Consider the following 114,912-nt stretch of genomic DNA (forward strand, 5'->3'; position numbering starts at 1 on the left):
CGTGCGCACCAACATCGCCGGCATTGCAAGCCAGTTTGACAACGCCTCCATCGCCACCATCGCGGGCGAAAGTGTCCGGTTTAAGGGAAGCCTTGGAATGGGCGCGCAAAGCCCGATTGTGCTGCGCGATGTGGTATTGGAAAGCGAGCGACTGAATGCCCGTCTCGACAGCCGGATCGTAGGCACGCGCACCACGCTTTCAGGGGCAGGGACCCACACCCAATACGGGGCCTTCGACTTCGATGCTGAGATCGCAAATGAGGGGCTTCGCGCCGATTTGGTGCTTGCTGACCCATATCCCGCAGCAGGTTTGAAGGACGTGGCACTTGGGATTGCGCCTGATGGTGATGGCTTTGCGATTGATGTCGCAGGCGGGTCGCTGCTCGGCCCGTTTGAGGGCGCTATCGCCCTGGAACTTCCCCAAGATGGCCCCACCCGCATTGGTGTCGAAACCTTGCGCATTTACCGCACGGATGTGACCGGAGCGCTGATCTTGGGAGAACGGGCGATTAACGGTAATCTGGCGCTAAACGGAGGGGGGATCAACGGGACTATCGCGCTGTCTCCGGCCTCGGGCGGAGCGCAAGGGTTTGACCTTGACCTCACATCGCGCGGCGCGCGGTTTGGCGGTGATTTTCCCGTCGCCCTCGAATTTGCAGACGTGAATGCAAGCGGTGTTTTTGGCGGAACTGATGGCGCAAATTCGAGCCGTATCGAAGGTACGGTTGCTGGAAGCGGGCTCGAATATGGCGCGCTCCGGCTTCACGCATTTAACGCAAAAGCGCAGATCATCGACGGCAGCGGTGACCTTCAAGCATCGATTGCAGGTCGGCGTGCAGACCGGTTCCAGCTCAAACTTGATGGCGATTTCTCGCCGCGCCAGATCGCTCTTATCGCGCAAGGAGAATATGGCGGTAGGCCTATAACTATGCCCCGGCGGGCCGTCCTGACGGCTCTGGATGGGGGCGGGTATTCGCTGGCTCGCACTCAGATCGGGTTTGCTCGCGGATATACGCTGCTCGAGGGGCAGCTTGGCGGTGACAACACGCAGATCGAAGCGCACTTTTCAAAGATGCCTTTGCGCCTTGCTGATCTTGCTGGTGCAGACTTGGGGCTGGGCGGATTATTGTCAGGCGTTGTGGAATTTGCCCAAAACAAAGGCGCGCCTGCGACAGGCAATGCGCGGATCAAGATCGATGAGTTTACCCGATCGGGCCTCATCCTTTCCTCGCGCCCGATTGATGTGTTTGCGGTCGCAGATTTGTCTGCTCGTGAGCTTGCCGTTGGCGCGCGTCTTACCGAAGGCGGCGAGCGATTGGGGCGGGTCGATGCAAGGATCAGCGGGCTGAACCGCGCCCCGCTTAGCGGCCAGACCTTGAGCCAGAAAATCATGCGCGGGCAGCTCAATGCAAAGCTTGGATATGACGGCGCAGCAGAGGCCTTGTGGCGATTGCTGGCGATTGAAGTGTTCGATTTGACCGGGCCACTAAATGTTCAGGCAAGCGCAACCGGAACGCTCGAAGCGCCGCGCATTGTGGGCAATTTGTCGAGCGACAATCTAAGGCTGCAAAGCGCGGTATCGGGGACAGATTTGAGGGAGGTTTCCGCTCGTGGCCGGTTCGAGGGGTCTCAGCTTGAACTGACTCGCATCTCCGGTGTGACAAATGGCGGCGGGACTGTGAGTGGAAGTGGGACCGTGGACCTTGCCGATATCTCTGCCTCGCGCGGGCCGCGCATTGATATCAAGGCGGCGGTAAACAATGCACAGCTGCTTAATGCAAACGGGCTGGCAGCGACGATTTCTGGACCGCTGAGGATTGTGTCTGATGGAGTGGGCGGGGCTATCGCTGGCCGGGTGAGCGTGGACCGGGCGAGCTGGGCGCTGGGTGTGGCGGCAGAGGATTTACGCCTTCCCACGATCCCAACCCGCGAAACGGGCAGGGCGATCCAGACTGCACAGGCGGTTCAACCGCAAAACGGTGCGTGGCGCTATTTGATTGATGCAAAGGCTCCGTCGAGGGTAGCGGTCGATGGGCTTGGCCTTGATAGCGAATGGGGTATCAATATTGCCTTGCGCGGTACGGTGAACGACCCGCGCATTGGGGGCGAAGCGCGCCTTGTTCGCGGCGATTATCGCTTTGCCGGAACGCGCTTTGAACTTACCGAGGGGCGGATCGAATTTGATGCGAACCGGCCCATCGATCCCCGGCTTGATATTCAAGCACAGTCAAGCGCCAACGGGACAGATGTGACCATCGACATCACCGGCAACGCACAGACCCCGCAGATTGCCTTCTCATCAATTCCAGCGCTACCCGAAGAAGAGATCTTGTCGCGCCTGTTGTTCGGTGGTTCAGTGACTTCGCTTTCTGCCACTGACGCCATCCAATTGGGCGCGGCTCTCGCGGCATTGCAGGGCGGTGGCAGCGGGCTTGACCCCATAGGCAAATTGCGCCGTTCCATTGGGCTTGATCAGCTGAGAATTGTGAGCGCAGACCCGGCACTGGGGCGCGGCACTGGTGTTGCCTTGGGGAAGAACCTGGGCCGACGTGTTTATGTCGAACTGGTGACCGATGGGCAGGGGTATAGCGCAACGCAGGTCGAATATCGCATTACCAGCTGGCTTGCTCTTTTGGGCAGTGTGACAACGATTGGGCGTGACAGCGTTCTGGCTGAAATCAGCCGCGACTATTAAGGTTCTGACCCTAACCCTCGTTGTAAAGACGGGCTTCTTCCCGGCGTCTGTTCACAAGCCCTTTAAGCACCCTGCCGCCGGCCTTGTTCCAACGGGCGAATTCAGCAGCGGCTCCTGCGAAATCACCTTCCTTGTGTTTGCGGGTCAAGGTGGCCTTGTGAATGGCGCCTGTGTTGTAGTGAAAGCTGACCATTGCATCGAATTGGCTTTGAGTGGTCGGCGTATCTCCGATCGCGCGCGCTACGTCCTTGGCGTAGATTATCAAATCGCTTGCAAGGCGAGCATCGCATTGCGCCTGTGTCCACAACGTGCCGGGGCCAATTGGCTCATCGGTTTCAAACCCTTTGCCGGTTGCGCCCCATCCAATCGTCCAGGGTTCAGCGCCAGTGCCGGGATCGGGATAAGCTTCGACCATGCCGTCGCGCCTTAGCCGAGCGCAGCCTTCAAACCTTTTGATCAGCTCAGTACCGCGCGGCCCAATGGTTCGCTTTGCGCTTTGAGAAGGTTTGCTGGAGCCAGAAAGACTTGCATCAAGCGCGTCATCCAGACGGTCCACTTCAGACTGGCGGAACTTGCGGCCCAAGAGCTGGCGAACAAGATCGAAGACGGGTTTGCGTTGCGCTGGGCGCGGGGAAACGTCGGACATATGGGTTACCTCGGGGTCGATTCGCGAATGGCGAGGCCATCTGATTAGTCACAACATGGATAAGTAGGAAAACGCTTTAAGCAATTTCTTGCCAGAGTGTTGCCTTGGGTCTGCGTAATTAGCGCGAGGCTCGTGCTACCGGAAATCAACCCTCAAGTATCTAAGGCCCTGTAATGCAGTCGGGCGGAAGAGCGAGGACAGTTTAGAAGAGGCATGGGCTTACATTTCATTGACACAGAAAAAGAGCGCCTTGCAGCGCTCCATGCCTTGCAGCTGCTTGATTGCCCTCCTTTGGCGATGTTTGACCGCATCACAAAGCTTGCCTCGGTCCTGTTCGACAGCGCGATTTCAGTCATTTCATTGGTGGACGAGAACAGGCAGTGGTTCTTGTCGCGCGTGGGATTGGACGCTGAAGAGACCAGACGCGAGCATGCGTTTTGCGCCGTCGCCATCGCCCAGAACTGCATTTTGGACATTCAAGATGCGTCGTTGGATGAGCGGTTTGCGGATAACCCTATGGTCACCGGTGCTCCTTTCATTCGATCCTACATTGGGCATTCGGTACACTGCCCCGATGGGCATCTCATTGGAACGCTTGCCGTCATTGATCCGCAGCCTGCCAAGTTTGATGGCAAAAGGCGCGAGAAGCTCATTGTGCTTGCGGGCGTAGTCGAAGATCTCCTGCGTGCTCACAAACACACTGTTGAGATGACTGACCTTGCAGATCAAGCGCGTGACAAACACGCGGCGCTTGAAAAAGCGCACCGCATCTTTGTGGCTGCTGAAACCGCTGCGCGAATTGGGTCGTGGGAGATTGATCTTACGACAATGGATCTCACGTGGTCTAATGGCGTCTATGAAATGCATGGCGTCCCACTTGGACGAAAGATCAGCGTCGATGATGCTATCAACGCATATGCGGCCAAGGACCGGGACCGGGTCAGTGCCATGGTTGATGCGGCGATTGAGAAGGGCGAGCCGTTTGAATTCGAAGCGGATATAGAGGATCAAGACGGCAATATCCGGCGCGTCCAATCGCGCGGAGAGGCCATCGAAGGTGATGCAGACCACCCTGCTCGGTTGGTCGGTGTCATCCACGATATTACCGAAAATCACTACGCAAAAATGGCGCTTCAGCGCGCAGCTGATTATGATCGTCTAACCGATCTTCTCAATCGCAATGCCTTTGATCGTATCCTGGGCGAAAAAATCAAGCGACAAGAAGCCACCGGCCAAACCCTCGCGGTTATGTTGATTGATCTGGATGGTTTCAAGACGATCAATGATACCTTGGGACACCTTGTTGGCGATGCGGTCCTTCGACAAATGAGCGACCGGTTGCGCGAAAGTGTGCCAGATGACGTCGTCATAGCCCGGTGGGGAGGGGATGAATTCGTCTTCATTCTTCCTCTCGGGGCGACACACTCAGACGTTGAAGCCTTGTGGGAACTGATGTCGCAAACGGTGTATAGGCCGTTTGAGGTTTCCGGGCGAAAGCTGGTTATTCATGGAACGGCTGGTGCGGAGATTTGTAACGAGGTGATTGGCGGACGCGAAATCGTGCGCCGGGCTGACCTTGCGATGTACACTGGAAAGAAGCGCTCATCTGGCACACTCAGCTTCTATGACGCTGCCCATGCGAAGGAGCACACAGCCAAGCTTCAAGCGGTAACCGAGGTGCGTGACGCAATTCAGTCGAGACGATTGTTTGCCGCTTATCAGCCCATCGTCGATCTTTTGACACAGGAGGTGGTTGGTCTTGAGGCCTTGATGCGGGTGAGCGCGCGCGACGGTTCAGAGCTGACTGCAAGCAATCTCATGCCAGCGATTGTCGATCCGCATGTGTCGCGCGAAGTCGGCAATACTATGGTCTCCAACATTTGTACCGACTTCCCGGACATTGCACGCCATATAAGCACGCTTGGTTCAATCAGCCTAAACGCCAATGAAGCCGACTTACTCAGCCAGAACTATGTTCCAAATCTCTTGGAGAAGCTCACAAATGCAGGGATTGATCCGGCATCGCTGACCCTTGAAGTCACTGAAACCATGCTCATGGTGAACGACAATGACACAGCGCGACAAGTCCTTAGCGACCTTAAAAGGGCCGGGATGAAGATTGCGCTCGATGATTTTGGGACGGGGTATTCATCGCTTACGCACCTGCGTGATTTTCCAATCGATATCGTCAAGATTGACCGCAGTTTTGTAAGGGTAATCAACTCAGATCACCAATCTCGTCTTATCGTTCAGGCGATGATTGCGATGGCCCAAAGCCTTGAAATTGATGTGATTGCAGAAGGTATTGAGACACAGGTTCAGCGTGATCTTCTCGCCTTGATGGGGTGTCGTTATGGGCAAGGGTACTTGCTAGGACATCCTCAGCCTGCAACACGTCTGGCAAGTGAGATCGACCGGACGGTGGCGCGTAAATCTGCCCGCGCAAGGACGAGAGAATATACGCAAGGCAATCTGGTCAGCAGTCCCGCCAGATGACAAGAGCTCCTGACTGACAAGAACCCTTTACAGTAAAGACCTCTTTACAGGCACGAATCGCCGTAAGGGGACTTTTGGTTTGGAAAACCGCGTTAAAGATCATCGTGAAAAACACTGCTGGAGCCAGGGCGAACTGGCGCGTCGGCTGGGCGTTTCGCGACAGACGATCAATGCGGTTGAAACCGACAAATATGACCCCTCGCTTCCGCTGGCACTGCGCATGGCGAAGCTTTTCGGCGTGGACGTGCCTGATCTTTTTATCGATCAGTGGGAACCAAGCGATGATGACTGAAATGAAAGAGAACCCAAAGGGCGGGACGTTGCGGAAGCTTGCTCTTCCGCTTACCCTTGGCGGTATAACCGGCTTTGCGCTCGCAATTGGTGTCGGGCAGTTTGCCGATGGCCTCGGCGAAACCGGGCTTTCCACTTCAGCTGAGATCGCCACTCTCATTGGTGCGTTTTATGTGTTGCTGAGTGTGTTTGTAGGCGGGGGTACGATGATGCCTTCTGCTGGCGCCAAGCTGCTCAATGTTGAAGATGCTGATGAGCTTCGCGAGCAGCGCACCATGTTGCTCCAATCAAGCTATGCCATGGGGCTATGGGGAATAGCCCTTTTGTTTTTGGCGCTGAGCGGTTCGTTTGAGGTGCTCACTCCTGCAATATCGCTTGCCGCTGCTGGTGTGTTCTACGCTCTTGGCGTCTACTTTGTTGTGCGCTCTTATGGCGCTTCGGATGAGCTTATGATGGCAGTCAATCGGGAGGCTGGAAACTGGTCCTACGGCTTGGTTTTTGTGTTCCTTGGCGGATGGAGCGCTCTTGCGCATGCCGGATATATCGCCGCTCCCGCGCCCCTTGATGTGCTCAGCGCTTTTTACGCGATGGTGCTAATTGCAACTTTTATTGCAGCAGGCCGGCGCGGGATGCTGAAAGTTCGGTAAGCTAACAACCCCGCCCAGTTTTAAGCCCGCGCAAACCCGGTTTGCGTGGGCTTTTCTTTGATCTTTCAACGCTTACGGACTTTGTGCAGCAGAAAGTATCGAACAAATTCATGTCTGTTTTGGAATATGCGTTAAACGCAATTCAAATAAAAATAAGTCAAATGGATATAATAATTTGAATTCGAATTTGCCCGCATAATCAAAAAATGTGCAAAATTCACATTACGTCGCCTCCGAATCGCAATATCACAATACAAAAAAGAACGGGTCAGCTGCATAACTATAATGGAGGACCCGATGCCAAATAATGATAGACGAATTGAATCCCGGCGTTTCAGAGTAGATGCCGCAGATCTTGCGTTCAACCGCGATCATCCTGATCACAAAGCCAATGGCGATGAGCAGAAGTATGCCTCGTCCAAGTATCTGATGAGCTTTACCAAGGGGCTCGATCATGATCCCGCCACAGGGCTCATCAAAGACAAGAACCACTTCGAGGCTCTGCGACGGGCCATTGACAATGGGGTGATCGAAGACTTCACCACCCGCGTGCCCGTTCCCACAAACAAGAAGCTTGGGCGCCGTCAGTGGGAAGCGCCCACAGCGGGGCTGGTTTTCGATCTCGAAGGCCCAGATGCTCAGGCGGTGACTATGGCACCGGCTCCGGCATTGTGCAGCGATGAGCTGAACTTTGAAATGGCGGAAGTTTATGAACTGGCGCTGCTACGCGATGTGCCATTCCCTCAATTCGACAATAAAGGGCCAAGCCCGTCACTCACCGATTCGATCAAGCGGTTGAATGATTTGCCCTATGCCAAAGAAGGCTTTCCAGGGCGGCCCCGCATGACCGATGCCAACGGTAAACTCGACCGGCAAACCGTATTCCGCGGAGCTTCGCCTGGCGTTGTCGAGGGACCTTATGTTTCGCAATTCTTGTTGATAGGAAATCGTGATCGCACAGGCACATTCGATGTGGATCAAGGCAAGATCCTGTACGGCGCGCAATTGATCGATCAACGCGTTCCAGCCGCGCCTGAAAAAGATGACTATATGGTCGATTTCGGCGATTATCTGGAGGTGCAGCAAGGCTTTAATGTCAATGCGGCCAACGGCTCACAAGGTGGGCAAAACCTTGCAGGTCAAAACTATCGCTTCATCCATACACCCCGGGATCTGGCGACATATGTGCACTTTGATGCGCTCTATCAGGCATATCTCAATGCGTGTCTGATCCTGCTTTCGAGTGGTGCTCCATTTGACCCGGCGTTCGATAATCTTTCTGGAGCGTCAGGTTTCAATGTGCTCACAAACGCCGCCAATGGCGATACGATGCCGACCAATTCCGGTGGCTTTGCTCTCTACGGAGGTCCGCACATTTTGACGCTGGTGACTGAAATCGCGACCCGTGCGTTGAAGGCGGTCCGGTTCCAGAAGTTCAACACGCATATTCGCCTGCGCCCCGAAGCGTTTGCAGCGCGGCTGGAGAAGGCGACAGCTATCGAGAAGGCTTACCCGGCTGTATGTGGTTGCCTCACGCAGGCTGTTGAGGAATTGAAGCCAACTTTGAAGGCGATCAACAAACACAACCGGACGATACCTGCGCCGCGTAAGGCAGCCGATACTGTCCTGTTGCCAATGGCCTTTGCCGAAGGGTCACCGATGCATCCCGCTTATGGTGCAGGCCATGCGACGGTTGCTGGTGCTTGTGTGACGATCCTCAAAGCGTTCTTCGACACCTCCGCCATGCTTGCGCGGCGCGATGGCGTGGTCGGTTGGTATACAAGCGAGCAGCTCGAAGGCGCGAAAAAGGTCGATTTCATCCAGTATGAGACCATCAACGATGGCAAAGAGATTGAGGCCAAGAAGGCCAAATGTCCGCTTACCCTTGAAGGGGAGCTCAACAAGCTTGCCGCAAACATTTCGATTGGGCGCAATATGGCCGGTGTTCACTATTTCACCGACTATTTCGACAGCGTGCGCATGGGTGAGGAAATCGCCATCGGTATGTTGGAAGAGCAAGCGATTGGCTATCCGACCGATCCGTTTGTGATGTCAGTGCCTACATTCGATGGTCCGGTAGAGCGCATCGGTGCTCGCTGATCGAGGTGATTAAGCCCCGTTTAAATGGGCGAGAAAGCGAAGGGCCTCAACTGTAGCGATGCGGTTGGGGCCCTTTGTCTTTTGGCGCAGCGCCGAAATACTTCAACCCGTCCTACTAAAACCGCGAAAAAGAAAACCCGATGTTAAGGGGTCATCCTTAAAACCCTGAAGTATGGGCTTTTTGCAGGCAAATTCCGCATCTAGGGGCGCAAATGATTTGACCCAGTCGTCGCTGGGGGAAATCTATCGTCCGATCCTGCGCGGCTATTTTGTGGTCTATGCGCTCTATTACACGATCATGCTTGGGCTGAATTGGCTCAGCATGGACGCCGGTCGCGATTTCCTAACGCTTCAATCAGCCACATTTATGGCGACCTGCTTTGCAATCTTTGGGGCTTGGCGAATGCGCCAGCCGCAGGACGAACCGACGACCGAAGCTTTATTGCTCGGTATGAACCTGCTTGTGGTTGGAAACGTTTGGCTCGCTCTTGAAATCGGTTTCATCCCTGAAAAGCTTACATATTTCATTATTTCATCCATGCTGTTTGCATTGGCCAGCCCAACTTTCCGGCAATCGCTGGTGGCAATTGCGATCGCGCTCATGGCCATGTTCTCTTTTGTTGACAGGCTTGATGCCGCAACGTTGAGCGCATTTGGCTACCTGACCTTCGGGGCGGCGATGTCTTCGCTCGCAATCGCATTTTACCTGCGAAAGGCAATCTCGCGGATATCTGATGCGAATGAAAAAGCGCGCGTGGAACTGTCCGATGCGATGGCTTTAGGCTCCGAAATGCGCGAAAAATCACTGTCGGACAGCTTGACGAAGCTGCCAAACCGTCGCGCATTTTTTTCAGCGCTTAAAGGCGTTGTGAATGCGGCTGAGGGCGATGAAGCGGGCGCGAATACCGCTGGTGACACATGGCTGGTGCTGCTCGATCTTGATGGCTTCAAAGCGGTGAATGATGTGCACGGACACAAGGCGGGCGACCTTCTGCTTATCGCAATTGCGGACCGGTTGCGTGATTTTGCGAAGACTGGCGCACATGTCAGCCGGATGGGCGGCGATGAGTTTAACATGATCGTGACCGGCGTTGCGAATGTGGATGATCTGCGCGATCGTAGCACCGAGCTCCTTCGCGAACTGGCTCAGCCTTATGTGATTGAAGGGCGCCAGGTGCGTGTTTCATGCTCAGCCGGGTGCGTCCAGTTCGATCCGTCCCTCCCCTCAGATGCGCAAATCAGCAATGCCGATTATGCTTTGATGGTCGCAAAGAAGCAGGGCAAGAACCAGGTTGTGCTGTTTGACCAAGAGCATGAGGCCGAAGCCAAAATACGCCTTGAAATTGAAACGGCGCTGCGCGGTGCAGACCTTGCAGGCGAGATTTCGGTCGTGTTTCAGCCTCAGGTCCGACTGGGCGACAATGCGGTGGTCGGTGCCGAGGTGCTAGCCCGTTGGACCAGCCCGGCCGTTGGGACAATTCCGCCCGACCGTTTCATCAAGATTGCTGAGGAAAGCGGTCTTGTAACAAATATCACCCTTGTGGTTGTCCAGAAGGCTTTGGATGAGCTGCGCGGGTGGAGCAACAAGCTCCCCATATCCATCAACCTGTCGGCGCACGATCTTATGTCTGATTCTGCGATTGAACAGATCATCGAATTGATTGAGCGACACGAAATCTGCGCTTCTTTGATCGAATTTGAAGTTACCGAAACCGCGATGATGGCCGATCTCCAGAAGGCTACGGCCAACCTGATGCGTTTGGCGGATGCAGGCTATTCGATTGCGCTTGATGACTTTGGCTCCGGCTATTCCAACTTCAGCTACCTTCGCTCGCTTCCGATCACACGATTGAAAGTCGATCGCTCCTTCATCGAAGACCCAAGCGACCCTATGGCGGAGAAGGTCCTCGCTTCGCTCGTCGGGATGGCCCGCGTGCTGGGCGTCAACTGCCTTCTTGAAGGGGTTGAGGATGAAATTGCTCTATTGATGGCAAAGCGCGCCGGAGCTGAACTGGTTCAAGGGTACCTTTTTTCAGAACCGATCAGCGCGCTGGATTTGCGCAATGCACTGGCGGTTGGGCGTTCCTTGATCGAGAAGCGCGAGGCCGGATAGCAAAAGGGGCCAGCCATGCGGCCAGCCCCTTTTGTTTATGCTTGAGCGCCAAGCGCCGCCGTATTGCTTACGAGCTGTAATACATATCATACTCAACTGGGCATGGCGTCGTTTCCATCCGCATCACTTCTTCCCACTTGAGTTCAATATACGCTTCGATCTGATCTTTCGAGAAGACCTCGCCTTTAAGCAGGAAGTCATGGTCTGCTTTAAGCGCCTCGAGAGCTTCACGAAGCGATCCGCAAACAGTTGGAACCTGTGACAGTTCTGCTGGTGGCAGATCGTAAAGGTTTTTATCCATCGCATCGCCAGGGTGGATCTTGTTTTCGATCCCATCAAGGCCCGCCATAAGCAGAGCTGAGAATGCGAGGTACGGGTTCGCAAGAGGATCCGGGAAGCGGAACTCAACGCGTTTGGCTTTTTCGCCTGCACCATAAGGAATGCGGCAGGAGGCCGAACGGTTGCGAGCCGAATATGCAAGCAGTACAGGCGCTTCAAAGCCCGGCACCAGACGCTTATAGCTGTTGGTGGTCGGGTTGGTGAAAGCGTTCAGTGCCTTCGCGTGCTTGATCACGCCGCCGATGTAGTAAAGGCAGCTTTCAGACAGCCCAGCATATTCATTGCCCGCAAAAGTCGGCTTGCCGTCTTTCCAGATCGACATGTGGCTGTGCATGCCCGAACCGTTATCGCCCTTGATCGGTTTTGGCATAAAGGTCGCGGTTTTGCCGTATGCGTGTGCGACTTGCTGGGTCACGTACTTGTAGATTTGCACGTGGTCAGCCGACTTGGTCAGTGTTTGGTAGGTGATGCCCAGCTCGTGCTGCGCTGCGGCCACTTCGTGGTGGTGCTTGTCCATGGAAAGGCCGATTTCCTGCATCGTCGAAACCATTTCGGCCCGGATGTCCATGGCGCTATCGACAGGCGCTACGGGGAAGTAACCGCCGGTTGCGCGTGGGCGGTGACCCATATTGCCCATTTCGTATTCTTTGCCGGTGTTCGTTGGCAGCTCGATATCGTCAATCGCAAAGCCAGACCCTGCATAACCATCTTCGAAACGCACATCGTCGAACATGAAGAACTCTGGCTCTGGCCCGACATAGATCGTGTCACCAATCCCCGTGGACTGCAGATACGCTTCGGCGCGTGTCGCGGTTGAGCGCGGGTCGCGTCCGTAAAGCTGACCATCGGAGGGCTCGATAATGTTGCAGAAGATGCTGAGCATCGGGGTTGCGCTGAACGGGTCAGGGTAAACCGCGTCGAGATCAGGCTTCAGGATCATGTCGCTTTCGTTGATTTCTTTCCAACCTGCGATTGAAGAGCCATCAAACATCAAGCCGTCTTCAAGGGCATCTTCGTCCATGACGACAGCAGACATCGAAAGGTGCTGCCACTTGCCTTTGGGATCGGTGAAGCGAAGATCGACCCATTCGATCTCCTCGTCTTTGATGCGCTTTACGATGTCTTTTGCGGTCGCCATGATTGTGTACTCCAGCTGTTTGTTATTGTTCGAGAGGTGCGCCTGACCTCTTAGGGTGTTGGCGCGTAGTGTAGGTGGTAATCAGATCGCGTCGTCGTTTGTCTCGCCTGTGCGAATGCGCAGTGCGCTTGCGATGTCGCTGACGAAAATCTTGCCATCGCCGATCCGGCCTGTTTGCGCAGCGCCAGCAATCGCTTCGACCACGCGTTCGGCCTGATCATCGGTGACGACGACTTCGAGCTTAACCTTGGGCAGAAAGTCGACGACATATTCAGCGCCGCGATACAGCTCTGTGTGCCCCTTCTGACGGCCAAATCCGCGCGCTTCGGTGACGGTGATGCCAGAGACGCCGATTTCGTGGAGCGCTTCTTTCACTTCGTCCAATTTGAAGGGTTTGATGATCGCTTCGATCTTTTTCACGTTAAGTGTTTTCCCGTTTGCGCCTTGATCGGTGGTTGCCAAGGCGCTCTTTCTTGACCTCACGTCTATCAAGAATCATGCCAAGGCATTGTTACACTTGGGTAGCTGATTGAGCGCTCTGCGCAAGGATCATTCCGTAGGGGCACGTTAAACGCAGCAATTTATCAACACTTGCCAGCTGTGCCTAATGGGCGGGCGGACCTGCCCAATAAACGGGCAGACGGGCTACGTGTTGCAACCTAGTTCAGAGCCGAAGCCCTGTGGTTTCCTCTAAACCGCACATGATGTTGAGGTTCTGGATGGCAGCCCCAGAAGCGCCTTTGCCAAGGTTATCGAGGCGGGCGATCAGGCGGGCTTGCGTGCCAGCTTGGTCACCGCACACCGTCAAAGTCATGCCATCATTTGCATCAGTGCAATCGCGAAGGAGAAGTTCGGCTGGCTTCTCTGCGAACGGGGTCACCTTAACGACATCGCTGCGCTTAAAAAACCACTCAAGCTCGACCCATAAATCGTAGGCGTGGGTCGCTTCGACCCGATCTTTCAATTCGCTAAACCGGAGCATCTCAGAGAATGGCACCGGCACTTCAACCAGCATGCCTCGATAGGCTGGGACGACACTTGGGCTGAATAGTGGCGCACTAGAGAGGCCAGCGTAGCGTTGCATCTCCCGCAGATGCTTATGCTCAAGCGAAAGCCCATAAGTTCGGAATGCGATGTCCGGATTGGCTTTGAACCGCTCAATCAGCGCGTTGCCACCACCAGAATATCCGCTCACAGCATTTACAGTGTAAGGCCAGATTTCTGGTAGCTCGCCCGCCTGCACAAGCGGTGCAACAAGCGCCAGAAACCCCGTTGGATAGCATCCGGGATTGCTCACAAGCTTGGCGTTTGCGATTTTGTCATGCCCGATAAGCTCAGGAAAACCATAGGTCCACCCATCCGCCACACGGTGCGCGCTGGACGCGTCGATGATCCGTGTATTCGACCCTTCCGCGAGCTTTACCGCCTCGCGCGCTGCATCATCGGGCAGGCACAAGACTGCCACATCCGCCTCATACAAAGCCTCTTGGCGCGCCGATACATCCTTGCGCTGCGCATCGTCCAAGACGATCAGCTCAAATTCCTCGCGATCCTTTAACCGGTCGCGGATTTCAAGGCCGGTGGTGCCGGCGGCTCCGTCGATGAATATCCGGTGTGTCATGGCGAAATCAGCTTTGCGGCTTTCATGTAACCGCTTGGACCTTGTGGACCCAAGCACCCCCAAATCCAGTCGCCAGAGACGTCGATGACCTCGACCAAAGTGCCCGCTTCAAACCGGGTCACAATCGGGCTGTCATCGCGGGTGTTTTGCATTACATCGACGCCCGCCTCACCAACAGTCCAGATATGCGGGATGACATAATGCGCGGCCAGATGCGTGCCGGCCAAAGCAATATGCGCAAGATCACCGCGAAGCGCGAGTGTACCAGGCGCAGGCGTTTTCACCGGGCCCTTAAGGCCCAGATCACCGCTTGGCACTGTATACTCGTGTTCTTGGCGGGTCTTACCGCTCATTCGCAATTGCTTTCCTTGAGGCTCCCGGTTCCGGGCCCGATCGTGTTTCGCGCTTAGACACACTCACGCGTGTCGGCAAGTTTAGCTGCCAAATCGCTCTTTAAGCATGTGCCACGAGGCCCGCAGGCCATAGGCTGTGCCGCCTTTGGAACGGCCCGGTTTGGGGAAAGGGCGCCATGCAAAGGTGTCAAAGTGGACCCAGTCGATGCCTTCCTCGACAAATCGGTCAAGGAAGAGCCCCGCAACGCTTGCGCCTGCATAGGGGTTGGAATGCGCGTTCACGATGTCTGCGATGTCGGAATTGAGATATTCGCGGTAGGCGTCGGGCAGGGGCAGGCGCCAGGGTTCATCCCCATTGGCGCGGCCTGCCTTGATCAGCGCATCGGCCGTTTCATCGCGCCGTGCCATCATCGCGGCATAATCCGGGCCAAGCGCCACGCGAGCAGCGCCGGTAAGTGTCGCAAAGTCGATAATAAGCTCCGGCTTTTCTTCGCTTGCGCGGGTCAAAGCATCGCCAAGGATCAATCGCCCTTCGGCATCGGTGTTGTGGATCTCAACCGTCAAACCCTTGCGGCTGGGCAGGACATCGCCGGGGCGAAAAGCCGGACCGGAAATCGCATTTTCCACCGCTGGGACCAGCAGATGCAGGCGCACTTTGAGCCCTGCGCCCATGATAAGGCCCGCCAGTGCAATCGCGTGCGCTGCGCCGCCCATGTCTTTTTTCATAAGCCGCATTCCAGCAGCCGGCTTGATATCAAGACCGCCTGAATCAAAACACACACCTTTGCCTACAATCGCCAGAACCGGGGCGTCTTTCGCTCCCCATTCGAGGTGCAGAATACGCGGGTCATGCTTACGAGCCGCAGCGCGCCCTACGGCGTGGACCATGGGATAGCCTTGCTCAAGCTCGTCGCCGCGCGTTACTTTAAGGTCCGCGCCATGCTCTTTGGCAAGCTTCTTGAACTCGGCCTCAAGCGCGGCAGGTCCCATGTCTTCAGCAGGCGTGTTCACCAGATCGCGCACCAGCATTTCAGCCTGAGCCTCGGCGACATAGCCGGACATTCGACCCACTTGCTCTGTCAACAAAATGCGCGGACCAACGGGGTTTTCCTCTGCCTTATACCGGGTAAAGCGATAGTGCGCGGTGAGCCAGCCAAACACAGCGTCATCAGGCTGTGCGTCCACCAGACGATACGTCCCCTCAGGCAGGTTTGTCGCAAGGGCCGCCAGACAATAGCTTCCCAGATTTGCCGGATCACCGACCCCGCCAACGGCAAAGAAGCCATCGCCATCCGGCACAATGCCAACACTGCCAGCATCGCCTTCGAACTTTTGCGCCTTCAGGCTTGCATGCTGGCCAGCGCTAAGCCCCTTGGCGAAAGCTTCAAAGCCAGCCTTGGTAATCAGGTGGATAGCAACCGCATCTTGCCCACGGTCTGCCTGGATCAGGTCATTAATTTCAGTCATGTTTTCCTATTGCTGGCAAGGGGCAAGCTTGTCACGCGCTTTTGTCTGTAATCAGGCGCTCGCAATCTTGTGAGCAGGCCGCTATATGGACCAGCATGACTGAATACCAACTCGTGACAAGCAATGACACCGTCTACCGCGACGGCACTATCAAACTGCACACCGAAGAAGGCTTTGAAGGCATGCGTGCCGCTGGCCGCCTTGCTGCGACCATCCTTGATGAGGTTGCCGATATGGTGGAGCCGGGCATTACCACGGCTAGCATTGACGACCGTGTGCGCGAGATGACTTTGGATGCGGGTGCTGTGCCTGCTACGCTCGGCTATCGCGGTTATACCCATTCGTGCTGTATCTCGATCAACCATGTGATTTGCCACGGTATTCCGGGGCCTAAAGTGCTTAAAGAGGGCGATATTCTGAACGTCGATGTGACCCCGCTTCTGGATGGTTGGCATGGCGATACGTCCCGTATGTTCTTCGCTGGCGAACCTTCGATCAAGGCCAAGCGTTTGGTCGATGTGACCTATGAATGCCTGATGCTGGGCATCGAGGCGGCGGGTAAGCCGGGCGCGCGGCTTGGCGATATTGGTGCCGCGATTGAAGCCCACGCCAAACAGTTCCGCTACGGCGTGGTCCGCGAATTTTGCGGGCATGGTCTGGGTCGCCTGTTCCACGACGCGCCCGAAGTGGTCCATGCGGCCAAAGCGGGCACCGGACCAGAGCTTAAACCCGGCATGTTCTTCACCATCGAACCGATGATCAACCTTGGCAAACCATGGGCGAAAGTCCTCAACGATGGCTGGACCGCCGTGACCCGCGACAAGAGCTTGTCGGCTCAGTTCGAACACTCCTTGGCGGTCACCGAAGAGGGCACGGAGATCTTCACCAAAAGCCCGACCGGACGCGACAAGCCGCCTTATTGAAGCAACCCGCCTCTCACAGGATGAGAGGGAGAAGGCTTGCGACCATCACCACGACAATGGCGATGGAAAAGGCCAGCATGGCCAGCGTTGAGCGGGTGAAACGCCCTTGCGTCTTCCAGTCAAAACCAAGCGCGATCGCGACCGTTATCGGCACCTGAACTGCAATCGCCAGCGGGTCCGGCAATTCTAACACTTGCACCACCCGTGCGTAGGCCGGCGTCATAAAGGCGAGCGTTCCGATGAGCATCGCCATGCGGTGCCGCGCGATTTCCTTGCGCGCTGCAAAGCGGATAGCGGCAAGGTACAGCGGTAGGAAAGTCGCAAATGCCGCGAGGTTGACGATGGTCACTTCGATCCGCCCCAATTCCTCGCCAATGTTCACCGCTAAGGTAAGGCCGGTGACGGTCATCACTGCGACAAGTCCAAGCGATGACTTGCCCATCATCCGGTGGAGCGAATACCGCTCGTTTGCAGCAAGCCAAGCCTGGCTCCCGAGCAAACCCATCCATGCCAACATCGAGACGCCGTGGATGATGACAAGCGGTGTGTAGCGCGTCTGGACCTCTGTGTGCGCGGCGGCCTTTAGCGCGAAAGCCACAAGGCTGAACGCCACGAGGCCAAATGCGATGCGGGCGAGCAGGAGGTTTGCCTGCCTGTGGGTTTCGGGTGCTTTCATCGTCGCAAAGCTACGATCAAACCTCCCGCGCGGCTTTAATCGCAGCGCCTGCCGCGAACGGCGCCATCGCCACCAGTCCCAAACTGATCGCCGCGACAAAGCCCAAGCTTGCGCCATCCTGCCTTGCCAATGCGCCTGCGCCGAAGATCAGAATCGGTAGGGCCAGCGGAACCATCAGCAATCCCGACAATGCAGCGCCTGCGCGAAGGCTTGCGGTGAGAGCGGCTATCATAAGGCCAATCGCTGCCAGACCCGGTGTCCCTGCGAGGAGGCCCAGCAGCAGCAAATGCAAAGTCGGCCCGTCGATAGCCAGCAGAGCCGCAGTAGGAAAGGTTGCAAGGATCAGCGGCGGGCCAAAGCTTAACCAATGCGCGATCAGCCGCACTGCCATCATCATTTCCTCTGTCAGCCCGCGCAGCCGCAGCTGGTCGAAGAAGCCCAGCTCGATGTCGCTCGCCACCAGTTTTTCCAGCGGTAGAATCGCAGCGAGCAATGCTGCAATCCACACCACCCCGCCGCCGGTGCGCGACAGGATGTTGACGTCCGGCCCCACCGCAAAGGGGTAGAGCATGGCAACCGCGATGAAGAACATCACAGGCAGGCTTGCCCCGCCGCCCGCGAAGGGGAAGAACTTGGCGAGATCGCGCTTCAACAGCGTCCCGATCATTCTTCCTCCTCCACCGCGCGGGCTGGTACATAATCGCCGAGCTCCAGCGTTTGCAGACCCTCTATTTCCAACCTCTGGTGCGAGGCGATGAGCGCTAACCCGCCGCCTTTCACATGACCCTCGATCAGCCGGGTGACCGTCTCGATCGCTGCGGTATCAAGCCCCGACAATGGCTCATCCAGAAGCCAGATCGGAACGCTGCGCCCCATCAATGCGGCGAGGCCTGCGCGTTTCCTTTGCCCGGTCGAAAGATACCGCACCGGCACCTCCAACAGATTGCTCAAGCCCAGCTTGCCATAGACTTGCGACGGGTCGCCGCCGCCATCAACCGCGTTCCAGAAACCCAAGGCCTTGCCCAAGGGTAGATCGGGGTCGAGGGCAGGGCGCTCATCCAGCAGGCCAAGCTCGCCTTCGCGTGACACTTCGCCAGCAAAAGGCGTGGTGAACCCAGCCAAGGCGCGCATCAAAGTCGTCTTGCCCGTGCCATTCGCGCCGGTGATATGCAGCGCGTCGCCTTCTCCCAAGGTGAAACTCAGTTTACGAAACAACAACCGGTCGCCGCGCCGGCATGCGAGGTTGGAGGCGGCCAAGGAAGGGGCCAAAGAGGGGTTAGGCGGTTGCGCTTGCATCGCGTCAAGCGTTAGGCAAAAGCTTCACCAGTCACAACACTCTACATGAAGGTTCCCCCTGCGATGACCAGCGTCCCCGAACTCACCCAAGACGAAGTTGCGCAACTTCTAGAAGATCACCCCAAGTGGGAACTCGCCCGCGAAGGCAAAGCGATCACCCGCACGTTCCAGTTTGGCGATTTCAACGAGGCCTGGGGTTTTATGAGCCGGGTGGCGTTGATTGCCGAGACACAGGACCACCATCCCGAATGGTTCAACGTGTATGCCAAGGTCGAGATTACGCTGACCACCCATGATGCCGGGTCAGATGGCGGCGGGCTTTCGATCCGCGATACCAAAATGGCGCGCGCAATCGATCGGCTGGTTTGAACGCCTGCCGGGGATCAAGGGCTGTGAAATCCCCCCCCGAAAATTAACCCCCGAAAATTAACCCTATGAGACACCTGTGTCTCATAGGGTCCTACAGATTTTTCCAACAATCCTGAAAATTCATACGCTTATGACTAAAGGCCTATGAGACACTTTGACGCGAGACGCCGAAAACCGGATTTCAGGGCGATGCAATTTTGAAAGAGCGAGCCGTCATTTTGACGTGCCATTTCCAAGTAGGAAAGCGCCCTCTTAGCCGCCCTTAATTTCCACCAAGCAGGCCTCCTGCACCGCGCTGTTGCTTGCGCACGCGGCCCGGCATCCATCGTTTGGCGAAATTGAGCTTCTTTGCCGTTTTCCCGACAAGGTAATGCAGCTCATCGCCGTGGACCGCGTCCCACACGGTTTTGGCAACCTCTTCAACCGGGGTGATCTCAAGGCCCGCCTCTTGAACGCGTGTGCGCACTTGCTCATTCTCGCCGCGGTGCCCTGTGCCATCCAAAAGCGGCGTTTCGATAAAGCTGGGGCAGATCGAGGAGACCTTGATCCCATCACCAGCCCATTCCGCATCGAGGCTTTCAGCAATCCCGCGCACGGCAAATTTGGTGGCGGAGTACACGCTCATGCCAGACCCGCCGGTGATACCAGCCGCGCTTGCGGTGTTGACGAGGGCAGAGCCCGGCGCTGCCGCCTTGAGGTGGGGGTATGCGGCCTGCGCCCCGTAAAGCACCCCGCGCAGATTGATGTCGAGGCACGCGTCGATCTCGTCTTTTTCAAGCTCGGCCAACGGACCGCCTGTGCCGATCCCGGCATTGTTGAACATGACGTCGATGCGCCCGCCTGCGGCCTCGCTTGCGGATTGCAGAGCCTCATCCCACGCATCGCGGTCGCGCACGTCGAGCTTGTGAGAATGCTTGGCATCTCCTTCGATAAGGCCCAGCGTTTCCTCAAGCCCCGCCATATTGACGTCGGTCACGGTGACGAACCACCCGCGTACAGCAAAGTACACCGCGACCGCGCGGCCAATGCCCGACGCGCCGCCGGTGATGAAAATGTGGCGCTTACCCTGTGATCCCGAAGTCATTTGCCTCTCTCCATAAACAAATCGCCCCGAGGGTTACCCCGAGGCGATCTGTTTGTCAGCAATGTCGCAACTGGAAGTGGGTGATTATCCGCCCAGCGCGTCCTCAAGACCCTTCACGTGCTCTGCGCCTTCGACGATTTCAGCCGTCGACGGGGCAAGCACATCGCCAAGTGGTTCAGAACGCCCGCCGATGCATTCCGACAGGAAATTCTCGGCCACTGCGAAGAAGGAGATATTGTTGGAAGGTTTGGCAAAACCGTGGCCCTCATCAGGATACAAGACATAGGTCACAGGGATGCCCGCTTCCTTCATCGCGCCTACGATCTGGTCGCTTTCCGCCTGTTTCACGCGCGGGTCGTTTGCGCCTTGCGCGATCAGCAGCGGCTTGACGATCTGGTCAGCCTTATAAAGCGGGCTTGCCGCTTTCAGCAGAGCCAGGCCTTCTTCGGTGTTCGGATCGCCCATACGGGTGTGGAACATCTTCACCAAAGGCGCCCAATAGGGCGGGATGGTTTCCAGCAGGGTTTCCAGATTGGACGGGCCAACAATATCGACACCGCAGGCGAATTTGTCCGGTGTGAAAGTCAGGCCAGCCAGCGTTGCATAGCCGCCGTATGAGCCGCCCATGATCGCAACCTTGTCTGGCAATGCCACACCTTCATTGATCGCCCAATCGGTCGCATCGATAAGGTCATCGTGCATTTTCAGGCCCCATTCCATGTTGCCTGCGTTGAGGAAATCTTTGCCAAAACCGGTTGAGCCACGGAAGTTCACCGAAAGCACCGCATAACCGCGATTGGCGAGCATTTGGTGGATCGAATTGAACCCGTAACTGTCGCGCGCCCAAGGGCCGCCGTGGACCAGCAGGACCATCGGAACCGCCTCGTCAGGCGTGCCATCGCCATCGCTGTCGCTGCCAACGGGCAAGGTCAGGTAAGAAGGCAGGGTGAGCCCGTCGCGGCTGGTGATTTCACGCGGGTGCATGGGTTGCAACGGCATTCCCTCAAGCTCTGGCCGCGAGGTGTAGAACGGGGTGAGCGTCTCAGCATCGCGGTCATAGATATAGGTCGCACTCGGCGCGGTCAGCGGGTCGTTCCAGACGATCCATGTGCGGTCGTCATCGGTGCGGCTGGAGATGCCAAAATCGCCATCAAGTTTTCCATCGAGCCAGTTGAGGGCCGCGCCAAGCTCTTCGTCAATCGCGGTCCATTTGTTTTGCAAATAGTTGACCGAATAGGCTTCGACGACGCCGGTTTTCGGGTCGCGGATGGTGCCACCAAGGTCGGCTTTGTCGTCTTGCGCAATTAGCGTCTTTTCGCCGGTTGCGGTGTCCTGCGCAAACAGGGCCGCAGTGTTGCGGCCCCGGCTGTCGAGCCAATAAAGGATCGACCCATCGGTGGTGTAACCCGCAGGCGCCGTGGTCAGCGAATCTTCCATCGCGGTGGTTTCAAACGGCTCCGCCGACACTTCGTTGTTCTCGATATTGAAGTAGTCCGTGCCGCCTTCGGCATTCTGACGCATCGCCATGCGCAGCGTCAGAGTGTCATCAGCCATAAAACCGGCATAGCCGTTGTTTTCATAAACAAGGGTCAGCTCACCAGTGGTGATGTCGAGCATATGCACGTCGTGGAACTGCGGATTGCGGTTGTTGACGCCAAGAAGGACCTTGTCCTTGATCGTCTCAGACGCGCCGACGATCTGGATACGGGTGTTCTCGAACGGAGTGACGGTTTTCTCTTCCAGCGTATCGAGGTCGATTTGATAAAGCAGGAAGTTTTCATCCCCACCCTTGTCCTGAACATACATGATGCTCTTGCCGTCGGGCGCCCAGAAATACTGGCGGATCGGGCGGTCGGTTGAGGTGGTGATGACTTTGCCTTCATTCGGCTTGTCGCGTGTCGTCACCCAGATGTTGAGCACGCCGTCTTTGGGCGCAAGCCAGCTGAGCATCTTGCCATCGGGGCTGATTTGACCCGCAGCGCGCGTGGGGTTCCCAAACAGCGCATCACGCGGGATCAGAGGAGCATTTTCAGCGGTCGTTGTCATATGGTGTCCATTATGTGCAGCGTGGTTATCAGCAGCTGGCGCGCTGGCGGTGGTCCCAGCCGTTGTAAGCGCCGGTAGTGTCAAAAGCGCAGCCGCAGCAGTGGTGGCAAGCAGCTTTGTCGTTTTTGTAAGCGCGGATTGAGAGAGTGCAGACATTGTAGGCCCTCCTTTAAGTTTCAAGTTTAAGGCAAGTTGTCCCGTAATTGAATGCAACGAAGCTACACATGGGTGCAGGCGGCGCAAGTGCGCTTTGTCGGAAGCGATGGGCGGTTTGTCGGCTGCCTAAAGCGCCGGATTGGCGTAAAAGTGCCAGGTGAACAGCGCCATGCTGGACCGGTGCGGGGACCATGGATCGCCAAGCTGGCGGCACTCTTTCTCCTTGGGGCGCTCGCCCAGGTCCAACAGACGCTTCACCCCCTCTTGCACGGCGAGGTCACCGGCGGGCCAGATGTCAGTGCGGCCTTCTGCGAACATCAGGTAAATCTCCGCTGACCACCGGCCAATGCCCTTGATCTGGGTGAGCTCGGCAATCGCCTCTTCGTCGCCATCGGGCAGGGCATCGAAATCGACCACGCCTGCCTCGACCAGCTCGCACAATGACCGCGCATACCCCTGTTTCTGGCGCGATAGACCGCAGGCGCGCAGCGTGTCGAAATCGCGCTTCAACAGGCAAGAGGTTGTGAAATCCTCGCCCAGTTCCGCCTCCAGCTTGCCCCACATGGATGTGGCGGCTGCAACCGACACCTGCTGGCCCACAATGGTGCGCAGCATCGTCTTGTAACCGGTTGCCCGAACGCGTGGTTCAGGATAGCCGATGCGGGCAAGCTCTTCGCCAACGCGCGCATCTTTGGCCGCCAACGCATCCAGTTCCGCTTTCAGTATTGTCTCGCTCAGACCCACTCGGGTTTCCCTTCCATCTTGCACTTGGCACCGGAAGTATCTAGCTGAGCGCCAAGAAAACCCAAGCGCGCATTCTTGCGCTCAATGTTGTCACAAGGACCAACGCACTATGCCAAAGCTTATCGTCACCAACCGCGACGGCGAAACCAGCGAAATCGAAGTGGAAGATGGCCTGACCGTAATGGAAGCGGTTCGTGACAATGGCTTTGACGAATTGCTCGCGCTGTGCGGTGGTTGCTGCTCATGCGCGACCTGTCACGTTTATGTCGACGAGGCTCCTGCTGAAATTCCTGCGATGAGCGAAGACGAAGATGACCTGCTGGAATCGTCCGATCACCGCAAGGAAACCTCGCGCCTCTCCTGCCAGATCGCGCTTGCTCCTGTGCTTGATGGGATGAAGATCACCATCGCACCAGAAGACTGATAGCGCAGACTGATAGCGTAGACGAATTGAAGCGCTTGAAGGTTTATGTTGATTGCAGGGGGCACCGCGCCCCTCTATTTCGAGAGCCATGAACATCACCAAACCTTTTGGCGACACGCTCGCCCTCATTGGCAATACCCCGCTTGTGCGCCTTCAAGGGGCGAGCAAGGCGGCTGGCTGCGACATTTGGGGCAAGTGCGAATTTGCCAACCCCGGCTCCAGCGTAAAGGACCGCGCGGCGCTTTACATGATCCGCGATGCAGAGGCGCGCGGCGAATTGAAACCGGGCGGCACTGTCATCGAAGGCACGGCTGGTAACACCGGCATCGGCATTGCTCTGGTCGCGAATGCGCTGGGCTACAAGACGATCATCGTCATGCCCGACAACCAGTCCAAAGAGAAAATGGACACGCTGCGGGCATTGGGTGCACAGCTGGTTCTGGTGCCGCCAACCAAATACGCCGATCAAAACCACTTCCAGCACGTCTCGCGCCGCATGGCCGAAGAAACAGATGGCGCGATCTGGGCGGGGCAGTTCGACAATGTCGCTAACCGCCGCGCGCATATCGAAGGCACTGCGCCCGAATTGTGGGAGCAAACGAACGGCAAAATCTCCGGCTTTACCTGCGCAGCAGGAACCGGCGGCACGATTGCCGGTGTTGGCATGGGATTGAAGGAAAAGAACCCCGATATCCGCATCGCTTTAACCGATCCGCATGGCGCAGCGCTCTACAGCTATTTCGCCACCGGAGAGCTTAAATCCGAAGGGTCGTCTGTGGCCGAAGGCATCGGACAGGGGCGCATCACCGCCAACCTCGAAGGCGCGCCGATTGATACCCAGTTCCGCATTTCCGATGAAACCGGCATGGAGTGGGTCAAACAACTCCTTCGCGAAGAAGGATTGTGCCTTGGCCTTTCGAGCGGGATCAATGTTGCGGGCGCGATTGAGCTGGGCAAGCAATTGGTCGCAGACGGCCACGAAAATCCGCAAGTGGCGACCATCCTTTGTGACACAGGTTTCCGCTATCTTTCAACGCTTTATAATGCCAAATGGTTGGCTGAAAAGGGTCTGCCTGTGTTCGATTGGCTTGAGGAATAGGACGCTCAAACGCAGGCGGGGTGACCGCATGGCGCAAAGGGCTGTGAGGCAACGCAATCGACACGAGAGGGATTGGGCGCTAACTATGGCGCCATGAACACTGGAAAACTCCAAGATCAAATGGATGCTGCAAAAGATGACGCGCCTCTGGACGGCGCGCCCTTGGGCGGCACAAAGGCCGAAGCCACACAGCGTTTGCAAATCGGCCTTTTCGGCCTTGTCTCGATGGTGCTTTTGATCGGCCTTGCGACCATTATCGGCAATCAGGCCGATCGCACTCAGGAAAGCGCCGTGCCAGACGCCGCGCCCACAACCGAACCAGCCGAAACGTCGCAACAACGCGACCCGCTGGCCAGCGCGGGCATCGTGCCTGATATTCCGGCAGAACCGACACCTGGCGCATCGGCCACGCCGGGCGCATCGGGAGCAGCCGGTCAGCAAGGAGAGGGCCAACCGGTTGAGGATGTGGGCCCACGCGGCAATGGATCGCCGCCTGCCAGCAATGCGCCTAAAAACTAACGCCGTAATCGCGTTTCTGGGCGCAGCGTTGCTGTGCGGATGCGGCGCACCATCAAGCGATGCAGAAATCGCTTCCGAAACTGACGCTGCAAGTGGCGCCGCAGGCACCACCAGCCGAGGGCCAAAACCGCAATTGGGATTGATGACAAGCCTGCCGCTGTATTGGCCGATTGATGCCGATTTTGGCGCGCTCGCTTCGGGTGAGGCAGGTGTGCCATCGCAGCGCGGCGCGTTTGAGGCGACGCACGAATTGGTGCTGCTCGATACGCTGTCTCCAATCGCGGGGATGACGGCGGATGATGCTGAGACAGACCCGCTTGCCAAGCTTGATTACCTTGCTGTGATACAGCCGCGCGTTCTGACCCCTGCCGATAATGTCGCGCTTGATAAATGGGTGCGGGCGGGGGGGCAGCTGTTGCTCGTGCTCGATCCGTTATTGGATGGACATTACCCTTTGCCCCTTGGCGATCCGCGGCGTCCGGTCGAAGCGGCGCTTATCCCGCCGGTTCTGGCGCGCTGGGGCCTTGAGCTGCGCTTTGATGAAACGCAGGAGCGCCGCGTGGGAGCATTTGATCTTCGCGGGATTGATATTCCGATGGCGCTGTCGGGTGAGCTTCGGGAAATCGCGGGAACAGGTGCCGATTGCGAGCTTGTGGGTGGGGGCGTTATGGCCCGGTGCCAGCTGGGCGAAGGGCGGTTGACCGTTCTGGCCGATGCAGAGGCGTTCAAGGATATGGGCGACCCGCATCGCGCAAACGATAACACCCATCAACACGGCGGTGAGCCCCACAAAAGCACCGCACAAACCCCGGTTATACAGGCACTTGTTGGTTTTGCTTTCGAAACCAAGTGACCTTGGCTACCCTTGGGGATAATACGGGAAATCATTAGCTATTGAATTCGACTCCTTGGTTGTGACCGGGGATTTGGCGGGAATCATGCTGAATTGGCCCTAAAATGACGGGAATTAGGGGGAATCCCTTGGTTGGCTTGAGTGGTTTTCATCAGATTTTACATGATAAAAATTAAAGTTAATCAGATATTTACCGTTTAATCCCGTGAATTCCCTACAAAAGCCCTTCCCAGTGGCTGCCTTCCCCGATATGTCTTGGTGCCATCAAACATGCCGAATTGCCCCGCGTCACTGATCCAAGTGGGCGCGCCGCCCCCGTTTGCGCGGTGGCGGCGATGGGTAAGTCGTGACTGATCGGCCTGTTTGATTGGGGCCCATTGATTTGGGTGTGCGTGACGGGAGGCTGGGTGGCCCTCCTCACGCAAAATGAGGAGTGGGACGGGCCGTGGCAATGCCGCACAGATATAACGGACAAGCCTATTCGCCTGCTGGCGATAAGGGCCGTTATGTGCTGCCTCCTGCCTTTCGCAAGGTTGTGAAGGAAAGCTCCGGCGGCTCCAAAACCCTCTGCCTTGCGGTGCATGACCGTTATAACTGTCTCATTGGTTTCGGTTTGAGCCACACCGAGGGCTTCGACGAACAGATCGAAAAAGAAGAAGAGCGCGCGGTTCGCCGCAACGAAGATTTCGACGCCGATGCGCGCGCGGCGCAACTTTATGGCTTTGAGCAGGTGCCCTTCGACGACAGCGGCCGCTTCATTATGCCTGAGACTTTCCGCGATCTCGATCTTGCGGGCGATGGCCTTTATTTTCATGGGTCCGGCAAATTCTTCATGGTGTGGAAGCCTGAAGAGCTTGAAGCGATGGGCAGTGAATTTCGCGGTGCCAAGGCGTCGTGCAAGGCGCAAATGGCCAAGTTAGCGGCAAAAGGGGGCAAGAAATGACCCTCGTGCCCACATCCGCGCCTCACATTCCCGTTCTGCTCGATGAAGTGGTCGCCGCAATTGCGCCCACTAACGGTATGTCGATCATTGACGCGACCTTTGGTGCAGGCGGCTATTCGCGCGCCCTGCTGGCAAGCGGTGCGCGTGTGTATGCCTTTGACCGCGACCCCAATGCAATCCGCGATGGTCAGGCGATGGTTGCCGAGTTCGACGGGCGGCTTTCCTTGCACCCTGAACGCTTTGCCCAAATGCGTGAGGAAATGGAGCGCATTGGCGTGCCGCAGGTTGACGCGGTCGTCATGGATATCGGCGTTTCTTCCATGCAATTGGATCAGGCCGAGCGCGGCTTTGCCTTTAGCAGCGATGGCCCGCTTGATATGCGCATGAGCCAGGACGGCGAAAGCGCCGCAGATTTCCTCAACACCGCCGACGAAAGCGCGATTGCCGACGTGCTGTATCAATATGGCGAAGAGCGCCAGTCGCGCCGGGTTGCCAGAGCAATTGTGGCGGCGCGTCCGTTGGAGACGACAGGCGAATTTGCCCGCGTCGTGCGCCGCGCATTGGGTCACAAGCCGCACGACAAGAAAGACCCTGCAACCCGCAGTTTTCAGGCGGTTCGCATTCATGTGAACGATGAACTGGGCGAACTTCGCGCAGGGCTTGCCGCGGCGGAATTGCTCTTGAAAGAGGGCGGTAAGCTTGCAGTTGTCAGTTTTCACAGCCTCGAGGACCGACTGGTCAAGCGCTTCTTCAAAGAGGCGTCTGGCGCGGGCAGGGCGGTGTCGCGCCATTTGCCCGGCGAAATGCCCGGACCAGCGCCAACCTTCACCAAAGTCTCCAAGGCGATCCGCCCCTCAGAGGCTGAAATTGCCCGCAACCCGCGCTCCCGTTCCTCCATTCTGCGTCACGCAATTCGCACTTGCGCTCCAGCTCACGAAAGGACATCGCTATGATCGCATCTGGTTCTCGCATTCGTCAGATCGGCTGGGCTGCGGTGCTTGCAGCGTGTGTGGCCTTGTTTGCGCTCCTCAGCTTTCAGGTGCAGACCGTGAAAAGCGAAGTGCTTCTGGCAGAGCGTCAGATTATCTCGCTTGAACGCGATGTCTTGATGCTGGAAACCGAATTTCAAACCCGCGCAAGCCAGCGCCAGCTTGCCGAATGGAACACGATTGAGCTTGGGTATAAAGCGCCGCGCGCTGACCAATATCTTGATAACAATCGCCAATTGGCAAGCCTTGGCCAGGATGTCCGGCCTGATGCACCTTCGCCCATCCGCGTGGCGCGCGCGCAATTGTCGGCGGCCGACAAGGGACCAGGCGATATGCGTTCGCCTGTGACAGGGGAGCCAGTGACGCTGGCTTCTGCCAATACGGGCGAGGATGCAGGCGCGATATTTGCCGATGCTTTTGGCGAATTTCTAACCGACACATCGCCCATCCGCCCCGCTAATGCGAAAACGCCGCCTTCTCGCGGAGCAGAGCCTGCGGTTCTGCTTGGTGAGGTGCGTCAATGAATACGGTAGCCCTTTCCGGAGGGCTTGGAGCACAGGCGCGCGCCCGCGATTTCGGGGCCAATGATTTTGCAACTGGTGTCGGCTCAGGCTCACAGCAGGCACAGCCGCGCCCTGATACAGCCGTTCCAGCAGGCGTTCCAGCAGCCGTTCCAGCAGGCAATCCAGCAGGCCGCATTCACTCTGCACACATGCGTTCTTCCTTTCTGGTTGTTGCCCGAACACGGCTCCTTCTTCTGATGGGCTGTTTTGCGCTTGTGGCGGTGATTGCGCTTCTTCGCGTGGGGTATCTGGGCTTTGTGGGGTCCGCCCCGGCGCAGCCGAGCCTTACCGAAGCATTGCTTCCCCCGCGCGGCGAGATCACTGATCGCAACGGCACGCCTTTGGCGCGCAATTTTCCTGCCTATGCCCTGTGGTTCAACCCAGAGGCGATGGGCGATGATGGCGCGCCCCTTGTCAAACCGCCTGCCGAGGTTGCGGCCAAGCTCAAGGCCATTTTCCCTGATTTGAATGTGGCCCGCACGATCCGTGTGCTTTCGTCAAAACGAGGCGGATACATTCTCCCGCGTATCCTTCCCGAGGATGCGAACAAGGTGATGAACCTGGGCGAGATTGCCCTTGAAGTGCCGCGCGAATTTGACCGCCATTATCCGCAAGGGGCATTGGGCGCACACGTCCTTGGCTTTGTGCGCGAAAATGATGCGGGCAAAACGCAAGGCGCGTTCGGGATGGAGCAAGTGCTGGACGAACAGCTTGCCTCTGCCGACCTTCGCGGCGAGCCGGTTCCGATTTCGATTGACCTTCGCGTGCAAGGCGCGCTCGAGGATGAGCTTGGCAAGGGGATGCTTGCCACCGATGCAAAAGGCGCGGCGGGCATTGTCCTTGATGTGGATACAGGCGAAGTTCTGGCCATGGCATCGTTGCCGTCTTTTGATCCAAACCTGTCGGATGCACACAGTTCGCCCAATATCTATAACCGCGTGACCAATGGCGTTTACGAGCTTGGTTCTACCTTCAAGCCGATTACCATTGCCGCTGCGATCGACGGCGGGGTTGTTCGCAATCTTCGCAAGGAATGGAGCGCATCCAACGTCGAGATTGCAGGACGCAAAATCCGCGATCTCCACCCCAAGGGCGCGACGCTTAACGTGCCGGAAAGCCTGGTGTATTCGTCCAACACTGTGACCGCGCGTGTCGCCGATGAGCTGGGTGAGGAAGCCATGCGCAAGGTCATGCTCGACCTGCAAATGAACCAGCGTCCCCAAATCGAGCTTCAGGCGAAAGGCCGCCCGATCTGGCCGCAGGAATTGCCCAATGGCAAATGGTCGCGCATCACCAATATGACGGTCAGCTATGGCCACGGGATCGCGGTGACGCCGCTGCACCTTGCCAATGCCTATGCCGCGATGGTCAATGGCGGGATCTGGCGCCCAGCGACCTTGCGCAAAATCGAAGCGGGCAAAGCGCCCAAGGGCAAGCGCGTGTTCAAGGCCTCAACCTCCTCGCGGATGCGCCAGATGCTGCGCATGATCGCGATGTATGGCACCGGTCGCAGCGCCGATGCACCCGGATACCGCGTGGGCGGCAAGACGGGTTCTGCGGAAAAAGCGGGACGGGGCGGGTATCGTCAGACCTCGCTAATCACCACCTTTGCCGCCGCGTTTCCGATGGATCGCCCGCGTTATGTCGTCGTGACTTTGCTGGACGAACCGCGCGGCACCGTAGCCGCAAGCGGGGCACGCACCGCAGCGTTTAACGCAGCGCCGATTGTGAAAGAGCTGGTGCCGCGAATTGGTCCGATGCTGGGTGTGCGCCCGGATGCAAACCGCGACGTTGATATTTCGGATCTGCGATATCTGGTGGAGGGTCGCCGATGAAGCTGGGGGCATTACTCGAACGGGCGGGGCTGGATATAAAAGCCGGTGCGGACACGTCCGTCACCGGCTTTGCCATTGACCACCGCAAAGTCGCGCCGGGCACTGTGTTTGGTGCGTTTCGCGGTGCGAAGTTTAACGCCGAGGACTTTATCCCGGCTGCGATTGAGGCAGGCGCGGTTGCGGTAATCGCATCGCACGAGGCCAAGGTCGAAGGCGCGCTGCACATCGCCAGCGACGAGCCGCGCCAGACCTTCGCGCAGATGGCGGCAGGGTTCTTTACCCCTGTGCCCGGCACTGTCGTTGCGGTCACCGGTACCAATGGCAAAACCAGCGTGTCGGAGATGACCCGCCAGATCTGGCGCATGTGCGGAGAGCGTGCGGCTAGCATCGGGACATTGGGTGTAACCACTCCCGATGGTAGCGTCTCCACCGGGCTCACTACGCCCGATATTGTAACATTTCTCAGTAATATGAGTGGTTTGGCGCGCGAGGGCGTGACCCATGTTGCCTATGAGGCATCGAGCCACGGCCTTTCGCAATTCCGCAACGAAGGCCTGCGCGTGAAGGCCGGGGCTTTTACGAATTTAAGCCGCGACCACCTCGATTATCATGGCACGATGGAAGAGTATTTCGGCTGCAAGATGCGCCTGTTTGCCGAAGTCGTGGAATCGGGTGGCCACGCGGTCATCTGGCAGGGCGATGACGAAAACGAATGGACACAAAGCGCGGTTGCCAGTGCAAAAGCGGGCGGACTGAATACCTTTACGGTCGGTGATCGAGGCGAAAACTTGCGCCTTGTTGGCCGCGAGGCAAGCCAGCTTGGTCAGATGCTTGAGATTGAGCATGAGGGCACAGTGCGCAGCGTCAAACTGCCCCTGATCGGGGCGTATCAGGCAGCGAATGCGCTTGTGGCCGCTGGCCTTGCGATTGTGACCGGGGCGGATGTTGGTCTGGTTTTCGATGCGATCTCGCGGCTTCAACCTGTTCGCGGACGGTTGGAGCGGGCTTGTATCACGGCATCGGGCGCGCCTGCCTATGTCGATTATGCGCATACGCCGGACGCGTTGGAAGCCGCGATTGCTGCGCTGCGCCCGCATGTTGGCGCAAAAGGTCGCTTGATCATGGTGTTTGGCGCAGGCGGTGACCGTGACACAGGCAAGCGCGCGCCGATGGGCGAGGTGGCCACGAAAAACGCCGACCTTGCAATCGTCACCGACGACAACCCGCGCGGCGAAGATCCTGCGGACATCCGCGCGGCAGTCCTTGCAGGAGCAGGCGGCGCAGACCATGTGCGTTCAATCGCAGGACGGCGCGAAGCCATAGCAGCGGCGATTGCCGAAGCAGGCGCAAACGACATCATCCTCATCGCCGGAAAAGGCCATGAGCAAGGACAGATAATCGGATCTGGAGAGACAATGCAGGTTTTGCCGTTCGACGATGTGGAAGTGGCGCGTGAATGCGCAGCGGCCCCGGCTCAAAGTGGGGTTTCGGCATGAGCGCGCGTCACGCTTTATTGCACCAATGGCCAGCGGACCCGCGTGATGCGCTTCCGCTTGCCTTGTGGGATGCGCCCTCGATTGAGGCGGCGACCGGGGGGCGCGCAAGCCATCAGTTTCAGGCATCCGGCGTCGAAATGGACAGCCGCGATGTACGCCCCGGCGACCTGTTTATCGCTCTTAAAGGCGAGGCGATGGATGGGCACAAGTTCCTGCCCGCAGCCTTTACCAAAGGGGCGGTGGCCGCAATCGTGGACCGCCCGGTCGATTATCCTCATGTCCTTGTAAAAGACACTACGCAGGCGCTTCACGCGCTTGCCCACTACGCCCGCGACCGGGGTAAGGCTGTGCGCATTGGGGTGACGGGTTCGGTCGGCAAAACCGGCGTCAAAGAGGCGATCTTTGCTGCGCTTGACCGGTCCAGCAGAGGCGCTGCCCACCGCAGCGTGAGGAGCTATAACAACCACGTCGGCGTCCCGCTCAGCCTTGCACGTATGCCAGCGCGCGCGAAATATGGCGTGTTTGAAATGGGCATGAACCACGAGGGCGAAATCGCGCCTTTGTCCGCTCATGTCCGCCCGCATGTGGCTCTCATTACGACGATTGCGCCGGCTCACATTGAAAATCTCGGCAGCATGGAAGCGATTGCGGACGAAAAGTCGCAGATTTTCACCGGCCTTATGCCCGGCGGCACCGCTATTATTCCAGCGGACAGCGATTACGCGCCGCGCATGATTGCGAACGCCAAGGCGATGGGCGTCACAATCGTCACCTTTGGCCGCAGCGCTGATGCCGATGTGCGCCTGATCGACGCTATCCCAAGCGCCAATGGTGGTTCCCTTGTGACGGCGCAATTGGGGTCAGGCCTTTCAGCGGCGCGGCTTTGCTTCACCGTCGCAGAGCCGGGTGAGCATTGGGTTTCCAACGCTCTGGGCGTGATCGCAGCCGTGCGCGCAGCGGGCGGTGATCTGGGCGCTGCAGGCCTTGCACTGGCTGAAATGGGCGGCCTTAAGGGACGCGGTGCACGCCTTGAAATCGAGGCAGCTGGCGGCAAGGCGCTGATGATCGATGAAAGCTATAATGCGAACCCTGCATCCATGCGGGCAACGCTCAAAGCGCTTGGCCAAACCCCTGCGCTTCGCCGGATCGCAGTATTGGGTTCAATGAAAGAATTGGGCGATTTTGCCCCCGATTTTCACCGTCAACTGGCAGAGCCACTCGTCAAGGAAGGCATCGACCACGTGATTCTTGTTGGCGAAGAAATGCGCGCACTTGCAGGCGAGTTGGGGAGAAGAAGCGGCGATGCGCTTGGCTTTAAGCCCACGTTCTACCATTGCAGTACACCCGGGGAAGCAATCGAGGCGCTAGACGCGTTTGGATTGACCCACGGCGACACTGTTCTGGTCAAGGGTTCCAATTCGGTCGGCCTTGGCGGACTTGTCTCACATTACACGAGCAATGCCTCCACACGGGGCGGCTGAGGGATCTGAATGCTCTACTGGATCGCAGAACTTTTAGGATTTGAGGGAGCCCTCAATCTGGTGCGTTATCAAACGTTTCGCTTTGGCGCGGCGTTGATGACGGCGATGATCCTGGGCCTTATTATTGGCCCCAAGATGATCAACATTCTGCGCGTGCGGCAGGGCAAGGGCCAACCGATCCGCGAAGATGGTCCGCAAAGCCACCTCGCCAAGCGCGGCACGCCGACCATGGGCGGGTTGCTCATTCTGGTCAGCCTCGCGGTTTCGCTCCTTCTTTGGATGGACCTCAGCAATCCGTTTGTGTGGGCGTGTCTGGCAGTCACCATCGGCTTTGGCATCATCGGGTTTGTCGATGATTACGACAAAGTCACCAAGAACAGCCACGCCGGGCTTTCAGGGCGTGTCCGGCTGCTTCTGGAGTTCGTGGTCGCTGGCATTGCGAGTTATATCATCGTGGGCCAGATCAACACCAACCTCTACATCCCGTTCTTTTCCGACGTCCAAATCCCGCTGGGACCAGCGTATTATCTGTTCGCCGCCTTCGTCATGGTGGGCGCTGGTAATGCGGTGAATTTGACCGATGGCCTTGATGGTCTTGCGATTATGCCCGTCATTATCGCAAGCGGAACCTTTGCAATCATCGCATACCTCGTGGGCCGTCCCGACTTTAGCGTATATCTTGGCATTCCCCACGTTCCGGGCGCAGGGGAGCTGGCAATATTCTGCGCGGCGATCATGGGAGGGGGGCTCGCCTTCCTCTGGTTCAATGCGCCGCCAGCGGCGGTGTTTATGGGCGATACAGGTTCCCTTGCGCTTGGCGGGGCATTGGGGGCAATCGCCGTCGCCTCGCACCACGAAGTCGTCCTTGCGATTGTCGGCGGGCTGTTCGTGCTCGAAGCGGCCTCAGTCATCATTCAGGTTTTCTGGTTCAAACGCACGGGCAAGCGGGTGTTCCGCATGGCCCCGATTCACCACCATTTCGAACAGCTCGGCTGGTCGGAGAGCAAGGTCGTGATCCGCTTCTGGATCATCGCCATCGTGCTTGCGCTGATCGGTCTTTCCACGCTCAAACTGAGGTAGCGCCCAACACGTGATTACATCGCCCGCCTTTGCTGACAAACGATACGCGGTCCTCGGGCTCGCGCGATCAGGTGCGGCAGCGGTGGAGGCTCTTCTGGCAAGCGGGGCACAAGTCACCGTCTGGGACCGTCAGGATGTGGCGCGCGCACCGTTTGAAGGACGCTGCGAGATCGCTGATCCGTTGGAGATGGACCTTGCCGGATTTGACGGCCTTGTGGTCTCTCCCGGAGTGCCCTTGAACACGCATCCGATTGCGGCCCACGCTGCAAGGTTTGGTGTGCCGGTGATCGGCGATATCGAATTGTTCGCCATGGCGCGCAAAGACTTGCCCGCGCACCGCGTCGTTGGCGTGACGGGCACCAATGGCAAATCGACCACCGTTGCTCTCATCCACCATATCCTCGCAATGGCGGGTCTCCCCGCGTTGCTTGGCGGGAACATTGGCGAGCCGATCATGGGTCAGGATCCGCTTGAGCCGAATGGCCAAGGTACGGGCGTCTATGTGCTGGAGCTGTCGAGCTATCAGATCGACCTCTCGTTTGGCCTCGATTGCGAGGCGACGGCGCTCACCAATATCACGCCCGACCATCTTGATCGCTATGACGGCTTTGCCGCCTATGCCGCATCCAAAGCGCGCCTGTTCAAAATGCAGAGCGAAAGCGGGCTTGCCGTGTTCGGCTCGCTTGAAGAGCCCGCTGGCGCGATTTTCGAAACCGAACGCACCCGCCGCCCCGCTGGCAGAGCGGTCGCAGCCGACCTTGAAGCTATCGCCGGTCTGCAACACGAATGGCCAAGCCTTCAAGGGCCCCACAATCTTGAAAACGCGGCCGTTGCAGTTGCAATCGTCGAGGAGCTGGGCGTGACAAAGGCGCAGTGGCAGCATGCGCTCCAACGCTTTCGCAGCCTGCCGCACCGGATGGAATTTGTGTGCGAGGAACACGGCGTCACATTCGTCAACGACAGCAAGGCGACCAACACCGCCTCTTCTGCGCCCGCATTGGCCGCTTACCCGCCGCGCACCGAAATCCGCTATGCTGCACCGCGCGTCCACTGGATCGTCGGGGGGCTCGCCAAAGAGGACGGTCTTGGCGCTTGCGAGGACATGCTGTCCAATATCGCGGCGGCTTACACTATCGGTGAGGCAGGCCCGCGTTTTGCCGATCTGCTAGAAGGCCGCGTTCCCAAGGTGGAGCGCTGCGAACTTGTGTCCGAAGCCGTTGCCAGAGCCCGCGATGCGGCACAGCCCGGCGATGTCGTGCTGTTCAGCCCTGCCTGCGCCAGCTTTGACCAGTTTCGCGACTATGAAAACCGCGGCGACCACTTCCGCAAGCTTGTCGGCGTAATCGCAGAAGAAGGCGACTGCGAGCCAGCCGCTTTCCCGAACACCGATGCAGACTATATCAAGGGGGAGATCGCGTGAGCCTCTCTACTAATGGCACCAACGTCAATTCGGTTCGAGGCGACGCCCGCTTCCACGCACCCGTTGCTGTGCGCCGTGGATTTGCGGACCGCGTTCTCATCTGGTGGCGTGAAATTGATAAGGTGCTCCTGGGGCTAGTCATTTTGCTGATGGTTCTGGGAACAATTGCTGTGGCGGCCGCATCGCCTGCTGGCGGCAAGCAGTATGGCGTCCACGAATTTGCCTTTCTCCAGCGTCACATCGTGTTTCAGGTGATGGGCCTTGGCGTTATCCTTGGGGCGTCATTCTTGAGCCGGGAGGACGCGCGAAGGCTCGGCATTCTCTTGGCGGTGGTCATGCTGTTCCTGCTTTTGCTCGTACCCTTGATCGGGGTGGAGAAAAACGGTGCGCGCCGCTGGCTCAATGTCGGCATGTCGTTGCAGCCGTCCGAATTTCTGAAGCCCGGCTTTGCGATCCTGCTTGCGTGGATGCTTTCGTGGAGGATGCGCGATCAAAGCCTGCCGGTGCTGGGCTATGCGACGCTCGCGATGGTGTTGGTCGCCGCGCTTTTGATGCTTCAACCCAACCTTGGCGCAACCATCCTGTTTGGCGGCGTGTGGTTTGTGCTTGTCCTTTTGTCGGGCGTTTCGCTTGCGAAAATGGGCGCATTGGTCGGGGCCGGGATCGGCGGGCTGACGGCGGCCTATTTCCTTTATGACAATGCGCGCTACCGCATCGACAGCTTCCTTGGCGGGGGCACGGCATATGACCAGGTGTATCTGGCAGAGCGCACGCTTACCTCTGGCGGATGGACAGGCAGCGGCCTGTTTCTGGGCACGCGCAAAATGCAATTGCCCGAGGCTCACACCGATTACATCTTCTCCGTCATTGGCGAAGAGTTCGGCCTGCTCGCCTGCGCGGTCATTCTGCTCCTCTATGTTGCGATCATTACCCGTGCGCTGGTCCGGCTTGTGAATGAGGAAAACCTGTTCGCAACACTGGCCGCTGCGGGCCTTGCGACGCTTATCGGTGGACAGGCGTTCATCAATATGGCGGTGAACCTCCAACTCTTCCCGTCCAAGGGCATGACCTTGCCATTGGTAAGTTACGGGGGATCATCGACGCTGGCGATTTGCCTAACCTTCGGACTGCTCTTAGCGATTACCCGTCGTAATCCCTTCCTGGAGCGCGAGAAGCCGGGCCTCAAAGACCTGCTTGGCCGCTCTGGACCCGAAGACAGCAAGCCGAGAGCGTTTTGATGAGAAGTGAGACACCAAAAGGAGCCAGCCGCCACTTTGTTCTGGCCGCAGGGGGAACCGGGGGACATCTGATCCCCGCCTTTGCCTTGGCAGAGGAACTGCACGCGCGCGGGCACCATGTCGCTCTCATCACGGATGAACGCGGGAGCAATATTCCGGGTAAGCCTGACTTTTTGACCGCCCATATTTTGCCCGCAGGCCGCTTTGGCAAAAACCCGCTGAAATGGGTGAACGGCGTTCGCGCGGTGCTCGAAGGGCGCAATATGGCGCTGCGCCTGTTCGAGACGATCCAGCCTTCCGCGATTATCGGCTTTGGCGGATATCCTGCTTTCCCCGCTCTGCTCGCGGCCAAAGCGGTGAAACTACCAAGCGCGGTGCACGAACAAAATGCGGTTCTGGGCCGGGTAAACCGCCTTCTGGCGCGCGGGGTTGATGCGATTGCAACCTCTTACCCGCAGGTTGCGCGGCTCAAGGCAAAGTATTCGGGCAAAGTCCACTTGGTCGGCAATCCGGTGCGCGAAGAGGTTTTGGCGCTCAGGGATGAGGATTTCCCCGCGCTCACCGAAGAGGGATTGCTCCGCGTGTTGATCACTGGCGGTTCGCAAGGGGCAAGCGTGCTTTCCGAAGTGGTGCCCGATGGCCTTGCAATGTTGCCCCCGGCGCTCAGGTCGCGCCTTCAGGTGACACAGCAATGCCGTAAAGAAGATCTCGATGTGGTGCGAGAGCGTTATGCCAATCACGATATCCCCGCAGAGCTTGGCACCTATTTTGAGGATATGCACGAGCGCCTTGCCGATACGCATCTGTTTATCGGGCGCGCGGGCGCATCGACCATTGCAGAATTGACTGCCGTTGGCCGTCCTGCGATCCTTGTCCCGCTGCCGATTGCGACCGATGACCATCAGGCGGCGAACACTGGCGAAATCGTGAAGGCGGGCGGGGCGCGCATGATCCGCCAAGACCGCTTCACACCCAAGGAACTCGCCAAACAAATTCAGGCGCTGGCGCAAAACCCGGCAAGCCTTTCCAACGCAGCGCACGGTTCATGGAATTGCGGCAGGCCAAAAGCTGCCAAAGACCTTGCCGATCTGGTTGAAAGCATGGGCGGCATCGACCTGATGGACGTCATTCGCGTGGGCGAGGGCGCACAAAAGGCGAGCGCAACCGCGACCAAGGCGCAGCCAGCCAATTGCGAGAGCTCAGAGGATGCGGCCGCATGAAAGGTGTCGGCACTGATATAGGCACGATCCATTTCGTCGGCATCGGCGGGATCGGCATGTCCGGCATTGCTGAGGTCATGCGCAATCTTGGCTATACCGTCCAGGGCAGCGACCTGGCCGAAGGACCAAGCGTAGAGCGCCTCCGCTCGCGTGGGATTACGGTCCATATCGGCCACGCCAAAGAAAACGTCGAGGGCGCAGCGGTAGTCGTCACATCCACCGCCGTGCGCCGCACCAACCCTGAGGTGGCCCACGCATTGGAAAACCGCATACCAGTGGTGCGCCGCGCAGAGATGCTGGCCGAATTGATGCGGCTTAAATCTACTGTCGCGGTGGCAGGCACGCATGGCAAAACAACCACCACCTCGATGATCGCAAGCCTGCTCGACAAAGGGCAGGTTGACCCCACCGTCATCAACGGCGGCATTATTGAACAATATGGTTCCAACGCGCGGCTGGGCGATAGCGACTGGATGGTGGTCGAGGCCGATGAAAGCGACGGGAGCTTCCTGAGGCTCGATGGCACCATCGCGGTTGTCACCAATATCGACCCCGAACATCTTGACCATTATGGCGATTTTGACGGTGTCAAACGCGCCTTTGTCGAGTTCATTCACAACGTCCCCTTCTATGGCGCGGCGATCCTGTGTGTGGACCATCCAGAGGTTCAGGCCGTCATCGGCGAAGTGCGCGACCGCAAGGTTGTGACCTATGGCTTCTCGCTTCAGGCCGACATTTGCGGCGTCAATATTCAGCCCTCTGACGGCGGCAACACTTTTGATGTGATCGTGCGTCAGCGCGGAGAAGAGGACCGCCGGATCGAAGGCGTGCACTTGCCCATGCCGGGCCGCCACAATGTGCAGAACGCTCTCGCCGCGATTGCTGTCGCGATTGAGATGGGTTGTTCTGACGAGGTCATCCGCGAAGGGTTTGCCGCTTTTGGCGGAGTGCGCCGCCGCTTTACCAAGGTTGGTTCTATCGAATTGGATGGCGGCCCTGGCAAAAGTGGTTCGGTCACCGTGATCGATGATTACGCCCACCACCCGGTCGAAATCCGCGCCGTTCTTGGGGCAGCGCGCGAAGCGGTTGCTGCGAAGGACGCCGGAGGCCGCGTTATCGCCGTTGCACAGCCCCACCGCTACACCCGCCTGCGCGATTTGATGGACGATTTCCAAAGCTGTTTTAACGAAGCCGATGTGGTCTTCATCACCCCGGTTTACGAAGCGGGCGAGGACCCGATTGAAGGCGTTGATGCAACAGCGCTTGCAGCGGGCCTTGTGTCGCGCGGACACCGTTCTGCGCGCACCACAAAAGGCCAGGACGAATTGGCCGCCACACTGGCCGACGAAATCGCGCCCGGAGATATCATCGTGTGCCTTGGCGCGGGCGACATCACCAAATGGGCAGCAAACCTCGGGGGCGCAATTTCAGCGATCAAAACGGCATGAGCGCGCAAGTGACAAATACAAATACTTCCCCCGTCCCAACCGGCACAGTGCGCGGCAAACTTACGCCCGACGCACCTTTGGCCAAACACGTCTGGTTCAAAAGCGGGGGCAATGCCGATTGGTTGTTTGAGCCTGCTGATCTGGACGACCTCAAGGCGTTCTTGAAAGCGCTAGAGCCCGGCACCCCAGTGATGCCCTTGGGCGTTGGCTCCAACATGATTATCCGCGATGGCGGCGTGCCGGGTGTGGTGATCAAATTGGGCGCAGCCTTCGCTGAGGTCAATGTCACCGGCGAGACGACGATTGAGGCAGGTGCTTTCGCGCCGGTCAGCATGGTTGCGCGCCGTGCGGCAAAGGCTGGCATTGACGGCCTCAGGTTCTTTATCGGCATCCCCGGTTCGGTCGGCGGCGTCACCAAGATGAACGGTGGATGCTATGGCCGCGAAACCTGCGACGTGCTGACCTCCTGCGATGTGATCCTGCCGGGCGGTGAGTTCGTAACGCTGACCAATGCAGACCTTGCATTTTCCTATCGCCACTCTGCCTTGCCAGAAGGAGCGGTTGTGGTCGCGGTGCGTTTCGAGGGCTTTCCCGGCGACCCGGAAGAAATCAAAGCGGACATGGCCCGCATCTCGAACACTCGCAAAGAAAGCCAGCCTATTGGGTCAATGACAGGCGGTTCGACTTTCAAGAACCCTGAAGGTCATTCGAGCTGGAAACTGATTGATGATGCAGGGCTTCGAGGCTTCACCCACGGCGGGGCACAGGTCAGCGAAAAGCACTGCAATTTCCTCATCAACACAGGCACTGCGACAAGCACGGATATCGAGGAGTTGGGCGAATTGGTGCGCGAAAAAGTCTATGCAAATTCCGGCATCAAGCTTGAGTGGGAAATCCGCCGGGTGGGGCGGGTATGAAGATGCGCTTTGCCTTTACTAATGTGCTCTCCTGCGAAAGCAGGAGCCTATCTCCAACTCTCGATGATGGACTCCTGCGTTCGCAGGAGATCACGGGGTGGGCCGCATGAACCCTCCCCAAAAACCAGCGACGCACCCCCTTCACATCGTCGTCCTGATGGGCGGCTGGGCGAATGAGCGTGAGGTTTCTCTTATGTCGGGCGCTGGCGTTGCCGATGCGCTTGAGATGAATGGGCACCGTGTCACGCAGATTGATATGGACCGCGATGTCGCGGCCAAGATCGCTGCGGCAAAGCCAGATGTCGTGTTCAACGCGCTCCACGGTGTGCCGGGTGAGGACGGAAGCGTGCAGGGGATGCTCGATCTGATGGGTATCGCCTACACCCATTCGGGCCTTGCGACCTCGGTCATCGCCATCGACAAACAGCTTACCAAACAGGCGCTCACCCCCCACGGCATTCCCATGCCCGGCGGGCGGATCGTGCCTTGCGAGGAACTGTATGAACGCGACCCGCTGCCGCGTCCCTATGTGCTCAAACCCGTCAACGAAGGGTCGTCAGTGGGCGTTGCGATCATCACCGAGGATTCGAACGTAGGCAATCCGATTTCCCGCACCGCCAAGGGGCCGTGGCAGGAATTTAACCAGCTTCTTGCCGAGCCTTTTATCAAAGGCCGCGAGCTTACCACTGCTGTGATCGACGGGGCATCGGGTCCGCGCGCTTTGGGCGTGACCGAACTCATTATCGAGACCGGTTTTTACGATTACGAGCATAAATACACCGAAGGGCGCACGCAGCATGTGTGCCCTGCCAAAGTGCCGCCAGAGATCGCTGCATTGTGCGAGGAATACGCCATCAAAGCGCACACCGTGCTCGGCTGTCACGGGACGAGCCGCACCGATTTTCGCTGGGATGAGGAATTGGGCGAGGAGGGTCTTTTCGTCCTTGAAACCAACACTCAGCCCGGAATGACACCGCTAAGCCTCGTGCCAGAGCAAGCGCGTGCGGCTGACATTGGTTATGCCGAACTTGTGGAGCTGATCGTGATGGAAGCGATCCGGGTGCACGGTATCAGGAAAAAACAAGGGGAGGACGCCAATGGCTAGGATCACGCGTTCGGGCGGCAAGGGTGTTCGCCGCGCTGCCAAATCGCAAAGCCGTGCTGCCACCGCGCGCCGGGCAAAGGCGAAGACGGGCGGCATCCTTGATACGGTCATGGGCTGGTTTCCTTTCACCGAAGAGCAGTGGAGCACCATCTGGCTCACGCTTATCATCGGCGGGGCTGTTGGCATTGCCTTTGTGATTGCAAACCTTGCAGGGGTCCCTGCAATGGCCAAGGCGCAGGTCGCTGTGCTTGCCTCGGACGCCGGGTTTGAGGTGAAGCACGTGCGCGTCACCGGCACAAACCGGATGGACGAACAGCAGATTTATGCCCGCGCTCTGGCGCAAAAGGACCGGCCAATGCCGATGGTGGAATTGGAAGCGTTGCGCGAAGAATTGCGCGAGCTTCCATGGGTGAAAGACGCGCGCGTTTCCGTGCAGCTTCCCTCAACCCTTGCAATCGACATTGTGGAGCGCAAACCCCACGCCGTGCTTGAAAAACCCGACCGGCTGATGCTGATCGATGCAGCGGGTATGGAATTGGAACCCGTTGCAAAGGATCAGGTGGGCGACAAATTGCGCATTTCTGGTCCGGGCGCTGCGAAACAAGTCGCGCCGCTTGAAACTCTGCTCGCCTCTGCGCCTGCCCTGGTCCCGCAATTGGAAAGCGCGGAATGGGTCGGCAATCGCCGCTGGAACCTGTCGTTCAAAAGCGGGCAAGTGCTCGCTCTTCCCGAAGGGGCAGACGCATCGGCAAGCGCGCTTATCAAATTTGCCCGCATGGATGGGCAAAACCGTCTTATCGGCGGACAGGTTGCAACCTTCGACATGCGCTCACCGCCTCGCATTTACATGCGTGTACCGGGCCGCGCTGACGCTGTCGAAATGAGCGGCACATAAGAGGACTTTGCGACGATGGCCCGACAAAATACCGCTGTGAAAAAGCCCGTGCCCAAACCGGCACTTTCCAAGGCGCGCCTTGCGAAGGTGTTTGGCGCGGTCAACGTGGGCTCTTTCCGCATCTCGGCCATGATTATGGGAGAGACGGAGACGGGTGACCTTGTCGTGCTGGGCTCTGGCCACCGGGCAAGCAACGGGGTCAAGCGCGGCTATGTCACCGATATGAAGGCGGCGACCTATGCCATTCGCGACGCGGTGGAGCGCGCGGAGAAGAATGCGGGCACCAATGTGCAAAGCGTATGGATCGCGTGCGCAGGCGCTGGCCTTAAAAGCACCACCACCACGGTAGAGATCGACATTGGCGGGCGCCGGATCGAGGAAGATGACATCGAGCTTCTCCTTCTTGAAGCGCGCGACCGCATCCATCCCGATGGGCGCAGTGTGCTGCACGCAATTCCTGCGCATTACACATTGGACGGCGCGCATGGTGTCGCAAACCCGCGCGGCCTTCATGCAGAGCGGCTGGGCGTTGATATTCACGTCATGCTTGCCGATGGGGCGCCTGTGCGCAACCTTATGGAAGCGGTCCAGAACGCGCACCTTGATGTCGAAGCCGTGGTCGCTGCCCCGCTTGCCTCGGGCTATGCCTGCCTCACCGAAGAGGAACGCGATCTTGGCGTGGCGCTGGTCGAAATCGGGTCGGACGTCACCAGTGTCTCCGTTTTTGCCGCAGGGATGCTTCTTGGTCTGCGGTCCATTCCGCTGGGTTCGGGTGACATCACCGATGCAGTCGCCAGCGCTTTTGGCATTCGCCGGTTCCAGGCAGAGCGCCTGAAATGCGTATCTGGTTCGGCCATCGCCTCGCCCAGCGATCACCGCGAGATGATCCCGGTGCATGGTCCGGGCGATAACGAAGCGGCCACCGGGGCAAACGCGCGCGGAGCCGACGACAAGAACCGCATTGCGCGCGCAGAGCTTATTTCCGTCATCACCCAAAGCCAGTCCATATTGATGGGCGAGATTGGCAAAGCGTTGAAAGAGCTTGGCTTTGCAGGCGTTCGCGGCGGGCAGGTTGTGCTCACCGGGGGCGGGGCGGAACTTGCCGGCCTCGCTGAATTTGCGCAAAGCGCGCTTGCTATGCCCGTGCGGCTTGGACAGGCGCCAACGCTTACCGGTATGCCCGAAGCGCATGCGACGCCCGGCTTTTCAGGACTTGCGGGTCTTTGCCTCTATGCCGCAGTTGACCCTATTGACATTCGCGCAGTGGGTACAAGGTATAGCGAGACCCTCGATTTTGGCGGGTCTGTGAACCTGTTTGCAGGGCTTTCGCGGTTATGGCGTGCGCTGAAAGAGAATTTTTGAATTGGCGCAAAAATGCTCGGGTATTTCAACTGCTTGCCCGGCGCTAATGTAAATATCTGCAAACCGACCGCAAATGTCGGCTGTGGATAATGAAGTGTTAAGTATAACAGGCACATCTCGAATGTGTCACAGAAGTCTAACCTTTGGCTAGACGTGCAGGAACTAGACCCAAGGTCTGGAGGAATACAGCGATGAGCATCAATATCGGACCAGCTGCGACGGATGATCTCCGTCCCAAGATCACAGTTATCGGGATCGGCGGTGCAGGCGGAAACGCGATCACCAACATGATCGATTCCGAGATTGAGGGCGTCGAATTTATCGTCGCGAACACCGATGCGCAGGCATTGAGTTCGTCCCCCGCTGAAACGCGTATTCAGCTTGGCCCGGATATTACCGGCGGTCTTGGTGCAGGCGCCCGTCCCGAAGTGGGTAAGGCCGCAGCCGAGGAAACCGTATCCCAGATCGAAGAGGCGCTCGAAGGCGTCAACATGGTCTTTATCGCTGCTGGCATGGGCGGCGGCACTGGCACTGGCGCGGCTCCAGTTATCGCAGAAGCGGCGCGGCGCAAGGGCGTCCTTACCGTCGGCGTTGTGACCAAGCCATTCCTGTTCGAAGGCACACGCCGGATGCGCGCGGCCGAAGCGGGCATCGCTGAACTGCAAGAGCATGTCGACACTCTCATCGTTATTCCGAACCAGAACCTTTTCCTCGTTGCCAAGCCTGAGACGACTTTCAAGCAGGCGTTCCAATTGGCTGACGAAGTGCTCCAGCAGGGCGTGCGTTCGATCACCGATCTGATCGTCAATCCGGGCCTTATCAACCTCGACTTTGCCGACATCCGCGCAGTGATGAGCGAGATGGGCAAAGCGATGATGGGCACAGGCGAGGGCGAGGGGGAAAACCGCGCTCTTAATGCAGCGGAACAGGCAATCGCCAACCCGCTGCTCGATGGTGTTTCCATGCAAGGCGCGCGCGGCGTGATCATCTCGATCATTGGCGGCGAAGACATGACTTTGATGGAACTGGACGAGGCGGCCAATTACATCCGCGATCTGGTGGACGAAGACGCAAACATCATCTGGGGCAGCGCGTTCAACCCCGACCTTGATAACAAAATCCGCATCTCCGTTGTGGCAACCGGCATTGAACAGGTCGCTGGACAGGAAGCGCCGCGCGCTATCCCGCAAGGCTTGACCGCGTCGCGTCCTCCCAAACGCCCCGTGCTTGATCTTTCAGGTGTGAGTGAAACCGAGGCTGAGGTTGCTCCCGAGCCAGATACAGCTCCGAAAATTCCGGCTGTTCCAGCGCCTGTTGCTGACTTTTCCGATGATGGGGGCGATGAGGCCGACACAGCCTTTACCGAGGGTGATGCAGACGATCAGGCGGGCGAGGAAAAAGCAGCTTCTGAGCCGTTCGATCTTTCTGGTATGCAGGCCGGCGATGACATGGGCGATGCAGGCGATGACGTCGATGAAATCATTGATCCGCTCGCTGGACTTCGCGGGGCTGAGGATGATGATGACACTCTCGATCTAGGCACTGAATTCCAGGACGGGTCTTCGGAAGAAGCGACATCGGTCGAATGGTCAGCGGCGCAAGAATCGGGAGATGATGATCTTCTGTCAGACGCTGATCGCCTTGCTAAACGTAATGAACCCGTAGAGCCGCGCTCAACGAGTGGTGATGCCGGATCAGGTTCGGGCACAGGTTCGGGCGGCGGATCAGGTGGCGGATCAGGTGGTGGCTCTGCTGGCGGTGGGGCGACCTTGTTCGAACGCATGGCCAATCTTTCACGGTCGTCCGGTTCATCAGATGACGATGACGACGATGACGGTGATGATGCACCAGCCTTGTCGATCCCGCGTTTCCTGGGACGTCAAAACAACCAATAGGCTGATGCCAGGCGCCAGGCGGTCGCAGATTCCTCGGCTTACCGGCTGGGGAAGGCCGCTTGTCTGAATAGGCGTATTGGACCTTTTTACATGGCCTCTGACTGCTGGTAACGCCTTTGACTGTGACCAATTCATTGAACACTGGCCCTAACGGTACAACCGGCGCAACCGGCGCAACCGGCGCAACCGGCGCAATTGGCGCACTCGGCGTGCTTTTAACCGCGGCCCTTATCGCAATCTGTCCTCACGCGGCCGCGGCGCAAAGCTCCACGTCGCGCGAAGTGGTTCAACCTCTGCCGTCCTCGCAGGTGCAGCGCCTTAACCGCGCTCTGCTTGAAATCGCGCGCCGGCCGCAGAGCGTTGCCGCCTTGCTTGAGGCAGGCGACGCCTCGCTGGACGTTGATGATCTCGATGCAGCGATAGGTTTTTACGCAAGAGCGGCGGAAATCGACCCCTCTGATGCGCGGGTCAAACTGGGATTGGCGCGGGTTTACTTGCGTTCTGGACGACCAGTGGAAGCTTTGCCCCTGCTGGAAGAAGCGGAAAAATCGGGCGCACAGCTGAGCGAAGTGATCAGTGCACGCGGGTTGGCTTATGATCTGGTTGGGGATCAAGAAGCGGCGCAAACCGCTTATGCGGCTGCATTGGAGCTGACCCCGCAAGATGATGAGGTCCGGCGGCGATTTGCGATCAGCCAGGCGATTTCCGGGAATGCAACCGGGTTTCAAGAGACGCTCGCCCCTTTGATCGAAGCGCGCAATGTCGCGGGTTTTCGCACTCGGGCGTTCGGGCTTGCCATTCTGGGTGAGCAAGAGCGCGCAGAGGGCATAGTCAACACGATAATGCCGCGCGATTTGTCCGCCCGTATCAACCCGTATCTTGCCTATATGCCGCGCCTGACTCCATCACAGCAGGCCGCAGCTGCAAACCTTGGCATTTTTCCGCGTGCAGCAGACATCGGACGCGAAGATCCGCGCATTGCCCGCTTTGCCAGGGAGAGTGAAACCGGCTCGCTGCTCGAACCTGCAGGAGAGCCGCTTGGAACAGCGCCGGGAGCGCAGGGAACCACGATTGGGGCAGTGAAAGAGGCACCGCCGAAAGATACTGGCCAGTCTGGCGAACGCCTCACTCAGCCACCGCGAGACGTTGAGGCCAACCTTGAGGAGGCCAACCTTGTAGGTGCCAGCCTGCCGCAAGTCGCAACCCGTGAGACTGCGGCTGCAGCGCCTGTGCAAACCACGCCGCCCCCTGTTACAACACCGCCCCCTGTTACAACACCGCCCCGCGCGACGACACCGCCCGCCAGTGTTGCGGACGCCTTTGCTGACCTTGACGGGGCGCAGTTGCCTGTAACCCCTTCGAGCGCGGATGCGGTTGATATCTCCGCGCTTGATGTGCCGCGCGAGAAAGCTCCTGAGCCCGCAGCTGAACCTGCAAAGCCAGAGCATCCACGCCGCATCTGGGTGCAATTGGCGACCGGGCGCGATGTGTCGGCTCTGGCATTTGACTGGCGTCGTCTGTCTAGAAGTGCGCCTGACCTGCTTGGCGAGTTTAAACCATATGTGACGCCATGGGGGCAGGCCAACCGATTGCTTGCAGGGCCCATCGAAAATGCCAGCCAAGCGCGCGCTCTTGTCAATGCACTGGGTGAGAAGGGGATTGAGACCTTCACTTATACCAGCCCACAAGGCACTGAAATAAAAGAGCTTAAGTAGAAATTTACATTCGTCCCCGGCTTTCTGTGCACAGGATTTGAACAAGGCAAAACGGTTCTCCCCAAGACTTGCACGTGCGGCGGATTGCCAAATGGGCTGACCTGCGTGCATCTCTCATGGCGATGCAAAGCTATGTCCCTCTTCTCCGTCTCGTCCCCGTCTCGTCCTCGTCTCATTTGCCTGCGCAAGAGGTGACCAATGAGACCGCGTGAAACCGAATACGTGTCAGATGATGATGCAGCCCCCATTGAAATGCTTGCCGCGCTGTTCGAAGCACGCGGATGGGACAGCGAAGTTGTCTCTGATGATGAGCTTGTCGGCGAGGTTCAGGGCAGCTGGACCAAGTACCAATTGCGTGCAATCTGGCGGGCGGCGGACAATGTGCTGCAATTCTTGTGCTTGCCTGACATTCGGGTGACGTCAGAGAAAAAGCACAGCGCCTATGAACTGCTTAGCCTCGTGAACGAACAGGTGTGGCTAGGCCATTTCGACATCTGGTCACAGGGCGATGTGCTGATTTATCGCCATGGCGCGCTGCTCGGCGATGATGGGATGCTTTCCATTCTACAAGCGCAGTCATTGGTGGAAAACGCGATCGACGAATGCGACCGGTTCTACCCCGCGTTTCAATTTGTCCTGTGGGGTGACAAGGCTCCGCGCGCAGCTCTTGATGCGGCGATGGTTGACGCAGCCGGGGAAGCGTAACCACATAAGGCCAAAGACAGGTAGCGGCCCCAAGGCAGGCTGCATACGAGAAAGGGCCAATATGGCGCATATCCAGCAACTTCTCATCATCGGATGCGGCAATATGGGCGGTGCAATGCTGGCCGGTTGGCTGGCGGCGGGCATCGACCCGGCGCGCTTTGCGATCCTTGATCCGGGGCTGGAACGCGCGCCTCAAGGCGTGGTGTTGTACCGCGACGTGGCTGAGGCCGAGGCGGCAGGCGCTCACGATGCGGTCCTTTTGGGCTTCAAACCCCAGCAATTGGGCAAACTTGCGCCGGGGTTGCGAGGGCTTACGGGGAATGGCATTGAGATTTACTCGCTGCTCGCAGGGCTTACCATAGCGCAATTGAAGACGGCATTTCCAAGCGCGGATGCACATATCCGGGTGATGCCCAATCTGGCCGCACGCATCAACAAATCGCCGATCATCCTGTTTGAAGATGGGCTGGGGACACAGGCAAAGTCATCCGCTTTTGCATTCTTCGAACATCTTGGAACGGCACTGTGGCTCGATAATGAAGCGAAGTTTGATCTGGTAACGGCGCTCGCAGGGTCGGGCCCCGGCTTTGTCTATCGCTTTATCGATGCCCTGGCCGAGGCGGCGGTCAACCTTGGGCTGGAACAAGTGCAGGCCACCTCGCTTGCTTTGAGCATGGTAGAGGGCGCATCATCCCTGGCCGCAAACGCCGATGCCTCGCCGGGCATTTTGGCCGACCGGGTGGCCAGTCCCGGGGGTATGACCCGCGAAGGTCTTAACGTGCTTGATGCAGATAAGGCTCTGGTCAAACTGCTTACCCGCACGCTCAAAGCGACCGCCGACAAAGGCGCTCAACTGTCTGCCGAGGCGGATTGACACCAATTGTTAATGATAATTCGCCGTAATCTGAATAACATTCGTCGATTCAGTGCCGGTTTCGCTTGAAAATTGCGCGCAAAACACCGATATTCACATTCAGAAGGCGCGTATTTCCGCGTCACTGTTGGAGACAAAGGGATCCAAAATGTCTGATTGGAAAGACACACAGCGCACCGGCTCTGCTTTCGGTTCCGTACCGCGGGCAGGTGGTGATGTTCAAGGGCGTGAGACCTATGACGAAGGTCTGCGGTCTTACATGCTCTCAATTTACAATTACATGGCCTCGGCTGTGCTTCTGACCGGCATTGTTGCTGCAGGTGCGGCCGCGACCGGCCTGGCTTATGCTTTTGCAAGCGGCCCACTGATATGGATCGTTGCGCTTGCGCCGCTTGGTTTCATCCTCGCGATGAGCTTTGGCCTCCACAAAATGAGCTATGGCACGCTTCAGGTCGTGTTCTGGGCCTTCGCGACTGTCATGGGTCTGTCGATGTCGACGATCTTCCTCGTGTTTACGGGCGAATCCATCGCGGTCACTTTCTTCGCGACCGCAGCCGCCTTCGCAGGGCTTTCGCTGTTTGGGTACACCACGAAGAAAGACCTCACCGCCATGGGCTCGTTCCTTATCATGGGCGTGGTCGGTCTGATTGTGGCGATGGTCGTCAACTGGTTCCTCCAGTCTGAAACCATGTCATTCGTGATCAGCGGCCTCGGCGTGCTTATCTTTGCAGGCCTCACTGCCTATGACACACAGCGCCTGAAGAACGATTATCAGTACCTGCGCGGGACTGAGTTCATGGGCAAAGCGGTGATCATGGGCGCGGTTAGCCTGTATCTCGACTTTGTGAACATGTTCATGTTCCTGCTGAATTTCCTGGGTAGCCGCGAATAATCGCCAATCGCGCGAGATTCACTCACCCAGAACTCGCTCACTCAGCATTCAGCTGTTGAAACGTACAAATGCCCGGAGCCTTTTGAGTAGGCTTCGGGCATTTTTGTTGGCATGAGAGCGCTCGAATAAAGTGACGGTATAAGCGGGGCAGATATGCGGGTTTACGAACTAACCTGCATTGCCTTAGCCAAGCGATCCGGCCATGCTCGCATGGCAAGCGGCCATTTGGGCGAGGAACAAAGATAATGAAGAACAACGTGGCTCAAACCCATCAAAAGGCTGGTGGGAAAAAGAGTACTCCGGTTCATATCACAGCAGTGGCGCTGGCAGTTTCATTGCTGGGAGCGTGTGCAACGCCTGTTCCTCCACCACCGCCACCACCGCCGCCACCACCGCCTGTGGTTGAACGCACTCCCTATCGGCCCCTTCCACCGGGCGGTGCATCTTATGTGATGCAAGTGCCGTTGAAGGACGCGAGCGGGGACAGGTTTACTGTAAATTCAGCGCTTTCAGATGACGAACGGGTATGGCATTTCCGCTCTGCATGGAACGTGGCGGCGTTGAATTGCACAGCGGCGCAATATCAACCCATCCTCACCGCCTACAGCTCCTTTATCAGCGATCATGCCCGGGCGATGCGACGCATCAATGACCGGATCGAGGCAGAGTATTACAGCATAAACGGCGGTCGCCGCGCAGGAATACTCGCGCGTGAAGAGCGCATGACAGCGGTTTACAACTACTTCGCGCTCCCACCTGCAAGGGCTGGATTCTGCCGGGCTGCGCTCGACATATCGAACCGTGCGATTGCCGCTCCGCCGAGCGACCCGGCAACCTTTGCGGCTGCCAATTTCGCCCTTCTCGAAGCTCCATTTGATGCGTTCTTCGACGAATATGAGCGTTATCAGCGTTTGTCGGCTGATTGGGATGCACGATTTGGCGATCTGTACGGCCCGTCTCAGCCAGGCTGGGTCGCGGTCCAGGCAGCGCGCCAGAACGGTGTGCCCGTGCCAAACGCGCAAAGCGATCCCGGAGCAACCTTGGCTCAGCCTATTGCCGCGGCCGGCGCTGTGGCTGATCAGGAAACCGGGGTGGATGTTCCCGTTGTGCCAGTTCAGGAGGATTTCGTCTCCCAACCTGTCACGCAGCCAGTGGCAACGCAGACCACGGCCGAACCTGCGGGCGCGAACAAATAGCCTTTACCTTGCGGTGATGCGCCGAGCGTTCTAGTGGAGCCTGAATTCAATGCCCGCGATAATTGCGGTGCCGCGTCCGCGGGCGCTTGAGGCTCAAATAAAATGCACTTTCTCGATCAGGCCAAAATCTATTTGCAATCGGGCGCCGGGGGGCCGGGCGCGGTCTCGTTCCGGCGTGAGAAATATGTCGAATATGGCGGCCCTGATGGCGGCAATGGCGGTAAGGGCGGCGACATCGTGCTTGAAGCGGTTGCGGGCCTCAACACGCTTATCGACTTTCGCTATTCCCAGCACTTCAAAGCCAAGCGTGGGAACCACGGACAGGGCAAGGACAAGACCGGGGCAAGCGCCAAGGACCTCGTGATCCAGGTGCCTGTGGGCACGCAGGTTCTGTCCGAGGACAAGGAAGAAGTGCTCGCAGACTTCACCGAAGTGGGCCAGCGCGTTGTCTTTCTTGAAGGCGGCATGGGAGGGCGCGGGAATGCGTCCTACAAAACCTCAACCAATCGCGCGCCAAGACAGCACCAACCCGGTGAGCCCAGCCAAGAGCAGTGGGTGTGGCTGCGGCTTAAACTGCTCGCTGATGTGGGGCTTTTGGGGCTTCCTAATGCGGGCAAATCGACTTTCATCAACGCCGTTTCCAACGCGCAGGCGAAGGTGGGGCATTACGCCTTTACCACCCTTGTTCCAAAGCTTGGGGTTGTGCGCCACCGGCAACGCGAGTTCGTGCTCGCCGATATTCCGGGCCTTATCGAAGGCGCGGCGGATGGCGCTGGAATTGGCGATCGGTTCTTGGGGCACATTGAACGCTGCCGCGTGCTGATCCATCTGATCGACATTGCTGGTGAAGACCCGGCAGAGGCGATGCGCGTGGTTCGCGAAGAGCTTGCCGCATATGGCGCAGGGCTCGAAGACAAGCCGCAATTGGTGGCGCTCAACAAGCTTGATCTTGCCGACAAGGAACTGGGAGAGGCATTCTCCAAAGAGCTGATTGATGCAGGCGCGGACAAGGTCTTCACCGTGTCCGGCGTCAGCGGTGAGGGGATCGAGCAATTGCTCGACGCCGTGCTCAGCTATTTGCCTGATCGCACGTCGACCGAAACCAAGACCGTCGAAGTTGAAGATGAAAGCACGCTTGGCGTCGGGGAAGAGGGCGAATGGTCGCCGATCTGAAGCCAATGGCTTTTGCTTCAATCAAGGATATCGCCAGCGCCAAGCGCATCGTCGTGAAGGTGGGCAGCGCGCTCTTGGTGCGGGATGGAAAGCCCGATACGCCGCTCATCCAATCGCTGGCGCAGGATTTGGCGGGACTTCGCAATAACGGCACTCAGATTATCGTGGTAAGCTCTGGCGCGATTGCCTTGGGGGCTTCGCGTCTGAAGTTTCCCAAAGGCGGGCGCGCCAGCCTGTCCGATGCGCAAGCCGCCGCGTCTGTGGGGCAGGTGGCTCTCGCTCAATTGTGGGCAAATGTGCTGGGTGAGCACGACCTGATCGCTGCCCAGATGCTGGTGACGCTTGACGATCTTGAGGACCGTCGCCGCTATCTCAATGCCGCTGCCACGCTTGACCGATTGCTCGAAGCGGGCGCGGTGCCGGTGGTGAATGAAAACGACAGCGTTGCGACCGAAGAAATCCGTTTTGGCGACAATGACCGGCTTGCGGCACGCGTTGCACAGGCGGGCAATGCCGATGCAGTGCTGCTTTTGTCGGATGTCGACGGGCTCTATGACAAGCAGCCCAGCGAAGAAGGCGCGGTCCTGATCGAGCGGGTCGAGGGTGTCACTCCAGAAATCATCGCTATGGCGACCAGCGACAGCTCCTCTGGCATGGGTTCTGGCGGGATGCTGTCAAAGCTTCAGGCGGCCCGTATTGCAGAGCGCGCCGGGATTGCTCTCGCGATTATCAACGGCACGCAAAGCTCGCCCATCACCCGTGCGGTCGATGCAAACCGGGGCACGATCTTCCTGCCCGTCCGCAGCGATAATGCGCGCAAAAGCTGGCTTGGCGGAAGAATTGCGCTTGAAGGCGTGCTCAGCGTGGACGCTGGCTGTGTGAGCGCACTTCAAGGTGGCGCAAGTCTGCTTGCGGCGGGCCTTACGGAAGTGGAAGGCGAATTTCAACGCGGCGCCCTTGTCTCCTTGCACGGACCCAAGGGGGAACGTCTGGGGCAGGGCCTCGTTGAATATTCCAGCGAAGAATGCCGCGCGATCCTTGGATTGTCTGGCGCAGAGCAAGAGGCAAAGCTCGGCTATGCGCCGCGCGCAGCCGTCGTTCACCGCGATCATATGGTGCCAGATTGAGGCTTGATACATGAGTAAGATTGCAATCACCGGCGCAACCGGATTTGTCGGCAAGGCAACCCTCGATGTGGCTTTGCACAAGGCGATGAGAGTACGCGCTCTGACCCGCCGTCCGGCAGCCCCGCGTGACAGGGTGGAATGGGTGTCTGGCACGCTCGACAATACTGCGTCATTGGATGACCTTGTCGAGGGTTGCGATGCGGTGATCCATATCGCTGGCCTGACCAACACGCCCAATGTCGGCCGGTTCGAAGCGGCCAATGTCACCGGCACCGCCAACATGATTGCAGCGGCCCAAAAGGCAGGGATTGAACGCTTCGTCTTTGTCTCTTCGCTTGCCGCGCGTGAACCCGATCTATCCGCCTATGGCACGTCCAAAGCGCGCGCGGAAAAGCTGGTGCAGGACAGTGGCCTCAACTGGACCATAGTGCGACCTCCGGGCGTCTATGGGCCGGGCGACAAGGATTATCTCGACCTGTTCAAGGCGGCAAAGCTGGGCTTTGTCCCGGTCCCGCCAGAAGGGGCAAGCTCGCTTATCCACGTCGAGGATCTGGCGCGGCTTTTGGTTGCGCTTGTGCCTGCGAACCCCAAGACCAAGGGGCAGATGTATGAGCCATGGGACGACAACGCCTATGGCTACACCCACAAGGACCTGGCCAAGATGATTGGTGAAGCGGTGGGCAACCCCAACGCGATTGCCGCATCGCTTCCGCCGCAAATCATGCAATGGGGGGCGAAGCTTGACGGGCTTATCCGGGGTAGCAAGGCGAAACTGACCGAAGACCGGGTGGGCTATATGCTGCACAAGGATTGGGTAAGCGACCTTCGCCGTGCGCCGCCAATATCCATCTGGCAAGCGGTCTGGGACGCTGAGGCTGGCCTTAAAATGACCGCCGAATGGTACAAGGATAAGGGCTGGCTGTAGCGCGCCCGTAACGCGGGGAAGGGCTTAGAGGAACGGTTCCTCGCCCGGCTTGTGGATGCCGCATTCGGTCTTGTCCCAGCCTTTCCAGCGCCCTGAACGTGGGTCTTCGCCCGGTGCGACCTTGTGGGTGCACGGCTCGCACCCGATGCTTGGAAAACCCCGTGCGACCAATGGGTGACGGGGGAGATTGTGCTCTTCCATATAGGCCGCGATGTCCTCGGCGCTCCAATCGATCAACGGGTTGATCTTTAGACGGCCCGCTGCATCCGAAGTGTCGATCTCGAAACGGGGCAGGTTGGCGCGGGTGGCCGATTGAAAGCTCTTGCGCCCGGTAAAGCTTGCATCAAAGCGGTCTAGCGCCTTTTCCAGCGGCTTCACTTTGCGAATTTCGCAGCAACCATCGGGGTCATAGGACCAGCGAAGGCCGGTTTCATCCTTGGTCGCGACGTCTGCTTGACCCGGTGTCAGGATTTGCAAGTTTGTAAGCCCAAGCCGCTTCACCACCGTATCGCGGTAGGCAATGGTTTCGGCAAAATGCTTGCCAGTATCAAGGAAAAGCACCGGCACATTGGGATCGACTTCAGCCAGAAGGTGCAGCAAAACAATGCTTTCTGCGCCAAAGCTGGACACAGTGGCGACATCGCCTGCAAGCGAGCCCTCGATCACCGCCTCAAGCATTTCCTGCGTCGAAGAGCCGCGAAACATCCGGTTGAGACGCACAGCATCGTGCTCGGTATAACGCGGGGAGGCGTCGAGGCGGTCGATGGCCCGCTCGTGGGCTTCTTCGGTCGAAAAAGGGGCTTCGGGCTTGTTCATGCGCGATCACCATGTCGAATTTGCGGGATCGTCCGGCGGCCATCCACGGCCCGCTGATAGACGTTTTCCCACATCGCAAAGGCGCGCGCCGCGTCTTCTTCATTTAAGGGCTTATCGGGCGCAAAGGCGTCAAACCCGCAGCGGCGCATATGGCTAAGCTGGTCTACGCCCACATCGCCCACCGCGCGAAGCTCGCCAGTAAAGCCCGCCTCGCGCAAGATGCGCGCCGAAGAATATCCGCGCCCATCACCAAAGCTTGGGAAGTTGATTTCAACGAGCGCCAATCGGTCGAGGAACGGCAAGAGCACGCGCGCATCATCGCCCGGTTCGATCCGGACAGCGGTGGCGTTGGTCTGATCGCAGCACGCATCGACCGTGACAGCGGCGTGGTCGGCGACTTCGTCATCGCGGAAACGGAATTGGACGTCGTCAGGAGATGTGCCGAGTGCATTATCCATAAAGCGCCTCCTTGAACGGGGCCATGCCGATACGGCGGTAGGTGTCGAGGAAACGCTCCTCGCCCTCGCGCTCAGCAAGATAAACGTCGGTTACCTTGTCGACCGCTTCGATGACGCCGTCTTCGGTAAATCCGGGGCCGGTGATCTTGGCGAGGCTTGTGTCCTCTGCCTCGGAACCGCCAAGCGAAAGCTGGTAGTTCTCAAGGCCCTTTTTATCGACGCCAAGGATGCCGATGTGGCCTGCATGGTGGTGGCCGCAGGCGTTGATGCAGCCGGAGATTTTGAGCTTCAATTCGCCCAGTTTCTCGGTCTTGCCCGAAGCGTTGAAACGTTCGGAAATACGCTGTGCGAGGGGAATCGAGCGGGCATTGGCGAGGGCGCAATAATCAAGACCGGGGCACGCAATCATGTCCTCAATCGAGTCCATATTGGGCGAACCAAGGCCAGCCGCCTCCAGCTCCGTCCAAAGCGCGTGCAAGTCGCTTATCTTCACATGCGGCAGAACCACGTTCTGCGTGTGCATGATGCGCAGTTCATCAAAGCTGTACTGCTTGGCGAGGCGAGCCATCAGGCGCATTTGATCGCCCGTCGCATCACCCGGAATACCGCCGACAGGCTTCAGCGAAATGACCGCACTGACATAGCTGTCGTGCTTGTGACGGTTGGTGTTGCGGTCCACCCACAGGGCAAAGTCGGGGTCTGAACGGTCGAGGGTCTTTGGACCATCCTCAAATGCAGGATCGGCGAAGAACGGCTTGATCCGCTCCAGTTCCTCACGCGGAGGCTCAACGCCTTGCTCCAGCATATGCGCGAATTCTTCTTCGACCTGGCGCACATATTCGTCGCGGCCAAGCTCGTGGACGAGGATTTTGATGCGCGCCTTGTACTTATTGTCGCGGCGGCCATAGCGGTTGTAGACCCGCAGACACGCCTCGGCATAGGTGATCAGTTGGTCGAGCGGCACAAAGTCGCGGATCATCGGCGCGATCATTGGCGTGCGGCCCATGCCGCCACCGGCATAGAAACGCGCGCCAAGCTCGCCCGCTTCGTTCTTCACGATCTGAACGCCAATATCGTGGAGACGCATGGCGGCGCGGTCTTTCTCGCTCGCGATCACGCAGATTTTGAACTTGCGGGGCAGGTAAGTGAACTCCGGATGGAAGCTCGACCATTGGCGCATCAATTCCGCATAGGGGCGCGGGTCAACCAGTTCATCGTGGGCAGCGCCTGCGAAGTGGTCGCTTGAGATGTTGCGGATGCAATTGCCGCTCGTTTGGATCGCGTGCATTTCCACCTTGGCAAGGTCCGCCAAGATGTCGGCCGTGTCTTCCAATTTGATCCAATTGTACTGGAGGTTCTGGCGCGTGGTGAAGTGGCCATATCCGCGGTCATATTTGTCCGCGATATCGCCAAGCGCCGTCATCTGCTCGCTATTGAGCGTCCCATAGGGGATCGCAACGCGCAGCATATAGGCGTGGAGTTGCAGATAGAGCCCGTTCATCAAGCGCAGCGGCTTGAACTCGTCCTCGGAGAGCGAACCTTCAAGGCGGCGGCGAGCCTGATCGCGGAATTCTTCAACGCGGGCATCGACCATCTCTTGGTCATATGAATCGTATTTATACATCAGATTACCCAGTCAATCGCTTCGGGGTCTTTGGGTTTGAGCGTCAGATCCTGACGCACCGTGGGACCAAGGGCGCGGATGCGGTCCTTGATGTGGGCAGGGCGCACGCTTCCGTCGTCCTCGCGGGTGGCCTCGATTACGTAAGGCACGTTGACGCGCAGCGCGGCTTCTTCTGTGGCAAGTATTTGCTCGGCGCTGTCGCCTGCATCGACGGCATCATCGACATGGCGCGACCAGCCTTCGCCGGTCCACCAGATTACATCGCCTGTCTTTAGGTCGTTTCCGGTGAGAACTCTCATTGATGCGCCTCCAGCGCCAGTTGTTCGAGGTGAGCATCTTCCCGCGCCGTCACATCGCCGATGACGATCAGCGCAGGGCTCTTGATCTTGTGGGATTTCACGAGGTCAGGAAGGCCAGCGAGCGGCCCCCGCACAACGCGCATATCGGCGCGCGCGGCATTCTCGACCACGGCCACGGGCACGTCGGGGGTAAGGCCATCTGCCATCAGCTTTTCAGCGATCTGCGGAGCGGTCTTAACGCCCATATAGATCACCAAAGTGCGTCCCTTGCCAGCAAGCCCTGACCAATCCTGATCGGCTAGGCCTTTGCACTGACCGGCTACAAAGCTGACAATGCTGGCCGCGTCGCGGTGAGTGAGGGGGATTTGTGTCGCCGCCGCCATACCGTTCGCAGCCGAGATGCCGGGCACAATCTCAACTTTTACGCCGTGCGCGCGGGCAAGTTCAGCCTCTTCGCCGCCGCGTCCAAAAATCAGCGGATCGCCACCTTTGAGGCGCACAACATCGTGGCCCTTTTGAGCCAGACGCACGAGCAGCAGGTTGATGTCATCTTGCGGCAAGGTATGGCGCGCGCGTTTCTTTGCAACGGAGATGAGGCGAGCATCGTCGCGGGCCATGGCCATGATCTCAGGGCTCACCAGCCCATCATGGACAATCACTTCGGCGCTCTCGATCAAGCGCGCTGCACGCAGGGTCAAAAGGTCGGGATCACCCGGACCTGCGCCCACAAGAAAGATGGTTCCAGTTTCCATCATGCCCAAATGGCGGGGAGGGCCACTGTGCGCCAGCGAGAATGGATTGGGCCGCGCCAAGCAAAGCTTTCGCGCGGGACTTGAAACTTTATTCCTATGACGCTTTGCCAGCACTCATCAGCTCGACCAATTGGTCCAACTGTTTGGATGAGCGCAGGTGCAAATCGCGTTGCGGGAACGGGATTTCGATGTTGTTTTCTTTGAACAATTGCCAGATGCGCATATACACATCGGAGCGGATGTTCGCGAGCCCGCCTTCCGGGTCCTGGATCCAGAAGCGCAACTCAAAATTCACCGAATTATCGCCAAATTCCATGAGGTTGACGCGCGGCTTTGGATGTTTTTGCACCCGCTCGATATCGTCTGCCGCCTGATACAGCAGCTTTGTCACCAGCTCCAGATCGCTGTCATACGATACGCCAACGGGTGCCTTCACCCGCACGTCTTTCGAGCTGTAGGACCAGTTCACCACCTGATTGGTCATCAAAAGCTCGTTCGGGATGAGATATTCGGTTTGATCGCGGGTGATCACCGAAATGGCACGAATGCCAATCTTGCGGATTTGGCCAACCGCTTCATTACCCGTGGTGTCGGCAACAGAGATCACATCGCCCGGCTTGATCGATTTGTCGAGCAGCAGGAGAATGCCTGAGATGAGGTTACCGAAGGTTTTTTGGAGACCGAAACCGATGGCTAGACCAAACGCCCCGCCAAAGATCGCAAGGGCGGTGAGATCAATGCCGATAAGATCAATCGTGACAAAGAAGGCAATCGCCCAAATGGCAATGGTGGCCAGCTTCTCGGCGAGCAGTTTCTGACTGCCGTCAAAAGCAGAAACACGCCCGATTAGATTGCGTGCAAGCCGCGTGATAAACCACGCAGCGGTGATAACGAGGCCAATTGTGGCAAGCAGAAACACGACATCGAACACCGAAATGCGAACTTCGCCCACAACCAGCGCCCAGCTGTCGAGCGTGCCGATTACAGCGCCAAGAGTGTCGCTTTGTGCAGCCAATCCCTCTTTTGCACCTTCAGCAACGCTCACCAACTCCTCTTCGGCAGGCACTTCTTGCGCAAGGCTCCACGCTTGGCTGGGTGCCTCACCAGAGTCAGCTTCCAATTCGGGCGTGGGTTCAGCGGTCGTCGAAGTTTCTGGAGTGGTTGCGGTCATGGACTGTCTAGTTGGCCGAGCGCTTGATCGAGGTCAACGATCAAATCGTCTGGGTCTTCAAGGCCAATGGACAAGCGAACCGCAGGCCTATTACCACCCAGAGCCCCGCCGCGCTTGGGCGCGTCCATGACCGATCGGTGGGTGACTGGGTAAATCGGCAGCACCAGGCTTTCATATCCGCCCCAGCTGTATCCCAAGCCAAACAGGTTCAGTGTATCGGCGAGTTTGCCGCTGGCTTCGGGGTCTTCGCTTTTGAGGAAAAAGCTGAATAGCCCGCAGCCACCTGTAAAGTCGCGGCTCCAAAGGTCATATCCGGGTGCGCCTCGCAGGAAGGGGCACAGCACTTGGTCCACTTTTGGGTGATTTTCGAGCCACTGTGCGATCTTCAATGCGCTGGCCATCTCTTGATCGAGCCGGACTTTCATGGTGCGAAGCCCGCGCGCAGCAAGAGCTGCGTCATCGGGGGAGACGACCTGGCCCAGTTCATGGGACGTACGGCGCAGCGCTTTGTACCACCGCTCACCCGCACTGGCCGAACCCATCATCAGGTCGGAATGCCCGCCAACGTGTTTGGTAAGGCTCTGCATGGTGATGTCGCAGCCATGGTCAAGAGCAGCAAAGCCAAGCGCGCTTGCCCATGTGTTGTCGATCAACGACACCGCCTTGGCCGCGCGCGCAATGCTGGCCAGCGCGGGCACATCGCACACTTCCATGGTCAGCGAACCGGGGCTTTCAAACCACACTGCGCGCGGGGATTTTTGCGTTACCAAGGCTTCGAAACCGGCCAGATCGAGAGGGTCGAAAAAGCTGTGCGTGATGCCCATTCGTTTAAGCAGCCCGGTCGCCATAGCGCGCGATGGATCATAGGCCTTGTCGCTCATCAACAGATGGTCGCCAGGGCGCAGCACGGCGAGCAGGCATCCGGCAATCGCTGCGACCCCGCTGGGGTAAAGCACGGTGCCATATGCACCCGGTTCAATATCGGTCAGCGCCTGTGCCAATGCCCATTGTGTGGGGCCTCCGAGCCTGCCGTAGAAAAACTCGCCGTCCTCGGTGCCGCTGGTTGCCGCTTTGCGCTGCGCCTCGCTTTCATAAAGGTGCGTGGAGCCGCGCCACACGGGCGGATTAACCACGCGCCCGGTCCATTCAGGTCGTCTGCCTGCATGGGCAAGCTTTGTCGCTGGTTTCAGCGGCTTGTTTTCATCAGACGCGCTCATACTGGTCCTTGTTCTTTGGGCGTATCAGGATCGGCTTCCCATTCCTGCCAACTGCCATCGTAAAGGCGCACGTCGTCTTTTCCGGCGATATGCGCTGCGAGAAGCAGCACCGACGCAGTTACACCGCTGCCGCAGGTTGTGACCAACGGCTTTGAAAGATCAACACCTGCCTCTTCAAACAGTGTGCGCAAATCAGGTGCCGATTTGAATGTACCATCTTCGTTGAAAACTTTGCCAAAAGGAAGGTTCAACGCGCCCGGAATTCGGCCATTTTGTCCGCCGTGGACCGGATCAATCCCGCTGCCAAACACTCGGTCTTCGCCTCTTGCATCCAGCACTTGTGACACGCCGCTTTCGCAATTGGCGAGCATGTCTGACTTGGATGCAACTTTGGGCGTGGAATTGGTTAGTGCGCGCGGCTTTGTAGCGGCGTATTCACCAGCCCCCGCTTCGAGCGTGCGGCCTTCCTCGCGCCATTTGGCAAGGCCGCCGTCAAGGACCGCGACATCACGAACCCCGGCTTGGGTAAGGGCAAACCAGGCGCGCGCAGAGGTTTTGACCGCGCTGTCATCGTAAACAACGATCCTGGCGCTTTCATCAACGCCAAGCTCAGCCAGAGCTTGTGCCACTTGCTCGGGGCGGGGCAGAGCGGCTGGAACTTCGGAGGATGCATCCGTTAGCGTTGCCAAATCAAGGAACCGCGCGCCGGGAATGTGGCCTGCCTCGAATTCAGCGCGCGGGTCGCGCCCGGCGGCTGGCAAATGGCGCGAAGCATCGAGCACGATCACGTCGCCTGAGCCAGCTTGATCGGCTAGCCATGCGGTGGAAACAAGCGGTCCAAATGTATCTGTCATTTTCGCGTAGTAGCCCGCCAAGCCGGTGCCCGCCAGACCTTAGCCGCCAATCGCTGTCTCAGGATTGTTTGATGAGCTGCGCACGCAAAGGCGGCAGACCACCGGGCGGGCCATCAAAGATCAAAGGATGAACCCGGGTCGGACTGGATGCACTGGGCGTGCCGATGACAAAGGTCCGCTTGACCGCGGCTTGATCGGGGACGCCAAGTTTGAAATGGATAAGCGGGATGACAACCGGGCGCCCATTCTGACGGATTGCGGTGACGTCTTGAATGGGCAGTTGCAATGTGCCTTTCACCCGGCGGATTTGTTGCGGCGCTATCCGGTCCACCTGGGCGATGGGAATGGTCTTGTCGACCGGCGCGGGACTGGTTGCACCTTCCTGCGCGCATGTCAGTTCACCCGAAATCTCAAGGTTTTTCACCGCTTGCTGCGACAGATTTGTGATCTCAAGGCTGAATTCCACCCTCAGCCGCATCAAGCTGCGCGATGCGCTGGCGATATCAAGGGCAAGGTCGATTTTTAGCGGCGCGCTCGACGTGATCGGCGGGGCGCTAGAAAGAGTAGGGGAAGAAGCTGCACCAGCTGTGGCAGGTTCCATCTGTGGTTCTGGCGTTGGCGCTGGCTGTGGCGCTGGCTGTGACGCTGGCTGTGACGCTGCCGTTGCTTGCGGCGGCGCTTTCTCCTGTGGCGTGGCAGCAGTTTTGGGCGCGGGCTTCTCATCCCTCGCCTGTTCATCCTTGGCCGGTTCGAATTCATCACCCATTGAAGCACGCACACCGGCGGTCAGAACCGTCGCTGGGGCTTCCAAAGTTGCCTCTGCCTCCTGCTTGCGCCGCAGCCAAATGATCGCAATGATCCCGCCAAGTGCAGCGATGAGCGCGATGAGAGAGGCCAAAAGCCACGATTGAGCGATCAACCTGTCCCATACGCTGGGGGTGTTGGTTGTAAGCGGGATGGCCCCTTGAGTTTGCGGTCCAGTTTGCGGTCCAGTTTGCGGCCCAGTTTGCGGCACTTGCGAGGCACCCTCCGCGCTCTCTTCGCCTGCCTCATCGACGCTGTACCAGCCGTCTGGACTGCGCGGCGCGGTCCCGCCCAATTCGTCGCCGAGCGATTCAAAACCGGGGTTCGCCGGGGCTGCAACACCAACCCCGGTACCTTGCGCATTTGGGTTGCGTACGTTGGGAGTGCTGGCGCTGGGTGTTCTGGTCGCTGTGCTGGGTACTGTTCTGGTCGCTGTGCTGGGTGCTGGCGACTGCGTAGCTGCCCGCGTTGGAGCCTGAGTTGGAGCGCGCGTTGGTGTCGGTGCAGGCGTGGTTGCCTGCGGGGTTCCCTGCGAGGGCGCGGGCGTGGGGCTGAGCGTGGGGCTGAGCGCGGGGCTGGGCGTTTGCCGCTGCGGGATCACCCTTGGCCCGATGGGCACGCCGAAACGCTCATCGGCTGGTCCCTGAGGCGTGCGGCTGGGCGAAGTTGTTGGTGTAGGTGTCGTTGAAGTGGTCGGTACAGAGAAGGTCGGCTGTGACTGGTCTTGCGCCTGCAACTGCATCGGCGCCGTAAGCACGGTAGCGCTCACCAGACACGAGGCACCTGCTCGCACGACACGCGCTATGGCGAAGGGGCCACGCTGCGAGGGGCTTTGAAACAAAGCGAAAGAGGAAAACAAGCGATACATACCACGATCAACGTCGATAAATTTGCAATAGCGCACCTTGCTGCGAGCTTAAAATGAGAACTGCTAGGGCGCGCTGGGGTTTGCGCGAGGGTCAGACCTGACATAGTGCGCCACGCGCCCCCGTCCAGTAAGCGGCTTGCAACCCATGCCCTTTCGCGGCAACAGCGCGGCATGGAAACCACACCCGATTCATCAGCAAACGCGCCCGCATTTCTGGGGAAGCAAACCGATCTTCCGCAATCCCCCGAAGAAGCGGTGCTCGATTATGTGTCCAATCCGCGCGCGGGAAGCCTCTATCTTGTCCGCTTCGTCTCGCCCGAGTTCACCTCGCTTTGCCCGGTGACGAACCAGCCCGATTTTGCGCATATCGTAATCGATTATGCCCCGCAGGAAACAATTGTTGAATCGAAAAGCTTGAAGCTTTTCCTCGGAAGTTTCCGCAATCACAACGGTTTTCACGAAGATGTGACCGTTGGGATTGGTCAGCGGCTGGCTGAAGAGATGAAGCCCAAATGGCTGCGCATTGGCGGCTATTGGTATCCGCGCGGCGGCATTCCGATTGATGTGTTCTGGCAAACGGGTGCGCCGCCCGCAGACCTGTGGCTGCCCGACCAAGGCGTCGCACCGTACCGTGGGCGCGGTTAAACCGCTGACCTAACCCGCGCGCAGTTCGTCGGCGAGCAATTTGAAATCCGCCTCTCGCGGTGAGTTCTTGCGCCAGACAAGGGTGATTTCGCGCTTCGCAGTGCCATTTTCCATCGGGCGGGCAACCACTTCGGTTCCGCTCAAAATCCCAGCGTCCAATGCCATTTCCGGCAGGATGGTAAGCCCCAGATCATTGTCCACCATCTGTACGAGAGTGTGCAGGCTCGTGCCGATCATACCGGCGCTTGCCCGCAGTTCGGAGCGGTTGCACGCGGTCAGCGCATGATTGCGCAGGCAATGCCCATCTTCGAGCAAAAGCAGGCTTCCGTAATCGAGCAAGTCCGGGTCGACAGTGGCGGGCGGCATCCGTGGGTCATCCTTCGGAAAGGCCACGAACAGCCGATCGTCGGAAATCTTCGCCTTCTCCACCTCGCCTGTGTCAAACGGAAGCGCCAGAAGCACGCAATCCACGCGCCCGTGCTGGAGCGATTCAATCGCATCCTGGCTCGTCTCTTCGCGCAGCATCAATTGCAGGTCAGGGCGCTCTCTCCTGAGACGCGGCAGGATGCGCGGGATCATAAAGGGTGCGATTGTCGGGATAACGCCCATGCGAAGCTCGCCGGTTAAGGGTTTGCCAGCGGCTTGGACCAGCTCTGCAAGCTCCTCTGCTTCGCGCAGAATCTTGTTCGCCTTTTCAACCACCTGATCGCCGAGCCGGGTAAAGCGAACCACCCGGCGCGAGCGCTCCACCAAAGTCACGCCCAGAAGCGATTCCAGCTCGCGAATGCCAGCCGAAAGCGTTGATTGCGACACAAAGCTCGCATCAGCAGCGCGGCCAAAATGGCCCGCCTCATGCAAAGCGACGAGATATTGCAGCTGTTTTAGCGTGGGGAGATAGGTGCTCACACCCCATCCTCGGCTGGTGCTTCTTCTGGTGCCACGGCCTCTTTAACTGCGCCGGATTCGCCCGCTACTTCGGCCTCGTCTTCGGCCTCGTCTTCGGCCTCGTCTTCGGCCTGCCCTTCTTCCATGCTGGCTTGCATGTCGTCGATATGGGTCATCACCAGTTTGCCGCCTTTGACCGCAAAGGCGAGCCGTCCTTCAACCAGTTCCAGCGCGTCCTTGCCAAAGACGTCATAGCGCCAGCCTTCGAGCACATTGAGATCGCGAACCCCAGCGGCAAGCGCTTCCATCTCGTCGGCGCGGGTCAGCAAGCGCGCTGCGACATCAATTTCGCGAGCGCGGATTTTGAGGAGCAATTTCAACAGGTCCGCGACCAATGCGCCTTCTTTGCCCAAGGGGGCGCCGCGCTTCATTTTCTCTGGCATTTCGGATTTTGGCAGGGGTTCAGCCTCCGCAATCACCTTCATCAGGCGCTTGCCAATGTCATTGTCGCGCCATGCGCTGGAAAGGCCCCTTACTTTGGCAAGGTCGCCTTGTTTTTTGGGCGGGTGCGAGGCAATGTCAGCGAGCGTTTCATCGCGCATGATCCGTCCGCGCGGGATGTTCTTATGCTGCGCCTCGCCTTCGCGCCAGGCGGCGAGGTCTTTGAGGCGGCCAAGCACTTGCGGATTGCGGCCCGGTTGGCGAATTTTCTTCCACGACCGGCTGGGATCAACGGTGAAGTTGGATGCGTCCGCCAGCTTCTCCATCTCTGCATCAAGCCAATTGCCCCGGCCTGTTTTGATAAGCTTTTTGAGGATCTTGGAAAAGATCTTCGACAAATGCGTCACATCGCCGATGGCATATTCAATCTGGCGGTCGGTTAGCGGGCGGCGGCTCCAATCTGTAAAGCGCGCGCCCTTGTCGATTTGAAGTCCCAACCAATGGTCAACAAGGTTGGCATAGCCGATCTGTTCAGATTGGCTGATCGCCATCATGGCGACTTGAGTGTCGAAAATGGGGAAGGGGGTCTTGCCTGTCATATTGACGATAATCTCGACATCCTGCCCGCCCGCGTGGAAGACTTTGAGAACCTCATCATTTTCCGTCAGCAGGTCGAGCAGCGGTTTGAGGTCAATACCATCGGCAAGCGGATCAATCGCGGCGGCTTCTTCGGTATCGGCGATTTGCACCAGGCAAAGTTCCGGCCAATAGGTGTTTTCGCGCATGAATTCAGTGTCGACCGCGACAAATTCAGATTTCGCAAGACGCTCGCACAGGTCTGCCAAAGCGTCCGTAGTGGTAATCAGATCATGTATTTTCATACTGTTCTTTTCTTGGTTTTGAGCGGAGTGCCGCTCTCGGCCCGGTGAAGGCCAGAAAGATGAAGGGTGCCCTTGACGGGGCCACGCGACTTGACAAAGCGGGTGGCTTGCCCTGTTAGCGCGCCCATAGCGCTATACACGCAAATAGGACAAGAATTTAGATGCACGCCTACCGTACCCACAATTGTGCCCAGCTTTCCGCTGACAACGTCGGTGAAACCGTCCGACTGTCCGGCTGGGTCCACCGCAAGCGCGACTTTGGCGGCGTTTTGTTCGTCGATTTGCGCGATCACTTTGGCATCACACAGATTGTGGCTGACGAAGATTCGCCAGCGCTTGCTGTACTCGACAAGCTCCGCGCGGAATCGGTGGTGACCATCGATGGCGAGGTAAAGGCCCGCAGCGCCGACACTGTGAACCCCAAGCTTGAAACTGGCGAGATCGAAGTGTTTGCGCGCGCAATCACCGTACAATCTGCGGCTGAAGAATTGCCTTTGCCGGTCGCGGACGAGCTGGATTATCCAGAGCACATTCGCCTGAAATATCGCTTCCTCGACCTGCGGCGTGAGACCATGCACCGCAACATCATGCTGCGAAGCCAGGTTATCACTTCGCTGCGCAAGCGGATGACGGACCAGGGCTTTACCGAGTTTCAAACGCCGATCCTGACCGCGTCATCCCCCGAAGGCGCGCGCGACTTCCTTGTGCCAAGCCGTATGCACCCGGGCAATTTCTACGCGCTTCCCCAAGCGCCGCAGATGTTCAAGCAGATGCTGATGGTGTCAGGCTTCGACCGTTATTTCCAGATCGCACCATGTTTCCGCGACGAAGACCTTCGCGCTGATCGCAGTCTTGAGTTCTATCAGCTCGACTTCGAAATGAGCTTTGTGACACAGGAAGATGTGTTTCAAGCGCTTGAGCCTGTGCTCGCGGGTACTTTCGAGGAATTCTCTGGCGGCAAGACTGTCACCAAATCAGGCGATTTCCCGCGCATTCCCTACGCCGAAGCGATCATGAAATACGGCACTGACAAGCCCGACCTTCGCAACCCGCTGATCATTTCCGATGTCACCAGCCACTTTGAAAAATCGGGCTTTGGCCTGTTTGAAAAGATCGTTGGCGGCGGCGGCGTTGTTCGCGTGGTTCCTGCCCCGAATACAGCCGGTAAGAGCCGCAAGTTCTTCGATGACATGAACAATTGGGCCCGCAGCGAAGGGTTTGCTGGCCTTGGCTATGTCACGCGCAAAGGCGGCGAATTTGGCGGACCCATCGCCAAAAACCATGGGCCAGAGCGCATGGAAGAGCTTTATAACGAGCTTGGTCTTGGTCCGGATGATGGCCTGTTCTTTGCGGCTGGCAAGGAAAAGGACGCAGCCAAACTCGCAGGCGCTGCGCGCACACAAGTGGGCGAGCAATTGGAGTTGATCGAGCAAGACTGCTTCAAATTCTGCTGGATCGTCGACTTCCCGATGTTCGAATATGACGAAGAGGCGAAGAAAATCGACTTCAGCCACAACCCCTTCTCCATGCCGCAAGGCGAGATGGAAGCGCTGGAGACGATGGACCCGCTCGACATCAAGGCGTGGCAGTATGACATCGTCTGCAACGGCTATGAGCTTAGCTCAGGCGCGATCCGGAACCACCGACCGGACATCATGTACAAAGCGTTTGAGCTTGCCGGGTATGACAATGCCACCGTCGACAAAGAGTTCGGCGGCATGATCGAAGCGTTTAAGCTTGGCGCACCTCCGCACGGTGGCTCGGCTCCGGGCATCGACCGCATCGTCATGCTTCTGGCCGGCGAAGAGGCGATCCGTGAGGTTATCGCTTTCCCGATGAACCAGAAGGGCGAGGATTTGATGATGGGCGCACCTTCCAAAGCGACACCAGCGCAGCTGCGCGAGCTTAGCGTCCGGGTGATCGAGCAGCCCAAGAAGGAAAGCTGAGCCTTAGCCGCTAACCCTCAAGAGAGACATAAAACGCCCGCCCCTTTTCGAAAATAGAGGCGGGCGTTGCTGTGTCTGGGTCGCTGTCCAGCAGAGTGTGGCAGAGTGCCCGATCGCATCGTTACCCCATTCACTTGGGGTAGATTGCCGTCCCTTCAGACCAATTGCGCAAAGGTCAGGGGGCAATAATGCGCGTATTCAAAGATGTCTTGATGCTTTTCGCGGCTTTGGCATCTGGCATTGGTGCAACGTCAATCGCGCACGCGGAAGCCATCACTGTCGAGGGTGTCTATGCAGCTCGTGCTGACCTGCCGCCTGATATTGAACTGGTTCTGGTCGACCGGTTCCAAGGTGATCTGGGACAGGATTTGGAGTTTGCCCTTACCGATGTTTTGGGCGGCGTCATCATTCGCGGTGAGCCCTATTTTGACCTCATCACGCCCAATGTTCTGCAAACCGCAGAAGTCACGGTCGATGGCAACGATGGGACTGTGACCACGCGCCCGCTGATGCCGGATGCCGAACTGCGCGGGAGCATGCACAGCGAGGTGATCGAGCGCGAGATGGAACCAAGGTATGAGCGCGAATGCATCAGGCGCGACGAAGACGAGAAATGCGTTGATTGGCGCGAGATTGAAATTGAGTGCCGCGAATTAGGGTCAGGACGCACTAAACCCACCTTCGAGGTTTGAAGCAAAATGGCCTTGTGCAAGGAGTAAAGGTGCAGGAATACCGGCGGTCTCTTGGAAAGGCAAAAAGCCTTCCCGGCGCGCGCTTTCGCCCGATATGTTCGTCATTCCGGCGCCTCGAAGGTGGGTTTAGTGCGTCCTGACCCTAAGCGTCCGGGTTGACCCGCGCCTGCTGCTTACAGCGGCAACCGGGGAAAAGCTTTACTCGTACAGCGAACCGCGCGCCTCAGCGCAGCGCTTTTGCGCAGATGACAGCCATGTGCCCTCCAGCCTTGATATGGTGAATGGTCTGGTGAATTCGCTTGCAGATGAAATTCGCCGTGATCTCGCCCCGGTTCAATCGCGCCGCGATATTCGGGTGATGGAACGGCGCAAGGACCTTCGCAAAGAAGACCGGCGCGCTTTTCGCGATGCTGTGAAAGCAACTGATGAAAATGTGACTGCGGCCTGTGACGGGTTCGATGCGCTAGAGACGACCAACCCGGCGCACGTCTCGGTGCTGTTCAATATTGGCCTTTGCCGCGAAAGCGCAGGCGATCTTGAGGGCGCGCTTGATTACTATGCGCGCGCACTGGAAGTCGATCCGGGCCGTGATTATCCGACCGATGGCCTTCGCCGGGTGCGCAGCCGGATGCGAGCCGAGCAGGATTTGGCCAAGCGGACTGCGCTTTAACCGCCTTCCAGACCGGACAAGAACGCATCCACATTGCTGCCCAACGCCTCGATATTATAGCCGCCTTCCATGACGGTCACACATGGCAGGGCAAGGGTCGAAATACGCTGACCCATCGTGTGCATGTCCTGCGTGGTGAGCTTCAAAAAGGAAATCGGGTCTGCCTCAAATGTGTCAGCGCCGTAGCTGATCACCAGGAATTTTGCGCCGAACTGGCTGATCGCGTTCAACGCCTTGTCCAAAGCCGGTTCGTATCCGGCCCACGTGGTGCCGCGGGCCAGTGGTTGATTGAAGGTCGCGCCTTCGCCTTCGCCTTGCCCAGTTTCATCCGCGTGCCCCCAGAAATAGGGGTAATCCATCGCTGGGTCCGCATGAATTGAGGCGAACAAGACATCGCCGCGTTCATAGAAAATGTCCTGCGTGCCGTTCCCGTGGTGATAATCCACATCAAGCACGGCAACAGGGCCAAGCCCGCTGTCCACGGCGCGCTGTGCGACGATGGCTGCGTTGTTGAGGAAGCAATATCCGCCGAAGTAGTCTTTGCCCGAATGGTGCCCCGGTGGGCGGCACAGCGCAAAGCCGCAATGGCCTCCGCCCGCAACCGCATCAAACGCGCTAAGCGCAGTCTGCGCCCCCCAATAGGCGGCGTCCCACGTTCCGCTGGCGATAGGGGTTGCTGCATCAAACCCATATTGGCCAAGCCTTCCATCGATGCGCGAAAGATCAAGCTTGCGCCGGCCAACAACCGGGAAGGCATATCCGATTGCATCGCCGCTGCGGCCCGCTTTTAGCCAGTCGCGGTGGGCGCTTTGCAAGAAGGCGACGTAATCTGCGTCATGCACCGCAAGGATGGGGCCCAGCCCGTGGTCGATCGGGGCCTCGCATTGACCCAGCGCCGCCAGCATTGAGCTAACGCGCGCGGGGCTTTCAGCAAAATCCATCCATTCGCCATTGTTAAGCTCGCGCAAGGGAGCGTGACCGGTTTGATGCGGGGAAAAGAAGCGTTTCATGAGGGCGTTAGTAACAAGTATGATACCCTTTGCGAAAGGGAGATTATGACGCTCAACCGCCGATCTTTTGTCGCAGCATTGCTGGCCGCAGTTTTTGCGACGCCAGCGGTGATGGGGTGCTCTGATGTCACGCCGTCCGGCCCGCCCAAAACGAAGGTTTATGTGATGGGGGTGATCCATTCGAATCACCTGGCGAGTGAGACTTACTCGCTTGACGTGTTGGAAAATGCGATCCGCAGAGCGGCGCCTGATGTCATTTTAACAGAGATCCCCCCGGACCGAATTGAACAGGCCATCACCAGCTTTGAGGAAACGGGCAAAGTGGACGAGCCACGAACGCAGGTTTTCCCCGAATACACCGATGTCGTCTTCCCCCTGAGCCGGGAAATGGGCTTTCGCATCCTTGGGACCGCAGGTTGGACGCAGGAGATTGCAACCAATCGCGCGCGGGCACTGCGGCGTATTCAGAACGATCCTGCCCGCTTGGCCCAATGGGAAGAGCACCGCGCCGCCACTCGCACGTTTTCGAGGGATTTAGCAGGGCGAGGCGATGATCCGCGCTACATTCATACGCCCCAATTTGATGTGCTCGCAAAGGCGTCACGCGGGCCATATGAGCGGTATTTTGACGCAGATCTTGGCGCGGGTGGATGGACCCGGATAAACCGCGCTCACACCGATTTAATCAACAAAGCGCTCGACGATGTGAGCGGGCAGGGGATGACGGCCCTCATCACCTTTGGAACGGCGCACAAGTACAAGATTCTTGAGAGTTTGGGGGGGCGCGATGACATCGAGCTGCTCGACACGCGCGGTTTGTTCAACTGATTTCCCAACAGAGGCGTGCATCTTGACTTGCGCTCAATGAAACCGACCTATAGGGCGATTCAAGATTTTCAAACCCCAATACAAGAGGGATCAAAATGAGCGATACTGCAACCCGCGTGCAGAAAATTGTCGTCGAGCATCTCGGCGTCGAAAGTGACAAAGTTACTCAGGAAGCAAGCTTCATTGATGATCTGGGCGCTGACAGCCTTGATATCGTTGAGCTGGTAATGGCTTTCGAAGAAGAGTTTGGCGTCGAAATCCCCGATGATGCGGCTGAAAAGATCGCAACCGTTGGCGATGCGACCAAATTCATCGAAGAAACACAAGGTTAAGTCCGCAAGGGGGCCAGGCCCCCGGGCTAACGCCTTCAGATCGCCCGTTTTGATGGACGACTGACCGACAGGCCCGGGCCCTCTCGTAGGGCTGTCGGGCCTGTAGTGTATTGGGATCAAACATGTATCTGTTCCCGTAATCGGGACTATGGAGTGTTGAATGCGCCGTGTTGTTGTCACTGGACTGGGTCTTGTCACACCGCTTGGCGGGGATGTTGAGACCTCGTGGAAGAACCTTATCGCTGGCGAAAGCGGGGCGGGGCCTATTACAAGGTTCGAGCCCGAGGGTCAGAAATGCACCATCGCCTGCGAAGTAAAGGGCAAGGATCACCCCTGGGGCTTTGATCCGGACAAACGCGTTGATGGCAAAATCCAACGGCAGGTTGATCCCTTCATCGTTTACGGCATTGACGCAGCAGGCCAAGCGCTCGAAGATGCAGGCCTTCTTGATCTTTCTGACGAAGAGAAGGAACGCGTTGGCTGCTCCATCGGCGCTGGTATTGGCGGCCTTCCGGGGATTGAGAAAGAATCGATCAATCTGCATGAGCGTGGCCCCGGCCGCGTGTCCCCACACTTTGTGCACGGTCGCCTGATCAATCTGGTGACGGGTCAGGTTCAGATCAAATATGGCTTCATGGGGCCAAACCATGCCGTTGTGACCGCGTGTTCAACAGGCGCGCACTCCATCGGTGATGCCGCGCGCATGATCGCAATGGATGATGCCGACATCATGGTTGCAGGCGGGGCCGAGAGCACGATCAACCCGCTTGGCATTGCTGGCTTTGCACAAGCACGCGCACTCAACACCAGTTTTAACGACCGCCCAACCGAGGCAAGCCGTCCATACGACAAGGACCGCGAAGGCTTCGTCATGGGCGAGGGCGCGGGCGTTGTGATTCTCGAAGAATACGAACACGCCAAAGCGCGCGGCGCGAAAATCTATGCCGAAGTGACCGGCTATGGGCTGTCGGGCGATGCCTATCACGTGACCGCTCCCCACCCAGAGGGCAAGGGCGCAGAGCTTGCGATGCGTATGGCATTGAAGAAGGCAGGTCTTGGTCCGGGCGATATCGACTATGTGAACGCGCATGGCACATCGACCATGGCCGACACGATTGAGCTTGCTGCGGTAAAGCGCGTCCTTGGCGAAGGTCTTGGCGGCGCTTCGATGAGCTCGACCAAAAGCGCGATTGGCCACCTTCTGGGCGGTGCTGGCGCGGTGGAAGCGGTGTTCTGCATATTGGCCATGCGCGACCAGATCGTGCCGCCAACGCTCAACCTGCATAACCCTGATGAAGGCACCGAGGGCATCGACCTTGTGCCGCACAAAGCGAAGAAACGCGAAGTGAAGGCTGTGCTCAACAACAGCTTTGGCTTTGGCGGGACAAATGCCTCGATCATCATGCAGAAGGTGGATTGAGGTGACGAAGAAGCTCGGCCTTATCGTCGGGCTGGGCCTTGCGGTGTTTGCCGCAGGCGTGCTGCTGCTGGGCGTGACATTGTTGGGGCAGGCAAAGGTTGAGGCAGAAACGCCTTTCCTTATCCCTGCTGGCTCGTCTCTCACCTCTGTCGCGCAAAACCTGGAGGAAGCCGGGCACATTACCTCAGCGGACGGTTTCCTGCTCTCAGCGCGCATTTTCGGGTCTTCTGATCCCATTCAGGCGGGCGAGTTTGAACTTACACCCGGCATGAGCCAGCGCGACATCTTGAAGATGTTCCAATCGGGCGATGTCATCCGCCGCTTTGTAACGATCCCCGAAGGCATGCCGAGCATTCTCGTATGGGAACGGCTGATGGCCGAAGAATTGCTGACGGGCCAAGTGGATGTGCCGCTCGAAGGCTCGATCCTTCCTGACACTTATGCCTACGAGCGCGGCCAGTCGCGCGCGAGCCTGATCGAACAGATGCAAAGCGCGATGGACCTCTATCTGGCCGAAGCGTGGGCGAAGCGCGGCGAGAATATCGCTGTCGGCACCATGCGCGAGGCTTTGATCCTTGCAAGCGTGGTTGAAAAAGAAGTCGGGACCCCTGCGGAACGGAGTACTGTGGCGGGGCTGTATTCCAACCGCGTGCGTACCGGCATGATGCTTCAAGCAGACCCTACGATCATCTACCCCATCACCAAGGGAAAGCCTTTGGGCCGCCGCATTCGCCAGTCTGAAATCTCTGCGGTCAACGGCTACAACACCTACACCCGCGTCGGGCTTCCCGTGGCGCCGATCACCAATCCGGGGCGCGAGACGATTGCAGCAGTGATGAACCCGGAAGACCACGATTACCTGTTCATGGTCGCCGATGGCACCGGGGGGCATGAGTTCAACGAAACACTCGATGGGCACAATGAAGCCGTGGGTCGCTGGTTTGATCTTCGCAGGCAGCGCGGCGAAATGGACTGACGCGCCGTGGGCCGTCCCTTCATCGTGACTGCGGCCCTACCGCCTAAGATCCACGGTTGGGCGGATGCTCTGCGCCGCGAGCATTACCCGCAAGAGCGCAATCACCTTCATGCGCATGTCACCATGTTCCACTCCTTTGCGCCATCGCTCTACGATGAGCTCAAGGATTTCCTGCCCATCGTAACGCGCGAATTTGCCGCCCCTGAAGCTTACATCACCGGCATCATGGACTTGGGGAAGGGCACGGCAATCGCGCTCCAGAGCGAGCCATTGTTGACCTTGCGTGGCCTGATCGCAGAGCACTTTCACGGCAGTCTGACCGCGCAAGACCTCTATGAGCCGCGTCCCCACATCACGATCCAGAACAAGGTGACCAAATCCGAGGCCCGCGCGCTTCAGGCAAGCCTTGTACCGACAATCGAACATCGCCGCTTTTCATTTCCCGCATTGGAGCTTCACCTTTATCAAGACGGCCCATGGGAACACATCAAAACATGCACCTTTCGCGGGAAAGAGCGTTTGTAGTATAGGCCTTTGTGCAACGAGCCTTGTAAGACGGGCAAAGGGGGAAACGTCATGGATTTAACCGCGATATTTGGCTGGATGACAGCAGCGATGCTGATCGCGGCTGTGATGGTTCATCAGGTGCGCTCTATCCGCATGTTCCTTTTGGCAGCGGGCGTGTTTGCCGCGGCGCATTTCGTGTTCACTGACAGTCTGGGTGCAGAATTCTACGTCGCTATGGTGTTCGCTCTCCTTAATGCTGCGCGCCTCTATCAATTGTGGGACCGGGCAAGATCCGGAAATATGACCAAAGAAGAGCGCGAGTTGTTCGATCACGTGATGAAGATCGAAGACCCTGCCAAACAAAACCGCCTGCGCGATCTTATGCAATGGCACGATGTCGAGGTGGGCGATGTGTTGATCGAGCAGCACCAGATTGACCCGCCGCTTATCTACATCGCCACGGGCCGCGCTTCGATCAAGCGCGATGGGCAATTGGTCAATGAATGCGGCGCAGGCGAATTTGTCGGCGAGATCAGCCATATTTCAGGCGAGGGCGCGAGCGCGACCGTAACGGTGGTTCTGCCCATGCGCATGGCTCAACTCGACCGCGATGCGCTGGCACAGCTCTCCCAAAGCCTGCCCGAAATCGGCCGGGCGGTGGACAGCGCTTTCAACCGCAGTCTGGCGGTTAAAGTGGTGCGAATGAACGAAGCAATCGAAGAAGCGCAAAACTGAGGTCGACCCCAAAACTTTGGTTGACCATTGCAGGTCCGCGCCCTAAATCGCGCGCTCGCTTGAGGCGTGAAGCCTCGCGATTCCCGCTGGCTTTCAATCCAATGGGAACCCTTTTGGGGCGGAGTAGCTCAGGTGGTTAGAGCAGCGGAATCATAATCCGCGTGTCGGGGGTTCAAGTCCCTCCTCCGCTACCAATCCCGAATCCGCATGGGTTCGTGGTCCTTCGGAAAAGTCCAAAAAAGTAAACCGAATCAGTAGCCTATTGCTAGGTTCTGTCCGCATGTGTTCGCTTGCATTCGCTTGTAGTCGGATTTGGTGTGGGGGTATTTTGGGGGTACTTTTGCGGGGTTAGCAAATGGAGCGATACCCCCAATGGCTTTGAAGGAACTTCAGATCAAGAATGCCCGGGCAAAAGACCGTCCTTACAAGCTCGCGGATGGGGAGGGGCTTTTCCTCTTCGTCAAACCGAACGGATCGAAACTTTGGCGTTTGAAGTATCGATTCATGGGAAAGGAAAAGTTGCTTTCTTTCGGTGCTTATCCTGACATCGGAATTTCTGCGGCGAGAGAACTGCGTGCGATTGCGAAAGGTGCGCTGGCTAAGGGCGAAGACCCGATGGTCGTTAGACCGGGACAGGACTCCCGTGATGGCGAGACACTCAGGAGTGCAGCTACGCTATGGCACCGGAACCGCGAATCCAGCCTTGATCCTGCCCATGCGAAACGCGTTTGGTCCCGATTGGAACGCGATGTCTTTCCCTCACTGGGGGATATGCTGCTGCAGGACGTATCTCCTCCGGATGTGTTGAAGGTCATCAGAAAGATCGAAGATCGTGGGGCACTCGATATAAGTCGACGCGCAAAGCAGAGTATTGGCCAGATTTATCAGTTCGCAATCGCGAGCGGAATCTGTAGCAGTGATCCGACCGCCCATCTTCGTGGGGCTCTGAAGCCGCGACCGAGAGTTAAACACATGGCGAAGCTGCCTCTCGCACAGCTCCCTGAACTTGTCTCAAAAATTGATCACTATTCCGAGGAGGGGCAGCGCCGGTCTGAGATAACAAGAGCTGCTCTGATGTTCGTGTTGCTCACTTGGGTCAGGACCAAGGAGCTTCGTTTGGCCAAAAAGGATGAATTTGAAGGTCTGGGCGGAAGATCGCCGGTCTGGCGAATTGGTGCCGATCGGATGAAGATGGGCCGCGAACATCTCGTTCCATTGTCGAGGCAAGCCGCAAAAATTGCTTCAGAACTGATTGCATTCACTGATTCTGAGTTTGTTTTTCCAGGAACAAAGCCCAATCAACCCCTTTCAGAAAACACCATGATCTATGCTCTCTATCGCCTCGGCTTTCACTCGAGGCAGACCGTCCATGGGTTCAGAGGACTGGCTAGTACCTGGGCAAACGAGCAAATGGTCCAAACGGGTAAGCCTGCCGTTTGGACGCGCCGATACCATGCGGATTGGGTCGAACTGCAACTAGCGCATAGCGAAGAAAACGAAGTGCGCGGGGCCTACAATGCAGCTGAGTATCTCGCGCCTCGCCGATCCATGCTTCAAGACTGGGCGGACTTTCTTCTCCGAGAGAGATGTTCCGTAGCCTCCGAGAAAAGTCGAAGTGTAGAACAATTGACGCTTCGGTAACTTGAGCTTGCGAGTTTGAGTCGGGGACTGACAATCTTACGTCGTACGACCTGCGCTGTTTCATCGGCTCCAACTTATTTTCGAATGGCTGATCGCGACTGGCAAAGAAGTTGATAAATCCAAGTTCTTGTGTGGCACGGACACCCAATGGGGTCGAGCTGAGGCTTCTCACAAACAAAAATGTCTTTAAAACAATAGTTTGGGATAATTTCGGCTTACGCCTACGAGCTGCAGCGGGCTACAGAATCCTAATCCCCAAACAAATTTTGTGACTAATCAATCGGTTAGCGCAGAGCCCGACTGCCGGATGAAAATCGCTTCCAATCAAGATTTGTGACGGTATATTGGTAACGCGATATCCAAACCATGCACAACTATGGGAGTTATGTATGGTTGCCAGATTAGAAAGTGTCGGGGTTACCTCAGACCCGCAGACCGTCGATAAGTTTGGCGAGCTCGTTAACGCTCGCGGAGTTTCTCGCTCCGAAGTAATCCCGATTGCCTTGGATACCGGAGTACCGCTGCTCAAACTTATTATGGCGCCTAACGCCGAGCGCGCCCTTGCCATCCTTAAGCATACGCAGCCTGCGCTTTCGCTTCCTGTCGAGCGGCCATGTCCTAAGGACTTCAACGAACTTATAGATCAGGCCTTGTCCAACGTGCGTGAATGTCATGCATGATCACAATTTTAGTAGCAGTTCTTCAGACAACCCTGAACGCGTCAGACCGCCCCGGCTTATTCGGTTACCTGAGGTGATGGATCGAGTTGGTCTTCGGCGAACCGCGGTGTACGAGCGCGTTAAAGAAGGTGAGTTTCCCAAACCGCGATCGCTTGGTCCTAGGTGCTCAGTCTGGGTCGAGTCAGAAATAGATGAATGGGTGAACCGAGTGATCGATGATGGGCGTTCATAAGCACCGATCACGTGATGGTTGCGATAAGAAGAGCTTAGGTTTCGCTCCACAACCATTCGTGCCGGCTGCACACTGTCCACTAGTGGCCTCGCTAAAGTAAGAAAGTAGACATTCGCTTATTGGCTGGAGACGGATTGTCCGCTTAGCCAATCCCCTTAACAGCGGAGAAGCCAGGATTGAGGGGAAAAGAAGAGAGGGAAGGAAAGGGCGATGAAAGGAGAGGACTATGTATGTCGCGCTGCGCCCAACCCAGCACACCATCGACATCGTCGCGGCACTACGCGGCAAATGGCACGGCGCTTACGCGCTGTGCCATTGTCCGGCGCACGATGATCGCAAGCCCTCTCTGTCGATCCGGCAAGGCCATAAAGGAATTCTAGTCCATTGTTTCGCAGGGTGTGAGCCTCAAGATGTGCTCCGCGAGATTGCACGCCCACCTGCAGGTGGGCGTCCCAATGTGCAGACGTCGGGCACCTATGCCGCTCAATCTCGAGGCAATCCGCGCCGCCTGTGGGAGAGCGGGGTGCCCGTTTCGGGGACGCTGGGTGCCAAATATCTTACCGGACGCCATCTTCCGGTCGACCTTCCCGACATACGCTTTCATCCCCGCTGCCCGCTCGGACCCAAGCCGCGTACACGCTACCTACCAGCCCTGCTGATCGCATTGCGAGAGGGACTCGAGCTTAAGGCTGTCCAGCGCATCTTCCTTGATGCAGATACAGCGCGCTATTCGGTCAAGATGCTGCTCGGCAGGCCGGGAAGGGCGACCTGGCGGGCAGGGGGATCAGCCCGAACGCTTGCGCTCGCCGAAGGCTTCGAGGATGCCGCCGCGTTTACCAAGCTGACCCGCATCCCTTGCTGGGCCGCGCTGGGCGCAGAACGCCTGCCGCGACTACGACTTCCCGATGACCTCGATCACCTCATCCTGGCGCCCGACTACGACAGGGCGGGACGGTTTGCGGCGCGCAAAGCGAAAGCCGTTTATCGTCGGCCAGGGCTTACGATCGAGACACACTATCCGCGGCCCTTTAAAGATTGGGCGGCGATAAACGAGCGGCTCGTCGAGCGAGACTGGCCCACAACAAAGGCAAGCGGGCGCTTGTCATTCTTGTCTCATACGAGCGATTCTTAGGTTTCCGGGATCGGCGGCGGCATTCAGACTGCCTCGTTGCCGCATGAGTACCAACGCCAATGTCTGGCAGTGGGGTGGGGAGAGGAAGGTCTGCATTCGGCAGCGACTATCGAGAAGTGGCTGCTAAAATTCTATCACGATCAACCAATAACCGGCATTGTTAGTGAAGGAGCTTTTTGATATTTTTTGACAATGAGTATCCAAACCTCTCTCAAAGATCGACCCCAGCTAACCACAGAAAACCTCCTACTCCGGCGCCCGAATGAAGACGATATCGGCGCAATCATTGATGCCGTAGGAGATTGGGAGGTCGCATGCCGTTTGGCTCGTGTACCGCACCCTTATGGCGAAGAAGATGCGCGCTTCTTCTTGGAACATGTAGTTCCCAGCGAATGGACGTGGGCCATAACTCTCAAGGGGTCAGACCAGCTTATTGGTGCGGTAGGACTAACGCCAGAAGAGACCGCAGATACAGCTGAATTAGGGTACTGGTTAGCGAAGCCCTATTGGGGGAGAGGTATCGCGACCGCCGCTGCGCGCGCCGTTGTTTCTTTTGGCCTTGACCAGTTGCGCCTTCCTTTCATCAAGTCTGGTTACTTCGTAGAAAACCCAACTTCAGGCCGCGTTCTTCAGAAGCTCGGATTCGTTGAAACTGCTCGCGCAACGCGTGCTTGTCTTGCAATGGGTAGAGACGATGTACCTTCCGTCGAAATGAGATTGGAGCCAAGTGAGCAGTTATAGAGAGCGACTGATTCGAGCGCTCCGATTCGATCAATTACCGTCCGCTAATGGGTCGGAAGCTGCCACAGCGAGTCAGTCTGGATGCCGCCGCTATTCCGAGTTGTCTGGTCGTAAGGGAAAACTCGCCAGTTGCGCTCTACGAAATGGGTTTCGCGTTTCGCGTGGACGGCGCGATCGAAAACGAGAGTGCGTGCCGCTGAGACTGGCGAGTATCACGCGGACATAGCTTCGGGTTTCACGGAAAGGCGGAACCCCGCCATACTTTTCAACCCGACCCGGACCTGCGTTATACGCAGCAAGAGCGAGATCCCACGACCCAAAACGGTCGAGCTGCTCGCGCAGATATCGCGCCCCTCCGCGAAGGTTTTCTAGCGGATCCCATGGATCGGAAACATTGAGATATCGCGCTGTTCCGGGCATCAGCTGCGCCATACCCATAGCACCGGCGTGGCTTTTGGCGAATGGCCGATAGCGGCTTTCCTGCGACACCAGTGCGTCGAATAAGCGAACCGGCACGGCCGCCTCGCATGCGGCTGTAAGAATGTGATCGAAGAATAGGCGGCGACGTGCTTGCGCTTCTGCAGAGATATCGAGCCGCGGGAAGTAGCCATGCGTCAGACAATCAGGATCGGCGGCATGCGCCGGTTGGGCCGGTCTCCTCGTCTCGAATACTGATCGTTCTCCTCGCATCCAAGCTGGAACATAGGGGCGAACAGATGGCGTGCCTAAGTCGATGGATGTGTTCTCGAATGGATTACTGGAAGATGGAGGTTGAGCGTCCGAGATCGTCGGACTTTCAATAGGCCCAGGCTCGGGCTCTCGTCCGGGAATCAGCAAACGGAAAGATACAGGCTCTCGCAGCGTAAACTGCTCAAGACTTGCTTCCTGCGCCGCCGCCACCTGACTGGAGAGAGCAACCAGCGCGGTCAAAATCAATTTTTTCATTACCACACCTTTCGGCGTGGTTTGAGCATCGCATCGTTATGCTAGCCAAGCGAGCATGCGCGAACAAGCACTGTTTTGCACTGCTCACGCTTAGTCGCCAGACGTTCCCTCTGCATATGCCCTCTCCTGCGGCTGCCCGAACGTACCTGACCTCCTGAAAAGAGAAGGGGGAGGGGGTGCTGTGTCTAATCCCAGGAGCAGCGCCATGAACGATCTCTTCACGCCCATTCGCATCAGCCTTGAAGACGCAATCCACGCTATCGCCAAACGCATCGCCACGTGTACGCTCGACAAGCCTGCATTGTTTGAAACGATGCGGGCGCTCAATGGCGGCGATGCCGCCGATGGCAAATGGTCCCAGCGTGACGCCTATGACCTTATAGAAGCGGGGTTGGTGCGGCACCTGATGGACAGTCCGGCACTGCGCACACGCGATGACATTGCGCGCATCTCCGAACTAGCAGAGGCGCTTCCGACCCAGACCGTGCGCAGCGAAGACCAGATCCGTTGGCAGCAATTCTCAACGCCAGCTGATCTGGCGGCGCTGATGGTAAATCTCGCGCAGCCGCGCGCCGAGGATGTGGTGCTTGAGCCCAGCGCAGGTCACGGGATGCTCGCTGCCATGTTGCCGCCGGTCGCCGCACTGCACCTTAACGAGATCGATCCCAAGCGCCGCGCCAAGCTCGCCGCGCTGTTTCCGCAGGCCGACCTCACCGATTTCGACGGCGCCATGCTGACCTCGTTACTTCCCTCAAAGATCAAACCCAGCCTCATCCTGATGAACCCTCCGTTCGCGCGCTCCAAGGGTAGAGGCGTTGATCCGCATGCAGCCGTGCGCCATCTGCGCTCCGGAATTGCAAAAGCTAGGCCCGGAGCAAGGATCGTCGCCATCATGCCCGATGGGTTCATCACGTCAGCCAAGATGATGCCGATCTATCAGCAGACTTTGGCAGGCTGTACGGTGGTTACCTCTTGTCGCCTTGCTTCCTGTTATCGCAAGCAAGGCACGAGCGTGGCGGTGCGGCTCTATGTTATCGATAAGCGCCCCGGCACTATCAAGCCATCGGTGATTTGCCGCAATACGGTCGCCGAGCTCTGCGAGGCGGTGGCGATCACTCCGCGTGCCAGTTTAGAGGCAGCAGATCCTACACGGGTCGTTCCTCCGCACAATCCAAGCGGTTCGCTGTTCAAAGCGGTCCGCTCTGCCAAGCAGAGTACCTCAGAGCGAGTTAGGCAGAAGCCAGCCGCCAAATCTTCTGCTGTCGCACCGCTCGACTACAAGACGCTGCAGACACCGCGCCCCTTGGGCAAGCAGGCTGGCGTCTATCTGCCATACCGCCCGAGCCGGATCGATATTGCTGGTTCAGGCGAGCATCCCACACCCTTGGTGGAATCGGTCGCGATGGGTTCCATCCCCGCGCCCGTGCCCGATTACGTCCCGAATCTGCCCAAGCGGCTTGTCGAGGAGGAAGCGCTCTCCGAAGCGCAGCTTGAAACGGTGATTTATGCCGGGAGCGCGTGGCAGCAATTCTTGCCCGGTCGCTTCAAGCCTTCGGAAGAGGGCGTCGGTCTCACGCTCGCCCCCGATGGCGAGGCTTACCGCAAGGGATACTTTCTTGGCGATGGGACCGGGGCGGGGAAGGGCAGGCAGATCGCAGGCTGCATTCTCGATTCTTGGCTCGCCGGGTGTCGCCGTGCGGTCTGGGTCTCGAAAAACGAGAGCCTGCTTGAGGATGCCCGCCGCGACTGGCAGGCGCTCGGTGGATTGCCCGCGGACATCCAGCCGCTCTCGAACTGGAAGATCGATCAACCTGTACCGTTCAGGGAGGGTATCCTGTTCGTCACCTATCCCACGCTTCGCAGCCAAAGGCAGGACGCTACCCGCCTTGATCAGCTGTTCGCCTGGGCGGGGGAAGATTTCGATGGCGTGATAGCCTTCGATGAAAGCCATGAAATGGGCGGGGTTGCGGGCGGTGAGGGCATGCGCGGCAAGCAGGGCGGCTCGCAGCAGGGCATTGCCGGCGTGCTCCTGCAAAACCGTCTGCCCAAGGCGAGGGTCCTCTACGCTTCAGCCACTGGAGCGTCGGACGTTAACAATCTCGCCTATGCCGTGCGGCTTGGCCTGTGGGGGCCGGAAACTGGCTTTGCGTCGCGTGAGGAGTTCATCGGCCAAATCCGTGGCGGCGGGATCGCGGCCATGGAAGTGGTCTCGCGCGATCTAAAAGCTCTCGGCCTCTATCAGGCGCGCGCACTCAGCTTTGCCGGTGTTGAGTATGAGGTGCTCAAGCACGACCTGACGCCCGAACAGACACACATCTATGACGCCTATGCCCATGCCTGGGCGATCATCCATCAGAATATGGAAGCCGCGCTAGAAGCCACTGGCGTCGTCGATGATATTGCCGGCGAGACGCTCAATTCGGGCGCAAAGGCTGCGGCGCGCTCGCGGTTCGAAAGCTGCAAGCAGCGCTTCTTCAATCAGGTTCTGCTCTCGATGAAGCTTCCGAGCCTGATTGCTGCAGTCGACGCGCATTTGGCCAAGGACATGTCGGTCGTCATTCAGCTGGTCTCAACCGCCGAGAGCATTCTCGATCGCCGCCTGGATGCGCTGTCACCAGAAGAGCGCGCGCATCTCGAAATCGATCTCTCCCCTCGCGAGAACGTCATCGACTATCTTGAGCGCGCCTTTCCGACCCAGCAGATGCAGGCCTTCGTAGATGACACCGGCAAGGAGCGTTCGATGCCGATGTTCGACGAGGATGGCCGGCCGGTCCACAACCAGGTGGCGCTCGAAAGCCGTGCCAGACTCATTGAGCAGCTTTGCGCCATGCCGCCGATCAAACCAGCGCTTGACGGGCTGATCGAGCACTATGGTCCCGACCGCATCGCCGAGGTGACCGGGCGCACCAAGCGGCTTGTGCCGCAATCGGATGGTTCGCAAAGACTCGAAAGCCGCTCGAAGCGCACCAACCAGTCGGAGACCGAGCAGTTTATGGATGGCCGCAAGCGCGTCCTCATCTTCAGCGATGCGGGCGGCACCGGGCGTTCTTACCATGCTAGCCTTGATGCTCAGAACCAGCAGCGTCGGGTTCATTTCCTGCTCGAGCCAGGCTGGCGCGCCGACCGCGCTATCCAAGGGCTCGGACGCACGCACCGCACGCATCAGACTGCGACGCCGCTCTTCCGCCCGGTCACGACCGACTGCAAGGGCGAGCTGCGCTTTACCAGCACCATCGCACGGCGCCTGGACAGTCTGGGCGCTCTAACACGCGGGCAGCGCCAAACCGGCGGACAAAACCTCTTTGATCCGGCCGACAATCTCGAAAGCGAATACGCCAAGGCCGCGCTCGTGACTTGGTTCCATCTGCTCAGCAGCGGCAAGCTGGCAAGCGCGACGCTGCTTGATTTTGAAAGGCGCTCAGGACTTAAATTAACAGGCGAGGGCGGGGTGCTAGTAGATGATTTGCCTCCGATCCAGCGCTGGCTCAACCGCATTCTTGCGTTACCGATAGACATGCAGAACGCGATCTTCGATGAGTTCTTAGGATTAGTCGAAGCGCGGGTCGCCGCTGCGCGCGAGGCTGGTCGACTCGATGTCGGGGTTGAGACCGTGCAGGTTGAAAGTGCGCACGTCGAAGAAGACCGGGTGCTACGGACGGATGAGCGCACCGGTGCGACCTCGCACCTCTTGACCCTTTCGCTGACTAGCAAGGTGAAGCCCATGCCGCTGTCGCGTGTGCTGGAAAGGCGCGAATGGACTACCAATCCGCGCCTCATGCGCAACGCTAAGAGCAGGCGGGTCGCGCTCGCCGAAGACGCACGCAGTTTCATGGAGGACGACGGTACGGTGGTGCCACGCGTGTTAATTACGCGGCCAACTCGCCGGGAGTACCGACTGCTCGCCGATCTTAAAGAAAGCGCATGGGAGCCGTGCGGCGAAGGCGAGTTCAGCAAGCTTTGGGAGGCCGAGGTCAAAGATGCTGGAAGTCGGGGGCGGACCGAAACGGTTTATCTCGCTACAGGGCTTCTACTTCCAATCTGGTCTTCGCTGCCCAAAGACCGGCTTGCGGTACACAGGATTGTTGATGAGGCAGGGCAGAGCTGGCTTGGTAGGATTGTCGAAGATGCCGATGTTCCGGGATTGCTGAAGACGTTCGGAGTAGAGGCCGAGTTCAAGCTGACGCCCAATGCGATCGTCGCTGCGGTACAGCAGGGTAAGCCTATCAAAATCGAGCGACCATTCGCGATGACCATCAAGCGCTCGCTTGTGGCGAGCGAGCAGCGGATCGAGATTTGCGGCGAGATTGGCGCACAGCTTGAGTGGCTCAAAAGCCTCGGCTGCTTCACCGAGATCATTCAGTACAGGACTCGGGTGTTTGTGCCCACAAACCGCTTGTGCGAGGTTTTCGCTCTGATGCTCGCGGGACATTGAACAGTGTCAAATGCTGGGCCGTCTTCGGACAGTCCGGTTCTAGCTGTGGGAATCCAGAAAGCTGACATTCGGCAACAAACCTAAACCGGGCAAGAAGGTTCGGCAGATCGCTCAAAGCCACCCAGGCATTGTCAGGCGAGCGCCTAGCCACCACCCTATTGATCCATTTACTCAGTTCCATACTGGGCTCTGCGCTGAATATCCCTATTGCGGCGCGGCTCTAGAAACGGGCACCGAGCCTAACGCCAAAGGCGCGGGGGTTTGGCAAATATGCGAGAATCCCGCGCGAGGGCGCAAACCCTTCGGTACGCCCCGGGTCCACCGTGCGCTGGGCGGTCTCAATCGTTCGGTTGTCGAACAGATTGTCGACATAAGCCATGACAGAAAACCGCTCCCAATCCACACCGATTCGCGCGCCTACCCGCCAATAGGCTGGCAAACGCGAGAGATTGGCTTCATCCACAAACCTGGCCGACCGATAAAGCCCATCGAAATTAGCAAATAAACTGGTGTTGTCGTCGGACAATGGGAACCGGGCTTCGGCTGAAAGGAACAGGGTATGGCGCGGGCTGCGTCCGACATCATTGCCTGAAAAATCGCCGCAGATATTCTGTGCTTCGGCACGAAACTGAGTTGAGGAGGATTGTCCAAGCGGGACCCCGCATTCTTCGAAGAGCGCATCGGGCGAGCCCGGCGGCGGGCCTTGGACAAAGCTGGCAAAGGTGGAATCGATAAACGCGTAGCTAGCGCCCAAGCGAAGCCAGTCCGTGACACGGGCATCGGCGTCAATTTCAAGGCCATAGACATCCACTTGCCCCGCATTCACGATGCCAGAGCCGACAATCGCCTGCCCCGCTTGCGAGGGGCGGCTTTGCTGCACACCAATTTGTTGGTCGGTGTAATCGTTATAGAAGGCGGCTGCATTGAAAATCAGCCGGTTATCCATCCACGCAGATTTGATCCCGATTTCATAGGCTGTCACACGCTCGGCAAGGTAGCGTTGATCGGTGAATTCGGTGATCTCGTTGGTGTTGAACCCGCCTGGCTTAAATCCGCGAGAGTAAGATGCATAGGCGAGCGCATCATCGAGCACGCGATATTGCGCGGTAAAGCGCGGGGTAAACCGGTCCGAGTTGATCTCGGCTTCTTGCGGACAGGCGACAATGGTGCCCGGAGGCGGTCCGTCTGGACTGGCAGGGTTGAACACGGTTCCGTTGGCAAATTGCGGCAAGCATACCGGGTTAAGCTGCGAAAGGGAGACGTCCTGAATACGAAAACCCGGAATATCGAAACGGATTGTCTCGTCACTCCAGCGAAGGTCCGCTCCTAGCGAAAGCCGATCGGTGACCTCCCAGCCTACGCTGCCATACAACGCGAAATAATCGGTTTCGCGATTTGTGGCGAGAGGAAAGGCAAAGTCGGTTTGCGGGGCCGAAGACAAAAAGAAGGGCGGTCCAGCCAAAGGCGAATTGGGATTGCGAAGCCAGAATTGCGCCGAATTGACGACCGAGGATTCCTCGCTGAATCTTTGCGCGCCTAAAATTAAGTTGATGGGCCCGAAGTCGTTTTCGTATTTGAGCTCATTGTCAAATGTGCGGTTCGTAAAATCAAGCACTTGGAAAGCGTTCAGCGACAGCACAAATCCCGGTGGACCGGCAAAATTGGTATAGTCGCCGTCTTGTTCCAAGTTCGATCGATTATCGAGGTGCCCAAAACGATACGATAGACGGCCAAAACTGGTGTCCCAATTCACCTGAAAGGTCGCAATATCTTGGCGAAGTCTGATGCCCCGCATTGCTTGGCCGGTGAACGGGTCTGGGCTCAGATCAATTTGATCCTCGCTCGCGCTTACATCGCCAATAAATGTGCCGCGCGTGCAATTGGCGACTTGCGGCGGAGTAAGCCCTGAAAAATCGTCGGGGCAAGGAAATATCGAAGGCGCGCCGGGGGCAGGGGCAAACAATCCACCGGGTACCGGTAGCCGCGTATTTGGGGTGAGAAGCACCGTAGGCGCCTCGCTCATCCGTTGGTTGAGATAAATGTACCGGCCTACAATCTCTAGATTATCGGTCACGTCCACAAGCAGCGATCCACCCGCTCCTTCTGTGCGGTTCTCGCCCAGCCGTGCGTCGGTCACAGGGTTGCGATAAAAGCCATCGCGATCAGAAAACACACCATTAACCCGCAAGGCCACACGGTCCTTGACGATGGGCATGTTGAGTGCGCCATCAATGCTGAATAAGCCCCCTTCGGCGATGTCGACATTGACCCTGCCCCCAAATTCCTGAGACGGTTGGCGGCTGATGAAATTCACTGCGCCTGCAAACGCGTTGCGTCCCCACAGGACAGATTGCGGACCCTTAACCACCTCAATCCGGTCAAGATCATACAGCAAAGTGTTTACAGCCGCGCCGCCGCCGCCAATGACCATATTCTCCCCCGACAAATCGAGCCCGTCGAGCAGGATTGCAACGGAAGGCCGTCCACGTTCAGACTGCATGCCGCGAATTGCAGGCCTTGTGTCTGCAAGAAACCCGCCTTGGTCAAAAGTCAACCCAGGGACGCGTCGGCTGAGATCTTCGACTGTGCGAAGCCCTTCATTTTCGATAATCGTGTCATCAATGACGGAAATTGTAACCGGCACATCTTTGAGCAATTCATTGCGCTTGCGCGCAGTCACTACGATCTCTGGCCCAGCCACTAGGTAATCGGGTTCATAATCACGAGGCGCAGTCTCAGCGTTGGCCGCTGCCTCTGCCGTTGCCTCAACCCGCGAGGTCTCCTCGTTCATTGCCGCAAGGTGCACAGGTGATATCAGCACCGTTGAGGATAGAATTCCGGCGCGAATTCGGTTGCTAAAAGTCAAGATTCCAGTCTCCCCTTCGACGCAAATTGGGTGCCAAACGTGGCTGCCCAATTGTCATGTTGATAGGGGTTTGATCGGACCAAGACCCATTGGTGTCAACCGGGCGTGACACTTTACTTTGTTGGCTTTTTCACAATTTACACAGAAAGATAGTTAAGACTGTCAAGCGGGTTGGACTTATCACATAGTTGTTGCAGCTTGGTTGGAGGACAAAGACTGAGACTGCGCACCTGAGGAGGAAAATTAGAACAGAGCCTTTGCCAAGAGATCGCATCTAGACCCTAATACGCGCTTGGGATTGATGCCCTTAGCAGAGGACTATGGCGTCCGCTGCCCGCCCCCAATTTTTGGACGCTACTTGCGGCTTAGTCTGGGGTGGAAGCAAGGTGTCTGCTTGCATCTGACGACTTTGAAAGGAGGGACTGTCCTTTGCAGCCGATTTGCTGACGGGTCAGTTCGCGTTAGCTTTTCACCCCGACCCCGATCATCCGCTCATGGCTGGGCCCGCTACGGCCTGTATGCTCAAGCAATTGACCTGCAGGTCAATTGCTACCGTTTAAAGGCGACCTTCCGTGTGCTCAGGCCGTGGCCCCGGCGTCGGTCTGGCTGCATCACGTTTTTTGCCTAAGCAAGTGAGCAAGTGATTATGCCAGTCATCGAGCATGGACCTAAAACGACCATGCAACGCTGGCTTGAGGGATATGGTTGTTTCTTTCGCCCAGCGAGCCGTGAGGTGAGATTATCGCGATATAGTTGACGCCGACGTCGAGATTTCCTGCTTCCTGAGATGTTGTCATAATACGGGCGCGAGATTCACCCTGACTGTGATTGCCTGCAAACAATGGCTGAATCAAATCGAGCTATTCGAGAGATGGTAACGCGCACAGCTTGAGCGCACTGTGGTGGGGAGAACGAACACGCTCACGCAAACGCAGTTCTATCAAAGCACTTTGGAGCAGTACGTGGCGTCCGTTGAGCAGCGGGGTACATCTTCAAAAACGTTGCCTTAATATGTGCATTGGACGGCTAGCGATAGAATTCGACTTTGAATTCAACCGGACCCACTGATCTTACGAAATGCACTTGCTCTGGTTCGCTGATGATGTGCTCCCCTTCCCGGATAACATGAACCTCGTCCGGATCACCCGGAATGATGTACTCCAAGATGCCTGAGACCACACAAACCTTGCCCCACACACCGGCTTTCAAATCGTGGTTTGATGCGAGCTTGGCAGGAATAGTCTGCTCATTGAACAGCGGTGATTCTGAGTATTTCTCGACATTATCGGGAAGCTTTTTTCGCATTGTCACCCTCCAATCCCGAGGGATATCGTGATTATCAAAATGCTGATGCCGAACAGGGCAACCGCAATCGGTACGATCAGGACCTGACCGTAGACGGCTCTCTTGTCCATCAATCCAGTCCAGGTATCGAGCATACCGCCTTGCTCAAGCGGCGATCTTGCTTCCGGTCCGGCCTGCAGCGATGCGATGCGCGCTACGCCGAAATAAATGATGGTATAGAGGACCGAGATCACGATGGCGAAACGTGCTGCTCCGCTTCCTCCGGTGGCCATCGCAATTGCTCCGAAAAAGACTGCGTAGCATGCAAACATGCTCGTCCACACCGCACGGGGAAGCTCAAAACCTGCGTTATCGGGCGCCGCGTTGGCAGCCGTTAAAGGTTGAAATGCATTGTCCATTGCATGCAGTTCAACGTCGAAATCTGCGTCGCGTTCTGCGATAATCGTTTGCTGTTCAAACATGGGGGAGATCCTTTCCAGCTTTTGATCCAGAGATGCCGTCACGCCGGATCGTGATCCCGGTAAACAGGCTGTCGGCGATGGCACGCGCACGCTCTGCAACAAGAACGGTCCCTTCCTCATGCTGCTCCAGCTCGCGCAGAGTGGCGTAGAAGAGTTCAAGCCAGCGCCTGAAATGCACCTCTTCGAGTCCTGGAATGGTCATGTGTTTCGCCATGGGATTTCCAGAAAACTCTCCGCTGTTAAACAGGATAGAGCGCCAAAAAGATTTCATCCGCTCCAGATGCTCTGGCCAATTGGATATCCGGTTTGCAAAGATCGCTGAGAGCAAGTCGTCTTCGCGGATACTGGCGTAAAACCGCTCCACCATGAGCGATATGAAATGTTCATCGACACCGCACGCTTCGGCATTTGCGCGCTTTGCGACTCGTGCCAAGATCACTTGCTCGCGCGGCCTTTCGATGGTGGTGCTCATTGCAAGCCTCCTCATAATTGGTATTTGATATACCTGTTATATGGCTATTGAATTAAAAGCAACATCTGATATACCTATTTTATGCAATTAAATCTTCGAACCGATTACGCCTTGCGAATGCTCATGACGCTCGCCGCTTCTGACGAGGTCGTCTCAATCGACTGGATTGCGGCTCACTACGAAATATCGCGCAACCATCTGGCGAAGGTTGCGCAAGACCTCTCTGCTGCTGGCTATATCGAAACGATGAGAGGCCGAGGCGGCGGTCTGCGCCTTGCTCGCCCCGTAACAAAGATCAATGTCGGCGAGGTTGTTCGCCAATTGGAGAACCTGGGTGGCTTTGTGGCGTGCATGGGCGGCAAGGAAAATTGTGCAATTGATGGAGCATGCGGCCTGAAGCCTGCACTAGCGGGAGCGCTCGAAGCGTTCCTAACCCATCTTGATCAATTTAATCTGGCGCAGATCACGGATAACCGGCAGAAGTTGCTCAACCAGCTTATGGTTGGATAAGCTTTAGGCGGCCAGCGGCTCAGATAAGTCCTTCTCAAATGAGCCCGTGTGCACCGCCCATCGCGCCAGCGGTGGTGATCAATGCGAACACCGACAGCACGCGGTGCACGAGGACCATAAGCCGGAAATCACGCTCGGGGGTTTGGGAGTTGGCCATACGGCGATGGAGCACCAGAGGCTCTGCGACGAACAGCATCAGGAAAAATACCAGCCACAGAGCGAACATAGCCGACATCCACCAATAGGCGGGCTCGGCAAACCGCCACCACATATCGCCGCGCCACGTCATCCAGAAGCCAGAAGCTCCTGCGAGCAATACCCATATCTTCGCCTGGACAGAGAACCCCTGCTCGATCCGGTGAAAGGCATGGAGCCGCTCGGCGGGCGCTTCCGCTCTTGCAATCGCGGGCATGACCACGAAAGTAACGAACCAAACGCCGCCGATCCAGCCGACAATCGACACGACATGAATTACGCGGGCGAGGGTAAAATCGTCGATCATGATGTCGCTCTCGATAGATGAACCGCGCGCGCTATTGCGACCAAGGTGCTACACTCTAACGTGCGCGAGGTTTGCGACAAGCACGGTTGCAACAATTATGTGGGTGAAAGCGCTTTCAGCTCGAGCTTTCGACGGGGCTGTTTCCAAGGTCATTTGCCCTAGGTGTAGTGCACAATAAACGCGGCCCAAAAAGACAAAGTTCCTGACCGCTCAGCCCTTAAGTTCAATCCAAGCGAAGACGCTTGCCGCCGCGTCTGATGTGCTCTTGAATTGTACAGGTCCACCAGTCTTCCGATGCGTGATCGTAGCTCGCGTTCTAATTTCCGGCCCGGATCTTGCTCGACGAGATTACAGGCCGTCACTTGCTATTTATCGCCAGATAAAGCGGCGCTCGAAGTCGAATGCGCCGCTCGCGATCAAGTAAGAAGCAGTTCTATCACGTGTGTTTCTTGATGAACGGTCGTTTGGGAGAAATCTTTGCGCAAAGGTTCCACCGAACTCGGTTCTGAACTGCGGGATCAAGCTGTAGGTATGTTGTTGGTTTTCTCCTTGGCCGGAATGGCCGAGAAGAATGTCTGCTTTCAGGAGCTAAGAAATCGGATTGCTACGTCCGAGACTGGGGCGCAAAGCCGCCGCTAGCTCTGCACCGCCTTTCGCTGGAAATCGCCGATGACCGCAGGCGAATAGGCCTGCTCCTTTAGCCAAGCTAGCGCTTCAAGGCGAACGACAGTCTTCCGGACTCCGGTGAATTAAAGAACGAAAGAGAAGGGGGAGGGAGGTTTGATGGTCCGTCAATTGGACGGACGATCAGATGGAGACCTCCCATGACTGCAATTCCTCTTTGCAAGCTCGATCAAAGCCCCAGCAATGTGCGCAAGGTGATTGATGAAGCTGCTGATGAGCAGCTTTCTCACGACATCGAAGCGCACGGCCAGCTTCAGAACCTTATCGTTACCAAGTCCAAGAAGCGCACGCGCTTCGATGTGATTGCAGGCGGCAGACGCCTGCGCGCCATGAACATGATCGCCGAGCGCGGCGCTTGGGACAAAACCCATGACGTCCAATGCCTCGTAATCGACAGCAAGACGAGCAATGTTGGCGAGGTGTCCTTCGCCGAGAACTTCCAGCGTCTCGCCATGACACCCACCGAAGAGTGCCGCGCGTTCCAACATTTTGTGGCTGAGGACGGCGACAGCGCGGCGGTTGCCAAACGCTTCGGTCTTACCCAGCGTTTCGTCGAGGGCCGCTTGCGCCTTGCCAATCTTGCCGAGCCGATTTTCGAAGCGCTCGAAGCGGGTGACATCACGCTGGATCTTGCCAAGGCCTATGCCTCGACCGACCGACACGAGGTGCAGCTGCGGGTGTTCGAGCAGGCGCGCTACAATTCCTATCTCAAGGCCGATGCGATCCGGCGTATGATCGCCGAAGGCTCGCTGAGGGGCAGTGACCCGATTGCGAGACTGGTGGGCGAAGAAGCCTATGTCGCCGAAGGCGGACGGGTCGAACGTGATCTCTTCAGCGAAGCCTCGGAAGATCGCTGGCTCGACATACCCATCGCGCACGAACTCGCCGCAGCGAAGATGGAGGTCGAGGCCACCAGACTTGTCGCTGACACAGGCCTTGCTTGGGTTAGGCCTGTGGCCGCAACCTCGAGCTGGCATGCGCGCAGCGAGGCCGATGTTCATCCCGTACGCTTGCCGCCTGCGCCGATCAGCGACGAAGCTCAAACCCGGATCGACGATATCGAAACGCGCATGAGCGCAATCGGCGATATTTTCGAAGCTTACGAAGTCGAGCCCTCAGACGCGATCGATATCGAAGATCTTGAAACCGAATACGAAGAAATCGACGAGGAGCGTCGGACGCTTACCAATCCAAAGCGTGAGCTGCCTAAGGAGTGGAAAGGCGAGGTCGGCCAGTTCTTGATTCTCACCGCCACAGGCGAGATGGTGCTCGATCCGGACTATTATTCGGAAAAAGAGCTGCGCTTCGAGGAAGACGACAACGGCCAGATCACCGGCGGTGCGTTCGAAGCTCCGTCCACGAAGTCGGGTGGGGCCGCGAAGCCAAGCAAGCCCGAGGCCGCCGCGCCCGGCGGCAAAGCGGTCTCCGCGCGCCTGTTCGACGAGCTCTCGGTGCAGCGCCGCGACGTGTTGGCTGCGTCACTGCTTGGCGACCCCGGCTTGGCGCTTGACTATGCGATCTTCGCGCTGGCCGACGCGCGCGGCTACGAACCCAAGGGCACCACCATCCGCGGCGGCAAGGCCGGTGATCCGGTGCGCGGCGAATGTCCGACTGGCGAGGCCGATCAGATCTTGGCCGATGCTCATGACGCGCTCGAGCGCGCCTGGCAGGAAGAAAGCGACCTCACGGACCGGTTTCTCGCCTTCCGCGCGCTCCACGACGAGGCCAAGGCAGCTTGGCTTGCCTATTGCGTGGCGATCTCGCTCGAAGCCAAGAAAGGCTATACCAGCGAGCACCATCCGATCCATGCGCTGCTCGGCACTATCCTCGATATCGACGTCGCGGCACTCTGGCGGCCGACCTCGGAGAACTTCTTCGATCGGATCAGCAAGGCTTCGTGTCTGGCGGCCTTGACCGAGATCGGCGGGCGCGAACTGGCCGCGCGCTATGGCGCTTCGAAGAAGTCCGAGCTGTCGACTTCCTGCGCGCGGCTGTTTGCCGGCGATGCGATTGTTGAAGAGGATATCAAGGAGCGTGCGATGCGCTGGGTCCCGGCACCTATGCGGTTCGAGCTGCCGGTGGCAGATCAAGTTGAGGCCGGTGGGGGCGAGCCAGACGCGCCCGATGGTGTGGACGATCCGGCCGACGAGACCGCGACCGATGATCTCGGTGCCGACGAACCGGAAGCCGACGAGGCCGAGCCGCTCGCCGCCTGATCGAAACGATCACATCAATCAACCGAGGAGGCCCGGGCAACGTGTCCCGGGCCTTTGTCGTTTCAGTATAAGGAGACCTCGCCATGGCCAGGAAACCCCGGCGCGATGCCGCGCAAGCGATCACCGATCTCATCATCCAAAAAATCGAGGAGGGCACGCCCCCCTGGCGACGCCCCTGGACGAAACGAGGCGGGTGCGGTGCGCCCTTGCGCGCTAATGGCGTGCGCTATTCCGGCATCAACGCACTTTATCTCTGGGCGGCCGCTGACACGCTTGGGTTTCGGTCGCGCTATTGGATGACCTACGCGCAGGCGCAGAAACTCGGCGGCCAAGTTCGCAGGGGCGAGACCTCCCAGCCCAGCGTCTACTTCAACTCGCTGAAGAAAGAGGAGCATGACGATGTGACCGGCGAAGACCATATTCGAACGATCCGCTTCATGCGCTGCTATAGCGTGTTCAACTGCGAGCAAATCGATGGCCTGCCAGTGCATTTCTATCCTGATGCCGTTGACGAAGAGCCATTGGAACCGTCCGCCAAGCGCGAAGCGATCGCTGCCTTCTTCGAGCCGATCCCGATCGAAGTGCGCCACGGCGGCGACCGCGCCTTTTATGCGCCGGGCGCTGACTATGTGCAGCTTCCACACAAGACCACGTTCGTCACGGAAGATCACTACGCGGCGACACTCGGACACGAGCTTGGCCATGCGACGGGACATCCCGATCGGCTCGATCGGACATTCGGCAAGCGCTTTGGCGACAAAGCCTATGCGTTTGAGGAACTGGTCGCCGAAATCACCAGCGGGCGGATCTGCTATGAACTCGAACTGCCGCCCGAGCTGCATGACAGCCATGCAAGCTATGTCGATCACTGGCTGCAGATCCTTAAGGCTGACAAGTCGGCGATCATCACCGCGGCGGCGAAGTCTGAGCAGGCCTTCGCCTGGCTGGCGGCGCATTCAGGCTATGGCGAACAGACCGATGACGCCGAAGTAGCAGCGCAGACACCACCGACCGAAAAACTCGCCGCCTGAAACTGCGCCAAGATCATCGATCGAAACCCACTAAATGACTGGAGGCCGCGATGGGCTGGCTTTTCATGACCCGCACCGCGATGGGCGAAGACACAACGCCAAAGACATATCTCGATGCGCAATTCACTTATGAGCGCGAAGCCAAAGGCGACAATACCGGCGGTTGCGAGTTCATCGGACTGCGCGTGCTCGACAGCGCCTGTCCGGGCAACCGGACCTGGTACGGTGCGATTGAGCGCTACGATGAAGCTGGCGCGCGCCTCTATGTCTTCGCTGCGATTTGCCTCGTCAAATGGAACCTGCGCGCCAAGGACGACCTCGTATTCGGATACAAGGATATGGACGAAACCGCCGGGCCCAGCGAGGCCGCGTGCCCGCGGAGGATTATCGATTTGCTCACCAGCACCAGCGAACCTTACGCGCTCGACTGGCGGCGGCGCTGTCATCTCACGGCGAGGCTGCGCGCTCGTAAACTGCCCGACGGCGCGCTCATTCGCTTGCCGGAAGCGATGACCTTCACCGACGGGTCCAAGCATTCGGAGTTTCGAGTTCGGCGCGAAGGCCGGCGTCTCGTGCTGACCGATCCGGACGGGGGAGGGCGCTATCGCGTCTCTGGGCTGATGGACCGCGCCTTTGAGATCGTTCGCGAGCCGGTTCAGGCCGGGACGGTCTTTCCGAGCGCGAGTACTTGAGGAGGGTGCCGTGCCGCCTCTTGATCCCCGCCGCCACCAATTGTGCGGCCTTGCCCATGCAATTAGCGTCGCGCTGCGCCAATGCGAGGAAACCGAGCGCGACCATGTCGTTATCCAAACCGCTGAGCCACTACAGCCCTATCGGGTGTGCCGCCTCGGTGAAACAGAGAGCGGCAAAATCGCTCTTCAGATTATTGTCCTTTGAGGGCATTCTAAAGACATGTGGCTGATCCCAAAGGATACCGATGGACGCAACGAGCGCGTCAAAGTCCCATCGCTGCTGCGTGCGGGACTGATACGCTGGTATTTGGGTCAGGGCAGTGAGGCCGATCACCGCGCCTCGGTTTCCCTCGTCGTAACAGCGCGCGAGAACGGCAAATGGCTAGCCTGCGATTGCTTGGACGAAGATGGGGCGCCGCCGCTTTTGAGTCCGGCCTATCTTAGTTTGCAAGAGACTTACTATCTGAGGCGCCTGACGAGCAGGCCGCAGCACAGACGCGATTGCCCGTTTTTTCTGCCACAGGCCCCGGATCGCATTCGCGAGAAACCCGATGGCGCGCATTTCGAAATCGATTATCCGCGTGGATTGTTCAACGCCCACAAGGATGCGCCGGAGAAGCTGGCGACCAAGCCCGACGAGGTCGAACCCGATGATCGCCGCCGCGGCGTCACGATCCCGAGGCTCGGCAAGCTTCTTTGGATGCTGCTCGAGGCCGCCGGCACCAATGTGATCAGAGGCCTGCCTGCCGAAGGCAGACCAAAGTTCGGGATTGCCAAGGAACTCGCTCGTTTGCGCGAGGCGGCGCGGCGCTTTGACATCGCACCTGGCATCCCGCTCGCTTCGCATCTCTACACAAATGCGGTCGATTACGAGCGCACCCGCCTCCATGCGCGGCTGCGGGAGGCCGCCAAGGACTGGCCCGTCGGCTACGCTCCGCAGGCCTTCCTGCTGCTCGAAGCGAGCGCTGTGCACTCGAACACTTTGACAACAGGCCTAGGGGATGTCGCCATCCGCAATCGCATTCAGCAATCTGGAGTGGGCATGAGCGCAGGAGAGGGAGGGCCGGGTGGCCCTTATCTGGCGCTCGCCGTGGTTGGCGAGCATTCCAAGCGCGAGGGCTATCTTGCGCTGCGCGCCTATGCACAGCCGATTTTCAAGGGCAACCAGTTCGTGCCTATCGAACGCGGCGCTGAGCGGCGGCTGTTTGAGTTGCTCACGCGGTTCCAATATCTGATGCGCGCCAGGCGCGTTGCGGTCGCGATCAAGAAACCGCTGTTCGATATTCTCACAGACAAAGGCTTTGTAAGGCCAGACGCGATCGTCGCCTTTCGCGACTACAACACCGGCGAAGATGACCAGTTCGCGATCCACCTGATTTATGACGATACGTTGGAAGGCCGCGAAGTGCACGCGCGCGACCGGGAGTGCATCGCCGAAATCGCACCTGTGCTCAGCATCACCGCAGACGAGCTTTCAGGCGACGGGCTGCTCGCCCGTCTCGAGGCCATGATCGTGTAAAGGGAAGGGGGAGGGAGCATGGACGTAAGGAGATTACGTCATGGCTCACTTCGCATCCTCACCCAGACCCACGCACTCGATCTGGGGCTCGATCATCATGGCCGAGGAGTTTCTGCCCGGCTTCTGGGTAGTCACCACCGCCTCGCATGGCGGAATCATGCTGTCAGTAGGCCGCAAAGCGGCAATGCCTGAAGCTCTGCAACTCGACACTGCCAACTATGAAGAAGACTGCGATTGGGCGCTGCCCGTGCTCGCGTTCCGCGACGAGTTCGAAGCCGCGCAGCTTGATTGCGCCTCCTGGCTGGAGCTCGCAGTCGATACCGCGCGGTGCTGGCATCCCGACCGTTACGAAGCCTTTACTGGAGAGGCCGTGCCCGAGAACGCCTCGCGTGTGCTTCGCCGACGCGCCGCCTACACAGCCGCGATCGGCAAGCAATGCGTCACCGCCGCCTGGGGCGATTGGGCGGATTGGGTGCCGAAAGGCAAGACGGGTGTCGTCGCCTGCAAGGTCCTTTCCGTCGATCACCTTGGCAATGCGCGTTACGGCGAGGAGCGCTGCTACGCACTGGTCGACAAGCAGGCCTATTCAAAGCGCGGTGAGGTCTTCTGTCTTGAGGACAACGAGCACGAATTGATCGATATGCCCGAGGAGTTCCGACCGACCAAGCGGCTCGAGTAATCGGCCTACAGGCCAAGACCGACGCGGACCCTCCGCTGCCGCTATGGCTCCACGGAAGGCGCGCGAGCGAGCGCGCGCTGCCGGGCCGGACGGCCCGGGTGGGGAGGGGGATGAAAGAGGGTGGTCCGGGCAAGGGGCTCGGACGAACCAAGGAGACGTTCCAATGAATATCGGCAATCTCAAGACCAACGAAGAAGGCATTTTCGTGGGTCGCATCACCACTCTCGCATTCACGGCCACGGTGGCCCTGCGCGAGTTCACTTCGAACAACGACAAGGCACCCGCCTACGACGTCATGGCGCTTTCCGCCGATCGCCGCAACTGGGTGAAGGTCGGCGCGCTGTGGCAATATGCATCGAACGAAACCGGCGAGGTTTTTCTGTCTGGCCGGATCGATGACCCGAGCCTCGACAAACCGCTCGACGTCGCGCTCTTCAACCAGGACGATGGCAGTTACAACGTCGCCTGGCGGCGTCCGAAGGCCAAGCGCAGCCTGCCGACCGCGACCAATGACGAGAACTCGCTTCCGTCGCTGCCCGGCTTTGGCGAAGATAGCGAGGAAGACCAGCGTCCCGCAGGCGATGGCCTTGGCGAAAGCACCTACGGCGCTGATCAGCAACAGGCTGCCTGAACCACGTCCCCCAGCCGGCGTTCCTCCCGCGCCGGCACCCAGAAAGGCTCGTCTCGCCCGTGCGAGGCGGGCCTTTTTTACATTGTCGCTCGGAGCGCCCTCTTTCAAAGCGCAGTTATGTAGACTATATTCGGACCGAATAAAGACTGGAGGTTTCAGAATGAAAATCGAAGATCGCGTAAAGCCAATCAGCTACCTCAAAGCGCATAGTGCTGAAATCATCCGTGAATTGAGTGATGGCGGTGCGCCGCTGGTTATCACTCAGAACGGCGAAGCCAAAGCCGTGTTGCAGGACATCGGCAGCTTTGAGCAAGCGCAGGAAACGCTCGCGCTTCTCAAGCTTCTCGCCATGGGGCAGGCCGATCTGGCCGCCGGTCGCATCGTGCCTGTCGAGGGTCTCGCAGACCGCATCCGTCAATCGGTCGATTGAATGTCGGGCTCTGGCTTGAAGGTCGCGCTTACCCGAAGCGCTGAAAACGACCTGCGCGGCATTTGGACGCGTCGACGCTTGCAGCGCGGCAATGACGGCCGCGACGGCGCTGACGCGCTGCTCGAGGAGTTGGTTGCGCTCATCGAGAGGCTTGGCGCTCATCCGCGCAAGGGCCCAGTGCCATCCGAGCTCGAGGCCCTCGGTATTTCGACTTATCGCCAGTTATCGCGCGCGCCCTTCCGGATCATCTATTCGATCGAACGCGCTTCTGAAGCCGAGGCGGTCGTGGTTCATATCGTCGCCGATGCGCGGCGCGATTTCAGAACGCTCTTGGCAGAGCGGTTGCTTGGCGCCTAATCGCGACTGAGCGCACACAAGAGAGCTGGATTTGTTCATATCGCGTATCGTCGCGATCTCATCATTGATTTTTACCACTCTCAACTCTTGGAAGCAATCCCGTGACCCGATTTTCCGAATACGCCTGGCAAGCCAATCTCCCACTCTTCGAAAAAACGCGCGACATGCCGTTCAATCGCGAGCTCGCTGAGGGATCGTTGCCGGAAGAAAAGTTCCGGCACTACATGATCCAGGACGCGCATTACCTCGAGGGCTTTGCCAGAGGGCTTTCGCTGGTTGCTGCCAAAGGCTGGCAAGCGGATGACGTGGTACAGTTTGCCAAGGCGGCCGAAGTCGCGATCATCGTCGAACGCGAATTGCACGCTGAGTATTTCGAGCTTTTCGGGGTTACGCCGGATCAGTTCGCAGCCACCGAGCTCAGCCCTTCCTGCAATCATTATGTGAGCTTCCTCAGAGCCACCTGCGCGCAGGAGCCGTTCGAAGTCGGGCTCGCCGCGCTTCTGCCGTGCTTCTGGATTTACCGTGAAGTGGGTCGGGCCATCCACACGGACGCACATCCGGACAATCCTTACAGTGCCTGGATTGATACCTATGCGGGCAAAGATTTCGCCGACGCCGTCGATGCGGTGATCGCGACCCTCGACGCGGTGGCCGCCCAATGTTCCGCGCGCAACATCGAGCGGATGCATCTGGCCTACCGACGTTCGGCGCAGCTCGAATGGATGTTTTGGGACAGCGCCTATCGTCTGGAGACCTGGCCAGTCTGATGCGCGACATTCTTAGAAGCGTCCTCTTGTCGACGGCCCGCAGCGGGCGGACGCTGACCTATGCCGAGCTGGCAAAGCAGCTTGCGCTTCAACCCCCGCATACGATCCACCGAGCGGGTCTGCTTCTTGAAGACCTGATGCGCGATCAGGAGGCGAAGGCTGAGCCGCAACTGGCAAGCTTTGTGGTCTCGAGAGCCCGGGCGGGATTGCCCACACCGGGCTTCTTCATGCTGATGCGCGAGCTGGGTCTCTATGACGGTCCCGACATGGGAACTGAGGCGCGAGAGCTGGTGGAGGATGAGCGCGCGCGCTGCGCGCAATGGATTTGATCGAGTGTTTGGATCACAGCCTCTATCTGTGATTCAGTTTGTGCGCTGGGCGCGAAGAACACCGAGCACTGGTAGGTCCATAACACTGGGCTCAACCTGAGAGGGGAGGGGGATACTCTCACTGATAGTCCAAGTGTGGCACGCGGGGTTGGCGCTCCGTCAAGGATCCGCGGTTCCCCCAATTTTTGCATCCACTCCCGCTCACGCGTCCGTTCCTGAAAAAATCGGCTCCCCCACGTCCCGCTTCGCGGCACCGGCCGCTGGCCGGCGTCCCTGACCTCACTGACCGCCGCGTGCCTCAATTGAGATGTCATCAAGAGGATGACGATTTCAAAGTGGAGGATATTCCCATGACTACTTTTGCATCTTTCGAAGAACTCGCAAACGCACGCATTGCACAAGCTGACGAGCGTTCCAGCACAACCCAAAGCTATGATGGAGCCTTTGTCGAACCATCAGACATGGCCAAGCTTTCGGTCATCGACGGACCGACGGCGATCGAGATGCCCGATCCCGATATGGCGCGGCGCGCGGTTGAGATGGCGATCGGCACGATCTTCGATGTCCTGAAGGATACACGCATGGAAGAGTTCGCGCGGCAACTGGCCTGGGGCATGGTCAATTCGTTTCATATGACCGCCCGGATTGCCGAGGGGCGCGAAGACGAAGCTGCCAAGAAATTGGGCGAGATGGCGCGTAATTACGATCCATCGGAAATCTACGCCAACGAGCTCGAAGAAACCCAGATGCTGTGCCAGACGCTGCAAGGGTGTCGGGAAGCGTTGGAAGCGATGCGCGACCATGCGGCGGACGTTTACCGCGTCGAAACCGGCAAGCCTTTCACGGCCACAAGGGGGTCGCAAGTCAGTAAGAACGGGGTCACAGCGAGCCAGGTGCAGGCGCGCGACTTTTTGGCCTCACGTGCAAAAGAACGCAGGGCGCAGTTCCAACCCGAAGGCCCGATGATCGTGGTGTCGGGGGGACAAGATGGCTGGCACGATCACACCATGATCTGGGCCATGCTTGACGAGGTGAAGGCGCGCATTCCGAACATGGTTCTGGCCACCACAGGCATGCGCAAAGGCGTCGATGCGATGGCCTGCGCTTGGGCTCAAGCGAATACGGTCAACGCGGTGCTGTTTGTGCCGGATCGCAAGCTGGGCAAGCGCGCAGCCTTTGTGCGCAACGAGAAGCTGGTGAACATGCGCCCGGTGGAAGCGATCGTGTGCGAAGGCTCGGGTGTCCAAGCCAATCTCGCGCAGCGCCTGCGGACCGCTGGTGTCCCGCTGCATATTCGCCGGATCGCCGATCAGCGAAGCGCAAGGGTGGCCGCCTGACCGTTTCTTTTTGGGAGGCCTTGGCTCTCTGCCGGGGTCTCCCATTTTTGTGCTGCGTAGGTGCGCGCTTCATCGCGGATGGAGCGTGCTTTTCTCTTGCAGCGCTGGGCGGCACGTCAGGGGCATCGAACCCCTGCCGCGCCGATCAGGATGGCCTGCTTGAGCAAACGAAGTTCAAGTGCCTTGAAGCCTTTTGATTGCGGTCTCTAGTTTGACCCTTCCTGCGGCTTCCAAGATCGCAAGCGCGTTGGCCGGGCCAACTTTCTTGATCGCCTTGTCGAGGTTTTTTTCGAGCTCTTCGGCTTCCAGTTTTGCGATCAGCTTTTTCTTCTCGGTAACCGCTGCTTCGGCCTTCACCAAGGCAGCCCTTTCACGCTCAACTTTCGTTACCATTTGCGTCTCCTGAATCGATCCAATCGGGGCGTGAAGCCGCAAGCATCCGCGCCCCGATTTCCAGACTGGATTTGATGCAACTTTGGTCTGATTGGATGCTGGTGTTTTTTGGCTCCTTTGTGGTCATAACTGGTGAGTTGGCCACATCCTGAACGAGCCATACGTCTCGTTCAGGACCACGCTCTACTGCGCTAGGCTTGTCGCGGCTTCGCGCTCCTCACCAAGCTCCGCCGAGCCTCCTGCCTCGCTCAAGCTCGTTAGGGGTCTCGGCCCATTCGGGTGACGATCGCTTGGGGAAGGGAAGGGGAATTGCACTTCCTTCTACAAGGTCAGCAGCGTTGCCTGCGGCCTACGGCCGTCACTCTCTGTATGAGTTCCACCTCAACTCGCGAATCCCCTCACAGTCTAAACCAAAAACGAAGACGCCAAGTCCCTGAGTATGCACACCGAACACGGATTCTCCGTAAATTTGAGATCTAAAACATTGAAATAACGTGATTTCATCCAGACGAATCATCGTGTCCCCACTTTCGGTTTTAGGCCTCGTGTTTGCCATGCCTGTCCCGAAAATCGCTCACCTTCGAGCGGTTGGACAGCACCCTATCACAAGGGCGTGGCAACATGGTTCAACAAGCGAAACGCAAGACACTCAGAGCGCATCTCAACGGAAATTTCGTGCGCCGCAAACTGCCTCCTAGCGGAAGTGAGTATGCGATCCACGATACCAAGCTTCCCGGCTTCGGTATACGCGTAAGGTCCAACGGAAAAGCCTTCTGGTTTGTGCGACCAAGACGCCGCGGGAGAAGTCGTCGGATCATGCTCGGCAGTGTCAGCGAGATCGATGCCGTGACGGCGCGCAAGCAGGCCAAGAAGGTGCTTGTTGAAGCAGTGCTCGACGGTCTTCCGCGTCAGCGCAAATCCGCTAAATCGCCGACCTTCTCCGAATTTGTTGAGACCTATTGGCGCGACATTGCACGCGGGTGGAAGCCATCGACGGTGGGGCGCAATTGGCATGCCTGGACAAACATGCTGATGCCCGAGTTCGGGCCATGCCGCGTAGTGTTGGTAACGCGTGAGGATATCGTTCGCTGGCGCGACGGATGCGCCGGAGCGGACGCGTGCAAGTTCAATCGTTCCGTACCGGTTCTGTCATCGCTGTTCCAGTACGCCGAAGCGCTCAAGATCACTCCGACAGGGTCTAATCCGTGTCGGGGTATTCCGCGCTACAAGACCCGACTGCTTGAGCGCTATCTGACGCCGAAAGAGTTTCAGCGGTTGGGACGCGAGCTGGTCGAAGCGGAAGCGGAGTTCCCTGCGCAAGTGGCGATCATCCGGCTTCTGCTGTTTACCGGTGCGCGAATTTCCGAAATCCGTGATCTTCAGTGGGACTGGGTCAAGCCACCACACCTGATGCTGCCCGACAGCAAGACCGGACCTAAAGCGATCTATCTCAACAGTCAGGCGATTGCGGTCTTGAAGGGCGTCAAGCGCACCAAGGGCTGCCCGTTCGTGTTTCCGAACCCATCGCTAACCAAGCCAATCACTATCCAACGCTGGTGGGCGACGTTTCGCAGGCAATGCGCCTTGCCCGATGTCCGCATTCATGACCTGCGTCACAGCTTTGCCTCGGTTGCGATTTCACAGAATGTGCCGATGGCAACGATTGGAAGTCTGCTCGGGCACGTGCTCCCGGAAACGACCGCGCGCTATGCGCATCTCGCAGACGATCACATCGCCGATGCGGCGCAGCGCGTCTCGGGATTTCTGGCGCAAGCGATTGGAGTGAGCCGATGAACGCGCGCACTCTGAACGAAGTCGTGGATGACGCACTCGCCGAGATTGGATTCGACTCCGCACAGCGGCGTCGCCCCAAAGGGCACCAGCGTGCGACCGAGTGGCTTGGAATCGAGCCGGGGTTTGGCTTGCGACATTATCCCAATGGGAGGTCGGTCTATATCGTTCAGGCGCGGATGGGTGGGAGAAACCGCACTGTGACGATCGGGTCCGCCGCTGTTCTGTCCGTAGCTCAGGCGGCGAAAGTGGCGCGGTTGGTTTTGGCCCATGCTCGCGTGGGCGACGATCCGGCTTCGACCAAACAGCGCGTCAAAGGCGCGCCGCTGTTCCAGGATTTCCTCGATGAGTTCTGGGAAAAGTGGTCGGGCCGCTGGGCGGCCAAGACCCTGTCGGTCAATACTTACTATCGTCGCCTTTATCTCGACGGCTGTTTCCCCGGGCTGGGGATCGATGAAATCGATGAGGGTCATGTCACCGAATGGTTCGCGCGGCTCAACGACGAAGCGCCGCCCGGTGCCGCCAATATGGTTCTCGGTATACTAAACCTCATGCTCAACAAGGCGGAGGACTGGGGCTACCGTCTTGACCACACCAATCCTTGCCGCGCGGTGCGCAGGAACAAGCGCAAAAAGTTTGAGCGCTACCTGAGCATCAAAGAGCTGAATCGACTTGGCTGTGTTTTGGCCGAGTGGCGGCAATCAGAGGATGTCATGCAACGGCTGACCGCATCGGCGACGACCTTGCTGCTCTTGACTGGCTGTAGGCGCGGGGAAATCTTGGGCCTGCATTGGGGTGACATCAAAGGGCGGCGCATCAAGCTGCGCCAAGCTAAGACCGGCCCCCGAACGGTCTGGCTTGGAGCCGAAGCGCAGGCGCTCCTTCAGGATCTGCCGCGTCACAGAGGTATAGAATGGGTTTTTTGGAATCCGGGCGCACAAAAGCCGATCAGGGCCTTTGACGCTTATTGGCGATCGATGCAGGCTCAGGCTGGGCTGTCCGGAGTACGCCTGCATGATCTGAGGCACACCTTCGCCAGTCACGCAGCAATGAACAAGGAAGCGCTGCCGATGATCGGCAAGTTACTCGGACACCGTCAGATTCAATCGACATCGCGCTACGCGCATTTAGATGATGGACACATCTTCAAGGCAGCGGAAGCTGTCGGCGCGGCAGTGGAAAAGATAATGTCGCTGAATCGATTATGCTCTTAGCGGTCATTCCGCTTTTGGGTCGAACGCCGCCGCTGTCACTTAGCCTAAAATCCGCCGCTCGTAGCTCAGGGCCGTTCAAGGTTCCGGCTTTGGTAGAGGCTTACCGTGCCCTTTTTCCAACAAGCTGATGTTAATCATCGTGAGCAACTGATCGAAGATCGCCTCGACGAACATTAGATGCTCTGTGTAGATGACGAGCTGCTCACCAGCCTTCAGATCCAACCCGAGCTGGGGCTGTTCAGCGCAAAGCTCGCCCAACTTCTCCGACACAAGTTCTTCTCCGTGCGTCACATGATGACGAATGAGACCGATTGTCTCGATCGCCTTTGACCAGCTCTCAATATCAGTCTTCTCGTGCCAACTTGGCCTTTTGAGACCGGCTTTTCTCCAAAACGCGACGAACACAGTGTGCAGCCCATCATACGCACGCTTTCGTCGCCATCCCTCCAAGCGGTTAGCCCACGCGTCCTGGAAAGCGGCCTCAGCTTCGGCACTCACCTCCCTATCGCGATGGAGCTTTCGGAGAAACTTGAAATCATCGCCCCTCGTCAGCTCTTCAGGATGGGCGTTTAGATATACCTCGTATAGCTCGAACACCACTTCTTCTAAAGCGCCGTAAAGGTCTTGAACCCCGTAGCCTCCCATCAAAGGAATGCAAGCATCGTAATTCTCGGCTGCCTGCTTCCCATGCCAGAGCGCTAGCTCCACACGCTCTGGACCAGTCGCGCTTGCTCTAACCGTATCTACTCTCAAGCCGAGGTCAGCATGTGCGTTGTAGCGATCACGAGCGAGGAAAAGAGAATTTATTGTGATCGCCCAGCGCATATATACGCTTCGAAAGACGGACCTGAAATCACCTATCATCTCGGTGGACTTCTCTATCCACTTCTTCTCTTCCTCGTCTGTCCGGTAGATTATGTTCTGAATCGGTGGCGGTTCGGCGAGCGCTGGATCATCCGCTTCAAGGATGTTTTGATTGAGAAATTGAACGCGGTTTCTGAAACTTGGTCGCATTGCTCGCCTATCGATTGACTATTTTGAAGGGCGCGAAGTGGCACCGACCGCACTCCACCCTTGTTCTGTGCTTGTTCTATATGTAGCGTTAGTCGCATCATGGCAAAACAATCATCCAGTTTGAGCTTTTATGAATTCTTCGCAGGCGGCGGAATGGCGAGGGCTGGCCTCGGTCCCAAATGGGAGTGCCTGTTTGCGAACGACTTCGATAAGAAGAAGGGTGCTACCTACGCCCGCAACTGGGGTGATCGCGATATCGTCGTTGACGATATTCGGAACATCGACCCACTTGAACTGCCAGAGACAGCCAACCTGGTGTGGGGGTCTTTTCCCTGCCAAGATTTGTCCCTGGCAGGGGGAGGGGCAGGCCTCAAAGGCGATCGGTCTGGTACGTTTTGGCCGTTCATCGAAATCTTAGATGAACTGGCACGCAATGGACGCGCGCCCAAAGTTATTGCGGTTGAGAATGTCGTTGGCACTCTGACCTCCCATAAGGGCAAAGACTTCGTAGCAATCTGCGATGCACTGCATGGCTTAGGCTACGGGTTTGGTGCCATTGTCGTTGATGCATCCCTTTTTGTGCCCCAATCTCGCCCGCGCCTCTTTGTTATTGGTGTGCGCCAGGACCTGGTCGCCAGAGGCACCGTAAGCGAGCCTCAAACCCCTTGGCATACGCCTGCCATTAAGAGGGCTTACGAGACTCTGCCACAAGTTCTGAAAGACAGTTGGCTGTGGTGGAGTATGCCGACGCCTGGCGCTAGGAAACAGGATTTCCGTGATCTGATTGAAGAGAATCCGAAAAGCGTAAAATGGCACACTGCGCGCGAAACCCGTGACCTTCTATCGATGATGAGCGATGTAAACCTCGCAAAGGTCGAGACAGCAAAGCTTGCCGGGGTTCGCATGGTGGGCGGTGTTTATAAAAGGACACGCTTTCATCATGGCATTAAGGTGCAGCGCGCTGAAGTTCGGTTCGACAATATCGCTGGATGTCTCAGGACCCCTGCTGGTGGGTCATCGCGGCAATTGATTTTAGTGGTTGAAGGCGGGAGCATCCGGTCGCGACTGATATCATCGAGGGAGACTGCGCGGCTTATGGGCCTGCCCGACAGCTATAAATTGCCCGATGGATACAACGAAGCATATCATTTGACCGGGGACGGAGTGGCGGTGCCTGTCGTAAGGCACCTAGCGAAACATATCTTTGAACCAATCATCACTCACGCAACAGCAAAAGAGAAAGCTATCGAGGTATGAGTGATCCGATACCGTGCCGCAAAGACCCAGCTCTCAAGCGGCAAATCGAAGAATTCTCTGAAACCCTCAAAACGCGCTCCCACGAACTCAACACCTTCGGTTTGAGCGAGAGAGACTTCTACGACAGCGGAATTTTCGAAGGATCAATTCAGCGCGTCAGAGGCCAGATTTCCGCCTCGATGGCCGAGAAGAAGCTGTTTGTCGCCCACATCCTCAATCACATGGAAGATGCGGGCTACATCAAGAACTGGATCGAGGCAGGCAATGCCAATCGCCACGATTATTCTGTGACGCTCAAGGACGACAAGATCGCAGCCATCGAGCTGAAGGGTTGCCTCGACGGCAACAACACGAATATCTCAGCGCGCCCGCCACACGCTAACGAATTTATCGTCTGGAGCGTTTGCCAGAACAAAGGTGCCGATCCACGCCACAATGTCTGGTCAGGCATTCACGTCCGGTTTTCGGCCGATGTAATTGCCGAGAAAAAGCAGGTTGATGGGTTGATCGTGTGGGACTGGCTTTGTGGAACCGCTGCTCGCGTGTGTCCAAAGGTTGACCACGCGCCTGAGCGAATAAACGAGGTTGGGCCTTATCGCTTGCCGCCGCCGTGCATTTATCTGTTTCCGGCCACTATCCCAAGTCCTCGGAATAACCCGAAACCTCCAGTAAGACCAATCGGGGAGGTGGGCTTCCTGAACGCGATGCACGAGTGCTTCGGCGGCAACGCTTCAGAGCTGAACTCGGTCACTTTCGAAGCAGGGATGGATGGCGTCGACGTGGTTCGCACAACCACGATCAAACGCGATGGAGTTGTCCGAAAGCAATCTAAAGCAACGCCAATACGTCGAGCTTAGCCGATGCGCGGGTACTCGAAACGTGCCACTATCTCTTCACCTATGGCTCATCTGTGCGATCAAGACGATTTGTCTCCCTATATGCCTTGCATAAGCTGAAAGCCTCGGAAGTCGGTCCTCCAGCCAAGTGGAATAATTCTCTGGCTCTAGGATAACGGTGACCTGCTCCCTAGCTATTGTCCTCGCCCTCATCATCGTCTTCTGCCTCTAAAGCCGCGTCTTCTTCGTCCCACTTGGCTAGTTGCTCGTTCGTGATCCAGTAATGATTGGCTCGAGAGTAGCCAAGCCCACTAGTATACTGAAAGTATCGCTCTTTGAAACCTCGTAACGCGGCATCGAATTGAACCATCATCATGAGCGCATCGCTGACTTGGGGCAGCGTATCGTCTTCCAATGAGTGTAGGTATTTGCCCTCAGGTTCGCTGATCAGAAAGGTAAGTAAGTCGTTTATCACAGCGTTAATAAGTTTGACTTTGCTAGCGCTAAGTGTCGCGTCGGGCTTCTTCTTTGAGAGTTCCCGCACCTCACGCAGCAATGCCGAAAAGACTCCAATGGCTGAGTCGTAGGTCTTCACGACAGCGTCTGTGGTCACGTGTTCGAAGTCGGTCATTTTTTCCCGACCTTGGTTGGCGCACCGGATGGTATGTCGCTGGAGTCACCATTGACAACGTAGACCCATCTTCCCTTCCAATACTTCACATTGTCAGACCGATATCGCTCAGCCTCTTCCATGTACTGTGCCAGCACGAGTGCGACATCGCTGGTAGATGGCACATCGTCCGCATTAAACGCCTCGAAGTCTCCGAATGGAAGATAATTGGGGCCCAGCACATCATTTGCCGCTGCTATGACATTGTTGATTAGTCGCAACTTGAAGGCGTTTACCGCGTCGCTGGGTGCCTTTTTAGCCAGTAGACTTATCTCGGAATGAAGACCCTGCAGCTGACCAATCAGCTTCTCCAAAGCTTCGACGTCGCTTTTACTTTTCATGCGGACTCCTCATGGGCACGCTCGCCTGAATTCTGCATATTTCTTTGCTATCACGTCAAGCGGGTCGCGCTGCTTGCTGTCGAAGACCTCTACCATTTGCTCAAGATCGGCATCCGTTAGCGTCACGATCACCTTTCTCTGTCCGGACCACAGGTCGATCGTTCGCTTAAACATCGCGGCTTTTAGAGGGTGGCGCGTAACAAAGACGCCGAAACGTCCAAGCTCTTCCGCCATATATCTGTTTACCTGGTCCACATGGGTGCGCTCAATCGTGGCTACGTTCTTCATTTCGAACGTGACCTGCCGAGAACCGTAGTCCGCATATATCTGCTTCAAGAACGGGTCGCGCTGTGTGTTGTAGAAAATCAGGTCTCGAATGCTAACGCCGCTGTCCGTGCGGGCTTGCACCTGGGCGAAATCCAAATTGGGATACAGAAGTGACGGGAGAAGTTGCCCAACAGCATTCTCATACTTGGTATCCGCACCGTCCGTTTTACCAGTGGCGAGCTTTTTGATCTGCGCGAGCTTGCCACGCGCTGACCGCACCGGGATCTGAGAAAATAATGGGTCGTTGGCTGCATCCTGAAATGCCCGTTCCTTCGATTCGATATAGGCAGCGACGACACCGTAATTGTCACGATTATAATGCAGCACCTCGACGCGCGTCAGGTTCTCCGGCTCATGCGAAATCTCATCTTGTGGACAGTGCTTCTCGAAGTATTCCTCATAGCTTATCCACGGCACGAAGCGGAGCCACCGCTTGGGCACTAGAAGAAGGGGCCGGTTATCTGTCGGATCGATTGGCAAGGTTGTCGCCACGTCGATGAACGAGCGCGAGCGTGGGTCCCAAACGTTGGCAACTGTCATGGGCTCCAGCGGGATGCCCAGCCGATTGCACTGGTCTATTGTGAAGTCGATCAGAAATGACTTGAGAAAGCTGCAAGCGAAGTCGCTGATTCGATCCTTAGAAATGCCCTCCACGAAAAATTGCAGCTCTTCAATGTGTGAAAGGCCGTGGGTCGCATACCGGGGGATGCGACGGAAGATGGCCAGTATCTCTTGCGCCTTCGCCTGCCCAATGCGCTTCCCTCGGCGCGTTCGGGATGAGCCAAGCCCCACCTCATCGCACTCAGAGGCGGCAACCAGCGCTTTGATAGCCTCGTCCTCGCCGCCATTCAAAGCGAGCTGGCCCAAGTGGTTGAAAGCGTTAAGCAGGGCCCCATGCAGGGCAATGTCCTGCTGCGAAGGCGAGCGCCACATGAGAAACGGATCTACGTAGAGCGGGATATCCTCGTCGAAGAATGGGATCGCAAAGTCGGCGTCTCCCTGCGCCAGCGTGACCCCGTGATAGTCCGTAAGTCGAGGGCGGATTAGCATCTCTTCAGCCCCCCTCTATAGATCGCGAACGGGCGTAAATGGCGCACCGGTTTCTACTGCTCTTCTGACCTTCTCACGGATAACGTGATCAAGGGGTAGCTCACGAGATAGCGCCTCATCAAAGTCCTGACCATTCATGCATATGGTGCGGCGCCCGCGCCCGAATGCATGGAGCCCACCTTCAGAAAAGCCCGTGTAGCTAACAAACAAGCCGCGCGCCCAAGCAGCACGACTGCCCAGTTTGCCATCAAAGATCAGCAGGTCGTCCACTCCTGTCATCTCGAAGCGCCACTTCGCCTCGAAGAGATAGGTTTCGTGGTCGAGGACGAAACTTCCGTCGATCTCTTCCCCGCGTAGGCGAAAGCTGTTCTTCGCCATCATCCCGTAGAGATTGAATGCCCCGCGGAGAAATTTTTCAAAGGCATAGCCGCGCGCCTGCGGTGCCAACCCCGAAACGGCAATCAGGTCACGGCGCAGCTCTGCTACGCGTGCCGAATTGCGTGCGGGTTCGGGTGATGGAGCGCTGTCGGCCGCGCGTGTGCCGCTCAGCTTACCTACAAGATCGAGGACGCGGCCCTCAAAGTCACCATCGTCCGCCGCGTCGCGCTTGCCGAAGGCCTGTCGATACTCCCAAAGTGATCGAATCGTTCGAGCGGCGGTGGCATTGTCCACGGTTCGCAAGAAACAGCGCAACCTCTTGGCCTTTGACGTACCTTCGCGCTCCCATTTCGGGTCATCAATGTCCAAATTGAGCTCTTCCAGAAAGAAGTTGCCCATAGTTCGGTCTGAGAAGTCAAGAACATAGCCCGACTGCATTTCAAATGCTTCATCAAGAAGGCGTATATCTAGGGTGCGCACGTCGCTCATCACGCTGTCTTATCGACGCCCAGCGAATTGGGGAAGATTGCCTTATCGGGATAACCACAACGGGAAAGCGACAGGCTGCTCCCCAACGGAGCGCGAAGGGCCATAATCCTCGCTACGTCTCCCAAATCAAGGGGGCACGGCAACGATTGGACTTGCCGCGCCCCACCCACCTGAAGAAGGATTTCCATCATCTTGATGCGAAGGACTGCCTGTAGGAAGAGTTGGAAGTTTCTGGAACGACCGACAATGAAGAGTTTTGCGGACCGGCAGGAGCTGGGCCGTTAAGCGACTGTCCGGTTTATGACAGCATGGTCGCGAAAGCGGACACTCCGCTGACGACCCAATTATGACCGCTTGCCTGCAATGTTAAATCGACCGTAAGTAGCAGCCCGACGAGCGTGATTGCACTCCTAGGAATTTGGCCTCAGGGCATTTGGCTGAAGCCTGAATAAAAGTCGACTAAACGCGGCGCTGCAGTTCCCGCAGAGTAAGGGGCGTTACGAAATCTTGTCGATTTCGGTGATCTCAGCGAGAACTTTTGTCCCGCAAACGATGGTAATCGCCTGGTATTTAGACGCTAGAGCTGGGAATTGGCCGGACACCTCCTGTGTCGTCAAGACTTGCGCAGAGGGGGCGCTTGGTGCGGTTACTTCTATTATCAGGCGTTGGGTTGGTGGCTGGCGCCGGTCGAGAATGCCGAGCTTTAGTTCATGGGTGTATCCTGCGGATGGGAATACCACTTGCCCACGCACGTTGAGTTTGGGTTCGCCGTTGCCGGGCATCATGTTCAGCCAGGCTTTGAAATTGCTCCCTTCCATCACTGGGCAAGCGTCTGCAACGATTTGGCTGGAGGTATCCGGCGCGGGCCCTGCATTATAGGTGCTGCACGCCGAAAGGCTCGCAACGAGGCCAAGGCCCACAAGTCTTTCAAACTTGGCCGAATTCATAATGCTCATTCCCCTTATTGATCCATCGCTGCGTGAGCTGATGCCTTTAAAACAGTCAGACCAACGGACGCTATGCGATCATGGCCCAGAGCCAGAAACTAAAAAAGCTCTTTCACGCTGGAGAACGCACACCAAGGAAGCTGCAAGGCTGATCGCGAAGCACATTGCGGCCGCGTTGATCTGAAAACGCATTCCCATCGCCGGGCTTTAGCGTGAAGGGAATCCTTCCATTAACCTTCTGACATCTTCTGCGATTGTGTCTCGCTCACCTGAAAGATCGTCACGACCCAAGACCCGCTGTCCTGCCGCTCGCCACACCGGTCTGCGTTCATAGATGTCGAAAGCGATCACCGCCAGTTCTCCGGTGGTCTCGGCGCGGTAGGCAACTCTGGGTCCAGATCGCCCAACCTCACCATATTCGAAGTATTGCCTTCCCCATTCCCATTGCTGTGAATTTTCAGCGAGAAAGCCAGTTACGATCCGCTGTTCAATTGTCGCACCTGCGCCAACCGAGAACGTCAGTGCCAGATCGGCGTCAGCAACCTCTCTCTCGTACGAGTATCCCTTGGCTTGCATCTCTCGCCGGATAGACGACTTGATCTCCTGCAGCGTCTCACTTGGTATCGGAAGCTGGCCCGTGACCGCCACCGGATCATCGCCCGACCATGCAAACGATTGGTAGGCTGAGAAGTCAGCGCTCTCATCTTGATCGATGTCGATCGGACTGCTGCTGTTGCAAGAGGCCGTTGTTAAGATGCTTGCGAGAACAAACGGCACGGCAATTCGCCTGGCAATCCAAAGAGACCTGACATCCATCGCTAATTCCTAATTTTCGTTGTAACACTGCCTTGCGCACTGACAGGCATAAACAGGCCAGCGCCTGTAGCGGTTATCTTGCCATGCTTGATGTCGGCAACGTCAAAGGAAAGATCGAAGTCGCCCAGCCTCACTGAGCGTATTCCACGACGCGCCTTGCCGATCACATCTTCGTAATCCTTGGCGAAGTCTTCGACCAGCGCTTGCTCGATCTCGGTCCGGACCTCATCGCTTGCCAGAACGCGAACCAGCAGATCGCCGATATCGGTGTTCATGTCGCCAAACACTTGCAACCCTTCGACGCGGATCACTTCACTGTTGGGCGCGGTTACAGGCGTGCCGGTCAGCCACACGACACCGCGCGATCGACCCCATATGCGGCCCGTGATATTGCCCACCGGCTCCACTTCAGCCTCCACACCCACGGCGATGCGCCCATTTTCGGTGGCGTACAGAGTGACGGTCTCAAAGGTGACATTGAGCGTGCCCAATTCCTCCTTCGCGATGCCTCGATCAGCCAGCCTGCGCAGCGCACGTAGGATAACTGGCTCAACTTGCGCATAATCGGCGAGCACCGGGATTGTGACGTCAAAGCCGCGCCCACCACTGACCCCGACATTGGCGCTCAAAGGTGTAGCGTCAGGTTGAGCGGGTTCCTCGCCAACAAATACCTCCAGATCGGCCCTTAGCATCAGATCGGTCGATATGCTGTTTGCAGCAATACGCACGCCGCTTGTGCCGGCCTCTCTGGGGAGGACGCGCAGCCAGACGGGTGGGTTCTCACGGTTCAGCGAAATTGTGTCGAACCCGCTGCGCCAAGCGCTGTTGACCTGTGATCGAAGGTCGACTTTCCTGATTTGCGCTTCGAGACTGCGTTCTACGGAAGCGAGGATTTTCCTTAGTTCAGGATCGGCAAACTTGGTCAGCTTAATGCGCTGCCCTGCCACGATGACGCTCGGCTCTTCAAACCATTGGTAGGATATTCGGACATCCGGGCGCAGCCGCCAATCCGCGTTCACACCCAGTGTCGCGCGCATCGTCATGATCGCCGTGGCGCTTGCCGTCTCGCGTTTGATGATGTCGCCGATGTCGCGAATTTCGATCTCAGCATTCACTGGGAAGCTCGCGCTAAGCGTCCGCCCGCTACCGCCGAGCGATATTGTGCCGCGCCGAACCTCTCCGACAAGGTTGCAACTGATCTTGGGGGTGCGGAACAGATTCTGCTTAAATATCCGGACTGTCTCGCGCGGCACGCATTCTTCGACCCGCTGGTTGATTTTGAACAGTGTTCTGGGAGTGTCCTGCTCCAAGCCGCGCCGAACCTGGTCAATCGGTACTCTGACGCTGGTCACCACGACCGATGGATGGGTCTCATAGT

At 57.9% G+C, this 114,912-nt stretch carries 109 protein-coding genes and 1 tRNA gene (2 of these 110 cut by a window edge); 70 read left to right on the forward strand and 40 right to left on the reverse strand.

Going from position 1 to position 114,912, the window contains the following annotated elements:
• A protein-coding gene (locus EH31_RS09045) for a translocation/assembly module TamB domain-containing protein (protein WP_081853321.1) crosses the window boundary here: on the forward strand, positions 1-2,695 show its 3' portion. 1,592 nt of this gene lie to the left of the window's left edge; the window shows 2,695 of its 4,287 coding nt (coding positions 1,593-4,287); its start codon lies beyond the left edge, outside the window; the stop codon is at positions 2,693-2,695.
• Between the two features lie 10 nt (positions 2,696-2,705).
• Here the strand turns inward: EH31_RS09045 and EH31_RS09050 are convergent, their stop codons facing one another.
• A complete protein-coding gene (locus EH31_RS09050) occupies positions 2,706-3,341 on the reverse strand; it encodes a lysozyme (protein WP_034959826.1) in 636 nt (211 codons plus the stop codon).
• Positions 3,342-3,554: 213 nt separating this feature from the next.
• Here EH31_RS09050 and EH31_RS09055 point away from each other — a divergent pair, with 213 nt between their 5' ends.
• The 5 genes from EH31_RS09055 to EH31_RS16900 all read left to right on the forward strand — a co-directional run bounded on the left by EH31_RS09055 (position 3,555) and on the right by EH31_RS16900 (position 10,988).
• Complete coding sequence (locus tag EH31_RS09055) at positions 3,555-5,837, forward strand: putative bifunctional diguanylate cyclase/phosphodiesterase (protein WP_051699097.1); 2,283 nt, start codon at positions 3,555-3,557, stop codon at positions 5,835-5,837.
• A 79-nt stretch (positions 5,838-5,916) separates the two neighbouring features.
• On the forward strand, positions 5,917-6,129 hold the full coding sequence (locus EH31_RS09060) for a helix-turn-helix transcriptional regulator (protein WP_034959827.1): 213 nt from the start codon (positions 5,917-5,919) through the stop codon (positions 6,127-6,129).
• A gap of 1 nt (position 6,130) precedes the next feature.
• Complete coding sequence (locus tag EH31_RS09065) at positions 6,131-6,775, forward strand: hypothetical protein (protein ID WP_034959828.1); 645 nt, start codon at positions 6,131-6,133, stop codon at positions 6,773-6,775.
• Positions 6,776-7,072: 297 nt separating this feature from the next.
• The gene (locus EH31_RS09070; RefSeq protein WP_034960143.1) at positions 7,073-8,875 is read left to right on the forward strand and encodes a vanadium-dependent haloperoxidase; all 1,803 of its coding nucleotides are present in this window, start codon (positions 7,073-7,075) and stop codon (positions 8,873-8,875) included.
• 217 nt (positions 8,876-9,092) lie between these two features.
• The gene (locus tag EH31_RS16900) at positions 9,093-10,988 is read left to right on the forward strand and encodes a putative bifunctional diguanylate cyclase/phosphodiesterase (RefSeq protein ID WP_161782138.1); all 1,896 of its coding nucleotides are present in this window, start codon (positions 9,093-9,095) and stop codon (positions 10,986-10,988) included.
• Positions 10,989-11,055: 67 nt separating this feature from the next.
• Here the strand turns inward: EH31_RS16900 and glnA are convergent, their stop codons facing one another.
• From glnA to EH31_RS09100, 5 genes are all read right to left on the reverse strand, one after another.
• Complete coding sequence (gene glnA / locus EH31_RS09080; RefSeq protein ID WP_034959829.1) at positions 11,056-12,465, reverse strand: type I glutamate--ammonia ligase; 1,410 nt, start codon at positions 12,463-12,465, stop codon at positions 11,056-11,058.
• 81 nt (positions 12,466-12,546) lie between these two features.
• Positions 12,547-12,885: a P-II family nitrogen regulator gene (locus tag EH31_RS09085; RefSeq protein WP_034960145.1), complete on the reverse strand. Its 339-nt coding sequence runs from the start codon at positions 12,883-12,885 to the stop codon at positions 12,547-12,549.
• A 244-nt stretch (positions 12,886-13,129) separates the two neighbouring features.
• Entirely contained in the window at positions 13,130-14,086 is a 957-nt protein-coding gene (gene argC, locus EH31_RS09090) for an N-acetyl-gamma-glutamyl-phosphate reductase (protein ID WP_034959830.1), read from the reverse strand.
• Positions 14,083-14,439: a hypothetical protein gene (locus tag EH31_RS09095; protein WP_034959831.1), complete on the reverse strand. Its 357-nt coding sequence runs from the start codon at positions 14,437-14,439 to the stop codon at positions 14,083-14,085. The genes argC and EH31_RS09095 overlap by 4 nt, the downstream gene beginning before the upstream one ends.
• 81 nt (positions 14,440-14,520) lie before the next feature.
• Positions 14,521-15,906, reverse strand: a complete 1,386-nt coding sequence (locus EH31_RS09100; protein WP_034959832.1) for a leucyl aminopeptidase family protein — start codon at positions 15,904-15,906, stop codon at positions 14,521-14,523.
• 95 nt (positions 15,907-16,001) lie between these two features.
• On the opposite strand from EH31_RS09100, the gene map reads away from it, so the two are divergent.
• The gene (gene map / locus EH31_RS09105; protein WP_034959834.1) at positions 16,002-16,829 is read left to right on the forward strand and encodes a type I methionyl aminopeptidase; all 828 of its coding nucleotides are present in this window, start codon (positions 16,002-16,004) and stop codon (positions 16,827-16,829) included.
• Positions 16,830-16,842: 13 nt separating this feature from the next.
• Here map and EH31_RS09110 read toward each other — a convergent pair whose 3' ends face one another.
• Genes EH31_RS09110 through ccmA form a run of 3 tightly spaced genes read right to left on the reverse strand, consistent with a single transcriptional unit; the run spans position 16,843 to position 18,762 of the window.
• Complete coding sequence (locus EH31_RS09110; RefSeq protein ID WP_034959835.1) at positions 16,843-17,505, reverse strand: hypothetical protein; 663 nt, start codon at positions 17,503-17,505, stop codon at positions 16,843-16,845.
• 16 nt (positions 17,506-17,521) lie between these two features.
• Complete coding sequence (locus EH31_RS09115; RefSeq protein WP_034959837.1) at positions 17,522-18,172, reverse strand: heme exporter protein CcmB; 651 nt, start codon at positions 18,170-18,172, stop codon at positions 17,522-17,524.
• Entirely contained in the window at positions 18,169-18,762 is a 594-nt protein-coding gene (gene ccmA, locus EH31_RS09120) for a heme ABC exporter ATP-binding protein CcmA (RefSeq protein ID WP_338390477.1), read from the reverse strand. The genes EH31_RS09115 and ccmA overlap by 4 nt, the downstream gene beginning before the upstream one ends.
• Positions 18,763-18,846: 84 nt before the next feature.
• On the opposite strand from ccmA, the gene EH31_RS09125 reads away from it, so the two are divergent.
• Positions 18,847-19,170: a 4a-hydroxytetrahydrobiopterin dehydratase gene (locus EH31_RS09125; protein ID WP_241765881.1), complete on the forward strand. Its 324-nt coding sequence runs from the start codon at positions 18,847-18,849 to the stop codon at positions 19,168-19,170.
• A gap of 262 nt (positions 19,171-19,432) precedes the next feature.
• On the opposite strand, the gene EH31_RS09130 is transcribed toward EH31_RS09125, so the two are convergent.
• The 3 genes from EH31_RS09130 to EH31_RS09140 form a co-directional block, all read right to left on the reverse strand.
• Positions 19,433-20,254, reverse strand: coding sequence for an SDR family oxidoreductase (locus tag EH31_RS09130; protein WP_034959838.1), 822 nt, complete (start codon positions 20,252-20,254; stop codon positions 19,433-19,435).
• Between the two features lie 84 nt (positions 20,255-20,338).
• A complete protein-coding gene (locus EH31_RS09135) occupies positions 20,339-22,456 on the reverse strand; it encodes an alpha/beta fold hydrolase (protein WP_081853322.1) in 2,118 nt (705 codons plus the stop codon).
• 126 nt (positions 22,457-22,582) lie between these two features.
• Positions 22,583-23,200, reverse strand: a complete 618-nt coding sequence (locus tag EH31_RS09140) for a DNA-3-methyladenine glycosylase family protein (protein ID WP_034959839.1) — start codon at positions 23,198-23,200, stop codon at positions 22,583-22,585.
• A gap of 109 nt (positions 23,201-23,309) precedes the next feature.
• Here EH31_RS09140 and EH31_RS09145 point away from each other — a divergent pair, with 109 nt between their 5' ends.
• The 28 genes from EH31_RS09145 (at position 23,310) to EH31_RS09280 (ending at position 54,589) form a co-directional block, all read left to right on the forward strand.
• Positions 23,310-23,624, forward strand: a complete 315-nt coding sequence (locus tag EH31_RS09145) for a 2Fe-2S iron-sulfur cluster-binding protein (protein WP_034959840.1) — start codon at positions 23,310-23,312, stop codon at positions 23,622-23,624.
• An 88-nt stretch (positions 23,625-23,712) separates the two neighbouring features.
• Positions 23,713-24,723, forward strand: coding sequence for a cysteine synthase A (locus EH31_RS09150; RefSeq protein ID WP_034959841.1), 1,011 nt, complete (start codon positions 23,713-23,715; stop codon positions 24,721-24,723).
• Between the two features lie 120 nt (positions 24,724-24,843).
• Positions 24,844-25,242 carry a hypothetical protein gene (locus EH31_RS16905; RefSeq protein WP_206742020.1) on the forward strand — a complete coding sequence of 133 codons (399 nt, stop codon included), beginning with the start codon at positions 24,844-24,846 and terminating at the stop codon, positions 25,240-25,242.
• Positions 25,226-26,095, forward strand: coding sequence for a hypothetical protein (locus EH31_RS09160; RefSeq protein WP_051699100.1), 870 nt, complete (start codon positions 25,226-25,228; stop codon positions 26,093-26,095). Before EH31_RS16905 ends, EH31_RS09160 begins: the two co-directional genes overlap by 17 nt.
• A 451-nt stretch (positions 26,096-26,546) precedes the next feature.
• Positions 26,547-27,038, forward strand: a complete 492-nt coding sequence (locus tag EH31_RS09165) for a division/cell wall cluster transcriptional repressor MraZ (RefSeq protein WP_034959842.1) — start codon at positions 26,547-26,549, stop codon at positions 27,036-27,038.
• Entirely contained in the window at positions 27,035-27,991 is a 957-nt protein-coding gene (gene rsmH, locus EH31_RS09170; RefSeq protein ID WP_034959843.1) for a 16S rRNA (cytosine(1402)-N(4))-methyltransferase RsmH, read from the forward strand. Before EH31_RS09165 ends, rsmH begins: the two co-directional genes overlap by 4 nt.
• On the forward strand, positions 27,988-28,551 hold the full coding sequence (locus EH31_RS09175) for a hypothetical protein (RefSeq protein WP_034959844.1): 564 nt from the start codon (positions 27,988-27,990) through the stop codon (positions 28,549-28,551). The genes rsmH and EH31_RS09175 overlap by 4 nt, the downstream gene beginning before the upstream one ends.
• A gap of 188 nt (positions 28,552-28,739) precedes the next feature.
• Positions 28,740-30,425, forward strand: coding sequence for a peptidoglycan D,D-transpeptidase FtsI family protein (locus EH31_RS09180; RefSeq protein WP_051699159.1), 1,686 nt, complete (start codon positions 28,740-28,742; stop codon positions 30,423-30,425).
• Positions 30,422-31,921, forward strand: coding sequence for a UDP-N-acetylmuramoyl-L-alanyl-D-glutamate--2,6-diaminopimelate ligase (locus EH31_RS09185; RefSeq protein ID WP_034959845.1), 1,500 nt, complete (start codon positions 30,422-30,424; stop codon positions 31,919-31,921). Before EH31_RS09180 ends, EH31_RS09185 begins: the two co-directional genes overlap by 4 nt.
• The gene (locus tag EH31_RS09190; protein WP_034959846.1) at positions 31,918-33,402 is read left to right on the forward strand and encodes a UDP-N-acetylmuramoyl-tripeptide--D-alanyl-D-alanine ligase; all 1,485 of its coding nucleotides are present in this window, start codon (positions 31,918-31,920) and stop codon (positions 33,400-33,402) included. The genes EH31_RS09185 and EH31_RS09190 overlap by 4 nt, the downstream gene beginning before the upstream one ends.
• Before the next feature lie 9 nt (positions 33,403-33,411).
• Positions 33,412-34,482, forward strand: a complete 1,071-nt coding sequence (mraY, locus tag EH31_RS09195; protein ID WP_034959848.1) for a phospho-N-acetylmuramoyl-pentapeptide-transferase — start codon at positions 33,412-33,414, stop codon at positions 34,480-34,482.
• Between the two features lie 10 nt (positions 34,483-34,492).
• Positions 34,493-35,902 (forward strand): UDP-N-acetylmuramoyl-L-alanine--D-glutamate ligase, encoded by a 1,410-nt coding sequence (gene murD / locus EH31_RS09200; RefSeq protein ID WP_034959849.1) that lies wholly within the window; start codon positions 34,493-34,495, stop codon positions 35,900-35,902.
• A gap of 68 nt (positions 35,903-35,970) precedes the next feature.
• A complete protein-coding gene (locus EH31_RS09205; RefSeq protein WP_051699160.1) occupies positions 35,971-37,140 on the forward strand; it encodes an FtsW/RodA/SpoVE family cell cycle protein in 1,170 nt (389 codons plus the stop codon).
• Positions 37,140-38,360 (forward strand): undecaprenyldiphospho-muramoylpentapeptide beta-N-acetylglucosaminyltransferase, encoded by a 1,221-nt coding sequence (gene murG / locus EH31_RS09210; protein WP_034959852.1) that lies wholly within the window; start codon positions 37,140-37,142, stop codon positions 38,358-38,360. The genes EH31_RS09205 and murG overlap by 1 nt, the downstream gene beginning before the upstream one ends.
• Entirely contained in the window at positions 38,357-39,808 is a 1,452-nt protein-coding gene (gene murC, locus EH31_RS09215; protein WP_034959853.1) for a UDP-N-acetylmuramate--L-alanine ligase, read from the forward strand. Before murG ends, murC begins: the two co-directional genes overlap by 4 nt.
• Positions 39,805-40,725 (forward strand): UDP-N-acetylmuramate dehydrogenase, encoded by a 921-nt coding sequence (gene murB, locus EH31_RS09220; protein WP_051699161.1) that lies wholly within the window; start codon positions 39,805-39,807, stop codon positions 40,723-40,725. The genes murC and murB overlap by 4 nt, the downstream gene beginning before the upstream one ends.
• Positions 40,726-40,831: 106 nt before the next feature.
• Positions 40,832-41,830 (forward strand): D-alanine--D-alanine ligase, encoded by a 999-nt coding sequence (locus tag EH31_RS09225; RefSeq protein WP_034959855.1) that lies wholly within the window; start codon positions 40,832-40,834, stop codon positions 41,828-41,830.
• Positions 41,823-42,725, forward strand: a complete 903-nt coding sequence (locus EH31_RS09230; RefSeq protein WP_034959857.1) for a cell division protein FtsQ/DivIB — start codon at positions 41,823-41,825, stop codon at positions 42,723-42,725. Before EH31_RS09225 ends, EH31_RS09230 begins: the two co-directional genes overlap by 8 nt.
• Positions 42,726-42,740: 15 nt before the next feature.
• A complete protein-coding gene (gene ftsA / locus EH31_RS09235) occupies positions 42,741-44,087 on the forward strand; it encodes a cell division protein FtsA (protein WP_051699101.1) in 1,347 nt (448 codons plus the stop codon).
• A gap of 191 nt (positions 44,088-44,278) precedes the next feature.
• Positions 44,279-45,982 carry a cell division protein FtsZ gene (gene ftsZ / locus EH31_RS09240; RefSeq protein ID WP_034959859.1) on the forward strand — a complete coding sequence of 568 codons (1,704 nt, stop codon included), beginning with the start codon at positions 44,279-44,281 and terminating at the stop codon, positions 45,980-45,982.
• 122 nt (positions 45,983-46,104) lie between these two features.
• Entirely contained in the window at positions 46,105-47,697 is a 1,593-nt protein-coding gene (locus EH31_RS09245; protein ID WP_241765882.1) for a tetratricopeptide repeat protein, read from the forward strand.
• Positions 47,698-47,895: 198 nt separating this feature from the next.
• The gene (locus EH31_RS09250) at positions 47,896-48,402 is read left to right on the forward strand and encodes a type III secretion system chaperone family protein (protein ID WP_034959860.1); all 507 of its coding nucleotides are present in this window, start codon (positions 47,896-47,898) and stop codon (positions 48,400-48,402) included.
• A 61-nt stretch (positions 48,403-48,463) separates the two neighbouring features.
• Positions 48,464-49,276, forward strand: a complete 813-nt coding sequence (locus EH31_RS09255; RefSeq protein WP_034959861.1) for a pyrroline-5-carboxylate reductase family protein — start codon at positions 48,464-48,466, stop codon at positions 49,274-49,276.
• 148 nt (positions 49,277-49,424) lie between these two features.
• A complete protein-coding gene (locus tag EH31_RS09260; RefSeq protein WP_034960157.1) occupies positions 49,425-50,168 on the forward strand; it encodes a Bax inhibitor-1/YccA family protein in 744 nt (247 codons plus the stop codon).
• A gap of 245 nt (positions 50,169-50,413) precedes the next feature.
• Positions 50,414-51,364, forward strand: a complete 951-nt coding sequence (locus tag EH31_RS09265) for a hypothetical protein (protein ID WP_241765883.1) — start codon at positions 50,414-50,416, stop codon at positions 51,362-51,364.
• A gap of 102 nt (positions 51,365-51,466) precedes the next feature.
• Positions 51,467-52,537: a GTPase ObgE gene (gene obgE, locus EH31_RS09270; RefSeq protein WP_034959862.1), complete on the forward strand. Its 1,071-nt coding sequence runs from the start codon at positions 51,467-51,469 to the stop codon at positions 52,535-52,537.
• Positions 52,522-53,664, forward strand: a complete 1,143-nt coding sequence (gene proB, locus EH31_RS09275) for a glutamate 5-kinase (protein ID WP_051699102.1) — start codon at positions 52,522-52,524, stop codon at positions 53,662-53,664. Before obgE ends, proB begins: the two co-directional genes overlap by 16 nt.
• Positions 53,665-53,674: 10 nt before the next feature.
• Positions 53,675-54,589, forward strand: coding sequence for an NAD-dependent epimerase/dehydratase family protein (locus EH31_RS09280; protein ID WP_034959864.1), 915 nt, complete (start codon positions 53,675-53,677; stop codon positions 54,587-54,589).
• 24 nt (positions 54,590-54,613) lie between these two features.
• Here the strand turns inward: EH31_RS09280 and EH31_RS09285 are convergent, their stop codons facing one another.
• From EH31_RS09285 to EH31_RS09325, 9 genes are all read right to left on the reverse strand, one after another.
• On the reverse strand, positions 54,614-55,405 hold the full coding sequence (locus EH31_RS09285; protein ID WP_051699103.1) for a phosphoadenylyl-sulfate reductase: 792 nt from the start codon (positions 55,403-55,405) through the stop codon (positions 54,614-54,616).
• The gene (locus tag EH31_RS09290) at positions 55,402-55,863 is read right to left on the reverse strand and encodes a DUF934 domain-containing protein (RefSeq protein ID WP_034959865.1); all 462 of its coding nucleotides are present in this window, start codon (positions 55,861-55,863) and stop codon (positions 55,402-55,404) included. Before EH31_RS09290 ends, EH31_RS09285 begins: the two co-directional genes overlap by 4 nt.
• Positions 55,856-57,487 (reverse strand): nitrite/sulfite reductase, encoded by a 1,632-nt coding sequence (locus EH31_RS09295; RefSeq protein WP_034959866.1) that lies wholly within the window; start codon positions 57,485-57,487, stop codon positions 55,856-55,858. The genes EH31_RS09290 and EH31_RS09295 overlap by 8 nt, the downstream gene beginning before the upstream one ends.
• Positions 57,487-57,786, reverse strand: a complete 300-nt coding sequence (locus EH31_RS09300; protein WP_034959867.1) for a DUF2849 domain-containing protein — start codon at positions 57,784-57,786, stop codon at positions 57,487-57,489. The genes EH31_RS09295 and EH31_RS09300 overlap by 1 nt, the downstream gene beginning before the upstream one ends.
• Positions 57,783-58,541 carry a uroporphyrinogen-III C-methyltransferase gene (gene cobA / locus EH31_RS09305; RefSeq protein WP_034959868.1) on the reverse strand — a complete coding sequence of 253 codons (759 nt, stop codon included), beginning with the start codon at positions 58,539-58,541 and terminating at the stop codon, positions 57,783-57,785. Before cobA ends, EH31_RS09300 begins: the two co-directional genes overlap by 4 nt.
• Before the next feature lie 91 nt (positions 58,542-58,632).
• Positions 58,633-59,709, reverse strand: a complete 1,077-nt coding sequence (locus EH31_RS09310) for a mechanosensitive ion channel family protein (RefSeq protein WP_034959869.1) — start codon at positions 59,707-59,709, stop codon at positions 58,633-58,635.
• On the reverse strand, positions 59,706-60,926 hold the full coding sequence (gene metC / locus EH31_RS09315) for a cystathionine beta-lyase (protein ID WP_034959871.1): 1,221 nt from the start codon (positions 60,924-60,926) through the stop codon (positions 59,706-59,708). The genes EH31_RS09310 and metC overlap by 4 nt, the downstream gene beginning before the upstream one ends.
• Entirely contained in the window at positions 60,923-61,780 is an 858-nt protein-coding gene (locus tag EH31_RS09320; RefSeq protein ID WP_034959874.1) for a sulfurtransferase, read from the reverse strand. Before EH31_RS09320 ends, metC begins: the two co-directional genes overlap by 4 nt.
• 58 nt (positions 61,781-61,838) lie before the next feature.
• The gene (locus tag EH31_RS09325) at positions 61,839-63,353 is read right to left on the reverse strand and encodes a hypothetical protein (protein WP_152553522.1); all 1,515 of its coding nucleotides are present in this window, start codon (positions 63,351-63,353) and stop codon (positions 61,839-61,841) included.
• Positions 63,354-63,623: 270 nt separating this feature from the next.
• On the opposite strand from EH31_RS09325, the gene queF reads away from it, so the two are divergent.
• On the forward strand, positions 63,624-64,097 hold the full coding sequence (gene queF / locus EH31_RS09330; protein WP_034959876.1) for a preQ(1) synthase: 474 nt from the start codon (positions 63,624-63,626) through the stop codon (positions 64,095-64,097).
• 9 nt (positions 64,098-64,106) lie between these two features.
• Here queF and EH31_RS09335 read toward each other — a convergent pair whose 3' ends face one another.
• Both EH31_RS09335 and rnd read right to left on the reverse strand, forming a co-directional pair.
• Positions 64,107-65,003 (reverse strand): LysR substrate-binding domain-containing protein, encoded by an 897-nt coding sequence (locus EH31_RS09335; RefSeq protein ID WP_034959877.1) that lies wholly within the window; start codon positions 65,001-65,003, stop codon positions 64,107-64,109.
• Positions 65,000-66,304: a ribonuclease D gene (gene rnd, locus EH31_RS09340; RefSeq protein ID WP_034959878.1), complete on the reverse strand. Its 1,305-nt coding sequence runs from the start codon at positions 66,302-66,304 to the stop codon at positions 65,000-65,002. Before rnd ends, EH31_RS09335 begins: the two co-directional genes overlap by 4 nt.
• 161 nt (positions 66,305-66,465) lie before the next feature.
• Between rnd and aspS the strand changes: the two genes are divergently transcribed.
• From aspS to EH31_RS09355, 3 genes are all read left to right on the forward strand, one after another.
• Positions 66,466-68,250 carry an aspartate--tRNA ligase gene (aspS, locus tag EH31_RS09345; RefSeq protein WP_034959879.1) on the forward strand — a complete coding sequence of 595 codons (1,785 nt, stop codon included), beginning with the start codon at positions 66,466-66,468 and terminating at the stop codon, positions 68,248-68,250.
• Between the two features lie 188 nt (positions 68,251-68,438).
• Positions 68,439-68,942, forward strand: coding sequence for a hypothetical protein (locus EH31_RS09350; RefSeq protein WP_034959880.1), 504 nt, complete (start codon positions 68,439-68,441; stop codon positions 68,940-68,942).
• Positions 68,943-69,198: 256 nt separating this feature from the next.
• Entirely contained in the window at positions 69,199-69,612 is a 414-nt protein-coding gene (locus EH31_RS09355) for a hypothetical protein (RefSeq protein ID WP_152553523.1), read from the forward strand.
• Here the strand turns inward: EH31_RS09355 and EH31_RS09360 are convergent.
• A complete protein-coding gene (locus EH31_RS09360) occupies positions 69,609-70,622 on the reverse strand; it encodes a histone deacetylase family protein (RefSeq protein WP_034959882.1) in 1,014 nt (337 codons plus the stop codon). The two genes, EH31_RS09355 and EH31_RS09360, sit on opposite strands and share 4 nt — an antisense overlap.
• 45 nt (positions 70,623-70,667) lie before the next feature.
• Between EH31_RS09360 and EH31_RS09365 the strand changes: the two genes are divergently transcribed.
• The 12 genes from EH31_RS09365 to EH31_RS09415 all read left to right on the forward strand — a co-directional run bounded on the left by EH31_RS09365 (position 70,668) and on the right by EH31_RS09415 (position 79,846).
• Complete coding sequence (locus tag EH31_RS09365) at positions 70,668-71,450, forward strand: hypothetical protein (RefSeq protein WP_034959884.1); 783 nt, start codon at positions 70,668-70,670, stop codon at positions 71,448-71,450.
• A gap of 95 nt (positions 71,451-71,545) precedes the next feature.
• Positions 71,546-71,782: an acyl carrier protein gene (locus EH31_RS09370; protein ID WP_034959886.1), complete on the forward strand. Its 237-nt coding sequence runs from the start codon at positions 71,546-71,548 to the stop codon at positions 71,780-71,782.
• Between the two features lie 160 nt (positions 71,783-71,942).
• A complete protein-coding gene (gene fabF / locus EH31_RS09375) occupies positions 71,943-73,202 on the forward strand; it encodes a beta-ketoacyl-ACP synthase II (RefSeq protein ID WP_034959887.1) in 1,260 nt (419 codons plus the stop codon).
• Between the two features lies 1 nt (position 73,203).
• Positions 73,204-74,178 carry an endolytic transglycosylase MltG gene (mltG, locus tag EH31_RS09380; RefSeq protein ID WP_034959888.1) on the forward strand — a complete coding sequence of 325 codons (975 nt, stop codon included), beginning with the start codon at positions 73,204-73,206 and terminating at the stop codon, positions 74,176-74,178.
• Positions 74,179-74,184: 6 nt separating this feature from the next.
• Complete coding sequence (locus EH31_RS09385; protein ID WP_034959889.1) at positions 74,185-74,703, forward strand: 2'-5' RNA ligase family protein; 519 nt, start codon at positions 74,185-74,187, stop codon at positions 74,701-74,703.
• Between the two features lie 51 nt (positions 74,704-74,754).
• Positions 74,755-75,420, forward strand: coding sequence for a Crp/Fnr family transcriptional regulator (locus EH31_RS09390; protein ID WP_034959891.1), 666 nt, complete (start codon positions 74,755-74,757; stop codon positions 75,418-75,420).
• Positions 75,421-75,537: 117 nt separating this feature from the next.
• Positions 75,538-75,614, forward strand: a tRNA-Met gene (locus tag EH31_RS09395).
• Positions 75,615-75,792: 178 nt separating this feature from the next.
• Positions 75,793-77,061 (forward strand): tyrosine-type recombinase/integrase, encoded by a 1,269-nt coding sequence (locus EH31_RS09400; protein ID WP_051699105.1) that lies wholly within the window; start codon positions 75,793-75,795, stop codon positions 77,059-77,061.
• Positions 77,062-77,450: 389 nt separating this feature from the next.
• Positions 77,451-77,741, forward strand: a complete 291-nt coding sequence (locus EH31_RS17545; protein ID WP_152553524.1) for a hypothetical protein — start codon at positions 77,451-77,453, stop codon at positions 77,739-77,741.
• Entirely contained in the window at positions 77,734-77,973 is a 240-nt protein-coding gene (locus EH31_RS17235; protein ID WP_081853324.1) for a helix-turn-helix transcriptional regulator, read from the forward strand. Before EH31_RS17545 ends, EH31_RS17235 begins: the two co-directional genes overlap by 8 nt.
• 226 nt (positions 77,974-78,199) lie before the next feature.
• Entirely contained in the window at positions 78,200-79,105 is a 906-nt protein-coding gene (locus tag EH31_RS09410) for a DUF7146 domain-containing protein (protein ID WP_051699107.1), read from the forward strand.
• A 192-nt stretch (positions 79,106-79,297) separates the two neighbouring features.
• Positions 79,298-79,846 (forward strand): GNAT family N-acetyltransferase, encoded by a 549-nt coding sequence (locus tag EH31_RS09415; protein ID WP_034959894.1) that lies wholly within the window; start codon positions 79,298-79,300, stop codon positions 79,844-79,846.
• A gap of 90 nt (positions 79,847-79,936) precedes the next feature.
• On the opposite strand, the gene EH31_RS17240 is transcribed toward EH31_RS09415, so the two are convergent.
• Positions 79,937-80,791 carry a lytic transglycosylase domain-containing protein gene (locus EH31_RS17240; protein WP_199797011.1) on the reverse strand — a complete coding sequence of 285 codons (855 nt, stop codon included), beginning with the start codon at positions 80,789-80,791 and terminating at the stop codon, positions 79,937-79,939.
• 205 nt (positions 80,792-80,996) lie between these two features.
• Between EH31_RS17240 and EH31_RS09425 the strand changes: the two genes are divergently transcribed.
• The gene (locus EH31_RS09425; RefSeq protein WP_034959895.1) at positions 80,997-85,223 is read left to right on the forward strand and encodes a strawberry notch-like NTP hydrolase domain-containing protein; all 4,227 of its coding nucleotides are present in this window, start codon (positions 80,997-80,999) and stop codon (positions 85,221-85,223) included.
• Positions 85,224-85,443: 220 nt separating this feature from the next.
• Here EH31_RS09425 and EH31_RS09430 read toward each other — a convergent pair whose 3' ends face one another.
• From EH31_RS09430 to EH31_RS09445, 5 genes are all read right to left on the reverse strand, one after another.
• Entirely contained in the window at positions 85,444-88,044 is a 2,601-nt protein-coding gene (locus tag EH31_RS09430; protein ID WP_206742021.1) for a TonB-dependent receptor, read from the reverse strand.
• A 713-nt stretch (positions 88,045-88,757) separates the two neighbouring features.
• Positions 88,758-88,886 carry a hypothetical protein gene (locus EH31_RS18070; RefSeq protein WP_277813513.1) on the reverse strand — a complete coding sequence of 43 codons (129 nt, stop codon included), beginning with the start codon at positions 88,884-88,886 and terminating at the stop codon, positions 88,758-88,760.
• A 229-nt stretch (positions 88,887-89,115) separates the two neighbouring features.
• Positions 89,116-89,394 (reverse strand): TehB family protein, encoded by a 279-nt coding sequence (locus tag EH31_RS09435; RefSeq protein WP_034959897.1) that lies wholly within the window; start codon positions 89,392-89,394, stop codon positions 89,116-89,118.
• Positions 89,395-89,396: 2 nt separating this feature from the next.
• A complete protein-coding gene (locus tag EH31_RS09440; RefSeq protein WP_034959898.1) occupies positions 89,397-89,855 on the reverse strand; it encodes a hypothetical protein in 459 nt (152 codons plus the stop codon).
• Positions 89,848-90,327 (reverse strand): group III truncated hemoglobin, encoded by a 480-nt coding sequence (locus EH31_RS09445; protein ID WP_051699108.1) that lies wholly within the window; start codon positions 90,325-90,327, stop codon positions 89,848-89,850. Before EH31_RS09445 ends, EH31_RS09440 begins: the two co-directional genes overlap by 8 nt.
• A gap of 81 nt (positions 90,328-90,408) precedes the next feature.
• Between EH31_RS09445 and EH31_RS09450 the strand changes: the two genes are divergently transcribed.
• A complete protein-coding gene (locus EH31_RS09450; protein ID WP_034959899.1) occupies positions 90,409-90,837 on the forward strand; it encodes an RrF2 family transcriptional regulator in 429 nt (142 codons plus the stop codon).
• A 34-nt stretch (positions 90,838-90,871) separates the two neighbouring features.
• On the opposite strand, the gene EH31_RS09455 is transcribed toward EH31_RS09450, so the two are convergent.
• Positions 90,872-91,336 (reverse strand): hypothetical protein, encoded by a 465-nt coding sequence (locus EH31_RS09455; protein ID WP_034960169.1) that lies wholly within the window; start codon positions 91,334-91,336, stop codon positions 90,872-90,874.
• 827 nt (positions 91,337-92,163) lie between these two features.
• Here EH31_RS09455 and EH31_RS09460 point away from each other — a divergent pair.
• From EH31_RS09460 to EH31_RS09515, 12 genes are all read left to right on the forward strand, one after another.
• Entirely contained in the window at positions 92,164-94,239 is a 2,076-nt protein-coding gene (locus EH31_RS09460) for a ParB/RepB/Spo0J family partition protein (RefSeq protein WP_034959900.1), read from the forward strand.
• Between the two features lie 83 nt (positions 94,240-94,322).
• Positions 94,323-95,270, forward strand: a complete 948-nt coding sequence (locus EH31_RS09465) for an ArdC family protein (RefSeq protein WP_034959902.1) — start codon at positions 94,323-94,325, stop codon at positions 95,268-95,270.
• Positions 95,271-95,320: 50 nt separating this feature from the next.
• Entirely contained in the window at positions 95,321-95,962 is a 642-nt protein-coding gene (locus EH31_RS09470; RefSeq protein ID WP_051699109.1) for a DUF6927 domain-containing protein, read from the forward strand.
• A 10-nt stretch (positions 95,963-95,972) separates the two neighbouring features.
• A complete protein-coding gene (locus EH31_RS09475; RefSeq protein WP_034959904.1) occupies positions 95,973-96,167 on the forward strand; it encodes a hypothetical protein in 195 nt (64 codons plus the stop codon).
• A gap of 15 nt (positions 96,168-96,182) precedes the next feature.
• Positions 96,183-97,481 (forward strand): hypothetical protein, encoded by a 1,299-nt coding sequence (locus EH31_RS09480; protein ID WP_034959905.1) that lies wholly within the window; start codon positions 96,183-96,185, stop codon positions 97,479-97,481.
• A gap of 40 nt (positions 97,482-97,521) precedes the next feature.
• Entirely contained in the window at positions 97,522-98,160 is a 639-nt protein-coding gene (locus tag EH31_RS09485; RefSeq protein WP_051699110.1) for a DUF7007 domain-containing protein, read from the forward strand.
• 163 nt (positions 98,161-98,323) lie between these two features.
• Positions 98,324-98,791 carry a DUF736 domain-containing protein gene (locus EH31_RS09490; protein WP_034959906.1) on the forward strand — a complete coding sequence of 156 codons (468 nt, stop codon included), beginning with the start codon at positions 98,324-98,326 and terminating at the stop codon, positions 98,789-98,791.
• A 160-nt stretch (positions 98,792-98,951) separates the two neighbouring features.
• On the forward strand, positions 98,952-99,221 hold the full coding sequence (locus EH31_RS09495) for a type II toxin-antitoxin system Phd/YefM family antitoxin (protein ID WP_034959907.1): 270 nt from the start codon (positions 98,952-98,954) through the stop codon (positions 99,219-99,221).
• The gene (locus EH31_RS09500) at positions 99,222-99,578 is read left to right on the forward strand and encodes a type II toxin-antitoxin system RelE/ParE family toxin (RefSeq protein WP_034959909.1); all 357 of its coding nucleotides are present in this window, start codon (positions 99,222-99,224) and stop codon (positions 99,576-99,578) included.
• 101 nt (positions 99,579-99,679) lie between these two features.
• Entirely contained in the window at positions 99,680-100,345 is a 666-nt protein-coding gene (tenA, locus tag EH31_RS09505) for a thiaminase II (protein ID WP_034959910.1), read from the forward strand.
• On the forward strand, positions 100,345-100,674 hold the full coding sequence (locus EH31_RS09510; RefSeq protein ID WP_051699111.1) for a hypothetical protein: 330 nt from the start codon (positions 100,345-100,347) through the stop codon (positions 100,672-100,674). Before tenA ends, EH31_RS09510 begins: the two co-directional genes overlap by 1 nt.
• A 350-nt stretch (positions 100,675-101,024) precedes the next feature.
• Positions 101,025-102,011 (forward strand): DUF2493 domain-containing protein, encoded by a 987-nt coding sequence (locus EH31_RS09515; RefSeq protein WP_034959911.1) that lies wholly within the window; start codon positions 101,025-101,027, stop codon positions 102,009-102,011.
• Positions 102,012-102,185: 174 nt separating this feature from the next.
• On the opposite strand, the gene EH31_RS09520 is transcribed toward EH31_RS09515, so the two are convergent.
• Positions 102,186-102,404: a hypothetical protein gene (locus EH31_RS09520; RefSeq protein ID WP_034959913.1), complete on the reverse strand. Its 219-nt coding sequence runs from the start codon at positions 102,402-102,404 to the stop codon at positions 102,186-102,188.
• 621 nt (positions 102,405-103,025) lie between these two features.
• On the opposite strand from EH31_RS09520, the gene EH31_RS09525 reads away from it, so the two are divergent.
• Together EH31_RS09525 and EH31_RS09530 are read left to right on the forward strand one after the other, a co-directional pair.
• The gene (locus EH31_RS09525) at positions 103,026-104,198 is read left to right on the forward strand and encodes a tyrosine-type recombinase/integrase (RefSeq protein WP_034959914.1); all 1,173 of its coding nucleotides are present in this window, start codon (positions 103,026-103,028) and stop codon (positions 104,196-104,198) included.
• Positions 104,195-105,409 carry a site-specific integrase gene (locus tag EH31_RS09530; protein WP_051699112.1) on the forward strand — a complete coding sequence of 405 codons (1,215 nt, stop codon included), beginning with the start codon at positions 104,195-104,197 and terminating at the stop codon, positions 105,407-105,409. The genes EH31_RS09525 and EH31_RS09530 overlap by 4 nt, the downstream gene beginning before the upstream one ends.
• Positions 105,410-105,484: 75 nt before the next feature.
• Here EH31_RS09530 and EH31_RS09535 read toward each other — a convergent pair whose 3' ends face one another.
• Positions 105,485-106,423 (reverse strand): hypothetical protein, encoded by a 939-nt coding sequence (locus EH31_RS09535; RefSeq protein ID WP_034959915.1) that lies wholly within the window; start codon positions 106,421-106,423, stop codon positions 105,485-105,487.
• Positions 106,424-106,543: 120 nt separating this feature from the next.
• Here EH31_RS09535 and EH31_RS09540 point away from each other — a divergent pair, with 120 nt between their 5' ends.
• Both EH31_RS09540 and EH31_RS09545 read left to right on the forward strand, forming a co-directional pair.
• Positions 106,544-107,680, forward strand: coding sequence for a DNA cytosine methyltransferase (locus EH31_RS09540; protein ID WP_241765885.1), 1,137 nt, complete (start codon positions 106,544-106,546; stop codon positions 107,678-107,680).
• Positions 107,677-108,537 carry a hypothetical protein gene (locus EH31_RS09545; protein WP_034959918.1) on the forward strand — a complete coding sequence of 287 codons (861 nt, stop codon included), beginning with the start codon at positions 107,677-107,679 and terminating at the stop codon, positions 108,535-108,537. Before EH31_RS09540 ends, EH31_RS09545 begins: the two co-directional genes overlap by 4 nt.
• Before the next feature lie 169 nt (positions 108,538-108,706).
• On the opposite strand, the gene EH31_RS09550 is transcribed toward EH31_RS09545, so the two are convergent.
• The 7 genes from EH31_RS09550 to EH31_RS09585 all read right to left on the reverse strand — a co-directional run.
• Positions 108,707-109,147, reverse strand: a complete 441-nt coding sequence (locus EH31_RS09550; RefSeq protein ID WP_051699114.1) for a hypothetical protein — start codon at positions 109,145-109,147, stop codon at positions 108,707-108,709.
• On the reverse strand, positions 109,144-109,527 hold the full coding sequence (locus EH31_RS09555; RefSeq protein WP_034959919.1) for a hypothetical protein: 384 nt from the start codon (positions 109,525-109,527) through the stop codon (positions 109,144-109,146). Before EH31_RS09555 ends, EH31_RS09550 begins: the two co-directional genes overlap by 4 nt.
• A 9-nt stretch (positions 109,528-109,536) precedes the next feature.
• Positions 109,537-110,904 (reverse strand): hypothetical protein, encoded by a 1,368-nt coding sequence (locus EH31_RS09560; protein WP_199797012.1) that lies wholly within the window; start codon positions 110,902-110,904, stop codon positions 109,537-109,539.
• A 15-nt stretch (positions 110,905-110,919) separates the two neighbouring features.
• Positions 110,920-111,771, reverse strand: coding sequence for a DUF3644 domain-containing protein (locus EH31_RS09565; RefSeq protein ID WP_034959920.1), 852 nt, complete (start codon positions 111,769-111,771; stop codon positions 110,920-110,922).
• 497 nt (positions 111,772-112,268) lie between these two features.
• Complete coding sequence (locus EH31_RS09570; RefSeq protein WP_152553525.1) at positions 112,269-112,727, reverse strand: hypothetical protein; 459 nt, start codon at positions 112,725-112,727, stop codon at positions 112,269-112,271.
• Between the two features lie 198 nt (positions 112,728-112,925).
• Complete coding sequence (locus EH31_RS09580; RefSeq protein WP_034959926.1) at positions 112,926-113,534, reverse strand: DUF4136 domain-containing protein; 609 nt, start codon at positions 113,532-113,534, stop codon at positions 112,926-112,928.
• Between the two features lie 2 nt (positions 113,535-113,536).
• On the reverse strand, positions 113,537-114,912 hold the 3' portion of the coding sequence (locus EH31_RS09585) for a DUF4403 family protein (protein WP_034959927.1). The gene runs 130 nt beyond the window's last position; the window shows 1,376 of its 1,506 coding nt (coding positions 131-1,506); its start codon lies beyond the right edge, outside the window; the stop codon is at positions 113,537-113,539.

Source organism: Erythrobacter longus, from assembly GCF_000715015.1.
Lineage (GTDB): Bacteria > Pseudomonadota > Alphaproteobacteria > Sphingomonadales > Sphingomonadaceae > Erythrobacter > Erythrobacter longus.

Bases quoted from the DNA above. Each gene is read 5' to 3' on its own strand.
- EH31_RS09050 (WP_034959826.1), bottom strand. From the start codon at position 3,341: ATGTCCGACGTTTCCCCGCGCCCAGCGCAACGCAAACCCGTCTTCGAT.
- EH31_RS09055 (WP_051699097.1), top strand. From the start codon at position 3,555: ATGGGCTTACATTTCATTGACACAGAAAAAGAGCGCCTTGCAGCGCTC.
- EH31_RS09065 (WP_034959828.1), top strand. From the start codon at position 6,131: ATGAAAGAGAACCCAAAGGGCGGGACGTTGCGGAAGCTTGCTCTTCCG.
- EH31_RS09070 (WP_034960143.1), top strand. From the start codon at position 7,073: ATGCCAAATAATGATAGACGAATTGAATCCCGGCGTTTCAGAGTAGAT.
- glnA (WP_034959829.1), bottom strand. From the start codon at position 12,465: ATGGCGACCGCAAAAGACATCGTAAAGCGCATCAAAGACGAGGAGATC.
- argC (WP_034959830.1), bottom strand. From the start codon at position 14,086: ATGACACACCGGATATTCATCGACGGAGCCGCCGGCACCACCGGCCTT.
- EH31_RS09095 (WP_034959831.1), bottom strand. From the start codon at position 14,439: ATGAGCGGTAAGACCCGCCAAGAACACGAGTATACAGTGCCAAGCGGT.
- EH31_RS09100 (WP_034959832.1), bottom strand. From the start codon at position 15,906: ATGACTGAAATTAATGACCTGATCCAGGCAGACCGTGGGCAAGATGCG.
- map (WP_034959834.1), top strand. From the start codon at position 16,002: ATGACTGAATACCAACTCGTGACAAGCAATGACACCGTCTACCGCGAC.
- EH31_RS09110 (WP_034959835.1), bottom strand. From the start codon at position 17,505: ATGAAAGCACCCGAAACCCACAGGCAGGCAAACCTCCTGCTCGCCCGC.
- EH31_RS09115 (WP_034959837.1), bottom strand. From the start codon at position 18,172: ATGATCGGGACGCTGTTGAAGCGCGATCTCGCCAAGTTCTTCCCCTTC.
- EH31_RS09125 (WP_241765881.1), top strand. From the start codon at position 18,847: ATGAAGGTTCCCCCTGCGATGACCAGCGTCCCCGAACTCACCCAAGAC.
- EH31_RS09130 (WP_034959838.1), bottom strand. From the start codon at position 20,254: ATGACTTCGGGATCACAGGGTAAGCGCCACATTTTCATCACCGGCGGC.
- EH31_RS09135 (WP_081853322.1), bottom strand. From the start codon at position 22,456: ATGTCTGCACTCTCTCAATCCGCGCTTACAAAAACGACAAAGCTGCTT.
- EH31_RS09145 (WP_034959840.1), top strand. From the start codon at position 23,310: ATGCCAAAGCTTATCGTCACCAACCGCGACGGCGAAACCAGCGAAATC.
- EH31_RS09150 (WP_034959841.1), top strand. From the start codon at position 23,713: ATGAACATCACCAAACCTTTTGGCGACACGCTCGCCCTCATTGGCAAT.
- EH31_RS16905 (WP_206742020.1), top strand. From the start codon at position 24,844: ATGGATGCTGCAAAAGATGACGCGCCTCTGGACGGCGCGCCCTTGGGC.
- EH31_RS09160 (WP_051699100.1), top strand. From the start codon at position 25,226: ATGCGCCTAAAAACTAACGCCGTAATCGCGTTTCTGGGCGCAGCGTTG.
- EH31_RS09165 (WP_034959842.1), top strand. From the start codon at position 26,547: ATGCCGCACAGATATAACGGACAAGCCTATTCGCCTGCTGGCGATAAG.
- rsmH (WP_034959843.1), top strand. From the start codon at position 27,035: ATGACCCTCGTGCCCACATCCGCGCCTCACATTCCCGTTCTGCTCGAT.
- EH31_RS09175 (WP_034959844.1), top strand. From the start codon at position 27,988: ATGATCGCATCTGGTTCTCGCATTCGTCAGATCGGCTGGGCTGCGGTG.
- EH31_RS09180 (WP_051699159.1), top strand. From the start codon at position 28,740: ATGCGTTCTTCCTTTCTGGTTGTTGCCCGAACACGGCTCCTTCTTCTG.
- EH31_RS09185 (WP_034959845.1), top strand. From the start codon at position 30,422: ATGAAGCTGGGGGCATTACTCGAACGGGCGGGGCTGGATATAAAAGCC.
- EH31_RS09190 (WP_034959846.1), top strand. From the start codon at position 31,918: ATGAGCGCGCGTCACGCTTTATTGCACCAATGGCCAGCGGACCCGCGT.
- mraY (WP_034959848.1), top strand. From the start codon at position 33,412: ATGCTCTACTGGATCGCAGAACTTTTAGGATTTGAGGGAGCCCTCAAT.
- murG (WP_034959852.1), top strand. From the start codon at position 37,140: ATGAGAAGTGAGACACCAAAAGGAGCCAGCCGCCACTTTGTTCTGGCC.
- murC (WP_034959853.1), top strand. From the start codon at position 38,357: ATGAAAGGTGTCGGCACTGATATAGGCACGATCCATTTCGTCGGCATC.
- murB (WP_051699161.1), top strand. From the start codon at position 39,805: ATGAGCGCGCAAGTGACAAATACAAATACTTCCCCCGTCCCAACCGGC.
- EH31_RS09225 (WP_034959855.1), top strand. From the start codon at position 40,832: ATGAACCCTCCCCAAAAACCAGCGACGCACCCCCTTCACATCGTCGTC.
- EH31_RS09230 (WP_034959857.1), top strand. From the start codon at position 41,823: ATGGCTAGGATCACGCGTTCGGGCGGCAAGGGTGTTCGCCGCGCTGCC.
- ftsA (WP_051699101.1), top strand. From the start codon at position 42,741: ATGGCCCGACAAAATACCGCTGTGAAAAAGCCCGTGCCCAAACCGGCA.
- ftsZ (WP_034959859.1), top strand. From the start codon at position 44,279: ATGAGCATCAATATCGGACCAGCTGCGACGGATGATCTCCGTCCCAAG.
- EH31_RS09250 (WP_034959860.1), top strand. From the start codon at position 47,896: ATGAGACCGCGTGAAACCGAATACGTGTCAGATGATGATGCAGCCCCC.
- EH31_RS09255 (WP_034959861.1), top strand. From the start codon at position 48,464: ATGGCGCATATCCAGCAACTTCTCATCATCGGATGCGGCAATATGGGC.
- EH31_RS09260 (WP_034960157.1), top strand. From the start codon at position 49,425: ATGTCTGATTGGAAAGACACACAGCGCACCGGCTCTGCTTTCGGTTCC.
- EH31_RS09265 (WP_241765883.1), top strand. From the start codon at position 50,414: ATGAAGAACAACGTGGCTCAAACCCATCAAAAGGCTGGTGGGAAAAAG.
- obgE (WP_034959862.1), top strand. From the start codon at position 51,467: ATGCACTTTCTCGATCAGGCCAAAATCTATTTGCAATCGGGCGCCGGG.
- proB (WP_051699102.1), top strand. From the start codon at position 52,522: ATGGTCGCCGATCTGAAGCCAATGGCTTTTGCTTCAATCAAGGATATC.
- EH31_RS09280 (WP_034959864.1), top strand. From the start codon at position 53,675: ATGAGTAAGATTGCAATCACCGGCGCAACCGGATTTGTCGGCAAGGCA.
- EH31_RS09285 (WP_051699103.1), bottom strand. From the start codon at position 55,405: ATGAACAAGCCCGAAGCCCCTTTTTCGACCGAAGAAGCCCACGAGCGG.
- EH31_RS09290 (WP_034959865.1), bottom strand. From the start codon at position 55,863: ATGGATAATGCACTCGGCACATCTCCTGACGACGTCCAATTCCGTTTC.
- EH31_RS09295 (WP_034959866.1), bottom strand. From the start codon at position 57,487: ATGTATAAATACGATTCATATGACCAAGAGATGGTCGATGCCCGCGTT.
- EH31_RS09300 (WP_034959867.1), bottom strand. From the start codon at position 57,786: ATGAGAGTTCTCACCGGAAACGACCTAAAGACAGGCGATGTAATCTGG.
- cobA (WP_034959868.1), bottom strand. From the start codon at position 58,541: ATGATGGAAACTGGAACCATCTTTCTTGTGGGCGCAGGTCCGGGTGAT.
- EH31_RS09310 (WP_034959869.1), bottom strand. From the start codon at position 59,709: ATGACCGCAACCACTCCAGAAACTTCGACGACCGCTGAACCCACGCCC.
- metC (WP_034959871.1), bottom strand. From the start codon at position 60,926: ATGAGCGCGTCTGATGAAAACAAGCCGCTGAAACCAGCGACAAAGCTT.
- EH31_RS09320 (WP_034959874.1), bottom strand. From the start codon at position 61,780: ATGACAGATACATTTGGACCGCTTGTTTCCACCGCATGGCTAGCCGAT.
- queF (WP_034959876.1), top strand. From the start codon at position 63,624: ATGGAAACCACACCCGATTCATCAGCAAACGCGCCCGCATTTCTGGGG.
- rnd (WP_034959878.1), bottom strand. From the start codon at position 66,304: ATGAAAATACATGATCTGATTACCACTACGGACGCTTTGGCAGACCTG.
- aspS (WP_034959879.1), top strand. From the start codon at position 66,466: ATGCACGCCTACCGTACCCACAATTGTGCCCAGCTTTCCGCTGACAAC.
- EH31_RS09350 (WP_034959880.1), top strand. From the start codon at position 68,439: ATGCGCGTATTCAAAGATGTCTTGATGCTTTTCGCGGCTTTGGCATCT.
- EH31_RS09360 (WP_034959882.1), bottom strand. From the start codon at position 70,622: ATGAAACGCTTCTTTTCCCCGCATCAAACCGGTCACGCTCCCTTGCGC.
- EH31_RS09365 (WP_034959884.1), top strand. From the start codon at position 70,668: ATGACGCTCAACCGCCGATCTTTTGTCGCAGCATTGCTGGCCGCAGTT.
- EH31_RS09370 (WP_034959886.1), top strand. From the start codon at position 71,546: ATGAGCGATACTGCAACCCGCGTGCAGAAAATTGTCGTCGAGCATCTC.
- fabF (WP_034959887.1), top strand. From the start codon at position 71,943: ATGCGCCGTGTTGTTGTCACTGGACTGGGTCTTGTCACACCGCTTGGC.
- EH31_RS09390 (WP_034959891.1), top strand. From the start codon at position 74,755: ATGGATTTAACCGCGATATTTGGCTGGATGACAGCAGCGATGCTGATC.
- EH31_RS09400 (WP_051699105.1), top strand. From the start codon at position 75,793: ATGGCTTTGAAGGAACTTCAGATCAAGAATGCCCGGGCAAAAGACCGT.
- EH31_RS17545 (WP_152553524.1), top strand. From the start codon at position 77,451: ATGGTTGCCAGATTAGAAAGTGTCGGGGTTACCTCAGACCCGCAGACC.
- EH31_RS17235 (WP_081853324.1), top strand. From the start codon at position 77,734: ATGCATGATCACAATTTTAGTAGCAGTTCTTCAGACAACCCTGAACGC.
- EH31_RS09410 (WP_051699107.1), top strand. From the start codon at position 78,200: ATGTATGTCGCGCTGCGCCCAACCCAGCACACCATCGACATCGTCGCG.
- EH31_RS09415 (WP_034959894.1), top strand. From the start codon at position 79,298: ATGAGTATCCAAACCTCTCTCAAAGATCGACCCCAGCTAACCACAGAA.
- EH31_RS17240 (WP_199797011.1), bottom strand. From the start codon at position 80,791: ATGAAAAAATTGATTTTGACCGCGCTGGTTGCTCTCTCCAGTCAGGTG.
- EH31_RS09425 (WP_034959895.1), top strand. From the start codon at position 80,997: ATGAACGATCTCTTCACGCCCATTCGCATCAGCCTTGAAGACGCAATC.
- EH31_RS18070 (WP_277813513.1), bottom strand. From the start codon at position 88,886: ATGACAACATCTCAGGAAGCAGGAAATCTCGACGTCGGCGTCAACTAT.
- EH31_RS09435 (WP_034959897.1), bottom strand. From the start codon at position 89,394: ATGCGAAAAAAGCTTCCCGATAATGTCGAGAAATACTCAGAATCACCG.
- EH31_RS09440 (WP_034959898.1), bottom strand. From the start codon at position 89,855: ATGTTTGAACAGCAAACGATTATCGCAGAACGCGACGCAGATTTCGAC.
- EH31_RS09445 (WP_051699108.1), bottom strand. From the start codon at position 90,327: ATGAGCACCACCATCGAAAGGCCGCGCGAGCAAGTGATCTTGGCACGA.
- EH31_RS09450 (WP_034959899.1), top strand. From the start codon at position 90,409: ATGCAATTAAATCTTCGAACCGATTACGCCTTGCGAATGCTCATGACG.
- EH31_RS09460 (WP_034959900.1), top strand. From the start codon at position 92,164: ATGACTGCAATTCCTCTTTGCAAGCTCGATCAAAGCCCCAGCAATGTG.
- EH31_RS09465 (WP_034959902.1), top strand. From the start codon at position 94,323: ATGGCCAGGAAACCCCGGCGCGATGCCGCGCAAGCGATCACCGATCTC.
- EH31_RS09470 (WP_051699109.1), top strand. From the start codon at position 95,321: ATGGGCTGGCTTTTCATGACCCGCACCGCGATGGGCGAAGACACAACG.
- EH31_RS09480 (WP_034959905.1), top strand. From the start codon at position 96,183: ATGTGGCTGATCCCAAAGGATACCGATGGACGCAACGAGCGCGTCAAA.
- EH31_RS09485 (WP_051699110.1), top strand. From the start codon at position 97,522: ATGGCTCACTTCGCATCCTCACCCAGACCCACGCACTCGATCTGGGGC.
- EH31_RS09490 (WP_034959906.1), top strand. From the start codon at position 98,324: ATGAATATCGGCAATCTCAAGACCAACGAAGAAGGCATTTTCGTGGGT.
- EH31_RS09495 (WP_034959907.1), top strand. From the start codon at position 98,952: ATGAAAATCGAAGATCGCGTAAAGCCAATCAGCTACCTCAAAGCGCAT.
- EH31_RS09500 (WP_034959909.1), top strand. From the start codon at position 99,222: ATGTCGGGCTCTGGCTTGAAGGTCGCGCTTACCCGAAGCGCTGAAAAC.
- EH31_RS09510 (WP_051699111.1), top strand. From the start codon at position 100,345: ATGCGCGACATTCTTAGAAGCGTCCTCTTGTCGACGGCCCGCAGCGGG.
- EH31_RS09515 (WP_034959911.1), top strand. From the start codon at position 101,025: ATGACTACTTTTGCATCTTTCGAAGAACTCGCAAACGCACGCATTGCA.
- EH31_RS09520 (WP_034959913.1), bottom strand. From the start codon at position 102,404: ATGGTAACGAAAGTTGAGCGTGAAAGGGCTGCCTTGGTGAAGGCCGAA.
- EH31_RS09525 (WP_034959914.1), top strand. From the start codon at position 103,026: ATGGTTCAACAAGCGAAACGCAAGACACTCAGAGCGCATCTCAACGGA.
- EH31_RS09530 (WP_051699112.1), top strand. From the start codon at position 104,195: ATGAACGCGCGCACTCTGAACGAAGTCGTGGATGACGCACTCGCCGAG.
- EH31_RS09535 (WP_034959915.1), bottom strand. From the start codon at position 106,423: ATGCGACCAAGTTTCAGAAACCGCGTTCAATTTCTCAATCAAAACATC.
- EH31_RS09545 (WP_034959918.1), top strand. From the start codon at position 107,677: ATGAGTGATCCGATACCGTGCCGCAAAGACCCAGCTCTCAAGCGGCAA.
- EH31_RS09550 (WP_051699114.1), bottom strand. From the start codon at position 109,147: ATGACCGACTTCGAACACGTGACCACAGACGCTGTCGTGAAGACCTAC.
- EH31_RS09555 (WP_034959919.1), bottom strand. From the start codon at position 109,527: ATGAAAAGTAAAAGCGACGTCGAAGCTTTGGAGAAGCTGATTGGTCAG.
- EH31_RS09560 (WP_199797012.1), bottom strand. From the start codon at position 110,904: ATGCTAATCCGCCCTCGACTTACGGACTATCACGGGGTCACGCTGGCG.
- EH31_RS09565 (WP_034959920.1), bottom strand. From the start codon at position 111,771: ATGAGCGACGTGCGCACCCTAGATATACGCCTTCTTGATGAAGCATTT.
- EH31_RS09570 (WP_152553525.1), bottom strand. From the start codon at position 112,727: ATGAGCATTATGAATTCGGCCAAGTTTGAAAGACTTGTGGGCCTTGGC.
- EH31_RS09580 (WP_034959926.1), bottom strand. From the start codon at position 113,534: ATGGATGTCAGGTCTCTTTGGATTGCCAGGCGAATTGCCGTGCCGTTT.